Annotated in this window: 112 protein-coding genes, 1 tRNA gene, 2 pseudogenes, 1 riboswitch and 2 other annotated features (2 of these 118 only partly in view); of the genes and pseudogenes, 101 read left to right on the top strand and 14 right to left on the bottom strand. The window is 37.5% G+C overall.

Annotation, left to right across the window (positions count from 1 at the left end):
- The 8 genes and pseudogenes from LMF32_RS12300 to LMF32_RS12265 all read left to right on the top strand — a co-directional run.
- Positions 1-53 (top strand): annotated as a pseudogene (locus tag LMF32_RS12300) (terminase) (its annotated part extends 31 nt beyond the left edge of the window); the annotation flags it as partial.
- A 343-nt stretch (positions 54-396) separates the two neighbouring features.
- A complete protein-coding gene (locus LMF32_RS12295) occupies positions 397-642 on the top strand; it encodes a hypothetical protein (protein ID WP_230524922.1) in 246 nt (81 codons plus the stop codon).
- Positions 632-1369 (top strand): phage portal protein, encoded by a 738-nt coding sequence (locus LMF32_RS12290; RefSeq protein WP_230524921.1) that lies wholly within the window; start codon positions 632-634, stop codon positions 1367-1369. Before LMF32_RS12295 ends, LMF32_RS12290 begins: the two co-directional genes overlap by 11 nt.
- 59 nt (positions 1370-1428) lie before the next feature.
- Entirely contained in the window at positions 1429-1596 is a 168-nt protein-coding gene (locus LMF32_RS12285) for a hypothetical protein (protein ID WP_230524920.1), read from the top strand.
- A complete protein-coding gene (locus LMF32_RS12280; RefSeq protein WP_230524919.1) occupies positions 1562-1837 on the top strand; it encodes a hypothetical protein in 276 nt (91 codons plus the stop codon). Before LMF32_RS12285 ends, LMF32_RS12280 begins: the two co-directional genes overlap by 35 nt.
- A 3-nt stretch (positions 1838-1840) precedes the next feature.
- The gene (locus tag LMF32_RS12275) at positions 1841-2035 is read left to right on the top strand and encodes a ribosomal-processing cysteine protease Prp (RefSeq protein ID WP_278046303.1); all 195 of its coding nucleotides are present in this window, start codon (positions 1841-1843) and stop codon (positions 2033-2035) included.
- Positions 2036-2209: 174 nt separating this feature from the next.
- A complete protein-coding gene (locus LMF32_RS12270) occupies positions 2210-2845 on the top strand; it encodes a DUF4145 domain-containing protein (RefSeq protein ID WP_230524917.1) in 636 nt (211 codons plus the stop codon).
- A gap of 252 nt (positions 2846-3097) precedes the next feature.
- Positions 3098-3334 (top strand): hypothetical protein, encoded by a 237-nt coding sequence (locus LMF32_RS12265; protein WP_230524916.1) that lies wholly within the window; start codon positions 3098-3100, stop codon positions 3332-3334.
- Between the two features lie 449 nt (positions 3335-3783).
- Here LMF32_RS12265 and LMF32_RS12260 read toward each other — a convergent pair whose 3' ends face one another.
- A complete protein-coding gene (locus LMF32_RS12260; RefSeq protein WP_230524915.1) occupies positions 3784-4278 on the bottom strand; it encodes a hypothetical protein in 495 nt (164 codons plus the stop codon).
- A gap of 445 nt (positions 4279-4723) precedes the next feature.
- On the opposite strand from LMF32_RS12260, the gene istA reads away from it, so the two are divergent.
- The 9 genes from istA (at position 4724) to dtd (ending at position 13739) form a co-directional block, all read left to right on the top strand.
- Complete coding sequence (gene istA, locus LMF32_RS12255; RefSeq protein ID WP_242597301.1) at positions 4724-6274, top strand: IS21 family transposase; 1551 nt, start codon at positions 4724-4726, stop codon at positions 6272-6274.
- Positions 6271-7020: an IS21-like element helper ATPase IstB gene (istB, locus tag LMF32_RS12250; RefSeq protein ID WP_230523475.1), complete on the top strand. Its 750-nt coding sequence runs from the start codon at positions 6271-6273 to the stop codon at positions 7018-7020. Before istA ends, istB begins: the two co-directional genes overlap by 4 nt.
- A 204-nt stretch (positions 7021-7224) precedes the next feature.
- Positions 7225-7836, top strand: coding sequence for a DNA-3-methyladenine glycosylase (locus LMF32_RS12245; protein WP_230524914.1), 612 nt, complete (start codon positions 7225-7227; stop codon positions 7834-7836).
- Positions 7837-7881: 45 nt separating this feature from the next.
- Entirely contained in the window at positions 7882-8370 is a 489-nt protein-coding gene (locus tag LMF32_RS12240; protein WP_092479956.1) for a DUF3013 family protein, read from the top strand.
- A gap of 33 nt (positions 8371-8403) precedes the next feature.
- Entirely contained in the window at positions 8404-9351 is a 948-nt protein-coding gene (gene prmA / locus LMF32_RS12235) for a 50S ribosomal protein L11 methyltransferase (RefSeq protein ID WP_230524913.1), read from the top strand.
- Between the two features lie 3 nt (positions 9352-9354).
- The gene (locus LMF32_RS12230) at positions 9355-10110 is read left to right on the top strand and encodes a 16S rRNA (uracil(1498)-N(3))-methyltransferase (protein ID WP_230524912.1); all 756 of its coding nucleotides are present in this window, start codon (positions 9355-9357) and stop codon (positions 10108-10110) included.
- A gap of 74 nt (positions 10111-10184) precedes the next feature.
- Complete coding sequence (gene deoC, locus LMF32_RS12225) at positions 10185-10868, top strand: deoxyribose-phosphate aldolase (RefSeq protein WP_092479959.1); 684 nt, start codon at positions 10185-10187, stop codon at positions 10866-10868.
- 108 nt (positions 10869-10976) lie between these two features.
- On the top strand, positions 10977-13190 hold the full coding sequence (locus tag LMF32_RS12220) for a bifunctional (p)ppGpp synthetase/guanosine-3',5'-bis(diphosphate) 3'-pyrophosphohydrolase (protein WP_230524911.1): 2214 nt from the start codon (positions 10977-10979) through the stop codon (positions 13188-13190).
- 102 nt (positions 13191-13292) lie between these two features.
- Positions 13293-13739, top strand: coding sequence for a D-aminoacyl-tRNA deacylase (gene dtd, locus LMF32_RS12215; protein ID WP_188205241.1), 447 nt, complete (start codon positions 13293-13295; stop codon positions 13737-13739).
- A 42-nt stretch (positions 13740-13781) separates the two neighbouring features.
- On the opposite strand, the gene LMF32_RS12210 is transcribed toward dtd, so the two are convergent.
- Positions 13782-15050, bottom strand: a complete 1269-nt coding sequence (locus LMF32_RS12210; protein ID WP_223156155.1) for an N-acetylmuramoyl-L-alanine amidase — start codon at positions 15048-15050, stop codon at positions 13782-13784.
- A 308-nt stretch (positions 15051-15358) separates the two neighbouring features.
- Positions 15359-15572 (top strand) — a binding site (T-box leader).
- Positions 15573-15640: 68 nt separating this feature from the next.
- Between LMF32_RS12210 and hisS the strand changes: the two genes are divergently transcribed.
- The 3 genes from hisS (at position 15641) to LMF32_RS12195 (ending at position 19768) form a co-directional block, all read left to right on the top strand.
- Positions 15641-16969 (top strand): histidine--tRNA ligase, encoded by a 1329-nt coding sequence (gene hisS / locus LMF32_RS12205; RefSeq protein ID WP_188205243.1) that lies wholly within the window; start codon positions 15641-15643, stop codon positions 16967-16969.
- Between the two features lie 35 nt (positions 16970-17004).
- Positions 17005-18795 (top strand): aspartate--tRNA ligase, encoded by a 1791-nt coding sequence (gene aspS, locus LMF32_RS12200; protein WP_188205244.1) that lies wholly within the window; start codon positions 17005-17007, stop codon positions 18793-18795.
- A 70-nt stretch (positions 18796-18865) separates the two neighbouring features.
- A complete protein-coding gene (locus LMF32_RS12195) occupies positions 18866-19768 on the top strand; it encodes a deoxyribonuclease IV (RefSeq protein WP_188205245.1) in 903 nt (300 codons plus the stop codon).
- A 105-nt stretch (positions 19769-19873) separates the two neighbouring features.
- Here LMF32_RS12195 and LMF32_RS12190 read toward each other — a convergent pair whose 3' ends face one another.
- A complete protein-coding gene (locus LMF32_RS12190; protein WP_188205246.1) occupies positions 19874-20719 on the bottom strand; it encodes a pyruvate, water dikinase regulatory protein in 846 nt (281 codons plus the stop codon).
- 164 nt (positions 20720-20883) lie between these two features.
- Between LMF32_RS12190 and LMF32_RS12185 the strand changes: the two genes are divergently transcribed.
- Positions 20884-21306 (top strand): Fur family transcriptional regulator, encoded by a 423-nt coding sequence (locus LMF32_RS12185; protein ID WP_092479967.1) that lies wholly within the window; start codon positions 20884-20886, stop codon positions 21304-21306.
- A 276-nt stretch (positions 21307-21582) separates the two neighbouring features.
- Here the strand turns inward: LMF32_RS12185 and LMF32_RS12180 are convergent, their stop codons facing one another.
- Positions 21583-22989, bottom strand: coding sequence for an ISNCY family transposase (locus LMF32_RS12180; RefSeq protein WP_230523607.1), 1407 nt, complete (start codon positions 22987-22989; stop codon positions 21583-21585).
- Positions 22990-23222: 233 nt separating this feature from the next.
- Between LMF32_RS12180 and LMF32_RS12175 the strand changes: the two genes are divergently transcribed.
- Positions 23223-24665 carry a 6-phospho-beta-glucosidase gene (locus LMF32_RS12175; protein ID WP_230524910.1) on the top strand — a complete coding sequence of 481 codons (1443 nt, stop codon included), beginning with the start codon at positions 23223-23225 and terminating at the stop codon, positions 24663-24665.
- A gap of 132 nt (positions 24666-24797) precedes the next feature.
- Here LMF32_RS12175 and LMF32_RS12170 read toward each other — a convergent pair whose 3' ends face one another.
- Entirely contained in the window at positions 24798-26174 is a 1377-nt protein-coding gene (locus LMF32_RS12170) for a metallophosphoesterase (RefSeq protein ID WP_230524909.1), read from the bottom strand.
- 162 nt (positions 26175-26336) lie between these two features.
- Here LMF32_RS12170 and LMF32_RS12165 point away from each other — a divergent pair, with 162 nt between their 5' ends.
- Both LMF32_RS12165 and LMF32_RS12160 read left to right on the top strand, forming a co-directional pair.
- Positions 26337-27020, top strand: coding sequence for a tetratricopeptide repeat protein (locus LMF32_RS12165; RefSeq protein WP_230524908.1), 684 nt, complete (start codon positions 26337-26339; stop codon positions 27018-27020).
- Between the two features lie 39 nt (positions 27021-27059).
- Positions 27060-29552 (top strand): ATP-dependent RecD-like DNA helicase, encoded by a 2493-nt coding sequence (locus LMF32_RS12160; RefSeq protein ID WP_230525122.1) that lies wholly within the window; start codon positions 27060-27062, stop codon positions 29550-29552.
- A 39-nt stretch (positions 29553-29591) separates the two neighbouring features.
- On the opposite strand, the gene LMF32_RS12155 is transcribed toward LMF32_RS12160, so the two are convergent.
- The gene (locus tag LMF32_RS12155) at positions 29592-30548 is read right to left on the bottom strand and encodes a diacylglycerol kinase family protein (protein ID WP_230524907.1); all 957 of its coding nucleotides are present in this window, start codon (positions 30546-30548) and stop codon (positions 29592-29594) included.
- Between the two features lie 182 nt (positions 30549-30730).
- Here LMF32_RS12155 and zwf point away from each other — a divergent pair, with 182 nt between their 5' ends.
- From zwf to alaS, 4 genes are all read left to right on the top strand, one after another.
- Complete coding sequence (gene zwf / locus LMF32_RS12150) at positions 30731-32185, top strand: glucose-6-phosphate dehydrogenase (RefSeq protein ID WP_230524906.1); 1455 nt, start codon at positions 30731-30733, stop codon at positions 32183-32185.
- A 57-nt stretch (positions 32186-32242) separates the two neighbouring features.
- Positions 32243-32878: a hypothetical protein gene (locus tag LMF32_RS12145; RefSeq protein WP_230524905.1), complete on the top strand. Its 636-nt coding sequence runs from the start codon at positions 32243-32245 to the stop codon at positions 32876-32878.
- Between the two features lie 288 nt (positions 32879-33166).
- Positions 33167-34441 carry a transposase gene (locus tag LMF32_RS12140; protein WP_230523769.1) on the top strand — a complete coding sequence of 425 codons (1275 nt, stop codon included), beginning with the start codon at positions 33167-33169 and terminating at the stop codon, positions 34439-34441.
- A 520-nt stretch (positions 34442-34961) separates the two neighbouring features.
- Positions 34962-37616, top strand: coding sequence for an alanine--tRNA ligase (gene alaS / locus LMF32_RS12135; RefSeq protein WP_230524904.1), 2655 nt, complete (start codon positions 34962-34964; stop codon positions 37614-37616).
- A gap of 173 nt (positions 37617-37789) precedes the next feature.
- Here the strand turns inward: alaS and LMF32_RS12130 are convergent, their stop codons facing one another.
- Positions 37790-37954, bottom strand: coding sequence for a hypothetical protein (locus LMF32_RS12130; RefSeq protein WP_230524903.1), 165 nt, complete (start codon positions 37952-37954; stop codon positions 37790-37792).
- Positions 37955-38428: 474 nt separating this feature from the next.
- On the opposite strand from LMF32_RS12130, the gene LMF32_RS12125 reads away from it, so the two are divergent.
- The 10 genes from LMF32_RS12125 (at position 38429) to LMF32_RS12080 (ending at position 45612) form a co-directional block, all read left to right on the top strand.
- Positions 38429-38695, top strand: a complete 267-nt coding sequence (locus LMF32_RS12125; RefSeq protein ID WP_092481168.1) for an IreB family regulatory phosphoprotein — start codon at positions 38429-38431, stop codon at positions 38693-38695.
- The gene (gene ruvX / locus LMF32_RS12120; RefSeq protein WP_092481167.1) at positions 38695-39117 is read left to right on the top strand and encodes a Holliday junction resolvase RuvX; all 423 of its coding nucleotides are present in this window, start codon (positions 38695-38697) and stop codon (positions 39115-39117) included. Before LMF32_RS12125 ends, ruvX begins: the two co-directional genes overlap by 1 nt.
- A gap of 65 nt (positions 39118-39182) precedes the next feature.
- Positions 39183-39491, top strand: coding sequence for a DUF1292 domain-containing protein (locus tag LMF32_RS12115; protein ID WP_230524902.1), 309 nt, complete (start codon positions 39183-39185; stop codon positions 39489-39491).
- 220 nt (positions 39492-39711) lie between these two features.
- Positions 39712-40857 carry an endolytic transglycosylase MltG gene (gene mltG, locus LMF32_RS12110; RefSeq protein WP_230524901.1) on the top strand — a complete coding sequence of 382 codons (1146 nt, stop codon included), beginning with the start codon at positions 39712-39714 and terminating at the stop codon, positions 40855-40857.
- 91 nt (positions 40858-40948) lie between these two features.
- The gene (gene udk, locus LMF32_RS12105; protein WP_188203801.1) at positions 40949-41584 is read left to right on the top strand and encodes a uridine kinase; all 636 of its coding nucleotides are present in this window, start codon (positions 40949-40951) and stop codon (positions 41582-41584) included.
- Positions 41585-42089: 505 nt separating this feature from the next.
- Positions 42090-42569 carry a transcription elongation factor GreA gene (gene greA, locus LMF32_RS12100; RefSeq protein ID WP_092481163.1) on the top strand — a complete coding sequence of 160 codons (480 nt, stop codon included), beginning with the start codon at positions 42090-42092 and terminating at the stop codon, positions 42567-42569.
- A gap of 188 nt (positions 42570-42757) precedes the next feature.
- Positions 42758-43492, top strand: coding sequence for a cell wall-active antibiotics response protein LiaF (gene liaF / locus LMF32_RS12095; RefSeq protein WP_188203800.1), 735 nt, complete (start codon positions 42758-42760; stop codon positions 43490-43492).
- The gene (locus LMF32_RS12090) at positions 43489-44565 is read left to right on the top strand and encodes a sensor histidine kinase (protein ID WP_230524900.1); all 1077 of its coding nucleotides are present in this window, start codon (positions 43489-43491) and stop codon (positions 44563-44565) included. The genes liaF and LMF32_RS12090 overlap by 4 nt, the downstream gene beginning before the upstream one ends.
- Positions 44558-45190, top strand: a complete 633-nt coding sequence (locus LMF32_RS12085; RefSeq protein WP_092481173.1) for a response regulator transcription factor — start codon at positions 44558-44560, stop codon at positions 45188-45190. Before LMF32_RS12090 ends, LMF32_RS12085 begins: the two co-directional genes overlap by 8 nt.
- Before the next feature lie 125 nt (positions 45191-45315).
- A complete protein-coding gene (locus LMF32_RS12080) occupies positions 45316-45612 on the top strand; it encodes an iron-sulfur cluster biosynthesis protein (protein ID WP_092481172.1) in 297 nt (98 codons plus the stop codon).
- A 52-nt stretch (positions 45613-45664) separates the two neighbouring features.
- Here the strand turns inward: LMF32_RS12080 and LMF32_RS12075 are convergent, their stop codons facing one another.
- Both LMF32_RS12075 and LMF32_RS12070 read right to left on the bottom strand, forming a co-directional pair.
- The gene (locus LMF32_RS12075) at positions 45665-47335 is read right to left on the bottom strand and encodes a ribonuclease J (protein ID WP_092481160.1); all 1671 of its coding nucleotides are present in this window, start codon (positions 47333-47335) and stop codon (positions 45665-45667) included.
- Positions 47335-47550: a DNA-directed RNA polymerase subunit epsilon gene (locus LMF32_RS12070; protein ID WP_230524899.1), complete on the bottom strand. Its 216-nt coding sequence runs from the start codon at positions 47548-47550 to the stop codon at positions 47335-47337. The genes LMF32_RS12075 and LMF32_RS12070 overlap by 1 nt, the downstream gene beginning before the upstream one ends.
- A gap of 453 nt (positions 47551-48003) precedes the next feature.
- Here LMF32_RS12070 and LMF32_RS12065 point away from each other — a divergent pair, with 453 nt between their 5' ends.
- The 3 genes from LMF32_RS12065 (at position 48004) to LMF32_RS12055 (ending at position 49482) form a co-directional block, all read left to right on the top strand.
- Entirely contained in the window at positions 48004-48783 is a 780-nt protein-coding gene (locus LMF32_RS12065) for a Cof-type HAD-IIB family hydrolase (protein ID WP_230524898.1), read from the top strand.
- Positions 48784-48818: 35 nt separating this feature from the next.
- Positions 48819-49361: a DUF1697 domain-containing protein gene (locus LMF32_RS12060; RefSeq protein ID WP_230524897.1), complete on the top strand. Its 543-nt coding sequence runs from the start codon at positions 48819-48821 to the stop codon at positions 49359-49361.
- 48 nt (positions 49362-49409) lie between these two features.
- Positions 49410-49482: transfer RNA gene (locus tag LMF32_RS12055), tRNA-Ala, on the top strand.
- Between the two features lie 102 nt (positions 49483-49584).
- Here the strand turns inward: LMF32_RS12055 and LMF32_RS12050 are convergent.
- Together LMF32_RS12050 and LMF32_RS12045 are read right to left on the bottom strand one after the other, a co-directional pair.
- On the bottom strand, positions 49585-50733 hold the full coding sequence (locus LMF32_RS12050) for a site-specific integrase (RefSeq protein WP_230524896.1): 1149 nt from the start codon (positions 50731-50733) through the stop codon (positions 49585-49587).
- A 47-nt stretch (positions 50734-50780) separates the two neighbouring features.
- Positions 50781-51260, bottom strand: a complete 480-nt coding sequence (locus LMF32_RS12045) for a helix-turn-helix transcriptional regulator (RefSeq protein ID WP_230524895.1) — start codon at positions 51258-51260, stop codon at positions 50781-50783.
- Between the two features lie 140 nt (positions 51261-51400).
- Between LMF32_RS12045 and LMF32_RS12040 the strand changes: the two genes are divergently transcribed.
- From LMF32_RS12040 to LMF32_RS11950, 20 genes are all read left to right on the top strand, one after another.
- Positions 51401-51604, top strand: coding sequence for a helix-turn-helix domain-containing protein (locus tag LMF32_RS12040; protein WP_230524894.1), 204 nt, complete (start codon positions 51401-51403; stop codon positions 51602-51604).
- A 42-nt stretch (positions 51605-51646) separates the two neighbouring features.
- Positions 51647-51922, top strand: a complete 276-nt coding sequence (locus LMF32_RS12035; protein ID WP_230524893.1) for a hypothetical protein — start codon at positions 51647-51649, stop codon at positions 51920-51922.
- A 39-nt stretch (positions 51923-51961) separates the two neighbouring features.
- Positions 51962-52087 (top strand): hypothetical protein, encoded by a 126-nt coding sequence (locus tag LMF32_RS13635; protein ID WP_278046302.1) that lies wholly within the window; start codon positions 51962-51964, stop codon positions 52085-52087.
- A complete protein-coding gene (locus LMF32_RS12030) occupies positions 52084-52227 on the top strand; it encodes a hypothetical protein (RefSeq protein WP_230524892.1) in 144 nt (47 codons plus the stop codon). The genes LMF32_RS13635 and LMF32_RS12030 overlap by 4 nt, the downstream gene beginning before the upstream one ends.
- Before the next feature lie 108 nt (positions 52228-52335).
- The gene (locus tag LMF32_RS12025) at positions 52336-52542 is read left to right on the top strand and encodes a hypothetical protein (RefSeq protein ID WP_230524891.1); all 207 of its coding nucleotides are present in this window, start codon (positions 52336-52338) and stop codon (positions 52540-52542) included.
- 45 nt (positions 52543-52587) lie between these two features.
- Positions 52588-54486, top strand: coding sequence for a DNA primase family protein (locus tag LMF32_RS12020; protein ID WP_230524890.1), 1899 nt, complete (start codon positions 52588-52590; stop codon positions 54484-54486).
- 392 nt (positions 54487-54878) lie between these two features.
- On the top strand, positions 54879-55232 hold the full coding sequence (locus tag LMF32_RS12015; RefSeq protein ID WP_230524889.1) for a hypothetical protein: 354 nt from the start codon (positions 54879-54881) through the stop codon (positions 55230-55232).
- A gap of 2 nt (positions 55233-55234) precedes the next feature.
- Entirely contained in the window at positions 55235-55504 is a 270-nt protein-coding gene (locus LMF32_RS12010) for a Mor transcription activator family protein (RefSeq protein ID WP_230524888.1), read from the top strand.
- Positions 55505-55662: 158 nt separating this feature from the next.
- Positions 55663-56025: a hypothetical protein gene (locus tag LMF32_RS12005; protein WP_230524887.1), complete on the top strand. Its 363-nt coding sequence runs from the start codon at positions 55663-55665 to the stop codon at positions 56023-56025.
- Positions 56018-56296 (top strand): hypothetical protein, encoded by a 279-nt coding sequence (locus tag LMF32_RS12000; protein ID WP_230524886.1) that lies wholly within the window; start codon positions 56018-56020, stop codon positions 56294-56296. The genes LMF32_RS12005 and LMF32_RS12000 overlap by 8 nt, the downstream gene beginning before the upstream one ends.
- A gap of 151 nt (positions 56297-56447) precedes the next feature.
- The gene (locus LMF32_RS11995; protein WP_230524885.1) at positions 56448-56996 is read left to right on the top strand and encodes a phage scaffolding protein; all 549 of its coding nucleotides are present in this window, start codon (positions 56448-56450) and stop codon (positions 56994-56996) included.
- A gap of 116 nt (positions 56997-57112) precedes the next feature.
- The gene (locus LMF32_RS11990) at positions 57113-57361 is read left to right on the top strand and encodes a hypothetical protein (RefSeq protein ID WP_230524884.1); all 249 of its coding nucleotides are present in this window, start codon (positions 57113-57115) and stop codon (positions 57359-57361) included.
- A gap of 5 nt (positions 57362-57366) precedes the next feature.
- The gene (locus LMF32_RS11985) at positions 57367-57684 is read left to right on the top strand and encodes a hypothetical protein (RefSeq protein ID WP_230524883.1); all 318 of its coding nucleotides are present in this window, start codon (positions 57367-57369) and stop codon (positions 57682-57684) included.
- Between the two features lie 31 nt (positions 57685-57715).
- Positions 57716-58405: a hypothetical protein gene (locus tag LMF32_RS11980; RefSeq protein ID WP_230524882.1), complete on the top strand. Its 690-nt coding sequence runs from the start codon at positions 57716-57718 to the stop codon at positions 58403-58405.
- Between the two features lie 162 nt (positions 58406-58567).
- Positions 58568-59002 (top strand): hypothetical protein, encoded by a 435-nt coding sequence (locus tag LMF32_RS11975; protein ID WP_230524881.1) that lies wholly within the window; start codon positions 58568-58570, stop codon positions 59000-59002.
- Entirely contained in the window at positions 58999-59478 is a 480-nt protein-coding gene (locus LMF32_RS11970; protein WP_230524880.1) for a hypothetical protein, read from the top strand. Before LMF32_RS11975 ends, LMF32_RS11970 begins: the two co-directional genes overlap by 4 nt.
- Complete coding sequence (locus LMF32_RS11965; protein WP_230524879.1) at positions 59444-62812, top strand: tape measure protein; 3369 nt, start codon at positions 59444-59446, stop codon at positions 62810-62812. Before LMF32_RS11970 ends, LMF32_RS11965 begins: the two co-directional genes overlap by 35 nt.
- A gap of 37 nt (positions 62813-62849) precedes the next feature.
- Positions 62850-63263, top strand: a complete 414-nt coding sequence (locus LMF32_RS11960; RefSeq protein WP_230524878.1) for a transcriptional regulator — start codon at positions 62850-62852, stop codon at positions 63261-63263.
- A gap of 96 nt (positions 63264-63359) precedes the next feature.
- Entirely contained in the window at positions 63360-63749 is a 390-nt protein-coding gene (locus LMF32_RS11955; protein ID WP_230524877.1) for a helix-turn-helix transcriptional regulator, read from the top strand.
- Positions 63750-64269: 520 nt separating this feature from the next.
- Entirely contained in the window at positions 64270-64836 is a 567-nt protein-coding gene (locus LMF32_RS11950; RefSeq protein WP_230524876.1) for a metal-dependent hydrolase, read from the top strand.
- Positions 64837-64874: 38 nt separating this feature from the next.
- Here LMF32_RS11950 and def read toward each other — a convergent pair whose 3' ends face one another.
- The gene (def, locus tag LMF32_RS11945) at positions 64875-65438 is read right to left on the bottom strand and encodes a peptide deformylase (protein ID WP_092481155.1); all 564 of its coding nucleotides are present in this window, start codon (positions 65436-65438) and stop codon (positions 64875-64877) included.
- 191 nt (positions 65439-65629) lie between these two features.
- Between def and gdhA the strand changes: the two genes are divergently transcribed.
- From gdhA to pnp, 24 genes are all read left to right on the top strand, one after another.
- Positions 65630-66976, top strand: a complete 1347-nt coding sequence (gene gdhA, locus LMF32_RS11940; RefSeq protein WP_230524875.1) for an NADP-specific glutamate dehydrogenase — start codon at positions 65630-65632, stop codon at positions 66974-66976.
- A 416-nt stretch (positions 66977-67392) separates the two neighbouring features.
- Positions 67393-68502 carry a pyruvate dehydrogenase (acetyl-transferring) E1 component subunit alpha gene (pdhA, locus tag LMF32_RS11935; RefSeq protein ID WP_092481153.1) on the top strand — a complete coding sequence of 370 codons (1110 nt, stop codon included), beginning with the start codon at positions 67393-67395 and terminating at the stop codon, positions 68500-68502.
- Between the two features lie 2 nt (positions 68503-68504).
- Positions 68505-69482 (top strand): alpha-ketoacid dehydrogenase subunit beta, encoded by a 978-nt coding sequence (locus LMF32_RS11930; RefSeq protein ID WP_092481152.1) that lies wholly within the window; start codon positions 68505-68507, stop codon positions 69480-69482.
- Positions 69483-69635: 153 nt separating this feature from the next.
- The gene (locus LMF32_RS11925) at positions 69636-71255 is read left to right on the top strand and encodes a dihydrolipoyllysine-residue acetyltransferase (RefSeq protein WP_230524874.1); all 1620 of its coding nucleotides are present in this window, start codon (positions 69636-69638) and stop codon (positions 71253-71255) included.
- 12 nt (positions 71256-71267) lie between these two features.
- Entirely contained in the window at positions 71268-72674 is a 1407-nt protein-coding gene (lpdA, locus tag LMF32_RS11920; RefSeq protein ID WP_230524873.1) for a dihydrolipoyl dehydrogenase, read from the top strand.
- Positions 72675-73237: 563 nt separating this feature from the next.
- Positions 73238-74527, top strand: a complete 1290-nt coding sequence (ltrA, locus tag LMF32_RS11915; RefSeq protein WP_230523625.1) for a group II intron reverse transcriptase/maturase — start codon at positions 73238-73240, stop codon at positions 74525-74527.
- Between the two features lie 188 nt (positions 74528-74715).
- Positions 74716-74988, top strand: coding sequence for a UPF0223 family protein (locus tag LMF32_RS11910; protein WP_230524872.1), 273 nt, complete (start codon positions 74716-74718; stop codon positions 74986-74988).
- A 41-nt stretch (positions 74989-75029) separates the two neighbouring features.
- Positions 75030-75821: an inositol monophosphatase family protein gene (locus LMF32_RS11905; RefSeq protein ID WP_230524871.1), complete on the top strand. Its 792-nt coding sequence runs from the start codon at positions 75030-75032 to the stop codon at positions 75819-75821.
- A gap of 291 nt (positions 75822-76112) precedes the next feature.
- The gene (gene typA / locus LMF32_RS11900) at positions 76113-77948 is read left to right on the top strand and encodes a translational GTPase TypA (protein WP_092481147.1); all 1836 of its coding nucleotides are present in this window, start codon (positions 76113-76115) and stop codon (positions 77946-77948) included.
- Between the two features lie 256 nt (positions 77949-78204).
- Positions 78205-79407, top strand: coding sequence for an FtsW/RodA/SpoVE family cell cycle protein (locus LMF32_RS11895; RefSeq protein WP_230524870.1), 1203 nt, complete (start codon positions 78205-78207; stop codon positions 79405-79407).
- A 32-nt stretch (positions 79408-79439) separates the two neighbouring features.
- On the top strand, positions 79440-82871 hold the full coding sequence (locus LMF32_RS11890) for a pyruvate carboxylase (RefSeq protein WP_230524869.1): 3432 nt from the start codon (positions 79440-79442) through the stop codon (positions 82869-82871).
- 22 nt (positions 82872-82893) lie between these two features.
- Positions 82894-84096, top strand: a complete 1203-nt coding sequence (locus LMF32_RS11885; RefSeq protein ID WP_230524868.1) for a CAP-associated domain-containing protein — start codon at positions 82894-82896, stop codon at positions 84094-84096.
- A 72-nt stretch (positions 84097-84168) separates the two neighbouring features.
- Positions 84169-84474 carry a YlbG family protein gene (locus LMF32_RS11880; protein WP_230524867.1) on the top strand — a complete coding sequence of 102 codons (306 nt, stop codon included), beginning with the start codon at positions 84169-84171 and terminating at the stop codon, positions 84472-84474.
- A gap of 87 nt (positions 84475-84561) precedes the next feature.
- On the top strand, positions 84562-85137 hold the full coding sequence (gene rsmD / locus LMF32_RS11875) for a 16S rRNA (guanine(966)-N(2))-methyltransferase RsmD (protein WP_230524866.1): 576 nt from the start codon (positions 84562-84564) through the stop codon (positions 85135-85137).
- Complete coding sequence (coaD, locus tag LMF32_RS11870; protein WP_230524865.1) at positions 85130-85618, top strand: pantetheine-phosphate adenylyltransferase; 489 nt, start codon at positions 85130-85132, stop codon at positions 85616-85618. The genes rsmD and coaD overlap by 8 nt, the downstream gene beginning before the upstream one ends.
- Positions 85619-85650: 32 nt before the next feature.
- Positions 85651-86691: a SepM family pheromone-processing serine protease gene (locus LMF32_RS11865; RefSeq protein WP_230524864.1), complete on the top strand. Its 1041-nt coding sequence runs from the start codon at positions 85651-85653 to the stop codon at positions 86689-86691.
- Between the two features lie 145 nt (positions 86692-86836).
- Positions 86837-87526, top strand: a complete 690-nt coding sequence (locus LMF32_RS11860) for a helix-hairpin-helix domain-containing protein (protein WP_230524863.1) — start codon at positions 86837-86839, stop codon at positions 87524-87526.
- Between the two features lie 102 nt (positions 87527-87628).
- Positions 87629-88135, top strand: coding sequence for a ComE operon protein 2 (locus LMF32_RS11855; RefSeq protein WP_092481170.1), 507 nt, complete (start codon positions 87629-87631; stop codon positions 88133-88135).
- Positions 88136-90502 carry a DNA internalization-related competence protein ComEC/Rec2 gene (locus LMF32_RS11850; RefSeq protein WP_347401918.1) on the top strand — a complete coding sequence of 789 codons (2367 nt, stop codon included), beginning with the start codon at positions 88136-88138 and terminating at the stop codon, positions 90500-90502.
- 63 nt (positions 90503-90565) lie between these two features.
- Positions 90566-91612 (top strand): DNA polymerase III subunit delta, encoded by a 1047-nt coding sequence (gene holA / locus LMF32_RS11845; RefSeq protein WP_230524862.1) that lies wholly within the window; start codon positions 90566-90568, stop codon positions 91610-91612.
- Between the two features lie 150 nt (positions 91613-91762).
- The gene (gene rpsT, locus LMF32_RS11840; RefSeq protein ID WP_188203780.1) at positions 91763-92017 is read left to right on the top strand and encodes a 30S ribosomal protein S20; all 255 of its coding nucleotides are present in this window, start codon (positions 91763-91765) and stop codon (positions 92015-92017) included.
- 289 nt (positions 92018-92306) lie between these two features.
- Positions 92307-94292 carry an excinuclease ABC subunit UvrB gene (gene uvrB / locus LMF32_RS11835; RefSeq protein WP_230524861.1) on the top strand — a complete coding sequence of 662 codons (1986 nt, stop codon included), beginning with the start codon at positions 92307-92309 and terminating at the stop codon, positions 94290-94292.
- Between the two features lie 172 nt (positions 94293-94464).
- The gene (rpsO, locus tag LMF32_RS11830; protein ID WP_092481136.1) at positions 94465-94734 is read left to right on the top strand and encodes a 30S ribosomal protein S15; all 270 of its coding nucleotides are present in this window, start codon (positions 94465-94467) and stop codon (positions 94732-94734) included.
- 262 nt (positions 94735-94996) lie between these two features.
- A complete protein-coding gene (gene pnp, locus LMF32_RS11825) occupies positions 94997-97135 on the top strand; it encodes a polyribonucleotide nucleotidyltransferase (protein ID WP_230524860.1) in 2139 nt (712 codons plus the stop codon).
- A gap of 222 nt (positions 97136-97357) precedes the next feature.
- On the opposite strand, the gene LMF32_RS11820 is transcribed toward pnp, so the two are convergent.
- Positions 97358-98743 (bottom strand): ISNCY family transposase, encoded by a 1386-nt coding sequence (locus LMF32_RS11820; protein ID WP_230524859.1) that lies wholly within the window; start codon positions 98741-98743, stop codon positions 97358-97360.
- A 209-nt stretch (positions 98744-98952) separates the two neighbouring features.
- On the opposite strand from LMF32_RS11820, the gene LMF32_RS11815 reads away from it, so the two are divergent.
- From LMF32_RS11815 to LMF32_RS11755, 13 genes and pseudogenes are all read left to right on the top strand, one after another.
- Positions 98953-100008, top strand: a complete 1056-nt coding sequence (locus LMF32_RS11815) for an aspartate-semialdehyde dehydrogenase (protein WP_230524858.1) — start codon at positions 98953-98955, stop codon at positions 100006-100008.
- Between the two features lie 24 nt (positions 100009-100032).
- Entirely contained in the window at positions 100033-100905 is an 873-nt protein-coding gene (gene dapA, locus LMF32_RS11810) for a 4-hydroxy-tetrahydrodipicolinate synthase (protein ID WP_230524857.1), read from the top strand.
- Between the two features lie 32 nt (positions 100906-100937).
- The gene (locus tag LMF32_RS11805) at positions 100938-102623 is read left to right on the top strand and encodes a ribonuclease J (RefSeq protein WP_188203775.1); all 1686 of its coding nucleotides are present in this window, start codon (positions 100938-100940) and stop codon (positions 102621-102623) included.
- 71 nt (positions 102624-102694) lie between these two features.
- The gene (locus LMF32_RS11800; RefSeq protein ID WP_230524856.1) at positions 102695-103357 is read left to right on the top strand and encodes an HD domain-containing protein; all 663 of its coding nucleotides are present in this window, start codon (positions 102695-102697) and stop codon (positions 103355-103357) included.
- Between the two features lie 96 nt (positions 103358-103453).
- Positions 103454-103747 carry a hypothetical protein gene (locus LMF32_RS11795; protein WP_230524855.1) on the top strand — a complete coding sequence of 98 codons (294 nt, stop codon included), beginning with the start codon at positions 103454-103456 and terminating at the stop codon, positions 103745-103747.
- A 38-nt stretch (positions 103748-103785) separates the two neighbouring features.
- Positions 103786-103932 carry a hypothetical protein gene (locus LMF32_RS11790; protein WP_230524854.1) on the top strand — a complete coding sequence of 49 codons (147 nt, stop codon included), beginning with the start codon at positions 103786-103788 and terminating at the stop codon, positions 103930-103932.
- An 83-nt stretch (positions 103933-104015) separates the two neighbouring features.
- Positions 104016-104118, top strand: a riboswitch (TPP riboswitch).
- Between the two features lie 77 nt (positions 104119-104195).
- Positions 104196-104765 carry an energy-coupled thiamine transporter ThiT gene (thiT, locus tag LMF32_RS11785; protein ID WP_230524853.1) on the top strand — a complete coding sequence of 190 codons (570 nt, stop codon included), beginning with the start codon at positions 104196-104198 and terminating at the stop codon, positions 104763-104765.
- 130 nt (positions 104766-104895) lie between these two features.
- Positions 104896-106059 (top strand): site-2 protease family protein, encoded by a 1164-nt coding sequence (locus LMF32_RS11780; protein ID WP_230524852.1) that lies wholly within the window; start codon positions 104896-104898, stop codon positions 106057-106059.
- Between the two features lie 115 nt (positions 106060-106174).
- A pseudogene (cls, locus tag LMF32_RS11775) lies at positions 106175-107625 on the top strand (cardiolipin synthase).
- Positions 107626-107841: 216 nt separating this feature from the next.
- Positions 107842-109017: a betaine/proline/choline family ABC transporter ATP-binding protein gene (locus LMF32_RS11770; RefSeq protein WP_230524851.1), complete on the top strand. Its 1176-nt coding sequence runs from the start codon at positions 107842-107844 to the stop codon at positions 109015-109017.
- Positions 109018-109032: 15 nt separating this feature from the next.
- The gene (locus LMF32_RS11765) at positions 109033-109668 is read left to right on the top strand and encodes an ABC transporter permease (RefSeq protein ID WP_230524850.1); all 636 of its coding nucleotides are present in this window, start codon (positions 109033-109035) and stop codon (positions 109666-109668) included.
- Positions 109669-109679: 11 nt separating this feature from the next.
- Positions 109680-110633, top strand: coding sequence for an osmoprotectant ABC transporter substrate-binding protein (locus tag LMF32_RS11760; RefSeq protein ID WP_230524849.1), 954 nt, complete (start codon positions 109680-109682; stop codon positions 110631-110633).
- 1 nt (position 110634) lies between these two features.
- Positions 110635-111333, top strand: a complete 699-nt coding sequence (locus LMF32_RS11755; RefSeq protein WP_278046300.1) for an ABC transporter permease — start codon at positions 110635-110637, stop codon at positions 111331-111333.
- A gap of 61 nt (positions 111334-111394) precedes the next feature.
- On the opposite strand, the gene LMF32_RS11750 is transcribed toward LMF32_RS11755, so the two are convergent.
- Entirely contained in the window at positions 111395-111715 is a 321-nt protein-coding gene (locus tag LMF32_RS11750) for a hypothetical protein (protein WP_230524848.1), read from the bottom strand.
- A 149-nt stretch (positions 111716-111864) separates the two neighbouring features.
- Between LMF32_RS11750 and LMF32_RS11745 the strand changes: the two genes are divergently transcribed.
- The 3 genes from LMF32_RS11745 to LMF32_RS11735 all read left to right on the top strand — a co-directional run.
- A complete protein-coding gene (locus LMF32_RS11745) occupies positions 111865-112734 on the top strand; it encodes a DegV family protein (RefSeq protein WP_230524847.1) in 870 nt (289 codons plus the stop codon).
- A gap of 257 nt (positions 112735-112991) precedes the next feature.
- Positions 112992-113040, top strand: a sequence feature (sodium ion sensor (DUF1646 type); this cis-regulatory element may regulate processes involved in with the transportation of sodium ions).
- Between the two features lie 45 nt (positions 113041-113085).
- On the top strand, positions 113086-113412 hold the full coding sequence (locus LMF32_RS11740) for a hypothetical protein (protein WP_230524846.1): 327 nt from the start codon (positions 113086-113088) through the stop codon (positions 113410-113412).
- On the top strand, positions 113399-115343 hold the 5' portion of the coding sequence (locus tag LMF32_RS11735; protein WP_230524845.1) for a V-type ATP synthase subunit I. 14 nt of this gene lie beyond the right edge of the window; the window shows 1945 of its 1959 coding nt (coding positions 1-1945); its start codon is at positions 113399-113401; its stop codon lies beyond the right edge, outside the window. Before LMF32_RS11740 ends, LMF32_RS11735 begins: the two co-directional genes overlap by 14 nt.

Below are 115343 nucleotides of genomic sequence, written 5' to 3'. Positions count from 1 at the left end.
AAGTATTCATCAATACAGTCAGATCTTGGAAGCAAAGAAACGGCTGGTCTCGAGACGGAACTGAAAATGGTGCACCCAAAAAAATCGGTACGCAAAAGGGAATAAAGGCGGTGGCGCTCCAAAAGGAAATAAGAATGATGTTACCCACGGACTCTTTGCTAAAAGGTTGCCTGAAGAAGCACAAGAGATTATGGAAGTCATTCAAGATAGAAATCAAGCAGATATGATTTGGGATTTAATTATGTTCCAGTACACCGCCATCATAAGAGCGCAGAAGATTATGTTTATCACAAATGAGCATGATATGACGAAAGAAAGCAAAAAGAATCGTATGGTGAAGGTAGAGGTTCTGAGGAATGGGAAATCCAATTCGCTTGGGATAAGCAAGTCGCTTTTATGAATGCACAATCTAGAACGATGAGTGAATTGCGTTCTCTTATCAAGCAGTTTATTTCTTTTGCTGATGAACGTAGGTTGAAATTAGAGCAAATGCAAACTGGATTAGAGTTAACTAAAGCTCAATTGCACAGAGTTAAAGCTGAAAACGGCGACTTCGATGATGAAATACTCGAAGATGATGGATTCACGAGTACTATTAATGGAATGGTCACAAATAAAGAGGTGTGGCCAGATGAAGATTAGATTTAAGAGGAAATGCGCAACGTTTATCTTCAGTCCTTTTTCAGTCAAACAGCTGCAGGTTTTAAGTTGGTGGGAGCATCCAAAGCATAAAGAGAAAGATGCAATCATATGTGATGGTTCTGTTCGTGCAGGTAAAACATTGATCAAGTCGTTATCCTATATTATCTGGTCCATGCAATCATTTGATGGTCAACAATTCGGGATAACAGGTAAGACGATTGGATCCCTAAGACGTAACGTCATCAATTTACTCAAAACGATTCTCCTCTTTAGAGGGTACAAAGTTAAGGACTTACGAAGCGACAACATTCTTGAAATCACTAAAAACGGTAAAACAAACCACTACTTCTTATTCGGTGGGAAAGATGAATCCTCAAAGGTGAAGATGGTGCAGCTGCTGAATGGCTCACGAAGACATTCGATGAGTCACAAGATCCAGTTGTTATCTAAATCCATCGAGGATAACGTCCATAAAGTCACATATGTACCAAACATGAATGATGAGAACTTTGCGGGAAACATCTCAGGTGAAGCAATGAAATACAAATTATTTGGACTGTTGCAGCTGATGTCTATCAAGTCTCGTTATATGACTAAAGGGCTGCGCCAACGTCTTCAATTAATGGCTAACATGAGGAATGTCAAAAGAAACAACATCGATGTGAGTGGGGCAAAGATTAAAATCAAGCCTAACTTACCAATCAACACTAGCGACATCATTGATTAAATCGTTAAAGCAGTTCGACATGTTGCCTTTAGAAACACTTCTAGCTTGGTTGCCGGATATTGATGATTCAGGGGGAAGAAATCAAGAAGCTCATTGAACAGAAGAAAAAGAATATTGAGTTAGCGAATCAACTAGGTGGTCAAGGTGCAAGCCATGAGAACTTAGATGACCCACCAGACGAGGAGGATGAAGATGAAGTACCAGAAAAAGAAAAAGTCACTCATTGATGCGATTCAAATCCAGAAAGAACCCATGAAGGATACTTTACTATTTGTTGGTGATGATTCTTTACCTGAAAAAGAATTGGTTGATTTGGCTAATAGCATTGAGTTCAAAGGTGTGTATGTACAAACAATAATGGACCCAGAAAAAGCATCCATCGGTGACTATATTATCAAAGAAAATAATAGTTATTCTGTTATGAGTGGTCCTTTATTCGAATCAGTGTATGAGGCGGTGCCAGAATAATCTTTGTGGCGATTAAAAAGAACGGAAAAGATGGAAATTGCATCGTTTAAGGTAGAAGGGCATGCAGGTTTTGCTCCTTCTGATCGTGACATTGTCTGTGCAGCTGTTTCCAGTCTAGTTATTGGAACTGTCAACGTATTGCGTCAATTAACCGATGCTGAGTTTGATGCAGAAGTGGATGATGATGTTGTTGAGTGACTATTCATAAATCTACTGCTTATAGCAATATCCTGTTGCGTTCAATGTGTATGTCGTTGGAAGGAATACAAGAAAAGTATCCGGATAACTTAGTAATAAATCGTATTTAACAAAACCTCCGTTTCTTTTTATATCTTTTAAAGGTATAATTTAGAAAAAAAGGAGTGAAGTTTTATGGTGAAAGTTCCTGTAAATATGTTTAATGATAGTAGTGATTACGAAGCTGAAAGAGAATGGTTTGGCACTGTGCAATTGAGATCAAGAAAATTTATTTGTGCCAACTGTAGTTCAAATGTTGCTTCTGACGAAGGATATGTAAGAGAATACATTAGTGAATACAGCGACGACATAGCTCCAAATAGTTCAATGGAGTATGGTATATATCTATGTCCTCATTGTGATTTCCCTACCTATTTCAATGAAGAAAATAAGCAGTTTCCGATGCCGAGTTTCGGAAAAGAAATCGCTGATTTGCCTGAAGATGTAGGTTATCTTTATAATGAAGCACGGAGTTCTTTTTCTGCTGCAGCATTTACAGGGGCAGTACTACTGTCGAGAAAAGCTTTATCAAATATAGCAATCCATTTTGGTGCTGAAGATGGGAAGAGTTTTGCTTTCTATGTTGAATTTTTAGATAATAATGGTTATATTCCTAAAAATTCAAAAGCGTGGGTTGACAAAATTAGGACAACGGGCAACGATGCTACGCACAAAAAAGATGCAAAAACGAAAGAAGAAGCAGAAACAACTTTAAAGTTTTTAGAGATGCTGTTAGTAATAAATTTTGAATATTTAAAAGAAGACCTCTAACCAGGTCTTTTTATTTTACCTAGAAAAGATAGTGACTATATAGTAAAGAAGAAAAAGAAGCTACCTTACTGGAATAGACGTGCGGGTGATCAAGACATAAAGGTACACGAAGAACTAAACCGCGTTGAAACTAAAGTCATGAACGCTTATCAAAAAGCATAGAACTATTTAACAGAAAAAGGCAAAAAGATTTACAGGCGTTACCTCGCTAAATCTGGAATGTCTGAAGCTGAAGTAAAGAAAGTCATGAACATGTCCGTTGATTCAACGAACGTTGTAGAGCTGCAATCTATTGTTAAAACGGTCAAAAATGCTGGAATCAAGAAGCAAGCACAGAACTATTTGACAGGCATAGCAGTAAAAAGGCGCATCACTCGCTTAGAAGATTTAAAAGCTAAGTCTTATCTGGTATCGAAACAAGTCGCAGATGTGCAGCTCAGGCGATCCATTGATTACTACATCTATGTGATTGAAAAAACTTACAATTAAGCGAGTGCTGAAGCAATCATCGGGAAATCTGAATCAGCTTTAAAGCTGTTTGATGATGGTAAGTATCCCGCCTATGCATTTGAAGATGACAAAACGTTCATCGAGCTGTCGGATGCAAAAACAGGCAAAGTTTATCGTCGTATTGAAATAAAGAAAGATACTGTTGTTCCTGAATTCAAAGAAATGTCTACTAAGCAAGTCTGAAATGTTTTCGATACGAGATGGCAAGGATCCAACTACTCCAAACGTATTTGGGGTAATACAGACTTATTGTCCAAGAAATTAGAAGAACTCTTCACTGTCATGTAACTGAAGTCATAGAAACGTATAATACTTCTATCGTGAAATTGACAAGGATATTGATGGTAAGCCTAGTTTGAAGCTGATAGGGAGTGAGTGAGATAAGAGCAAAAAAACCGTCTCATTGAGACGGTTTTTTAAACTAGATATCAATTTTCTTGCTTAACTAATGATATAGGTACTATGTCTTCATCAGAAATCAGATAAAATTCAAATGTTTTTCCAGTATCAATATTTTTGAGGTTATATATACATTTAATATCTTTGACAGTTGGATTTAAAAACTCTGATTCATATTGTTCAGCAAAAGATATGATGTCGCGCAAAACGAAATCAGGATGAAAAATATATTTCTCCATATTTACTGAATTCTTTTCATTTCCGAATGCAAATTCAAAGAAAGCACTTCTAATATTTTGAGTAGTACTCACGTTATCTATATTAAAGATATTGTAGTTTTTGTTATATCCCCACATACCATCAAAACTTAAAGTATAATTTCTATAGTGCTCATCAGTTTTTATAAAAGAACCTATATAGAAATTATTGTTAATTTTAAATATTAAATTAAAATCTTTGTCTGTATAGGGATTAATAACACTGTTGACGAGATGTTCAGTTAAAATCATTCTAGTATAATCCATTTCTTTACCTCACTTAATTTATTTTTATATAAATCTCAGTTGGTAGATTGGTCGATTTATATAGACTAATTATAATTTAAAATTGCACAACAATCAACATGTTGTTGATAACGGGTTTTATTAAACGAAAACAAATACTACATATTGTGTTTTTTTATTTAAGGAAATCAATTAGATTATTTTTTATAAGAATAGTTTAAAAAATTAATTAATATTTAGTTTAAACAATAAATAATTAGTCTTTCTTAGAGTAAAAATGAATATTAATTTTAAGATATAGCTCAGCACTAATAATTTATTTATATACTAAAAATGTGAATGCTAAACTAGAATCAACAATTATTGCTTGATTAGTTTCGGCACTTTTTATTCAGAAAAACACCCAGTTCGATTATACTAGAATGGTATAACTTGAATTGGAGGATGAAAGGTGAACAAAACAAAAATGAACTTATACTATGAGATACACCGATTGAATCGATTAGGATTCAATAAAAGCCAGATTGAAAGAAAGGTTGGGGTTCATAGAGATACTGTCAGGAAATACTTAACTATGGATTTTGAAGACATGGTCCAGTGGACCCACTCTCTTCAAAATAGGAAAAAAAAGTTGGACCACTATGAAACGACTATTGTGGATTGGTTAAAAGAACACCCCGACTTATCTGCAGCACAAGTGGAAGACTGGTTATTAGAAGAGTATCCCAAACTGAATATTGGATCCAGTACCGTACGGTCCTTCGTAACCGACTTGAGAGACCGGTACTCTTTACCGAAACAGAAACAAGTCCGTCAATATGAGGCTATTCCTGAAGTAGAGATGGGAGAGCAAATCCAAGTGGATTGGGGCGAGATATGGCAAGAAACAGTGACTAATGAAAAAGTAAAGTTATACTTTATCTGTTTTGTGTTGGGTCATAGCCGCTACAAATATGTAGAGTGGTTAGATCGTCCATTTAAAACAACCGATGCGATCCGTTGTCATGAACAAGCTTTTCGTTTTTTTGGCGGTATAACAAAAGAAATTATGTATGATCAAGACAACATCATTGCCGTCCATGAAAATGCTGGCGATCTGTTATTAACGCATGAATTTAAGTCATACCAACAAACCCGTGGGTTTGAAGTTTACTTATGCCGAGCAGCGGATCCTGAAACAAAAGGAAAAATTGAGCGTGTAGTCGGTTATGTAAAAACGAACTTCGCAAAAAATAGACGGTACAACGGACTGGATGATTGGAACGAGAAATGTCGGGCATGGTTAGACCGAACAGGAAATCACAAAGTGCATGGAACGACAAAAAAGAGACCCGATTCAGTGTTCCTTCTGGAAAAAGCACACTTGAAACCAGTCTCTCCTCTTAAAAGCAAAGAAATTTCTTTTGATGCCAGTATAACAGCAAAAATCGGGAAAGACAATACGATTCGCTTCAAAGGAAATCGTTATTCAGTTCCTCTAGGAACCTATCAAACCGTTGGTTCTAATGAAGTTATCTTGAGTGTTCATGACCAAGAATTAGTGATTTTAAATGACCTTAGTGGAGAAGAAATTACTAGACACTCGATTTCGTTGGAGAAAGGGAAATTGATTAAGAAAAGGAACCATGGAAGAGATCGTTCAAAGACCATCAAAAAGTATCGAGAAGCTATGATTCATTTATTTGAGGATGAGCAAAGAGCCGCTTTTTTTATTGACAAAGTCATTGCCAGTCATAAGAGATACGCTCGAGACCAGTTTCTTGTCTTGGAAAAAGCCATTCAAGACTTTCCTGAAGTACGAGAAACCACTTTAGAAAAATGTATTGTAGAAAAATTATGGAGTGCGAATGACTTCCGAGATGTCGCGGCATACATAGCTAGTCAAAAACCGCCTACTATTCGCCAAACGACACTAGAAGAGCCTCTGACTTCTCTGAATCCCTCTACTCCACCTATCACAGTTTCGACTCGCTCCATTAACGAGTACACAAAACTTTTAGGAGGTGAAACAAGATGAGCACAGGTCTCGAACCTCTTCAGCTAGCCTTTAAGCAACTTCGTTTAGCTGAAGTATCGCTAGAGCTTCCCACTCTTATGCGAGAAGCAGAACAACAGTCTTGGACGTACCATGAATTTTTAGATCATCTACTTACTTTTGAATTGACTAAACGCGAAGAGAAAAACAAAGTAAAGCGATTAAAATGGGCTAAATTCCCTTATCATAAAACACTTGAGGCTTATGAATTAAGTGAACAAACAAGCCTCACAGAGCGCCAAATGAAACAGCTAAAAGAAATGAATTGGCTTGAACAGCAATATAACCTTATCCTGCTTGGTCCCCCTGGTGTAGGAAAAACGCATTTGGCAATAGGAATGGGATTAGAAGCTATTGAAAAAGGATATCAAGTGATGTTTCTCCCAATGGGAGAACTGATGACAATACTGAAAACAAGCGAGTATACTCGAAAATCTCAATTGGCATTAGGTCGAATTAAGAAAGCTGATTTAATTATTATTGACGATTTGATGTATATGGCTATGGATCAACGAGAAGCGAACCAATTTTTTCACTTAATCAATCACTTATATGAACGAAGTTCAATTATTCTCACTTCCAACAAAAGTCCAGATCAGTGGGGAGAACTACTGGGAGATGAGGGGATTGCGACGGCTATACTAGACCGTCTCCTTCATCGCGTAGAGGTTGTTCAAATGAATGATGAGAGTTATCGAATGAAGAACCGTCAAAGCATGTTTACGTAACAAAAAAGTGCCGAAACTTATCAAGCAGAATGTGTGGAAAATTAATTAGCATAAATTGCCGATTTCTACTTGACGTCAACAAAAAATACGATACCACTATTTTTAGCAGGCTTTTTTGCATCGTAAGAGTATTTAGGTATAAATTTTGCATGAATATAAGGTATACTGGAGAGGAGACAAAAATATGTATGAGTGAGGGATTGAATGTCATTTTGGTTTAATAAAGATTTACCTACTGAAGAACTTGCACAGCAATTATTAGGATGTTTATTGATCAAAGAAACTGAAGAAGGCGTGACTTCTGGTTGGATCGTTGAAACAGAAGCTTATTTGGGAGAAATGGATCAAGCAGCACATAGTTTTGGTTTGCGGAAAACACCTCGATTAGAGGCTATGTACCAATCGGCAGGAACGATCTATATCTACCAGATGCATACACACACCATGTTGAACATCGTCGCTAAAGAAGCAGGAAATCCTCAAGGGATTTTGATTCGTGCTTTGGAACCACACAGTGGAGTAGAGTTGATGGAAGCAAGGCGAAACATGTCAGGTCTCGGTGTGACGAATGGTCCTGGAAAGCTGACTAAAGCCATGGGAATCACAAGAGAGGACTATGGAACGTCTATTTCTGAACCACCTTTGTATTTGTCTTCTGACCAAAGACGCATACCAAAAAACATTATTGCCAGCCCAAGAATAGGCATCCCGAATAAAGGGAAGTGGACAGATGAGCCGCTTCGCTTTACAGTAGGTGGAAATCCTTATGTTTCCAGAAAAAAAGGAACAGTCGATCTTGATCTAGGATGGCAGTAATCCAACTTTAAAACAAACAAAAAGAGTGAAAGAGGGGATAAATAAATGAATACAGATATCGTTGAATACTTAATAGAGAACCTTGAGAAAACTGAAGCGCCCTTTGATTGGGAAGTAAATTGGAACAAAAGACAACACGTCATCGAATTGTTTGTAACGATTTATGCAGAAACTTCAGAAGATATGGTTATCGAAGACGTTGAAGGAACTGTCAATGAAGAGGAAGGCATTCAATTTGAAGATGCGATTTGTTTTTACGATCCAGAAAAATCTAAAATATTGTTGGATGACTATCTTAAAGCTTTTCCATTTTCAATCAAAAAAGGAATCGAACAAGGCTATTTGGACGCGGTCTTAAAAATCTTGCGTTTAGTGGTCAGTGAAGGACAAACCAATTTAAATGAATTCGCGCAAAATCCAGAAATCGAAACGTTTGAATTGAACTGGCAAGAAAATAACTTCGATCAAACGATCGCAACATTGAAAGATACAAATCGTTACGAAACCAAAACGCTTCCTTATCCGAAGTTTTAATGCAAACATCTATTAGACAGGAGTCAATCGATTATGAAATGGACTGAAGTAAGTGTACACACTTCAAATGAAGCTATCGAAGCTGTTTCGAATATTTTTATTGAAGCAGGTTCAGGCGGTGTAGCTATTGAAAATGTACAAGATTTTTTATCAACACCAGATGACGGGTTTGGAGAAATCCGTATTTTAGAAAATCAAGATTACGTTTCGGAAGGGTCTTTAGTAAAAGCCTATTTCCCTGAAACGAAAAACTTGATGGAATTGATTCCCGAGATCAAGCAACGCATCTTAGCCTTGGAATCGTATGGATTATCTATTGGACCTAATACATTCAGCATTGAAGATGTCCAAGAAGAAAATTGGGCTTCTGCGTGGAAAAAATACTATCACCCGCAGCAAATCACTCGTTACTTGACAGTGGCGCCACAGTGGGAAGAATACGAACCAAAATTGGATGGGGAAATCGTTATTCGACTAGATCCAGGTTTGGCATTTGGTACAGGGACGCATGCGACAACTCGTTTATCTTTACAAGGACTCGAAACGTATATCAGAGGCGGAGAAACAATCTTAGATGTGGGAACAGGTTCAGGTGTGTTAAGCATCGCCAGCAGCGCTTTAGGAGCTGGAGAAATTCATGCTTTTGACTTGGACGAAGTAGCAGTCAGATCGGCTAAAGAAAACGTAAAAATGAACGCTTACGCTCAGAATGTTTCTGTTTCTGCGAATGATTTGCTGAAAGGGATCAAGATCCCAGCAGATATTGTAGTGGCGAATATTTTAGCGGAAATCATTGTGCCTTTAATTCCAGATGCTTGGAGACTGCTGAAACCAAATGGCATCTTTATTACTTCAGGAATCATCGAAGCGAAGAAAGAATTGATTTTAAGTGAGCTGGAAACACAAGGCTTTACGATCTTGCAAGTTCTTCAAATGAAAGACTGGTTTGCGATCGTCGCTCAAAAAGTGGAGGAGGACTAGATCGTGCAACGCTATTTTTTGGCTGAATCTTTAGAGGACTACCGCTCAGCGGAGATTGTTCTCGAAGGTGAACAGTTCCATCACATGATTCGAGTCATGCGAATGGAAGAGGATGATGAAGTTATACTGGTCTTGCCGGACCAAACGGCTTTTAAAGCAGCAATCATTGCTGTGTCAAAAGATGAAGTTCATTTGAAATGGACGGCAGATGAGGACCAAAGTAAAGAATTGCCTGTAGACGTAACAATCGCCAGCGGTCTGCCTAAAGGGGATAAACTAGAATGGATCGTTCAAAAGGGAACAGAATTGGGTGCGCACGCTTTCTTACCTTTTAAATCAGATTTTACGATCGTGAAGTGGGACGCAAAAAAAGCTGCAAAAAAACAAGAGCGTTTGAGCAAAATCGCCCAAGAAGCTGCTGAACAAGCTCATCGGACAAAGGTGCCAGAAGTACATTCCATCGCAACTTTTAAAGAATTGCTTCAACAAAGCGGTACGTATGATTACTGTATCGTAGCATATGAAGAGAATGCTAAAAATGGAGAAATGCAGAATTTTCGTTCTGTATTGAACCAACTCCAACCTGGTCAGTCTGTTTTGATTGTGTTTGGACCTGAAGGCGGTTTGTCGCCAAAAGAAATTCAATTGCTGGAAGAACAACGTTTTGTAGTGTGTTCTTTAGGGCCGCGTATTTTACGTACGGAAACGGCTCCATTGTACGCGTTGTCGGTTATTTCTTACATTACAGAATTAAATTAATGATAAAATGTGTTTTTTTAACCGTTGAAGTAAGGTATACTATTAATGGAATATGATGAAAAGAGGGATGTATTGTGATAAACGATTTAAACAAATATGTTGACCATACATTATTAAAAGCGGATGCGACTGAAGAGCAAATCAAAGTATTGTGTGAAGAAGCAGCAGCTCATCATTTTATGTCAGTATGCGTTAACCCTACATGGGTCAAAAAAGCAGCGGCATACTTAACAGGATCAGATGTAGCAGTATGTACAGTAATCGGCTTTCCTTTAGGAACAACAACTCCTGAAGTTAAAGCATTTGAAGCAAAAAATGCTATTCAAAACGGTGCAACAGAAGTAGATATGGTTATCAATATCGGTGCGTTGAAAGATAAAGACGACGAGACTGTAGAACGCGATATCGAAGGCGTTGTAAAAGCTGCTGAAGGCAAAGCGTTGACAAAAGTAATCATTGAAACAAGTTTATTGACTGATGAAGAAAAAATCAGAGCATGTGAAATCGCGAAAAAAGCTGGAGCAGATTTCGTTAAAACGTCTACTGGATTCTCAACTGGCGGTGCAACAGTAGAAGACATCAAATTGATGCGCAGTGCTGTTGGTCCTGAACTAGGAGTGAAAGCAAGCGGCGGCGTTCGTACCACTGAAGATGCTGAAGCTTTCATCGAAGCAGGAGCAACTCGTTTAGGTTCTTCTAACGGAATTGCTTTGCTTGGAAAATCTTCTGATCAAGCAGACAGTTCTTCAAGCTATTGAAATAGAAATACGTAAAGAGTATAATTAATCTAAGATTAGACAGTTGGATAGCACTCGCTTCGAGTGCTATTTTTATACACCTAGTTAAATTAAAGAGAAGGTGACAAAATGCCTAAAAATAAAGAGTATACCGCCAAAGAAGTTATTGCGTTAACATTGACTTATATGAATAGCAACCATGTGGCGTTTGTCAAAAAAGCAAGTGATTTTGCCGAAAGAGCTCACGAAGGTCAATTTCGTAAATCTGGCGAACCGTACTTTACACATCCGATTCAAGTTGCAGGCATTCTGGCAGAATTGAAAATGGATCCGGTAACTGTAGCAACAGGATTCTTGCATGATGTAGTAGAAGATACTGATTTTACATTTGATGATATCGCGAATGAGTTTTCTCAAGAAGTCGCTGAATTGGTAGATGGAGTAACCAAGCTTGGGAAAATCCAATTTCAATCCTTGGAACAACACCAAGCGGAAAACCATCGTAAAATGCTGTTGGCAATGGCCAATGATTTAAGAGTGATCATGGTCAAATTGGCTGACCGTTTACACAACTTGCGTACGTTAAAATACCATCGTCCTGAAAAACAACGTCGTATCGCTAATGAGACGTTGGAAATTTATGCGCCGTTAGCTGATCGATTAGGGATCAACCGGATCAAATGGGAACTAGAAGATACTTCTTTACGCTATTTGAATCCGCAACAATATTACCGCATCGTGCATTTGATGAGCTCGAAACGCGAAGAGCGCGAAGGGTATATTGCAAATGCGATTGAAGAGATCCAGCATTCAGTAGACGATTTGAATATTGATGCTGAAATTACTGGACGTCCGAAACACATTTATTCGATCTACCGGAAAATGAGAGATCAAAAGAAACAATTCAATGAGATCTATGACTTGTTGGCTATACGGGCCATCGTAGATTCCATTAGGGATTGTTATGCTGTTTTAGGGGCGATCCACACTAGATGGAAACCAATGCCTGGAAGATTCAAAGATTATATCGCAATGCCAAAAGCTAACATGTACCAGTCGTTGCATACGACAGTCATTGGTCCTGGCGGCAATCCTGTAGAGGTTCAAATCAGAACCAAAGAAATGCACCATATTGCTGAATATGGGGTCGCAGCACACTGGGCTTATAAAGAAGGCATTACCCAAAAAGTCGAAGGACCACAAATCAACGACACAGTTCCTTGGTTTAGAGACATTATTGAATTGCAGGATGAGTCGGATGATGCCGGCGACTTCATGCAAAGTGTAAAAGACGACATCTTTAGAGATAAAGTGTATGTCTTCACACCAAAAGGCGACGTTACGGAACTTCCTTTAGGTTCAGGTCCTTTGGATTTTGCTTACAGCGTGCATACCGAAATCGGAAATAAAGCTGTAGGAGCCAAAATCAACAGCAAAATCGTTCCCTTGAATTACAAGTTAAAAACAGGGGACATTGTTGAGATTTTAACGTCGACCAATTCATACGGTCCTAGTAGAGACTGGTTGAACTTCGTTTCGACTTCAAAAGCCAGAAACAAAATCAAGAGATTCTTTAAACTGCAAGACCGTGAAGAAAACATTATTAAAGGAAAAGATTTAGTCGAAAAACAATTGCTGGAAATGAATTTTCAGCCAAAAGAATATTTGACTAAAGCGAACATGAAAATGCTTTTGGATCGATTCAACTTCAGCAGTGAAGAAGATTTATTAGCGGCTATTGGGTATGGAGAGCTGACGGCTTTAGTGGTAGCCAATCGCTTGACCGAAAAAGAACGTCGCGATCGCAAAAACGATGAGAAGTTCGCTGAAATGGATACCATTGAGCTGAAACCTAAGAAACCTGAAACTGAAAAGATGAAGATCAAGCACGAAGACGGTGTCGTCATCCAAGGAGTAGACAACTTGTTGACTCGCTTGAGTCGTTGTTGTAACCCTGTTCCTGGAGACGAGATCGTGGGCTATATTACAAAAGGTAGAGGAATCTCTATTCACCGTAAGGACTGTGCCAATGTGAACTCTTCTTCCGAGGTAGAGGATCGATTAATCGATGTGGAGTGGGAAGACACTTCTAACGCCAAAAAAGAATACAATGCGGAACTTCAAGTTGAAGGATACAACCGTACTGGTTTGTTGAATGAGATTTTACAAGTAGTGAATACACAAACGAAAAATCTCAGCAACGTCAATGGACGTATAGATAATAATAAAATGGCGACCATTACGTTAACAATCGGAATCGTCAATCTGAACCAATTGGAAAAAATCGTAGATAAGATCAAGAATATTCCAGATGTATATACCGTAAGAAGAATCACTTCTTAACAAAAACAATTGAAGCACATTTCATCAAAGCGACAGAAGAGCAAAACTTCTCTGCTTAATGGAATGTGCTTTATCTAATGAAACAAAAAAGGAGTTCATAAAGTGAGAGTAGTTATTCAACGTTCAAAAAAAGCATCCGTTTCAATCAATCAAGAAATAGTAGGAGCTATCGATCATGGCTTTGTCTTGCTGGTTGGGATAGGAGAAGAAGATACTCAAGAAGATGTAGAGTACTTAGTGCGCAAAATCAGCAAAATGAGAATTTTTGAAGATGGGGAAGGAAAAATGAACCTTTCTTTAGCTGATGTAGGAGGAGAGATCCTGTCTATCTCTCAATTTACATTGCACGCCAACACTAAAAAAGGCAACCGTCCAAGTTTTATCGAAGCTGCCAAACCGGACCGGGCTATCCCTCTGTATGATGCATTCAATCAACAACTGAGAGAACAAGGTTTTAAAGTTGAAGTCGGACAATTTGGTGCCGACATGCAAGTCTCTTTAGTGAACGACGGTCCAGTCACGATTTTGATCGACAGTAAACAGAAATAAACGAAAAAACAGTTGAGTCACTGGACTCAACTGCTTTTTGTTTTAAGGTGCAAAATATTGATTTAATGCTTGATAGATACCTTCGACTACTTGAGAACGGTATTGGTTCGTATTAACGATTTGTTGATCTCTGTCGTTGTTCAAATACCCTAATTCCAACAATACAGCAGGTTGGTAATTTTCTCTCAAGACATAATAGTCGCCTCGTCGGACACCGTTATTTGGAAGAGGGCCGTACTGACTTAAGTTTTGATTGATCAAATCAGCTAACCCTTTTTCGTCTTCATGGTAGTAATACGTTGTTGTACCGCTGATCTCATTGCGAACTTCAGTCGAATCGTAATGGATACTGATAAAGGCATCGGCATGAGCATTGTTACTAATGTATGCACGATCACGCAGCTCAATAAATTCATCGGATTCCCGTGTCAAAATGACATTTGCCCCGGCATTCCGTAAGCGGTTGGCTAATAGGATAGCTGTTGCCAAAGTGGCATCTTTTTCATCGAAAGAACTTGCTAAAGCTCCGGAGTCTTTACCGCCATGTCCGGCATCAATAACGATCGTAGCTTCGGAAATATTGGTTATGTTCGCTGTCGGTGCAGCTTTGTTGTTTGCAGACAGATCGACGACCCAATTTGCAACATAACCTTGCGAGCCATCAGCCAGTTCTATAATGTACCAGTCTCCGACAGCTTCTACAAACGCAAATGTTTCTCCTTTAGAAGCGGAATGTACTACACCTTCTTCAATAGAAGGACCGCTGCGGATATTAGTTCCGTTGGAACGAATCGTTACTTTTTGTACAGGTGCTGCAGCATTTTCTTTTGTCGCTACTGTAGAAGGAGCTTCTTGCTTAGGTTGTACACTGACTTCAATCAAATCAGAACTGACCCACGCGACTTGGCCATTGTACTGTACTTGAGTCCAGCCTTCTTGTTGGAAGAGGACTGTCAATTGAGTCCCTTCAGGTACGACACCCAATATAGCACTGTCTGTGCTGCTTTCAGCTCGCACATTCGCTTCGGTATACGTAATGGTTCCGACTGAATTGGTTGCTGCACTGATCTCGCTATTGTCGACCAACCAGCTGGCTATCCAGCCGACCTGGTCATTACTAATGCGTACTTTGTACCATTCATTTTCTTCAGAAATGACTTGTACTTTTTGATCCTGAACTACTTGAGACATAACGTCATAAGACAGTCCAGGTCCTGTACGAACGTTTACTACACTGGCATTGATCGTTACGGTACTTGTCTGAGCCATTGCAATAGTAGCGTAAGTGGTCAATAAAAGAAATAATCCCATAATAAGGAGTATCGTTGTTTTTTTAGGTTTATGTATTGTCGTGGAATCGGGCATAAAAATCACTACTTTCTCAACATATCTTATGTAAAAAAGATTATTTTTGTCATGATTAAGTATAACAATTGTTTCGACCATTAAGCAATTAAAATCTGAAAGAGAAACAGGAATTATAGAAGCAAACATGGACAAATGGAAAATAATTCCTTAAAAACCAATAATTTCGTATTAGATAAGAACATTTTCCGGCGCTTCGAATGTGTCTTGACAATTTATAAGCTTTCTAGTAATCTAGAGCTAATACAATAGATCTGAACCCGTTGAAAGAGAAAGTAATATTATTTTCCGTATTCTAAGAGAGAATTTTCGTTGGCTGAAAAAAATTCTGCGTGAAATAATGTGAAAGACACTCCTGAGGGACAGTAGTGAAAAGCTGCTGCGTCACGAGCGTTAATCGTAAAGGAAAGCTACCCAGCTTTCAAAACAAGGTGGTACCACGTGCTGACAAGTTCACTCGTCCTTATTTTGCTTATGGCAGAATAAGGACGAGTTTTTTTTGTATAAAAATGTGATTGATAAGAGGAGAGAGAACTATGGGATTCCAAAAACCAAAAGGAACAGCTGATTTATTACCAGAAAATGCAAAACAATGGCAATATGTAGAAGATACATTTAGAGCTGTATTTGCAGATTACCAATTTGAAGAAATCCGTACACCGATTTTTGAGAGCAAAGATTTATTTTCAAGAGGTGTAGGAGAAACCAGTGATATCGTTTCGAAAGAGATGTATATCTTCAAGGACAAAGGAGATAGAGAATTAGCATTACGTCCTGAAGGAACTGCACCAGTTGCTAGAGCTTTTGTTGAAAATAAATTATTCGGTCCAGAACACACTAAACCATATAAAGTTTATTATCAAGGACCAATGTTCCGTTACGAGCGTCCTCAAAGCGGAAGAATGCGCCAATTCCATCAAATGGGTGTAGAAGTGTTCGGCAGTAAAAATCCTGCAACAGATGTAGAAACAATTGCATTAGCGATGGATCTATTCCAAGAGTTGGGACTGGAAAGCTTAAAACTAGTGATCAATTCATTAGGGGATGTAGAAAGCCGTTTAGCTTATCGTGAAGCGTTGATCGCTTATTTAGAACCTCATTTTGAAGAATTGAGTGAAGATTCTAAAACTCGTCTACACAAAAATCCATTACGTGTATTAGACAGTAAAGACAAAAAAGACAAAGAGATCGTAGCGAATGCACCATCGATTTTGGACTATTTGAATGAAACGTCTAAAAAACATTTCGAAGTCGTTAAAGAAATGCTGGATGCTTTGGAGATTCCATATGTTATCGACAGCAATATGGTTCGTGGGTTAGATTACTATAACGATACTATTTTTGAAGTCATGACAGAATCTGAAGCATTTGGAAGTTTGACAACAATTTGTGCTGGTGGACGATATGATGGTTTAGTAGAAGAAGTCGGCGGACCAGCTACACCAGGTTTTGGATTCGGTATTGGAATGGAACGTTTATTAATGATCTTGGAAGCTGAAAACATTGAACTTCTTGAAGAAGAAGAGTTGGATGTATATGTGATCGGTATTGGGGAAGAAACAAACTTAGAAACATTAAAAGTTGTACAAGCCATCCGTGCTGCAGGAATGTCTGCTGACCGCGATTACTTGGACCGTAAATTGAAAGCTCAATTCAAAGCAGCCAACAAGAAAAATGCTCGTGTAGTATTGACGCTTGGTCAAAATGAGTTGGAACAAGGCGTGATCAACTTTAAAGTAATGAAAACAGGAAAAGAATCTGCTGTTGAACTAGAAGAGATCTATGACGGTGATTTTGAAAAAATCTTCAATTTAAAAGTTGCTGATATGACTGCATTTAACGAATTTTTCAAAAAAGAAGACTAAGAACGAATTAAAGAAGAATAGAAGGGTTGATTAAAATGGCTAAACGAACAGTATATTGTGGCAAAGTCACTGAAGAACTAGTTGGAGAAGAAATTGTCTTAAAAGGTTGGGTACAAAAGCGCAGAGATTTAGGTGACTTGATATTTGTTGATTTGCGTGACCGTGAAGGAATCGTTCAAATCGTTTTTAACCCTCATTTTTCTAAAGAAGCTTTAGAGATTGCTGAATCTATTCGTAACGAATATGTCATCGAAGTAAAAGGAACTGTAGTGAAGCGTTCGGCTGGAATGGAAAACGATAAATTACAAACAGGGCGTGTAGAGATCGAAGCTCATGAAGTCACTGTTTTGAATGAAGCAAAAACTACTCCATTTTACATCGAAGACGGAGTGTCGGTTTCTGACGAAAAAAGAATGGAATACCGTTATCTTGACTTACGTCGTCCGGAAATGACGAAAAACTTGATTTTACGTCACCAATTGACTAAAACAGTTCGGAACTTTTTAGACAACCAAAACTTTATCGACATTGAAACACCGTATTTAACAAAATCAACTCCTGAAGGTGCAAGAGACTATTTAGTGCCTTCTAGAGTACATCCAGGACATTTTTATGCTCTTCCTCAATCACCGCAGTTGTTCAAACAATTGTTGATGGGAGCAGGATTTGACCGTTACTACCAAATCGTTCGTTGTTTTAGAGACGAAGATTTACGCGGAGACCGTCAACCAGAGTTTTCTCAAATCGATATCGAAACGAGTTTCCTGGAGCCTGAAGAGATCCAAACATTTACAGAAGAAATGCTGGCTAAAGTAGTTAAAGAAACTAAAGGAATCGATGTAACATTGCCGTTCCCTCGTATGTCTTATGACGATGCAATGAATCGTTACGGAAGCGACAAACCAGATATCCGTTTTGGGTTGGAATTGATCGCGCTAGACGATGTTGTAAAAGATTCTGGATTCAAAGTGTTTAGTGGAGCAGTAGCCAATGGCGGTATGGTAAAAGCGTTGAACGTTAAAGGAGCAGCAGATAACTATTCTCGTAAAGATATCGATGCTTTAGGTGAGTTCGTCGGTATTTACGGTGCTAAAGGTCTTGCTTGGTTGAAAGTCGACGAAGAAGGATTGAAAGGACCGATTGCTAAATTCTTCAAAGAAGACGCAGAAGCATTGATGGAACGCACTCAAGCTGAACCTGGCGACTTATTATTGTTCGTAGCAGATAAATCATCTGTTGTGTATGACGCTTTAGGAGCTTTACGTGTGAAATTAGGAAAAGAATTGAACTTGATCGATCAGAGTCAATTTGCTTTCTTGTGGATCGTTGACTGGCCTTTAGTAGAGTACGATGAAAACGAAGACCGTTACACAGCTGTTCACCATCCGTTTACTATGCCGGAAGCAGATACACTGCACTTCTTGGAAGAACAACCGGATAAAGTAAGAGCTATTGCTTACGACATCGTATTGAATGGTTACGAATTAGGTGGAGGATCTATCCGTATCCACAAACGCGACATCCAAGAAAAAATGTTTAAAACATTAGGCTTCACTCAAGAACAAGCAGAAGAACAATTTGGTTTCTTATTGGAAGCTTTAGAGTACGGATTCCCGCCACACGGAGGAATCGCTTTAGGATTAGACCGTTTTGCTATGCTGTTGGCTGGTGAAGAAAATATTCGTGAAGTGATCGCATTCCCCAAAAATGGTCGTGCGGTTGATCCGATGGCTAAAGCGCCAAGCATTGTAGAAGTAAAACAATTAGATGAACTGTCTATTCAAACCGCTCAAATCGAATCAGATGAAGAAGCAACGGAAGAATAATAACGAAGTTCTTTTTCGTAATCAGTCTCTTATAATAGAAATAAGTGTTTAGAAAAGGCAGGAGAATAAAATGGTTTTGATTGGATCACACGTTTCAATGAAAGGAAAAGAGATGTTGCTGGGAGCTGCCCAAGAAGCAGCCAGCTACAATGCCTCTACTTTCATGATTTATACTGGAGCACCTCAAAATACGCGTCGTAAAGCTTTAGACGAGATGAACATTCCAGCTGGAGAAGCCTTTTGCAAAGAAAATGGACTCTCTGATATTGTTGTTCATGCTCCGTATATTATCAATTTAGGCAATACCATAAAACCTGAAAACTTTGGGTTTGCTGTTGAGTTTTTACGAGCAGAGATCGTGAGAGCAGAAGCATTAGGAGCTACTCAAATTACGATGCACCCAGGAGCTCATGTCGGAGCAGGAGTAGAAGCTGCTATCCAACAAATTGTTAAAGGATTGAATGAAGTATTGCATCCTGGACAAACAGCTCAAATCGCTCTAGAAACAATGGCGGGTAAAGGAACTGAAATTGGACGCTCGTTTGATGAGATTGCTAAGATCATTGATGGAGTCACATTGAATGAAAAACTATCCGTTACTCTGGATACGTGTCACACGAATGATGCAGGGTATAACGTGAAAGAAGATTTCGATGGAGTATTGAATGAATTCGACCACATTATCGGATTGGATCGCTTGAAAGTTGTCCACGTCAATGACTCTAAAAATCCAATGGGCAGTCATAAAGACCGTCATGAAAATATCGGTTTTGGAACGATTGGATTTGAAGCATTGAATAAGATCGTTCATCATGAAGCATTGACTAAAGTGCCGAAAATTTTGGAAACACCTTTTGTTGGAGAAGACAAAAAGAACAAAAAAGCCCCTTATGGACATGAAATCAATATGTTCCGCAAAAAAGAATTCAATCCAAACGTATTGGATGACATCTTAAACGGAACAGCTTACTAAATCTTTAATAGATACTAAAAAACTCAGACGATTGCACCGGCTTTATCTAAAAGCACGGGCAGTCGTCTGAGTTTTAGTTATCTCTCATAGTTGTCCAAATAGGAATTAGTTATACTCTTCTAAATGATTGAGTTTCTTTTTGTCGAGTTTCAACGTGCTGACGATAATCGCAGCTGTTTCTTCAATAGATCTTTTCTCTACGTTGATAACAAGACAGCCTAATTTTTCGTACAGATCATTTGAAAATTCCAATTCTCTTTCAATACGTTCTTTATTCGAATATGGCGTTTCTGGATTCAATCCGTAAGAAATCATCCGTTCTTGACGAATAGAGTTGATCATATCTAGATTATTTGTCAAACCTACGATTTTTTTAGGATCCACTTGCCATAACTCTTCAGGGATATGTGATTCCGGAACGAGCGGCAGATTAGCTACTTTATAATTCAAGTTAGCTAGGAACATGCTTAAGGGAGTTTTAGATGTTCTAGAGATACCCAACAATATGATATCTGCTTCTAAAAATCCTTTAGGATCTCTTCCGTCGTCATACATTACAGCGAATTCAATAGCTCTGATACGGTCAAAATACGTTTCGTCCATTTCATGTAAAGCACCCGGTTTATTTGCAGGTTGTACACCGGATCTTTTTTGGATTTCGCGAATAATTGGACTTAATAAATCAACACAATAAATATCGTGTTTGGAGCAATAATCTTGTGCTACTTTTGTTAAGTCATCGGATACTAAGGTGTGCAGCACCATTGCATCTTCAGCAACTGCTTTTTCAAGAATCGAAAGCAGGGTATCTTCACCTCTGATAAAAGGGTATCCGTGTAATTTAATATTAGCGGAAGGGAATTGAGACATAGCTGCTTTTCCTAAAGAATTAGCTGTGCCGCCTACCGAATCTGAAACGATATAAATATTTACTGGATGGTTATTTTCCATATCCATCTCTCCTTTTTCTGTCTACTATAGTAGTAAGCCTTATTTTCTATACTCTTTTAGTATAACGGATAAACGATATAAAGCACAGAAAGAACTTGATTTCCTAATAAAGAGTGGTATAATTCAAATCGAAACGAGTACGTTTTAAAGGAGGCAAGTATCCTGTGAACGAAGTAGAAAATGCAATTGGAATTTTAAAAGATAATGGCTACAAATATACGGACAAAAGAGAACGTATATTAAGCTATTTTAATCAAGAAAATCGTTACATTACGGCTAAAGAAGTCCAACAGACGTTAAAAGTCAAATACCCTAATATCAGCTACGACACGATTTACCGCAATTTATATACATTTGTGGAATTAGATATTGTAGAAGAAACTGAACTGAACGGAGAAAAGCTGTTTCGCTTAAACTGTTCTCATTCTGGTCACCATCACCATTTTATTTGTACAGTATGCGGTAAAACCAAACGCATTGAGATGTGTCCGATGAACTTCTTTGAAGACCAGTTAAACGGTTGTCAGATAAACTCTCATCGATTTGAAATTTTTGGTCAATGCGAGCAGTGTTTGCAAGCTAGTTAACAATTGATTGGGAATAACGTCTGATTCAGAAAATAAAAGTGTGTTTTTTGTTGAATATAGCTAAAGTCATATGTCAATGATAAATGAAAATGTCCCGATTTTATTCAAATTTGAGTTAGGTTCACTGTCATTATTTCGTTGATCCTATTCCTGGCAAAACTACCGCGCTACGCTTGGTAAAGTTGATTCAGGAAATGGCTTCGAAAACCACGAAGCCATTTTCTGAATCAACTGAAATTAGCGTTCTAAATCTATTTTCTAGTTAAAAACTTGTATTCATGTTCTAGAATTGGTTTTAAGAGCTTCCTTTTGGTTTTTCTTCCGAAGATAGCGATCATAAGATGCTTTTTTCCAAGGATGGCTCATTGGAGGGATATGCACCTGCATCTTTTTACGTTCGATTGGCTTATCGAATTCTTTTGAAACTTTTTCGTGAAGCGGAATTTCTTTTAACATGAAAAGTGAATCCTGATGACTAGCATACAGTTGATTTTCTTTAGTATGAATAATCATTAACTTCGTTTTTGGGGCCAATAAGACGTGCTGATTTTGATTATATAAATGATATAACTTGTTCTGATATTTGAGTGCGTGTCCCTTCTGGACAACTCGGTGTGAAAAGCGAGCCAGTATATAATCTAAATGGATATCTTTTGGTAGCTTTTCAAAAACACTTTTGGTATCGTTTAGCTGTAAAGCAAATTTGGCGTTATATGTAGGAATATAATGTTTCAAAAATTGGTTTGCTTCTTCAATGGATTGGATATTTTTTAAGGCCATTTCATTTAGGAGACGATCTTGGAGGGTATTCCATAATCGTTCAATTCTTCCTTTTGCTTGAGGAATACTTGTTGTGGTTAACTCTATTCCCAAGTTATGGCAGGCATATCCATATTGTGTAAAAGTGTCCTTCTCTTCTGAAGGGCTCTTTTCTTGTTTATAGTGAAAGATGGTTCGATTATCCGTCAAAATATTATACGGAATACCGTAGGTAGTCAGACACTGATGTGTTACTTCGTAATAGGCATCTAATGTTTCTTCTTTATCAAAGTAAGCCCCAACCACGATTCCAGTGGCGTCATCTATAGCAGCGTGGAGATGCGCATATTTTCCGTTTTGAAACCAATCGTGTCTTGAAGCGTCCATTTGAAGCTGTTCACCTTTATATTTCTTTCGTGAGCGGCTAGGATGAGCTTTCACAGGATCTACGTATTCTAATTCATTTAAAACTTGGCTCTCTTTCTTTGTTAGTAGTTGGTCAGACCGTTCTTTCTCTTTTAATTCTTTGCGCTTCGTTCGTTGTGTTTTTTTAGAAGCACGAGGAGAAAGAATATGTTTTTGATATAATAAATTGCGAACGGTCGTATAAGAGACGGTTACTTGTTCTTCCTCCTGCAGTTTTTCTGTAAAATGGAACAAATTAAAACCATCATATTTCTTTCTGTAGAGTCGAATAATCTTTTGTTGGGTTTCTTTTGACAACGTTGTAGCGGGAGTTCGTCCCTTGTTCCCATGCTTAAAACCTTTTTTTCCTTGCGTTTTATAGCGATTAACCAATCGGTTAATCTGCCTACGGGATAAATCTAGTTCAATCTCTGCCCGCTCCTTTGAACACTGACCATTACATACTTTTTTTATGACTTCATATTTTTTGTTTTCAAACATAGTTAATTCTGCTCCCATTCTATCTCTCCAATCCAATAAGATTAGAGTAACGTAGTTATGGGACATTTTCATTTGTTATTTATTAAGACATTATCATTTGTTAATGACATTACCCAAGAATCGACTAAAGACTTTGTAGCAAACTTACAATAACAATTGTATAATTAAATAAACTAATTTTTCAGGGTCAAAAGTTGGATTGAAAAGCTTTGAGAATGCAGATGATCGTAATTATATAGGAGGCTATTTAAATGTCTAAATTTCCAAAAGATTTCTTATGGGGCGGAGCATTAGCAGCCCATCAGTTCGAGGGTGGCTGGGATCAAGATGGTAAAGGTCCGAGTGTTGCGGATGTGATGACGGCTGGGGCAGCTGGTAAACCACGTGAGATCACTAAAACTATTGAAGCGGGTAAATTTTATCCTAATCATGAAGCAATCGATTTTTACAATCGTTACAAAGAAGATGTGGCATTATTTGCTGAAATGGGTTTAAATAGTTTGCGTACATCTATCAACTGGACAAGGATTTTTCCGAAAGGCGACGAAGCTGAACCGAATGAAGCTGGGCTCCAATTCTACGATGATTTGTTTGATGAATTATTAAAGAATGGTATCGAGCCGGTAATTACGTTGACTCACTTTGAAATGCCGCTACACTTAGCACATACCTATGGCGGGTTTAGAAACCGTAAAGTTGTCGATTTTTTTGTTAAATTTGCCGAAGTGGTTTTCGACCGTTACAGAGATAAAGTGAAATACTGGATGACGTTCAATGAAATAAACAATATGATGGATTACACAAATCCTATTTTCTTATGGACGAATGTTGGTGTTCGAGTTGAAGAAGGCGAAAACGCTAAAGAAGTGATGCATACTGCAGCGCACCATGTTTTATTAGCAAGCGCGTTAGCTGTGAAAAAAGGACATGAAATCAACCCTGATTTTCAAATTGGAGCGATGGTATCACATGTACCGATCTATCCACTAACTGCTCATCCAGAAGATGTGATGTTAGCTGAGGAGTCCATGCATTTGCGTTATTTCTTCCCAGATGTGCAAGTTCGTGGTTATTATCCTAGCTATATCTTGAAAGAATTCGAACGCGAAGGTTTGGAGATTACTATCCTAGAAGGTGACGACGAAATATTATCTCAAGGAAAAGTGGATTACCTCGGATTCAGCTATTATATGTCTAACGCGGTCGATCATAATGATAAAAACGCTCATGATGACGCAGCGAATGTTCATGGAAAAATTCCGTATCAAGTAGACAACCCGTATCTAGAAGCTAGTGATTGGGGTTGGACAATTGATCCTGTAGGTTTGCGTTATACATTGAATCGATTCTGGGATCGTTATCAAATTCCTTTGTTTATTGTAGAAAATGGATTTGGTGCTGTAGATACTATTGAAGAAGATGGCAGTATACATGATGAGTCGCGTATTTCTTATTTACGCGAACATATTAAGCAAATGGGCATTGCTATCAATCATGATGGTGTTGAATTGATGGGATATACACCTTGGGGAATCATCGATATCGTGTCATTCACTACTGGAGAAATGAAAAAACGTTACGGGATGATTTATGTAGACCGCGATAATGAAGGAAATGGAACAATGGCGCGCATTAAAAAAGATTCTTTTGACTGGTATAAAAAAGTCATTGAATCGAATGGAGAAGACCTGTAAGACAGCTAAAAATCAGCTAGAGACCTCGAGTGAGGTTCCTAGCTGATTTTTTTTGATCTACTAGCTTTTTATGTCATTGATATTATTTGTTTTATTCCAAAATAAGGTAAGAAACCTTTAACGGAAACATCCTTACTGAATAGACCGCAGCAACGGAACACTCAAATTCAAATCCGAATGACCGTCACTTTTTAAAATGTTGTCCATATAGCGAAGCAAGAACCCTTTGGAATGTTTTTTGATTAAATGGTAGCCTTGTGATTCTTTCAACTGCTCAAGTTCTTCTGTGCTCAATTGGGAGGCTTCACCGCTAAAGAAGAGGCGGTTGCTTTCTCCTACAAATGCTCCAACTTCTTCGGCATAGCTGTCGTCATGCCGTTGTTCTTCGATCATTTGACGTAGACCCATATTGATGCCGTCTTCCACGAACAGATGGGTGGCATAATCTGTGTAGTTCGATAAATTATTATCTGTTTGATTCGTTTCAGATGCCCAAGCTTCCATATCTACCGCTTGTTTCTCATAAGAAACTTGGTTATTGTCGAAAGTTACTTTGCCAATGCTTGGTGTCATAACCGAAAAAGCAGCGGTAGTGACATCATATAAAGTGTTTTCCTCGTGAGCAATGTCTTGCACATGAGTATGTCCAGTGAACACAACTGGTATATCGTATTTTAGGAATAAGGCTTTTACCTCTTCGTTATTGTCCAGAGTAAATCCTTTGGTCATAAAGTCATTGTGTTCCAACAGATTATGATGCAATACCGGGAGGACTGTGGCGCCAGATTTTTTGGCGTCTTCAAAAACCGACTCTATCCAAGTCAACGTTTCTTTTTCCAAGCGCCCATTTGAAGGAGGTGCGCCTTTGCCTTCTGTTTGAGAATAGACATTGGTATCCAGCATCAATAAAATTAAATCCGTGTACGGCTGGACAGCGTAACTTAAAGAGTGTTCATCTAAGGTATAAGCATCTTGATATCCCATGTCGCTGAAGATAGATTGAAAATCTTCTGGGAGGATCTGATCCGTTTTTTCTTGGTCTTCTCCAACGAACTTTCTCGCCCAACCATTTGAAATATCATGGTTACCAGGGATTACGTATACTTGAGTGCCGAATTGTTCGATTTGTTGGAAGTAATCGGCTAATTCTACAGCACTTTGTTTTTCTCCGTTCAATGTCAAGTCTCCGCTGACGAGTAAAAGCTTTGGACGTTCTTTTTCAATTTGCCAGATAAGAGCTTCCATACGTTGTGCAGGGTAATCTAATTCTTTTCCAGCAGAAGTTTCTTTGATAAAGGTAAAACTTTCGCCCTCGTCAGATAAAGAGGGAGACAAATAGTGCAAATCAGTAATGACCCAAATAGAATCATCCTTTGTAAGAGATTCAGTAGGCACAAAAGGATCACGTTTTACCAAAGTTGGTCGTGCTTCTTTTGTGCTGTTGAATGCAGCAAAAAGTAATAAAAGACAGAAGATAAGTCCTATTCTTATCCCTATTTTCTTTGTCATAAAGAACTCCTTTTAAATGCGTAGTTTATGGGTTCAGTATAATACAAATAGAGGGGAGTCACTATAGAAATATTGTTTAGAAACAAGTTCTCTTTCAAACGGTAGTCCAAAAGCTACTTTTAGTGTAAAATAGAATGGAGTGTTTTAAGGGAGGCTGGAAGCATGGATTTGAATCAAGAAGCCCTATCTTTATGGAACAAAGGACAAGCTAATGAGGCTGTTGCGATGTTATTTAAAGCCATTGATGAAGAACCAGATAAAAAAGAGAGTTATTACAATTTGATCAATGTGTTGATCGCTGCTGAGAAGTTCGCAGATGCAAAAGCCGTATTAGACGCTGTTGAAGAAAAGTTTGGCGCAGAAGAAGCTTATCTATATGCTTATGGAAATTGGCATTACCAACAACAGAATTTTTCCAAAGCGTTAGAGAACTACCAGAAAGTTTTCCAACAAAAAGAAACGGTGTTGGCGAAAGAAGCCGCCGCTATGATTGGGCAATGTTACTTTGTTTTGGAACAGCCGAAAATGGCGATAGCTTATCTATTAGAAGCTGAAACGTATTTTCCTGAGGATAAGAGAGTGTTGCTGCTGATCGGCAATAGTTTGCTGCAGACAGAATCATTCAGTGATGCTGAACGGTATTTTGACAAAGTGGTTTCTATTGACGACACGAATGCTGAAGCATGGTTTAAACTCGCTTTGGCAAAAAGAGCGCTCGGACAAGATCCGGATGAAGTCAAAAAATGCCTGCAAAAAGCTAAAGAACTGGATCCTGAAACATTTTTGCACTATATAAAACAACTAAAAGAAATCGAGTCATTTGTCCATGAAACAGATATGACATAAATCAAGCACAAGGCAGAAAAGGGTGGAGTTAGTTTGGATATTCAAGAAGAATTATTTGATGCATCTGCAGAACCATATATCGTTGGAGGGATTAAAGCTGTATTTTATCAAAACCCCTCGAACTTTTATAAAGTTTTGTTAGTTCAAATTACCGAAACCAATTGCGACTATAAAGAACAAGAAATCGTTGTTACAGGAAGTTTTGGTCAGATTCAAGAAGAAGAAGTGTACCGTTTTTATGGCAAATTAGTAGATCATCCGAAATTTGGGATGCAATTTACTTCTACTCGTTACCATCAAGAAAAACCAACTTCGATTGAAGGGCTGATTCATTATTTGTCGGGAGATAAATTTCCGGGAATCGGAGAGAAAACAGCGGAAGCCATTGTAGACGCCTTGGGAGAAGAGGCTATTGATCGTATCAATGCCGATCCTGATGTGTTGGTACAGATTCCTCAATTGAATCAAAAGAAACGAGACACGATCGTAGAAGTAATCCAACAAAGCAACGGAATGGAAAAAATCATTATCGGATTGAATCAATATGGTTTCGGAAGTCAGCTGGCTTACAGCATTTATCAAACGTACCAAGAGAAAACGTTAGAGATCATTCAGGAAAATCCATATCAGTTGTTAGAAGATATTGAGCATGTCGGGTTCAAAAAAGCTGATGCCATAGCGGAACAAATAGGAATCAAAGCGGATTCTCCCATGCGTATCAAAGCAGCGATTTTATTTTCACTGAATGAGCTGTGTTTATCGAATGGAGATACGTATACGTATGCAGAACAATTATTGACCAAAACGATTGAAGTATTAGAGTCTAGCCGTTCCTTTTTAATTGAACCAGAAAGCGTCGCGGATGAAATAGTTCATTTGATCGATGAAAACAAGTTGATCGAAGATAACGGAAAGTTGTACATCAGATCATTGTATGCCGCAGAATGGGGCATCACGGCTTCGATTCATCATATGCTTGAAAATTCTTCTAAAATAAAATACAGTCAAGACATTGACAAAGAAATCAAAATAGTCGAAAAAACATTCGATATTCAGTATGGAAAGTCTCAAAAAGAAGCGATCAAAAAAGCTGTCCAATCGCCTATTTTCATATTGACAGGTGGACCAGGAACTGGGAAAACAACCGTGTTGAATGGTATTGTCACCTTATACGCTGAATTGAACGGTTTGTCTTTAGATGTTGAAGATTATACAGAAGAGAAACCTTTTCCGATTTTGCTGGCAGCTCCAACAGGAAGAGCGGCTAAAAAGATGAATGAATCGACCGGTCTTCCCAGCAGCACGATCCATCGTTTGTTGGGATTGAATGGAAGTGAAAACCAAGCTGGAGAACAAGCTGAAAAAGAGTTGTCCGGTGGATTACTGATCGTTGATGAAATGTCGATGGTCGATACTTGGCTGGCGAATCAATTATTGAGGGCTGTTCCAAGCGGCATGCAGGTTTTACTCGTAGGAGACAAAGACCAGCTGCCATCAGTTGGACCTGGACAAGTACTGCATGATTTACTGGCCAGTCAAAAAGTTCCGAGCATGGAACTTAATGAAATTTATCGACAAGGTGACGGATCTTCCATCATCACTTTAGCGCACAGCATAAAAAACGGTGAACTGCCAGCTGATTTTCTCAAGCCACAAAGAGATCGCTCGTTTTTCAATTGCTCGACGTTCCAAATTGAAGAAGTCATCCGTCAAGTGGTCACCAAAGCAAAAGCTAAAGGGTTTACTGCTCAAGACATCCAAGTATTAGCGCCGATGTACCGAGGTCCTGCAGGAATCGATGCCTTGAATAAAATGCTGCAAGACATTTTTAACCCGAATGATACGGGCCGCCGAAAAGAAGTCAGTTTCAACAACAAAGTGTATCGTATAGGAGATAAAGTGTTGCAGTTGGTCAACTATCCGGAAATGAATGTGTTCAATGGAGATATGGGTGAAATCGTCGGAATCACTTACGCAAAAGAAACAGAAGACAAAGTAGATGAGATCGTGATTCGCTTTGATGCGAATGAAGTAACGTATAAACGGAGCGAATGGAATAAAATTACGTTGGCTTACTGTTGTTCGATCCATAAGTCGCAAGGAAGCGAGTTTAAAATGGTCATCTTGCCGATGGTGAAAAACTATCACCGAATGTTGAGACGAGATCTAACGTATACTGCAATCACCAGAGCCAGCGAATTGTTGATTTTATGTGGTGAACCGCAAGCCTTTCACGAAAGTGTGATGAAGTCCTCTGCTGATCGTTTAACAACGCTGAAAGAGCGGATAATGGGTGAAGAAGAGAGTATAAAATCCCCAACGGATGAGAATGCAACAAAAATCACCGTTGTACCAGAATCAAAAGAACCTGTTTCATCTGTTACAGACCAACCTGTACAACTATCGATGGATCAAGAAAACGAATCCCCTCAAAATGGATTGCCAAAAGAATATAAATTGACTATATCAAAAGTGAATAATGAAGAAGTCGATCCAATGATCGGAATGGAAGGCGTAACACCTTATCAATAAAAAAGACTTGTCCCATAAAAAAATGGGCAAGTCTTTTTGTCATGATTCAAACCAAAACAGTCTTTTGGTTGTCGTTAAGGTCATGTCAAATGGTTCAAATCCAATTTCTTCTCCGTCTTTTTGTCCTTCAACAGGAGAAAGCGCAGATAAACGCAATTCTTTACTATTGTAGTAGTGTACGTCTTCATCTTCCAGATGTTTGCCAGTGGTAAAAACAAGAAGAAATAATTTAAGAAAAGTCATGCCTGAAACGCGTTCTAAAACGATTAAGTCCAATTCGCCGCTGAAAGCACTAGCTTTCGGAGAAATCTTAATGCCGCTTCCAAAATAAGGGTGATTGTTTACATTTACTAGAAAAGCTCGCTGAAATGACTCCGTTTTTCCGTTGGCTGACACTTTTAAAGGAAATGGTTTTTGGCGGATGAAATGAGAGAGCACTGCAGAAAGATAGACTAGAGAATGGAAACCGAGTTTGTTTAAAACTACTTTTGAAGTAGATTGATTCACTTGTTTAATGATGGAAGCATCTAGCCCAAGCCCAACATTATTCACAGCGTACTTTTTTTCACCGGTCTGGTTGTTTGTATATACAATGACATCGATCTGCTTGGGTTTAGAGGCGTTTAAAATTTGCTCAAGAGCTTTTTTGGGGTTTCGAGAAAACGAAATTCCTCGAGAAAAGTCATTCCCGGAACCCGATGGGATGAAGGCTAATGGAATGGAAGCATATTGATCGCCTAATGCATTTACTGCTTCGCTGATAGTCCCGTCGCCCCCGATAACCACGATCAGCTCATCTCGATGTTCAGCCTCAGTTAATGTCGGAGCAAGGGTCAAAATGATATTGGCGATGTGGCCTTGGTATTGGCTTTCGTACAGATGTGCTTTTTTACCTTGTTTTTCTAAATGTCTTTTTGCTTTATGGGCAATTTTTATTCCTTTGCCTGATCCTGAATTCGGATTGACAAGGAGGTGATACTCATTAATAGTTGTCATAAATTCCCTCTGTTTATCAAAAAATGTTTTATAAAATGTTATAGATACTGCCTATTATAACGGAAATAAGGGTAAAAAGAAATTGCACTTAAGAGCAGAATACATCGTAAAATGACTGATTCATGATATGGTTAAGGTGTATTTATTCGATGAAAGTATTTATTTGAAAGGGTGAAGTAGATATGTCTAAAAAACCAATCGGTGGGTTGATCGTCTTGTTCGGTGCCACTGGAGACTTAAGCAGCCGCATGTTATTGCCTGCATTACATCAGCTGTATCAACGAGGAATGCTGTCTGAAAATTTTGCTATAGTGGGTGCCTCTCGTAAAGAGATGACGGACGAAGAGTTTCAAGAATTTGCACGCACGTCTGTTGAGAATGGAACGAATTTTGAAAAGTTTGAGGAAGAATTTTTCAATCATTGTCGTTACCAAACGACCGACAATATGAAATTGGAAGACTTAGAAAAATTACGTGAGAAAATGGAACTGACTGCAAAAGAATTCGAGACTCCTGAAGAATACGTTTATTATTATTCTATTGCTCCTGAACTCTACGACGAAACGACAACCAACCTCCAAAAAGCACACATTACCGAGCTGAGCGGAAACCATCGAGTCATAGTTGAAAAACCATTTGGAGATAGTTTAGAAACTGCTGAAGAGTACCACAAGCTGCTTTTAAAAGAATTTGATCAAGAAGATATTTACTTTATGGATCATTTTCCAGGGATGGACTTTATCCAAAACGTTTTAGCTTCACGTTTTTTCAATCCTTTAATAGAAGGAATCTGGAACAATCAGTTTATCGAAAACGTCCAAATTTCTCTCCCGGAGAATTTATCTATTGGTACACGAGGAAGTTTTTATGAAGAGAATGGAGCTTTATATGACATGTTCCAAAATCATTTGCTCCAAATTTTGTCTATTGTAGCTATGGAATTGCCGAGCGAATTGACCGCGAATGCAATTCATGAGAAAAAATTGAATGTGCTGAAAAACGTGCCAACGTTTACCAAAGAACAAGTGGAACAAAAAGTGGTTCGTGGTCAGTATAAAGCAGACAGTGAGGGCAAATACAATAGTTATCGCGGGGAAGACCATGTAGACAGCGATAGTGATACAGATACTTATATTGCTGCAGAATTGACGGTTGATGCACCACGCTGGCAAGGTGTTCCATTTTACGTGAGAACGGGGAAAGCTTTGATAGAGGATTACATCGCCATCGATGTGATGTTGAAATCTACTGATGCAGTGACTTCAGATGTAGCCTCTCGTATGTCTTTTATGGCGAAACCTGCTTACGGGATATCTTTAGTTCTTAACCAAAAAATGCCAAATAATGATTATGAACCTATCACTACTTTTATTGGGCCCGATAAAGAGACTTTTGGGGAACAATATATAGCGGATCCGTATGAGAATATGATTCACGATGCTTTGGCAGGTGATCGCACTTACTTTACAACGTATGCTGAAATAAAAGAACAGTGGCGCATCACAGATAGTATTGCTGCAGCATGGGAAGAAATGGATAGACCTGATTTTCCAAATTATAGAGCCAATACATTTGGTCCTATTGAAGCAGAAGATCTATTAACTAAGAATCATCATGAATGGGTCAAACGTATCTGATGAAGAACAAGCCATACAACAATAGTAAAAAGAACAGATATGGAGGACAATAAATCTATGAATTGGAAAAATTTTATTTTGTGCGCATTAGCATCCATTTTAGGAATCACATTTATTAGTTTTGGTGCTGCTTTGAGTGAATCGATGGATATGGGACTTGATCCCTTTACGGCAATGAACAGAGGAGCATCGGCTTTATTAGGGTTTAGTTTAGGGAATTACCAACTAGTCGTGAACTTGATTATTTTAACGATCGTCTTTTTTATGAAACGTTCATTGATTGGATGGGGAACAGTTTTCAATATGGTATTAGTAGGGTACCAAGTTGACTTTTTTAAATCGCTATTTGATAATTTCTTTGTGGTGGAAGAAATGAGTTTTATCATCCGAATCCTCATCACTATTGCAGCTATATTAGTTTTCACTTTTGGTGTAGCTGTTTATATGGATGCAGAGTTAGGGGTTTCGCCTTATGATGCCATAGCACCGCTTGTTGTTGACAGAACGGGATGGAAATATACGCCTGTTCGGATAGCACAAGATCTTATCATCGTAGTCATCGCTTTACTCGTTGGAGGACCTGTTGGGATTTCGACATTTATCACAGGATTTTTTGCTGGTCCACTGATTTCATTCTTCTCGAAAAAAATCACGAAACCAACCATGGAAAAATTCCAAACATCCGCTCAATAAGTTAATCGATCAGAATAGATCTCAGCAAATTTCGATATTGCTGAGATCTATTTTATTTGTAAGAATAAATCACGTTGTTGGCGAGCCCATGGGGCTCTAGGGCTGTAAATGTGGTTAAAATAAAAATCGTCAATAAGAAAGACTGCTGTATCAGCATTTTCTTATTGGCGATTTATCATTTTTGATATTTTGCGACTAACTAAAAAAGATAAGAGAAAAAGTGCCTCAAACTACTGAAACAGTAGTAAAATATGGTTATCAGACTCATATAAGGAGGTCACTTTTTCCATGAATAGAATAACACAATTATCATTATTTGAAAACCATGAATTAGGCGATTTAGAAAAGTTGAATGATGTATTAACTGCATTACCGGATGAAAACCTGTTAACTGCATTAGAAGAAGAACGCGGAAAGGGCAGAAATGATTATCCAGTTCATACCATGTGGCGTGCTTTCGTAGCTAGCTTTGTCTTTCAACATCGCTCTGTCGCTTCTTTGATTCGAGAGTTGAAGCGGAATAGCCAACTCAGAGAACTATGCGGATTTCAACCTCATTTTTCGCGCTCACAAAAAGGAAAGTATAGGGTTCAACTAGCTCCCACAGAAGCTGCTTTTTCTCGATTTTTAAAAAAGTTACTGCTCCATCAACACCTATTAGATGAGATGTTTACTGAATTGGTCACTAATTTATATGAAACACTGGATGGATTTGGGCAAACTTTAGCTTTAGATGGAAAAATTATCCCTTCTTATGCTACAAAACCAAATAAAAAAGTAGAATATGATGGCAGAAGAGATACTGAAGCAGATTTCACACTAAAACAATATACCACTACGACAGCCAATGGCGAGAAGATAACAAAGAAGAAAACATGGTTTGGTTATCGACTTCATTTAATCGTTGATGCAAATTATGAATTGCCTGTAGCCTACGAAGTGACTAAAGCATCTGAAGGCGAACCGACGGTCGCAAAAAGACTGATCAAACATTTTTCTACCTCACAAGCGAAACAGTGTGACTATCTTCTAGCTGACAGAGGATATGATGGAGCTCCATTATTAAGTCTCATTGAATCTAAAGAAATAATCCCTATTATTGATATTAAAAACCAGTGGGATAAAGATACGCTAACCAAACAATATCGAGATACAGATTTGATTTATACGTATAACGGAGCGGTTTCCTATGTCGATGGAAAAGGAAATGAGATAAAGCTAGCGTATAAGGGATATGATAAGAAAACAGATTCTTTACGTTATGGATTTAAACCTCAATATCAGGATAACCGGCTTTTCAGAATAAAATGTGAAGAAGACAGACGTATATTTAACAAAGTCGCTAGGGATAGTTTTAAGTTCAAACGAATCTACAAAAAGCGAACCTCTATTGAGCGAGTAAATGGACGAATCGATCGAGATTACCTATTTGAGAATCATACGATACGAGGAAAAAAGAAACTGAATCTTTTTGTGACAATGACTTTTCTCATTATGTTAGCCTTTGCGAAAGATAAGATCAGTAAAAACCATCTAGCTCATCTAACTGCTTGGGTAGCTTAATTTTTTAAAAAATTAGAAGGGATAGCTTATTTGGCGTGCGCAAAAATAAAAGCAGAGTTAAAAAACAGACGCTTTTTTTACACAAACCATGGAATGAACTGACTACTTTTCGCTATTTTACAAATAATGAAGCCTATGGCTTATTTCTATGCTAGTTATTTTCACAAAAAATGGTACAACGTAATTTATTCTGTAAGAGGATATATTGACTTTTGTCGATAAATTATCTATACTTTTAACGTTAGCAAAAGGACATGTGGATTTTTAACTTGACTTACAGAAAGGTCTTTCCAGGCTGAAAGAAGACCAGCAGGCAAAATCTGACGCTCCCTTTTGAAACACAGTAGAAATATTGTCGGTTCTCCCGTTATCGAGACTATAAGAGGTAATGAATTGGTCGGATCCATTCATTGCAAACAAGGTGGTACCGCGATGCGTCGTCCTTGTTTGACAATGGAGGTTGGGCTTTTTTTTTTATCTCAAAATCGTGTATAAACTATTTACTGAAGGAGTAGAAAAAATGAAACAACTGACAAGCAGTGAAGTACGTTCGCTTTTTTTAACATTTTTTGAATCAAAAGGGCACAAAGTGGAACCAAGTGCATCTTTAGTTCCTATTGATGACCCGACATTGTTGTGGATCAACTCAGGAGTAGCAACACTGAAAAAGTATTTTGATGGATCAGTAGTACCGGATAATCCACGGATCACGAACTCTCAAAAAAGTATTCGTACCAATGATATCGAAAACGTAGGGAAAACAGCTAGACACCATACGTTGTTTGAAATGTTAGGGAACTTTTCGATTGGAGATTACTTCAAAGAAGAAGCTATCGTTTGGGCTTGGGAATTTTTAACTGATGAAAAATGGTTAGGTTTGGATCCAGAAAAACTATACGTAACAGTATACCCAGAAGATAAAGAAGCAAAACAATTATGGAAAGAAAAAGTAGGTTTAGCAGATGACCATATCGTTGAAGTAGAAGACAACTTTTGGGATATTGGAGCTGGTCCAAGTGGTCCGGATTCTGAAATTTTCTACGATCGTGGAGAAAGATTCAATAATCTAGCTGAAGATGATCCAGAAAACTATCCAGGTGGAGAAAATGAACGTTGGTTGGAAATCTGGAACTTGGTGTTCTCTGAGTTCAACCACAAGCCAGACGACACATATGAGCCGCTTCCAAACAAAAATATTGATACCGGTATGGGACTAGAGCGTGTCGTATCTATCATCCAAGATGCACCGACAAACTTCGAGACTGACTTGTTTATGCCGATCATCAAGACAGTTGAAGAAATGAGCCAAGAGAAGAAATACGGTGAAGATCCGACTACAGACATTTCGTTTAAAGTAATTGCAGACCACATCCGTACAGTTACATTTGCGGTTGGTGATGGTGCGTTGCCTTCAAATGAAGGACGCGGTTATGTTTTACGTCGTTTATTGCGCAGAGCTGTTATGCACGGTAAAAAATTAGGCATTGATAAAGCGTTCTTCTACAAATTAGTACCGGTTGTAGGAACGATCATGGAGAGCCATTATCCAGAAATATTAGAAAGCCAAGATTTCATTGCTAAAGTAATCCGTACAGAAGAAGAACGATTCCATGAAACGATCAATGACGGACTGAGCATCTTGAATGACTTAGTGACGACGTTAAAAGAAAATGGACAAAAAGAAATTGCCGGGAAAGATATTTTCCGTTTGTATGACACATACGGTTTCCCAGTAGAATTGACAGAAGAGTATGCTGAAGAAGAAGGATTAGCTGTAGACCATAAAGGATTTGAAGAAGCTATGGAAGAGCAAAGAGAACGTGCGCGTTCGGCTCGTAGCGACGAAAAATCAATGGGTGTACAAACTGGTTTATTTGCTGAAGTGACAGAAGAAAGTGTATTTATCGGATACGATAAAACAAGAAGTACAGGCAAATTAACGGTGATTGCTGGTGAAACGGCTCTAACGGATACTGCAAAAGCAGGAGAAACAGTACGTGTGATTTTTGATCAAACGCCTTTCTATGCTGAAATGGGTGGACAAGTTGCGGATACCGGAGTCATTTTGAACGATTCAGATGAAGTAGTGGGTAAAGTAACAACGGTTCAAAAAGCTCCAGCAGGACAATCACTTCATACTGTAGAAGTGGAAAAAGACTTGGCTGTTGGAAACACGTATCATTTAGTCGTTGACGAGACAAAACGTCGAATGATTACACGCAACCATACTGCAACTCACTTGCTGCATCAAGCTCTTAAAGATACTTTAGGAGAGCATGCAAATCAAGCTGGTTCATTAGTTGCACCGAACCAATTGCGTTTCGACTTCACTCACTTTGGTCAAATCACGAAAGAAGAGTTAGACCAAATGGAACAAGCAGTCAATGAAAAAATCTGGGCATCTATTCCGGTCCAAACAATTGAAACAGATATCGAAACAGCTAAAGAAATGGGTGCAATGGCTTTATTTGGCGAGAAATACGGCAATGAAGTGCGTGTCGTAAATGTTGGCAACTACTCTATCGAATTGTGTGGGGGAGTTCATGTAACGAATACCAGCGACATCGGAATCTTTAAAATCGTTTCTGAATCAGGTATTGGTGCTGGAGTTCGTCGTATTGAAGCTGTTACCAGTTCAGCTGCATACCGCTTGACGAAAGAAAACCAAACATATTTAGAAGCAGCTGCAGTTCTAACAAAAGCACAACAACCAAAAGATGTTGTCAAAAAAGTAGAACAATTACAAGCTGAGATCAAAGAATGGAAAAAAGAAAATGAATCTTTACAAGCAAAATTGGCAAACAACCAAGCTGCTGATATCTTCAATACAGCAACAGAAGTGAATGGTTTGACAGTTATTGCAGCTAAAGTAGACGTACAAGACATGAATCAGTTGCGTCAATTAGCGGATCAATGGAAACAAAAAAATTCTTCAAACGTATTAGTCTTAGGATTAGTGACAGACGGCAAAGTAAACTTATTGACGGCTGTTGACGAAGAAACCGTAAAAAAAGGATTGAAAGCCGGAGATTTAATTAAAACGATCGCACCTCTTGTTGGAGGCGGCGGCGGTGGACGTCCTGATATGGCTCAAGCTGGTGGAAAGAATCCAGAAGGGTTGCAAGATGCTTTGACTAAAGCTGTTGAATGGGTAGAAGAAAAAAGCAACGATTAACAGGTTTGTTTTAAGCATCAAATAAGAGAGGCTAAGATAAAAAGTCTCCTATACAAGAGACACTCCCAAAACTATGAACAATTTGTTCAGTAGCTTTGGGAGTGTCTTTCCTTATGGGAAGCTTGAGTGCTTCACGTTTCTTTATGTAAAAATAATGTCCTATGTATTTCTTCTTATTTCATAAAATAAAAACCATTATGTTGAATATCCATCAGCAATACATAAATACCCAATCCTAAAAATAAAAGAATACCTATTGCTGATAAAATCAAAACCATTTTTAATAAAAGGCTCGCGTATTTTTTTGCCAAGTCTTTTTTGTTTTCATACTTCAACACATCGTCCCTCCTTTTTAGCACTTGTAAAATAGGTAAGTCAAAGCGAATTATCTTCATTGTAACATCTATACCAATTTTCGTGTGAAAATAAAAATGTTCAAGCACAATTTTTTTAACCATCAAATATAGAAATAGCATACTAAGAAAGAAAAAATAACGAATTGAATATTAGAAGGAGTAAAGATCTTTTTCAAGCAATTGAAAATAGGAACATTAATTATGATTATTAGGAAGTTAGGGGGGCTAATGTATTGCATTTATCTTTATCTGCGGTAATATAAAAGTGTATTCCATTGTATAGATTTTACAGTCTGGCAAACTATTTGAATCGACAAACGTTCCAAAACGAGTGAATAAATCATGGGATTCGAAATTTATACGGAATTTAATCAATCAATTTTTGAATACCGTTGTAGTTTGACCAAGTTTCTTGTAAAATAAGAAGTGTAGTTAACAGAAATTGAGGTGTAAAAGATGGGCACAAAAGATGAAACAGTCCGCTTCAATGTTCCGGAGAACAATGAAAAGGATGTCAAAGAAACCTTGTCTATTGTATATAAAGCGCTTAAGGAAAAAGGGTACAGTCCGATCAACCAGATTGTTGGGTATCTTTTATCTGGAGATCCAGCATATATTCCACGTCACAACGATGCTAGAAATCTTATCAAACGACATGAACGCGATGAAATTGTCGAAGAATTGGTAAAGAATTATATGGATAAGAGCTTAAGCGAAAATTGATGAGAATAATGGGATTAGACGTAGGCTCTAAAACTGTAGGGGTCGCTGTAAGCGATCCTTTTGGTTGGACAGCACAAGGCGTTGAGATCATCAAGATCAATGAAGCCGTTGAAGAATTTGGCATAGAACGTGTAGGAGAGCTGATCAAACAATACGAAGTATCGAAGATTGTGATTGGTTTGCCTAAAAATATGAATAATTCTATTGGTCCTAGAGCAGAGGCTTCTTTGGCTTATGGAGAACTCATAAAAAAAGCGTTCAATCTTCCGGTTGAATATCAAGATGAACGTTTGACGACTGTTCAAGCGGAACGCATGCTGATCGAAGAGGGCAATACTTCTCGTAAAAAGAGAAAAAAAGTTATTGATAAAGTAGCTGCAGTAATGATTTTGCAAAATTATTTAGATGGACATCAGACCTAGCAATTTTGTCCGTCATAGGTTAAACTAGTAAAGTCAATTTGTTAAATAGAGAGGAGCCTGTTATTATGGCACACGACCACAACCACGATCATGAACATCATGACCATGAACACATTACGATTATTGATGAACAAGGTAACGAAGAATTATACGAAATTTTATTCACTTTCGATTCAGACGATTTTGAAAAATCATACGTATTAGTTTACCCAGCTGGTGCTTCTGAAGGAGAAGATGTTGAATTATCTGCATTTTCATTTGTTCAAGAAGAAGACGGCAAACAAGGGCAATTGAGCTCTATTGAAACAGAAGAAGAATGGGATATGATTGAAGAAGTTTTGAACACTTTCATGGAAGATGAAGAAGAAGCTTAATTAATCTATTAGAATTCACTTTAAAAGCTAACAATTTTGTTAGCTTTTTTTGTTCTCTTTAATAGGGATATCATGTATAATAGTAAAAGTTAGGCTAGCAGAGTACATATTTAATTGTTTTGCATCTAAGAAACTGAATCAAGCATTAAAAATGCAAAGGTCATATAGAATGGTTAAAACACGATTTATAAAGCTTAATGAAAGTTTAGGAGGGAATTTGTTGAGTGAAAAGAACAAGAAAGAGATCAATCAGCAAAGTTATCCAAATGGAAAACTAGACACTGATAAAAAAGAAAAGAGTGTAGTGGCCAAGATAGTATGGAGCATTATTGCTATTTTACTAGTCTTAATAGTTGTTTTCGGAGTATCGGCTTATAACTTCTACACATCTTCTATTGAACCTCTTGATCCAAAGAGCACAGAAGAAATCCAAGTGGAGATTCCAAGTGGTTCTTCCTCAGCAGATATTGCTCGCATACTAGAAGAAAACAGCGTTATCAAGAGCGCATCTGTCTTCAATTTGTATACTCGTTTCAATAACGAAAGCAACTTTAGAGCAGGGTACTATATTTTCACTCCAGCAATGGATGTGGATGAAGTTATCGACTCGCTGCAAGCTGGCGGGACTGATCTGCCCGTAGACGCTCTCGAGAGAGTCACGATACCGGAAGGTTCTACTATGACACAAATCGCTGCTATCGTAGAGGCAAAAACGGCCTATACATCAGATGAGTTTATGTCGCTGATTGAAGACGAAGCATTCCAGAAACAACTAGTGGAGAAATACCCGCAATTGTTAACCGATGTTTCTCAAATGGAAGATGTCCGTTTTATGCTTGAAGGCTATCTGTTTCCAGCTACATATGAAGTTCACGAAGAGATGTCTTTAGAAGAAATCGTTGACGCAATGGTTGGTAAAATGGATACAGTGCTGCAAAAATATTATGCTCAAATAGAGGAAAGTTCTCAATCTGTGCATGAAATTTTGACAATCGCTTCCTTAGTAGAAAAAGAAGGTTCAGATTATGAAGACAGAAGAAAAATAGCGGACGTCTTTTATAACCGTATTGAATTAGGAATGCCGCTGCAAACAGATATTTCTGTCTTGTATTCATTGGACACTCATAAAGAAAGAGTCTCTCATGATGACTTAGAAGTTGTCTCACCATATAACTTGTATCAAAATACTGGAATTGGACCTGGTCCTTTCAACAGTCCCAGCGAAGAAAGTATCTCAGCAACTATTGATCCTGCAGAAACGGATTATTTATACTTCCTTGCCGATATTGATACACAAATCGTCTATTTTTCGGAAACGTATCAACAGCATCTAGAATACAAACGTGAGTATGTAGACAACAAATAAGAAACAAACACATAGATTTTAGAATTAAATGGATAAAAAGATAAGAGCTGGGAGCTTTTCCAGCTTTTTTAAATGAAAAGGGGCAAATGCAATGAGTAAATTAGTAAAACCGATCGTTATAGGGGTTACAGGAGGTTCCGGAAGCGGAAAGACAAGCGTTAGTCGCGCAATTTTTGATCATTTTTCTGGCCATTCTATTTTGATGTTGGAACAGGATTTTTATTATAAAGATCAAAGTCATTTGTCTTTCGAAGAACGTCTTAAAACGAACTATGACCATCCATTTGCATTTGACACAGATTTGCTGATCAAACATGTAGAAGATTTGATTGATTTCAAAGCAATTGATAAACCTGTATACGATTATGCGAAACATACTCGAAGCGATCAAATTATTCATCAAGAACCAAAAGAAGTTATTATCATTGAAGGAATTTTAATTCTAGACGACCCAAGATTGCGTGAGTTGATGGACATAAAAGTGTATGTTGATACAGATGATGACATCCGCATTATTCGTCGAATTAAGCGTGATATCGAAGAGCGTGGTCGTACACTGGATTCTGTTATCGAACAATACTTAAATGTCGTAAAACCGATGCACAATCAATTTGTAGAGCCTACTAAACGTTATGCAGACATCATCATCCCTGAAGGCGGCCGTAACCAAGTGGCAATCGATTTGATGACGACTAAGATCCATAGTATTATTGACGTGCGTGAATAGTCGACTGATTACTAAAAATTAAAAAGCGAACGATACTTTGAAACTCTACAAGGAGTTTTGAAGTATCGTTCATTTTTCATATTTATCCTATAATAGGTCTTTTGGTAAAATAAATATGGTAAATAAATGAGAAGTAAGAATGAATAAAGTAAATCACTATACATTATTTAAGGATAGTGATAGTATGTGTAAGTGATTTAAGAAGATAGACTATTCAGTAAATAGAATATGCAATATACTAACGAAGACCCGCAATATTTGCGAGCTTTTTTCTTTGTCTGTCTGAAAACAATAGTGTACTTATTTTTAGATAAGCAGAAATACACTCGAAGCAAATAAAGTAATTGAGACAGAAATGCTAAATAAATGAGTAAAAAAAACAAATTATATTTTATTTCTTGTTTACAATTGCGGAATGTCGTGGTATCTTGTCTGTATTATATTTATACAAGCAATGAGGACGCTACCATTTGTAGTGGTCTAATTAAGAGGAGAGAAATTGAAAATGATTGAACGCGTATACCCAATGACTTTAGAAGGAAAAGAAAAATTAGAAGAAGAATTAGATTTATTAAAAACAGAAAAACGTAAAGAAATCGTAGAAAGAATCAAAATTGCTCGTAGTTTTGGAGATTTATCTGAAAACTCAGAGTACGAATCAGCTAAAGATGAGCAAGCTTTTGTGGAAGGAAGAATCACAAAATTAGAAAACATGCTACGCTTTGCAGAAATTATCGACAGCTCAGAAACAGCGGCTGATGAAGTATCTTTAGGTAAAACAGTAACGTTTATCGAGTTGCCTGATGGCGATGAAGAAGAATACATCATTGTCGGAAGTGCAGAAGCTGATCCATTTGAAGGGAAAATTTCAAATGATTCTCCGATCGCTAAATCGTTGATCGGGAAAAAAGTTGGAGAAGAAGTCGTGATTGAAACTCCAGGCGGAGATATGAAAATCAAAATCACTAACGTTCAAGTTTCATAAAATCTGATTATACAAAATAAACGTAGAACTGCTCTCTAAAAAAGAGCAGTTTTTTCATGCAAAAATAAGACTTTAGTCGTAGAGCAGTTCCTGCTTAAGAACGCTACCGGTTCTACGTGAAAAAAGGTATACTAGAGAAAGGAAAATTGCTGCTTTAATATGGCGCAATAAAAAGGAGTTAGAGTCTAATGAGCAATCACTGGAAATTTTTCTTTGCTGTGGAAGCTGTATTGGTGGTATGGTTTCTTTATCAATTATCCACTAACGTATTTGTAGCTTTACTGACGATCGCTGGTATATGGATCCTCATCAGAAGCCACCAGTCAAAAAAAGAAAATAAAACCCCTTCATACTTGCTGGGTGTATTTTTACTATTGTTTTCCGCGGTATCTACAAGTGCTTTTTGGTTTATCCTGCTGGTTGCTGTATTCTTCATCAGTATAAAAGGCCAAGGCGTATTGAAAGGCATGAACACCAATGTTTTTAAACGAGCGCCGTGGAACGAAAAAGAAATCAAGATTGTTGAAACTACAGAATCTACACCAAAAAGTGGCAAACGAATCAAGCAACGGTGGGTTGGAACAGAAAAAATAGGCAATACTATTTTTGAATGGGATGACATCAATTTTACATTGTTGATGGGAGATACGATCATTGACTTAGGCAACACAGTCTTACCTAAATCAGAAAGTTACATTGTAATTCGAAAAGGGATCGGCAAAACGCGTGTATTAGTTCCTAAAGGTGTAGGAGTAATGATTGAACACAATGCTTTAATGGGGAATGTATTGTTCGAAGGAGAAGATTATTCTTTGACCAATGAATCGCTCAAAATATACAGCAAAGATTATGATGTATCCAATCGCAAGTTAAAAGTCATTACTTCTGTATTGGTAGGAGATTTAGAGGTGATCACAATATGAGCAAAAAAACAATGGGGAAGCTGTTTGTAGCCACTTTTGTGATCATGTTCTTCATCTTGTTTTTTGTGACAGCGTCTTTCAGTTATCTTGTTTATCCTGATACGTGGTATTTAGAACTGCTGACAAAACAATTTTATTACTTGCCGATTTTGTTTTATTTGTTCATCATTGCCGGGATAGTGGCTGCAATGGTTGCGGTATACGGGTATTTGTTCATTCAAAAGCGTTCAAAAAGATTATTGAAAGTGCTGGAAGAAATCTCCAGCGGCAATTATTCGGTAGATGTCTATCACGCTCTGCTGGAAAATGAAACGTATTCTACGGCTACGATTCAAGCAGTGGAAAAAAATCTAGAGCATATTCAACAAAAATTGCAAGATTTGTCCAGAGAAGTTCAAAAAAGCAGTAACTTGCCCAGATATGTAGATGGGCAAACAAAAGAAGAGATTCTTGAGCAAGAACGTCACCGATTAGCTCGTGAGCTGCACGATTCAGTTAGTCAGCAGTTATTTGCTGCAATGATGATGTTGTCAGCGTTGAATCAGCAATTAACGAATGCAGATGAAGTGACTCGCAAACAAATGGATATGATTGAAAAAATCATTAATGAAGCCCAATCTGAAATGAGGGCATTGCTGCTCCATTTAAGACCGGTGAATTTAGAAGGAAAAACTTTGAAACAAGGAATTGAACAGTTGTTAAAAGAATTGAGCACTAAGATCCAAATCGAATTAACTTGGTCGATCGCTGATATCAAGTTGGCTAAAGGCATTGAAGATCATTTGTTTCGAATTGTTCAAGAGCTGCTGTCTAACACGTTGAGGCATGCAAAAGCCAATGAATTGGAAGTGTATTTAAATGAAGTAGACCAAACACTATCTCTAAGAGTGGTCGATGATGGTGTAGGGTTTGATCCGGATAAAAAGACTGCTGGAAGCTATGGATTACAGAATATTCGCGAGCGTGTCATAGGAATGGGCGGAACATGCAAAATCATTAGTTTTGCTGGCAAAGGAGCCAGTATAGATATTAAGATTCCAGTCATTAAGGAGAGTGAAATCAATGATGATTAAAGTACTTTTAGTAGATGATCACGAAATGGTTCGGCTAGGTTTGTCTTCGTATCTTACGATCCAGCCAGACATCGAAGTTATTGGAGAAGCGGAAAATGGGAAAATAGGGTATGAAAAAGCCTTGTCTTTAAGACCGGATATTATTTTGATGGATTTAGTTATGGATGAAATGAACGGGATTGAATCTACTCAAAAAATTCTCAAAGACTGGCCAGAAGCTAAAATCATTATTTTGACCAGCTTTATTGATGATGAGAAAGTCTACCCTGCATTAAAAGCAGGAGCATCGAGTTATTTGTTAAAGACTTCGACTGCACATGACATTGCTGCTGCCATTCGTAGTACATATAAAGGCGAATCGGTATTGGAACCTGAAGTGACTGGGAAGATGATGGAACGTTTTTCCAAAAAGGAAGAGCATAAATTACACGATGATTTAACAAGCCGCGAGAGTGAGATCTTGTTGCTGATCGCCCAAGGGAAATCCAATCAAGATATAGCTGATGAACTATTTATCACGTTGAAAACCGTTAAAACTCATGTATCAAATATTTTATCTAAATTGCAAGTGGAAGATCGTACCCAAGCGACTATATATGCTTTCAAAAATCAATTGATCAAATGAAAGCGTCATTTCGTGTGAGAGGCAGTAATTATTTCTTCAGAGTGTAAAATCGTATTTTCTGTGATACACTTGTGATAAGTATTTAGTTGAGAGGGGGATCACAGGCTTGCCTGTGCGAACAAATGATGAAAATTGACATTACAAAAGAAGCCCAAGAATGGTTTAATACAGAATTAGGATTAACTGAAGGGTCAGGGATTCGTTTTTCTGGAAAAGTGTATGGAAAGACTGAAGTACATGAAGGTTTCTCAGTAGGGATGGCAGTGGCTCAACCTGGCGATAATGTGATGGCTTCAACGAGCATCGATGGTGTAACTTATTATGTCAATGAGTCAGACGATTGGTTTTTTAATGGATATGACTTGGAAGTAGATTACGATGCAAAAAGAGATGAACCAGTTTATCATTTTATAGAACAATAAAAATGACGCAAAAAAAAGGAATCGATTTCTCGATTCCTTTTTTTATTTGGTTTTAAACCGGCATGATGATCGGTAAGATCATCGGATTTCTTTCTGTACGTTCGTACAAGAAAGGTTTCAAACTCTGAATGATTTCATTTTTAACAGAGTGTTCTGTAACAGAATCTTTCTTCAATTCTTTAACGATACTGCGAGATACAACACTTTGCGCATCATGAATCAATTTACCTGATTCACGCATGTAAATGAACCCACGTGAAAGGATATCTGGACCGGCTAATACTTGTTGAGATTTAAAGTCGATCGTTACGACTACAACTAGTAAACCTTCTTCAGACAATAATTTACGGTCTCGTAAGACGACGTTTCCGATATCTCCGATACCTTTACCATCCACATAGACATCACCCGCTTCAAAATGACCCGCTAATCGCGCTGAATCTGGAGTTAAAGCAATAACATCTCCGTTTTCTACGATAAAACAGTTTTCTTTTGGAATACCTGTTTCTTCAGCTAGACCGGCATGGATTTTTTGCATACGATATTCCCCGTGAATAGGGATGAAGTATTTTGGTTTCATCAAGCGAAGCATCAGTTTTTGCTCTTGTTGACCACCGTGACCAGAAGTGTGGATGTTATTTAGTTTACCATGGATAACATTTGCTCCAGCTTCTGACAATAAGTTGATCAAGCGATTGATGCTTGTAGTATTTCCTGGAATAGGAGAACTTGAAAAAATAACAGTATCTCCTGGTTGGATCTGAATCTGGCGGTGAGTACCATTGGCAATTCTGCTCAAAGCAGCCATCGGTTCACCTTGAGAACCAGTACATAGAATAATCGTTTCATTAGCCGGGTAACGGTTGATTTCTCGTTGATCCACGAATATTTCTTCAGGAGCGGTAATGTAGCCCAGCTCACGACCGGTTACAACAGAAGATTCCATACTACGACCAAAAACAGCTATTTTACGTCCTGTTTTGATTGCAGCATTGGCTACTTGTTGCAAACGAGAAATATTTGAAGCGAAAGTCGCAAATATGATTCGACCTTCAACTTTTTGCATAATGCTGGTAATCGAATCACCGACCACGTTTTCAGATTTCGTAAAGTTTGGTATTTCTGCATTAGTACTATCAGAAAGGAGAGCCAGTACTCCTTCGTCACCGATTTTTGCCATACGGTGTAAATCAGCAGGTTCGCCAACAGGAGTAAAGTCAAACTTATAATCTCCCGTATGAACGATATTGCCTGATGGAGTCTTGACAATAATTCCATACGCTTCTGGAATACTGTGAGTAGTGCGGTAGAAACTCACGCTTGTCTTACGAAACTTGATTACATCATGCTCGTCGATTTTGTGCAACTCAGCATCACGCAGTAAACCGCGTTCGTTCAATTTATTTTGGATCAATGCATAAGCTAAAGGTCCAGCATAAATCGGTATATTTACTTGTTGTAATAAGAAAGGAATTCCACCGATATGATCTTCGTGACCATGAGTGATAAACAACCCTTTTATTTTATTGATATTTTGAACGATATAACTATAGTCCGGAATAACATAATCGATTCCTAACAAATCATCTTCAGGAAATTTAACTCCGGCATCAATCAAAATAATCTCATCTTGGAATTGAACACCATAAGTGTTTTTTCCGATTTCACCTAATCCCCCAATGGCAAATACAGCCGTTTCATTATTTTTAATGTTTGGTTTCATTAGTTGAACTCCGTCAGTGCAAAATCTGGATTTTTTTGTTCGTAAGCTAAATGTGCTGGATCTAATGGTTGAACAAATTCAATATTGTAGGGGGTATTTTTTTCAACCAAAGCTCGAGCATCTACATCAGATTCTGCCTCAATATATAAAGATCTTGTATCTTCTCTTTTTGGGTTTGTTGCTTTACTTTGTTGGTAAGTGACTTTAAAAATCATGTTTTTTTCTCTCCTTTAAACTTTCTTCTTTTTAATATAAATTAATAAAGCTATCTGAAAAATCTAAAAAATAAAGCATATAAAATTTGGGTACAAAAAATAAACGATTTTGATAAAAAAGATTGATTTATCTGGTAAATGCACATTTTTTCTCCCGAACTGGTTGTTGTGGTATACCACAACGGCTATGAATAGTTTAACACAGTTTATGAATTAAGTATAGAATGGAAGGTTTGACACGATGACATTTAACCAATTGCATGAGCAGGTTAAATGTCTAAAAGGTATCTGTGGAAAAAGAGTTAATGAGTAAACGATAATTACCAAGAGTTATAGAAGATTATATCTGTTGTATTTAAAAAGTAAAAGGTTTTCAAAAACAACTTTTCTTTTTGGCGATTATTCGATAGAATGGTATAGAAAAGTGTTCAAGAAAGCAGGTAGCCGATAATTATGGAGAAAAAAATTCTTTTTTTTGATATCGATGGTACTTTACTGACAGATGAGAAAAAAGTGCTGCCCAGTACTAAAGCAGCATTGAAACAGTTGCAAGCTAATGGACATGAAGTTGCGATCGCGACAGGCAGAAATTATACGATGGCAAAAACAGTGATCGATGAATTAGAATTGCAAAATTACATCGTCTGTAATGGAGCCGCTGGATTTTTCCATAATGAATTAGTTTATGAGAATGTCTTAGATCCGACGGAATTTGAGCGAATGCTGCAATTGGCTGATAAAGAAGGTCATCAAGTGGTTTACGAAACACCTTTTAAATTAAGAAGACGCAGCGAGGCGATCAGTATTCGCATCAAAACGGCTATGGAGGCAGTCGGATTCGGCGTACCCAAATGGGACGATGAGTTCTATAAAGAACATAAAATGTCACAGGCGTTGATTTTCTATCGCGAAGAAGAAAAAGACATTTACGAGAATGGGCAATTTTCTAAATTGAAATTTGTTCGTTGGCACGACACAGGAGTAGATGTGCTGCCTCGTGATGGTTCAAAAGCCGCTACTATTTTAGAATTTTCTGAGAAACAAGGATTTAAACGCGAAGATATCATTGCTTTTGGAGACGGTTTGAATGATTTAGAGATGATCTCACAAGTAGGCGTAGGAGTCGCGATGGGGAATGCTCTTGAATCCATCAAGTTGAGAGCAGATAAAGTCACTGCCAATAACAATGAAGATGGGATTGCAATAGCTTTGAAAGAAATGGGATTGATTTAACTTACTTTTCCGATTGGTAAGGAAGGTTGGGTAAAATGAAGTATATCGCATTGCTTAGAGGAATAAACGTTGGCGGGAAAAATCGAGTACCGATGAAAGAGTTGCAGAAGTGTTTTCTTGATGCTGGATTTACTGGTGTTCAAACGTATATCAATAGTGGGAATGTGTTGTTCGAGGCTGAAATAGAGTCAGACGAGAAAACTCTTCAAGAAGATTGGCAAACCATGATTCGAAATTCTTTTGGATTCCCTGTAGCGGTAGCTGTTATATCTGTTCAAAATTTATCTCAAGCTTTACGTCAGGTTCCAGAATGGTGGGGAAAAGATCCTCAAAAAAAACACAATGCTTTGTTTACTATATTTCCCGCAACGGCAGAGGAAGTCATCGCTGAAATAGGCGAACTCCATTCTGAAGCAGAAAAAGTCTACTGTTCTGAAGGAATCATTTTCTGGAGTACATCAATTCAGTACTACAGTAAAACTAAGTTCTCGAAAATAGTAGGAACTAAGCCGTATCAAAAAGTCACCATACGAAATGCGAATACGACTAAGAAATTAGTTTTCTTAGGGACACAGTAAAATGATCAACTGTCATTCAATGATCTTATCATCGAATGACAGTTTTCCGGGGGTATAGCTCAGCTGGGAGAGCGCTACGCTGGCAGCGTAGAGGTCAGGGGTTCGAGCCCCCTTATCTCCATAAATAAATTTATATAAAGCGCCAAATCATTGATATGACGGTAATCTGTCGATGATTTGGCGCTTGTTTTTTTGACTTGACCAAGACTTTGACCCAGAAAGATTAATTATTCATATACTCAGCAAATTTTTGAGCCGTGTCATCTTTGGATTTTTTTGTTACATGGGTATAAATGTTCATAGTAGTTTGAATGTCTGAATGTCCCATTCTTTCCATCACTACTTCAGGTTTAGCACCAGACTCAAACATCAAACTACAATGTGTATGACGTAATCCATGAGTTGTAATTTTAGTCAGAGCATTCTTTTCAATTACAAGATTAATTCTTCTTACCGTATGGTTAGGATCAACAAGTTCATTCATGAAATTACTGAACAACAATTGAACTTCATTATTTGCGTTGAACCCAAGTTTTAACAAATCAACTGCTTGAACTTTTTTCCACTCTCTCAGAACATTCATGGTAACTTCATCTATGGAGATAGTTCGTTCACTGGCTTCATTCTTTGGATCCTTAATATATAATCTATTTCCTTCACCACGACCAACTGCTTTAGTTATGCTTATAGTGTTATCTTTGAAATTAATATCATTCCAGGTAAGTGCTAAAGCTTCACTTTTACGAAAACCAGAATAGGCTAGAAGATGAAAAAGGGTATACCATTTCATACGTAAATTATTTTTGCAGCAATTCAGAAATGTAACTAACTCATCTTTGCTATAGAAATTTTCTAGTTTTTCTTCATCTACTTTTTTTTCTCTTTTTGGCACAACAATTTTCTTCATGGGATTGTCATTAATAGTTTCCAACATGATTGCGTAATCTAACACTTTAGAAGTATAGTTTTTCATATTCTTATACTTAACTAAACGTTCGCACCAATCATTTACCATTTCTTGACAATATCGAACGGTTATCTTATCTACTTGGAGTGATCCAAATGCTGGTAAAATATGATTTTTAAATAATTCTTTTGTTTTGACTCTTGTAGTTTCTTTTACTGTACTTTCATAAGCAGATTTATACCATAATTCATAAACTTCTTGAAAGGTAGTTTTATTTTTTACTTTGAAGCCTTTTTCAGCTTCTAGTTTCAGTCTAGAAAGAGCCAATTTAGCTTCTTTAGAAGTTTTAAAACCACGTCTGGTAGTGTCAATTTGTTTTCCAGTGAGTGGGTTAATTCCTAAATATACTTTGAACATATATGCAGTAGTGCCGTCTTTTTTTGTGTACTTTTTTATTTGTGACATTTTCTTTTTCTCCCTTTTTCATGTGGGCGCTATGTATAAAGAGATTATTATTTGATGTTATTTATTTTTTTAGCCATATTATAAGTATTCTCCAAACTACTTTTCAATAATTCTTTGGTTTCGCTATCGATATCTGAACCTTCGAATTTCAATGGTTGATCTCCTGATTCTAATTGTTCAACTATAAAGTTCATCATTGAACCGATATCTGTAACGTCTATTTGAGATAATTTTTTGTGAGTTTGTTCAATAGCTTTGACTTCCATAGAAAGTTGTCCATTAGGATTGTATTTCTCATCCATTTGATTCCAAATTTCTTTACCGTACAGCAGCGTATCTACTGAAATGTGTCCTAATCTTGAGATTTGTTTTAGCCGTTCATTATTTGGAATAGATGAACCTTTTTCCCACAATGAAACGTTTCCCTTGGAAGCATCAAATAATTTTCCAAATTCTTCTAAAGTTAAACCATTAGATATTCTAATTGATTTGATTCTTAAACCAACTGCCTTTTTATCAATCTCCATTTGGTTTGAACCTCGCTTTCTTTAATCATATAATAACACAAAGTTTTAAGAAGTTAAAACTATTTATTGACTTAGTTCAAATTTTGTTTTATTATAGTTTTAAGAAGTTCAAAGACACAGAGGGAAGTTGGTGAAAATAAATGGTTGCTAATAAAGTAAAAGGTTATCGTACTATGTTGGGTTTAAGTCAAAGTGATCTCGGTAAATTGCTTGGTATTACTAAACAAGCAATTAGTAATAAAGAACGAGGTGTTTCTTCCTTTACAGACTTAGAAAAGTCTAAAATCAAAGAAATGCTAAAAGTAATTAAATCTGATATCACAATTGATGAGATATTTTTTTAAACAAAAAGTTTTAAGAAGTTTAACGAATTGAGGTGAATCAAGATGAATAATGTTCAGATCATCCTATCAGATGAACAAGCTAACGCTTTAAAAAAATATGTATTTGAAATAACACGAGAAGGCATTGAGGCGGCAAAAGAAATAAGTAAAATAAATCAACCATTTTTAAAGCAAAAATTTATGGCTCAATTCTTAGGTATTAGTGTAAATACATTAATCAAATGGGAGTCGCAAGGATTACCGACTATCATCATTGACGGAACAAAATTATATTCAAAGCAAGAAGTTTCAAAATGGATTCTGCAGCATCAGAGATAAAAAATACATGACGGGCGCCATGTACTTGGGAGGAAAACAATGTTAAATGCAGCAATTGTTATGAGTTTAATTATTGGATGGGCATTAGGATTTGTAACTTACTTTGGAGTTCGAACTGGTTATCACCTATTAAAAACTATTTTAGAGGAGGAAAATACAAAATGACACCTGCAGAAAAGAAAGCACTCAAAGAGTTAAAAAATGATTTATACAATTATCCAGAAGTGATAATGCTTAGCGTTTCAAGAAAAGATTTAGAAACAGTTATCAATTATTTGGAAAAAACACACAAAAAGAGCCTTTAGCGGACAGCGACCAACTGCACTAAAGGCTAGCGTATAAAAATCACTATAAATAGGGACTTTTCTTGTCTCCTATTATAGCACAAAACAATTAAAAGGGAGATTTTAATAATGGAAAAACAAACTGAACAATTAATTAACGATATTTATCAATTACAAGGGCTAATGGTTGCAATGGAGGATGCTTGGGAAAACATCACAGCATCTGATGATCCAACAGTTCAGCGTTACGCTCGTCCTTTAGGTGCAATAATTCAATTAGCTCAAGAAAAAGCTAATAACAGTTTTGAAATAGCCTCTAATATGAAAGAAGATTAGATGAAGGTATGTTGTCAGAGTAAATTATGAAAGAGGTGAAGTTGATTGTTCTATAAAGGGTACATTGAAACAAAGGATAAGAAAGCAATTGAAAAATTTAAAAATATAAAAGAGTTCAAGACATTTGAACAAGTTCAATCGTTCATGAACTATGCCGGTGTTTTAAATGAAGAAACGATATTAGTAGATATTGATGATCACAAACAATCAGAAATAGTAATGGATATCGTTGAAGAAAAACAATTACGTTGTCGGGTTTATGAAACGTCAAGAGGGAAACATTTTCTATTTAAGAAAACCGATGAGATTGAAAGTAATCGTACCGGTGCAATATTAGCAATTGGAATTAAAGCAGATATTAAACTTGGAACACGTAATAGTTATGAAGTTTTAAAACATAACGGTATTGAAAGAGAAATTATTTACGACATGTTCGAAGACGAAACACCGGATCCAATTCCTAAATGGTTACATCCTGTTAAAACAGATTTAGATTTTTTCACTATGGATGAAGATAGTGGACGTAATCAAGCATTGTTCAATTACATTTTAACTCTTCAATCTAATAATTTTAGCAAAGAAGAAGCAAGGGAAACAATCCATTTGATCAATGAGCATATCTTACCAGCAGCATTAGATCAAAGTGAATTGGAAACTATTTTGAGAGATGAAGCTTTTCAAAAAGATCTATTCTTCAAAAAGAACACGTTTTTATTTGATAAGTTTGCAGTATTTCTCAAAAACAACGCTCATGTGAAGCGAATAAGTGATCAACTGCATATATATCATGATGGTATTTATACGCCTAACAGAGCAAGAATTGAAGGCGAGATGGTAAAGCATATACCCAGTTTATCAAATGCCAAAAGGAAAGAAGTTCTAAGTTATTTGGACATTATCAGCCCAGAAAGTGAAAAAATCAGTTCTCCAAACTACATTCTTTTTCGCAATGGTGTACTAAATATTCACACAGGAGAGTTGAGTAACATAAGCCCAGAATTTATTATAACAAATCAAATACCATGGGATTACAATCCCAATGCTTATGACCAGGTAACAGATCAAACATTAAATAAGATGGCTTGTAACGATTCAAATGTACGAAGTCTCCTTGAAGAATTAGCGGGTTATACCTTATATAGACGAAACGAATTGGGGAAAGCATTCATCTTGACTGGTGAAAAATCGAATGGTAAATCAACTTTTATTGATGTTTTGAAGAATATGCTAGATGAAAGTAATACCGTTTCACTAGACTTAAATGAATTAGGTGAGCGGTTCAAGACTGCTGAACTTTACGGAAAACTTGCAAATATTGGTGATGATATTGAATCAGATTTTATTAGCAATACTGGTATTTTCAAAAAACTTGTAACAGGTGATCGCTTGAATGCTGAAAGAAAGGGACAAGATCCCTTTGATTTTAATAATTTCGCTAAACTAATTTTTAGTGCAAATAATATACCGAGACTTGGGGGCGGTAAAGATACCGCAGCAATTGCAAGGCGTTTGGTTATTATTCCCTTTGATGCAAAGTTCAGTGCAGATGATGAAGATTTTGATCCTTATATCAAAGATAAATTAATCAAACAACAGGCAATGGAATATTTCATCAAACTTGCAGTTGAAGGATTAAAACGAGTTTTAGATAATAATAAATTTACAACCTCAAAACGAATTGATAAGGAAGTACAAGAATATGAGTTAAGTAATAATCCTTTACTTGGTTTCATTCAGTATTGTGAAGATGAAGAACTTAATATCATTTATGAAACCTTAGACGAAGTATATATACACTATGGAATGTTTTGTGATAGTGGGAAGTATATGCCGTTATCTAAAAGTGAATTTTCAAAACAGCTTCAAAAACAATTAAATATAAAAACTATCAGAAAAACAGTAGAAGGGAAAAAACGTCAAGTTTTCATAGCAGTTGAAGAGTAATTTGAACAATGTGGACAACGTTAGACATTCTAAAAAACATAAGGGTGTCTAATATAAAATCAATAACATCAACGTTTTTGATGTTTTGGACAGTCTGGACACCCTAAATATAAGTTCTTAATTAAAAGATTAAAAAAAGTATACTATTTATTACTTATATATACTAAATAATATAAGAATAGGGAAAAGCGTGTCCATCCTGTCCAGTTAACTCAATAAAAGAGTGTTAAATGTTGATAAATTAACGTTTTTTAGCCGGACACCGTATTATTTGACTCTGTCCAGTAAGCGAAAAAATAATACATCACTCTCCCCGACCAAAGTTTGAGTGATGTATTATTGGAAACAGTGTACTTGATATATAAAATTAAAATAGAAGGAGTTAAACAAAAATGAACGGAAAAGAATTCTTAGATTATTATGATCAGATTGAAGAAATTACAAACATCGAATGGGTAGTTACAGATGAATATCATTTAACTAATGGTGAAATGGGTGTGAGTATTGTATTCACTTTCGATGGTAAGCAACTTATATTGAATTATCCGAAACCAACACTTCCAGTTGAAAAACGTCAAATGAATTATATCGCCATAGTTATGTTGGTTAGTAAATGTATTCGTCAGATAACCGGTCATGACTCGCTAATGATGTCGATACATGGGGAGGATGTGACTGTTGAAAGTTCTATTGCATCAACCATTAATTATGCACAGCATCTATTGAGAGAAAAAAGAGGTGAATAACCTTGGTCTCTATTAATCGTGATTATGTTATTGATATTATTGGTGAAGAAAAGTTCAACGAACTATGTGAGAAATACGCTGGGCATACTCTTTATTTTCCTAAAAAAACAAATCCATTTAATACTAATGAAGAACGTAATGATTGGATATTTGAGTCATTTATGGATGGAAAAGGGTATGATTTTATAGCAAATGAGCTAGATTTGCAACGTGATACGGTCATTAGGATCATAAAAGAATACTCAAAACGACAAAAAAGACCTTCAAAATGAAGGTCTTTTTGTTATTCGGAAAACGTTTATAAAATCCGATAAACGTTGTTAAATCAACATTCGTATGGTTGTTATTGGTATAATTAAGGTGTTATTAAAAGTAGTTTTTGATTGGATATGATTTAAAACGAATGATTTTATGAAAGTGAGGTGAAAATATGGCAAAGCTAAACAAAGATGAGATTGCAATGAACCTTTTAACCAGCCGAACTATCAATGAAGCTGCTGACCGTTCAAGTGTGTCTACATCAACACTATATAGATTGAGAAAACAGGCCTCTTTTCAAAAAATATTGACCAGGGTTAAGGATGAATTATTTCAAGAAACTATGAAAAAGGCTCAAAGTTATGCTTTGGATTCTTTGGAAGTATTAAGAGAAGTAGCTGTTGATGAAGATGCAAATGATTCCTCAAGAGTTAGTGCAGCACGTACCATCATCGATATTGGTTTAGCAGCAAATGAACAAGAACATATTATTCATAAACTAGATGATTTAGAGAGAAGGTTAATGGATGATTAGTAAGCAAAGCCGTAAACAGTTGATAAATAGAATAGAAAAACTAGATGAACATGCTCCTAGGAAAACGCCATTTATTATATTTCTAACGGATTTACCTGATGGAAATGTTGAAGCTGCTGAGCACATTCGGACAAGTGGAAAAAAGAAAGGACTGAAAATTAGACGAACAATAATTTCAACAGAAAAAGAATTTGATAATTATTTGGCTAAACTACTTACCTATCCAAAATGCGTAGTTATTACTGGTGATGATGATCTTGAAGATTGTTGAAAAAAGATGGAATAATTCGTAAGTTGTCAAATGAGATTATATGAGCCTAGCCGTTTAGATTGATGTTTTTGCAACAAAATGCAACATTTTCGGACGGAACTCAATGCAACATTTTAATATAAAGAATCATCATAAGAGGAGAAGGATAAAAATGAATGAAAATCAATTAATAAAATTAGGATTAAACAAAGAACAAGCCTCATCTGTACTTTCTATGCATAAGAAATCTATTGATGGGAATTACGTACCTAAAGCTAGATTCGATCAAATAAATGACGCTAAAAAAGCGTTAGAAGGAAGTAATGGTTCAACTACTGATTACGAGGCTGAAATAAGCCGTTTGACGAAAGAGAACAACACATTGAAGGAAACACATGCGAATGAATTAAACGAGCTGAAACTTAGTCAGAATGTAGATTTAGCTTTATCAAAAAGCAAAGCTAAAGATGTTAATTTAGTCAAACGTTTGTTGAATATGGATGAAGTGAAATTTGATAAAAAAGGAAGTCTCATTGGTTTGGATGACCAAATAGAAAATCTAAGGAAAGGAGAAAGTACTAGTTCATTGTTTGAGAAAGAAAAAGTACCAACTTTTAAAGGCGCGCGGCCTGCTTCAGGGCAAAACAGAAATGTTGGTATGCCAGATATTACTAAGATGTCATATGCTCAATTAGATGAGTACATGAGAAATAACAAATAGAGAGAAGGAAAATAAAAATGACAAAAGAAGAAATTTTAGCCTTAAGTGAGCAAGAATTTAAAAAGTATACTTTATCTAAAATATCTTAATGAGTAAAAAACGTAGGAGATGGTGAAATGGATGCCATTGATGAAAACTTTAAAAAAATAGCCTTAGTTCAACAATACCGTAATAAAGAATTAAAAGAAGCTGTATATCCTATCAAAACGTGGTTTAACCATAGGTGTTTAAAAACACAGGAAGAAATTCAAGAAGAGATTAATAACATCAATCAAAAATATGATGAAGCAGTAAAAAATATTTATATAAATTTAAATAAAGAATTGAAATCAAAAGGATTTCAACCTTACGGAAAAGGAGAATAATTAATATGAATGAACAAGAAAAATTATTTGCAGATGAGTTTGTTTTTCGTTATTTCAATAGTAATGAGTCAAATGGGAGAGTTTTAGCAGTTCAAGCAGCAATTTATACTGGTTATAAATTACCTACGGATGTTAGTGCAGCAGATGCAGAAGCACAAAAAATATACAACAAGCCAGCAGTAAAAGAATATATTGAAAATGAGGTCTCGGAATTAAGAGATAAGTTACAACTTGAACAAAGAAGATATCTTTGGAAAGACATCAAAACGATGACTATAGGCGAACCTGATGATTGGGATCATCATGGTGTAATTCGCGCTTAATAATCTAACATAAAGAAGGAGAATGATAATAATGGGTAAATTTGTAGAATCTTTAAATAATAGAGTAGAAGTATATCAAGCTTTCTTAGAAAAACTAAACACTGATTCAACTGAAGCAATTAATCATATGGTCGAAACTGGTGAAATATATAATGATGGAGGCTTTGTCTACGTGTTAAAAGGTCAACTGGATGGATTAAAAAGTGAATTCCAATCCCAGGCGGAACAATTAAATTATAGAACGAATGAACTTATTAAAACTGAAAAGAGCAAATATTTTGAACAAGAGAAAGTGAAAACCGTTGACTATGAAATGCAAGTTAGTAATGCACTGAAATTCATCGAAATTGAAGGTTCAAGTATTAATGATGAGAAAGCCTTCTTAATTCTAAAAGACTTTATGGATGATCATGAAAAAATGCACTTGTTTAAAAATGTTATTGAAAAACAATTAGATCCAATGAACAAAGATCAAATCATTAATTTCAAAAAAACATTTGCTAAATTCAATGAGAAAGAGGCTCTTTTAAATACATTTGAAGAACTAGAATCAACAGCTAAAGATATATTCATTCGCCCATTAACAAAAAAGAATTCCTCAATACTACGCGGTCAAGAATTTATTTCTGAATATATTCCAGCTTATTGGGATCTTTCGGGTTTTTCAGAATTAATTAATTTAGCTGAGATTGTAGAAAATTTAATACCAGAAGATAATTGATTGGATTGATATTAAGTCTGAAATCTAGATATTTATTAAATCATTTTATGAAAAAAATCAGTCTTGATCTAAATTGTAATGTTCGAAAAGCAAGTAAAATTCATGATGTAGCGCTGGAAGAATTCGGAAAAGTGTTACGTCAAGAAAAAGAAGGTGTCCGCGATGAATAAAAACATTGAAGTAATAAATGAACATCTTTGGTTAGTAAACTTTAAACATTTGGACCAGGGATATATATCAGAATTAAAGCATATGAGTCAAAATCATACGGATTACAGGATCTTGACAAAAGAGGGGATTTTAATCCTGGATAAAGCTTATGAGGAAGGTAAAGATGTAGCGACACTTTTCAACTTTGTCATGAAACTTGATGATGAACAATTGCAAGAAGGTCAATCATTCAAAAGTTACCTGGTAGAGAAAAATCCAAAGATGAAGGATTGGGATGAAAAATTAATGAATACTTATGTTGGTTATCATTGTCTAGAAAATCTGCTACATGTATTCAATAATATTTCCGAAATGGAGAAAGTTAGACGCAAAGTTGAAAAGGAATATAAAAGAAAGAATCGGTTTAAATTCTTGAAAAGAAGGTGAAGATTATTTCTAGATCTATTAAAAAGATTAATAATAACCTGTATGTTCTGGATTTTAATGAATCTAAAAATAATAAAATTGACAATTTGGTTATTCCAAAAGAAAACAGTAACCGTTTTTGGTATTTTTCATCAAATGGAATAATGTATATCAATAGTCGTGAGAAATCACATCCTGGAAGTGTAGCAATAATGAAATTTTTAATGAAACGATCCAAAATTTCGTTACAGAAACAAAATTTATTCTTTGATTTTTTAAGACTCTTCTACAAAGAATATTCCACTATCAAGGATGAAAAGTTTTGGAAAGAGCTTATCGCAGTCAATGATTATCGAACTGCAGAAGTAGTATTCAATGGTCTTGTAAATGCAGAATTAAAAAGACGCATACTCCAAAAACAATATAAGAAAACAGAAAAAATAGTAAAGAAGGTGAAAAGATATGGCACACATAGGAACAACGTTAGAGATATATGATCAAATGAGTTCGCCACTGCAAAGTATAACGAGTTCACTATATACTGCTGTAAATGCTTTCGAAGATATGCAAGGTGCAGCAAATAGTGCCTTTGATGGTACAAATTACGATAATATCCGTAGTGAATTAGATAATGTAACCAAATCATTTTCTAAGATGCGCGAAAATATAGCGCAAGATTTACCTCCACTTGATATTCCTACGCCAGAACCAGTGATCGTACCCATTGAATGGGATTCAGGAGAGGTAGAAGTATTTAAAACTACTGGGATAGATAGATTTAAACAAGAAGTGAGTTCAACTAACACCATGCTCAGTAACTTGGCCAATACCCAATCTGATATAGCTAGTCGTGCAGCGACTATGGATATATTACCTTATGACGCTGTAAATGATTTAGGAATGATGAGCAATCGCATTAACGATATAAGAACACAAATACAGTATTTGGAACAAAATCCTGTCGATTTAGATATTAATTTAGTTAATAATCAACTAGAAACTTTGAGACGTTCTCTCCAACAAGCTGAGGTACAACAGAATGAATTGAATGAAGCGATGCAACGAATGGATGCCGCAGACGTCAATACAGCTTATAAGAAGTTGAATACCACCATAAGTGGAACAGAACGTTACTTAAGGGATAATATAGAGTCACAGGATCAATTCAACAGAGAAATAAGAGCTGGGACCAATGAAGCTAGTAATTTAGGTCGTACCTTAGGTAGAGTTGTAGCCACCTATGTTTCTATTCAATCAATAGGCAACATTATAAATATATCGGATGAGTTGGCTCGAACTACCGGTAGATTAAACATGATAAATGATAGTTTACAAACCACCGAACAACTACAAGACTTGATTTTTTTAGCGGCTCAACGGTCAAGAGGTTCATATATGGATATGGCTGAGTCAGTTGCGCAGTTAGAACAGCGAACTGGCAACTTATTTAAGAGTAATAATCAGACAATACAGTTTGCGGAAAATTTAAATAAAGCCTTTGTCATAGCTAATGCAAGTGTGGAAGAAACGAATTCAGCAACCCTTCAATTAACACAAGCTTTAGGTTCAGGAGTATTGCAAGGAGAAGAATTGAAAGCGATACTCGAAGCTGCACCAAATATTATTCAAACAATCGCGGATTATTTGGGTGTGAGTGTCGGTAGTATTAAGGAACTGGCCAGTGAAGGTCAAATCACTGCTGAAATTGTTAAGAATGCTATGTTGAGTGCTACTGACGATATCAATGCATATTTCGCAAAAATGCCAATGACTTTCAGTCAAATTTGGCAAAGTTTTAAAAATAATGCCTTAATGGCGTTTCAACCTGTTTTACAAAAATTAAACCAATTAGCAAACACACAAGCTTTTCAAAATTTCGTAAATAATGGAATTCAAGCAGTCGCTATTTTGGCGAGCGTAGTTATATCAGTATTCAACGGTATGATCATGGCTGGTCAATTTGTAGCTGATAACTGGAGCATGATCGCACCAATAGTATATGGAATTGCAACAGCTTTAGCTTTCTATTTAGGGGTGTTGGCTGTTTATCGAACTGGTTTAGCAATCACGACTGCAATAGAAGCGGCTTCAGCAGCAATAAAAACCGTCCATGCAGCAGCCAGTTTCTTACAGGCAGGTAATACCATGGCAGCAACAGCCGCCCAATATGGATTGAATGCAGCATTATTAGCAAGTCCAATTACTTGGGTGATTTTAGGTATCATCGCTATTATTGCCGTTCTATATGCCGTCGTAGCAGCCATTAATCATTTTGCTGGTACGGCGATCAGCGGAACAGGAGTAGTAGCCGGAGCATTCGCAATAATGGGTGCAGTAATCTGGAACATATTGATTGGTATCGCAAATATTGGGATAGCAACAATTGAATTTTTCGTCAACGCTTGGAACTTTGGAATTTGGGCATTGCAGTTAGTCTTTATTGGATTAGCTTTAATTGTAGCGGTTGTCTTAGATGTTATTTTAGCAATCGGTATTTCTGTGGCCTCATTCTTTGTTAACGCGTGGAATTTAGGCGTTTGGCTTGTTCAAATGGCGTTTTTAGCTTTATTAACCCTTGTGTTTATCATTCTTGATGCCTTATTGAATATGGGAATTGCTACGGCAGAATTCTTTGCTAATGCTTGGAATTTTGGTTTGTGGGCAATTCAAATGGGATTCATTGGGTTCAATATCTTAGCGCTTAGTATTTTAGACGGTATCTTAAATGCGGGTATCAGTTCAGCAGAGTTTTTTGCAAATGCTTGGAATTCTGGGGTTTATGGTATTCAAAATGCGTTCTATCACATGGCAATTTTTGCATCAAAAGCAATGCAAGCAGCAGGAAGTGGAGCGATTGGATTAGTCAATGTGGTCCTTAGTGCTATTTCGTCTATTATTAATACCGCCGTTGGTGGATTAAATGGATTGATTGGAATGGCGAACATGATTCCAGGTGTTAACATCAGCGCAATCGGAACAGTTGATTTGCAAGTTGGATCAGGTGTTCAGGGTATGGTTGATAATATAGGAGCTAATTTGTCTGCTCCAACAAAAGCAGAAACTGTTTCTCTTGAGCGTTCCAATTTAGCTGGAAACTATAAAAATTCAGTTAATGTTCCATCGTTACCAGAAGCTGTATCTTTTGATCGTTCAAGCTTAACCAAATCATTTTTGGGTGGTATCGATGTTCCAAAAATGCCAGAAGCGGTCAACTTTGATACTCCAAACATCACGAAAGATTTTCTTTCTAATATCGAATTACCTAAAATGCCAGAAACAGTTATGTTTGATAAATTAGATTATAAGAGTATTGAAGATGCACATAGTGCAGGGTATAAATGGGGCGAAAACTTAGTTGATAATGTTAAAAACTTTGATCTGATGGACGCTTTAGGTTTTGACATGCCGAAAACACCAACTGAATCTGATTATGCTGATATTTTGGATAAGTTAGGTTCTGGAAATATTCCGACTTTAGAAGAAATGGGTGGTTTACCTGGTGCTGAGGATGACAAAGGATTAGGTGAAGCAGCTAAAGACAAAACTGGTGGGGCTGGTGGTTCTGCCGCTGATGACTTAGCAGATATTGCAGATAATACCGATGATATGAAAGATGCTCTCGATATGAGCGCTGAAGATCTAAAATATTTACGCGATTTAGCCGCTAGAAACATTGTCAATCGTCACACTACTAACCATGACATCAGTGTAAATTTAGGTGGGATAAACAATACTGTAACCAAAGAACAAGATTTGGATGGGGTAGTAGATTATATTGTTGGTGGATTAGAAGACGCCATGAGAAAATCAGCGGAAGGAGTGCATGATTAATGGCATATTATGTTTATTTGGATAAGGAGATCTGCGCATGAAAAAATCTACTTTTAAAAATATTGAAACTATCTTACATGATTATCCTGACTATGGTCCATATATTGCTCATCTTGAAGAAGGTATTTTATATCCTTCCACTCTTCAAGATGAAAATATAGGCGGAGGGAAATCAGGTTTTATCAGTAAACCAACAGAACAAAAAGTATTAACTATCGCGGATGATAGAAGAATAAGAAATCTTACTCTATATAAAAACACTATTGATCGATTACTGTTTCAATCGGATGAAGAAACTAAAACAATTATCAAGGAATATTATTTTAGAAATCCGAGAATACTTACATTGAGTGATATAGCTTCAAAATGCCATTCTAGTGAACGAACTTGTGTTAGATTACGTGATAAATTCTTTGATCGAGTTGCAGATGAATTAGGATTCATGAAGTAATATCGTTCCAAACAAAAAGAAGCCATTTGGGCTTCTTTTTTTGATATTTAGCATTATACTAGTCATGAGTATAGAACAAAGCTAGAGGTGAAGAAAATGGCATTTGATCAAGAGTTGAAAAAATGGATGCGACAAAAAGAAGTTACTCAAAAACAATTGTCAGATTTAACGGGTATTGGTAAATCTTCCATCAGTCAATATATTTCAGGGAAAAATGAACCGTCTGAAAAAAATAAACAAAAATTAATGGATGCTTTGGACATTCCCGTTTCTTATTGTAGTCTGGAAAGCAATGAGAAAATAAATGATGATAAGATCGGTAATGTACCTATTTCGGTTGCAGCAAAGAAAATGGGCAAATCAGAACAATTTATAAGGGTTGGTTTACAACGAGGTGTATTTGATTTTGGTTATGCTGTAAAAATGAGCAGTAAATATTCTTACCATATCAGTCCAAGTAAATTTAAAAAATATATTGGTGAATAAAAAACAATCTCTTTATACATAGCGCCCACACTAGTATTTTGAGTTGCATTATGGAATTAGTATTGAATTGAATGACCCAGAAAATGACCCAGAAATGGTTTCAATTTAATCAAATTGATTGAACTAGTAAAATATTAAATCATCTACTATTAAGCTGGTTTGATAATGAGTGATGTTGTGTGAAAGTAAAAAGGGACCCCCCTTATCTCCATATGTATATTTAAAAAATCTTTAAACCGTCTTTTACGATGGTTTAAAGATTTTTTTGTTGCGATTTCTTGCTCCTTTTTTATTTGCTACAAAACTTCGAGTAATTCACACTCTATTATGATACAATAGAACGTGCGTTCGCCGCCGCGGGATGAAGTGTCTCGTGGTGGGAAGGCGTATTTTGTGTTGGAAGGTTTTTTTTGATTCAGATTCCTAAAATGCAAAGATTATTTTGAACACCTTTATTTGGTATCAGCGGCGAGAGTCGTGTGAAAAAGAGTGGGGTGTTTATCATTTGAAAGGAGAAAAAATGCGTTACAAAACACATTTAGCTGTCACTTACGCTGTTACATTACCTATGCTGGCTTCTTCGGATGCTTTGACGTTAGGTAACTTAGCAGCGTTGGGAGTGGGTTCGTTATTTCCGGATATCGACCATCCAGGGTCGTTTATTGGAACGCGTATGCCGATCATCAGTGATGGGATGAGAAAATTATTTGGGCATAGAGGGATCGTGCATTCTTTGGCAGGCGCTGTTTTTTTCACAGTACTAGTTAGAATACTGCTCGCTGGTTTAAATTTGCCGATGGATTGGGCGACGTGGTTTTTGATGGGGTTTCTGGCTCATTTAGTAGAAGATTCTTTTTCAAAATACGGCATAGCTTGGCTTCAGCCTATTTACAATAAGAATATTCAGTTTGGTTTTAAACGCATCTATTATACGACTGGTGGAGTAAGCGAACTGATTATATTTGCTGTTGCATCTGCAATTATTCTGTATCAAATTGTTCAACTCGATCTGTTTGCGCAACTCGCTTTTCCTTTTTTGGAATTTCAAAATGTTGTAGAGCAAATCAAAAATACTTATTTTACCTAAAGAAAAAAGGAGCCGGGTTTTACCCGACTCCTTTTTTCTTATGAAATAATATTGACACCTTCATCTAATTGATAAGGGTTTTCTTCGTTGATGCGGTCGTAGAACATTACACCGTTCAAATGATCGATCTCGTGTTGAACGACCATTGCTGCATAATTTTTCAACCGAACTTTTTGTTTTTCACCATTTAAATCATGGTAAGTTACGGTGATTCTGCTGTGACGAGGCACATAACCTGGAACATCACGATCCACTGACAAACATCCTTCTCCTTCAGCTAAACAAGAAGATTGAACAGAGTGGCTGACGATTTTAGGGTTCACCATCACGTCGCTTAAAATATAGTCTTCACTGTCTTCTTCGATCCCAGGGATATGAACGGCTACCATACGAATAGATTGATCGATTTGCGGAGCGGCTAATCCAACACCGGCTCTTAGTTCATATTTTTCTGCTAATTCGGGATCTTGGCTATTCACTAAGAATTCCATCATTTCGTGTCCTAAATCAATTACTTCTTTAGATAATGGTAATTCTACTTCTTTAGCGACTAAACGAAGAGTAGGATGGCCTTCTCGAATAATGTCTTTCATTGTAATCATTGATCATTCACTCCTACTTAATATTAATAGTACTATTTTAATAGTTGTCAAACTAACTTTCAACCTATCTATTCTAACAGCATTATGTAAAGAATGCACGAGGATTTCTTCTTTTTATCTGTATAAAAATGTGCGATAATAAAAAAGTTATTATTGTATCATCATTTTTTAATGAAACAAGGAGGACTATTATGTCAGAGGCTAAACAATATATTGAGCAGATTTACCAAGAAGTAAAGGAAAGAGATTCTCATCAACCGGAGTTTTTACAGGCTGTTCATGAATTTTTCTATTCTATTGAGCCTGTGTTGTCAGCACATCCCGAATTCATTAAAGAGAATATTTTAGGCCGTATAGTAGAGCCTGAACGAATCATCCAATTTAGAGTTCCTTGGGTGACAGATCAAGGAGAAGTAAAAATCAACAGAGCTTTTCGTGTGCAATTCAATTCAGCCATCGGACCATATAAAGGAGGACTAAGATTCCATCCAACTGTTGATCAAAGTATCGTTAAATTCTTAGGATTTGAGCAAATCTTTAAAAATAGTTTGACTGGGCTTCCAATTGGTGGAGGAAAAGGCGGTAGTGATTTTGATCCTAAAGGGAAATCAGATGCTGAAGTAATGCGTTTTTGTCAAAGTTTGATGACAGAATTGCAAAAATACATTGGTCCAGATATGGATGTTCCGGCTGGAGACATCGGAGTAGGGGCTAGAGAAATCGGATACTTATATGGACAGTACAAAAAATTGAACGGTTCATTGAACGGTGTGTTGACTGGAAAACCTCTTTTATATGGAGGAAGCATCGGGAGAACGGAAGCAACTGGTTATGGACTGGTTTATTTTACAAAAGCTATGTTGGAAGACGCGAAAAAAAGTTTCAAACAGCAGAGAGTTATCGTTTCAGGAAGTGGAAATGTAGCAACTTATGCCATGGAAAAAGTTCACGAGTATGAAGGAATAGTGATTGCTTGTTCTGATTCTGACGGGTACATCATTGATGAAGAAGGAATCGATATCGAATTAGTAAAAGATATCAAAGAGAATAGACGTGGTCGTATTTCTGAATACGTAAACGACCATCCAAACGCTGCTTACTATGAAGGAAATGTGTGGAATCATAAAATCAGCTACGACATAGCATTGCCGTGTGCTACACAAAATGAAATCACTAAGGAAGCTGCAAATACCATCCTTGGAAATGGCGTGTATGCTGTTGCTGAAGGGGCAAATATGCCGACAGACTTGGAAAGTACAACATTATTCCAAGAAGCTGGTGTGCTGTTTGGACCGGCTAAAGCCGCAAATGCCGGAGGAGTAGCAGTTTCGGCACTAGAAATGTCTCAAAACAGTCAGCGTCTAAGTTGGACTTTAGAAGATGTAGACCATCGATTAAAAAGTATTATGGAAAATATCTACAAGCAAGTCAGTGAAACGGCTAAGGAATATGGAGTAGAAGGCGATTTTGCAGCCGGCGCGAATATAGCTGGTTTTTATAAAGTAGCTAATGCAATGGTAAGTCAAGGGATTGTTTAATCAAAAAAGAAGCGCGAGTTGCTGCGCTTCTTTTTTTTGTAGTTTGTTTTAATTTACAAAACAAGTACAGTTGTGTGAAAAATAGTACAGAGATAATCTGTTTGTGTAACAGATTTTAATTCAAAAAAATAGCCAAAAGATTGTGGAGTTATAAGCATCTGCTTGAAAAAGAGAACGCTTTACCTTGCTGGAATTGTGAATACGTTCATTTGTCTAAAATGAAATAGTGCTTTATAAAGGAATAGAAAGCGTTCTTACTCCACTTTATACGAATAATTTCAAACCATAGATTAAGTGCTTGCAAAATAACAAAAAGAATGATAGATTTGTATAGTAAACGAAATTAATTGATACAGTTTCAAAAATCTGTATTATTTTTAAAATTATACTGTTTAAAAGAGAGGAATGGGTAATAAATGGCTAACAATAAACAACCTGTAGATTATGAAGCGTTGTTAAGTGCAATTGATGCTGCTTATCCAATGGTACAAATCTTAGACAAGGATGGAAATGTCGTAAACGAAGACATTATGCCTGAGTTAACTGATGATCAGTTAGTAGAATTAATGGAGAAAATGGTGTGGTCACGTACATTGCATAATCGTTCAATGGCTCTAGCTCGTCAAGGACGTTTAGGTTTCTACGCACCGACTGCAGGTCAAGAAGCTTCTCAACTTGCAAGTCATTATGCATTTACTAAAGAAGACTGGTTATTCCCTGGTTACCGTGATATTCCACAATTGATCCAACACGGATTACCTGTAAGCCAAGCTTTCTTATGGTCTAGAGGACACGTTGAAGGAAACAACTATCCTGAAACTTTGAAAGCGATGCCTCCTCAAATTATTATCGGAGCTCAAATTATCCAAGCAATGGGTAGCGCAGTAGGACAAAAATTAAATGGCGATAATGCTGTTTCATTCACTTATACTGGTGATGGCGGTTCTTCACAAGGAGACTTCTATGAAGGTTTGAACTATGCAAGTCGTTACAAAGCTCCAATCGTGTTTTATATCCAAAACAACGGTTACGCTATTTCGACTCCACGTGAAAAACAAACTGGCGCTACAACTTTAGCTCAAAAAGCAGCTGCAGTTGGAATCCCAGGTATCCAAGTAGACGGTATGGACCCGCTAGCAGTATACGCTGTATCTAAACAGGCTAGAGAATGGGCATTAGCAGGAAATGGTCCTGTTTTAATCGAAACAGTTACTTCCCGTTTCGGCCCTCACTCAACTTCTGGAGATGACCCATCAATCTACCGTGACCAAGAAGGTATTGATTACTGGGCACAACGCGATCCATTGATCCGTTTCCGTAATTTCTTAACTGAAAAAGGTCTATGGACAGAAGAAAAAGAAACTGCTTTTATTGAAAAAACACAAGAAGAAATCAAAGAAGCTGCTAAAGAAGCAGATAAAGCACCTAAACAAAAAATCTCTAGTTTCTTGAAAAACATGTATGAAGTACCTGGTCAAGTAACTCAAGAGCAAATTGCGAAGTATGAAGCAAAGGAGAGTAAATAATCATGGCACAAAAAACAATGATTCAAGCGATCACTGAAGCGCTAGATCAAGAAATGGCACAAGACAATAAAGTGATGATTTTTGGTGAAGACGTTGGTAAAAACGGTGGAGTTTTCCGTGCTACTACAGGTCTTAGCGAAAAATATGGTGAAGATCGCGTAAGTGATACTCCACTATCTGAATCTGCGATTGGTGGAATGGCTATTGGTTTAGCTCTTCAAGGATTCCGTCCAGTACCAGAAATCCAATTTATTGGTTTCATTTTTGAAGTAATGGATTCTATTGTAGCTCAAGCAGCTCGTACTCGTTACCGTATGGGTGGTACCCGTACTATGCCGATCACTTTCCGTATGCCATTTGGTGGGGGAGTTCATACACCGGAATTACATGCTGATAACTTAGAAGGTTTGTTCACGCAATCTCCAGGTTTGAAAGTGGTTGTTCCATCAAACCCTTATGATGCAAAAGGATTGTTGACAGCATCTATTCGTGACAACGACCCAGTTGTCTTCTTAGAGCATATGAGACTTTACCGTTCATTCCGTGATGAAGTTCCTGAAGAGCAATACACTGTTCCTCTAGGTAAAGCTGCGGTTACTCGTGAAGGTAAAGACGTTTCTATCATCACTTATGGAGCTATGGTTCGTGAATCATTAAAAGCTGCAGATGAATTAGAAAAAGAAGGTATCTCAGCAGAAATCATCGACTTAAGAACGATTTCTCCATTAGATATCGAAACAATCATTGCTTCAGTTGAAAAAACTGGACGTGTAGTAGTTGTTCAAGAAGCTCAACGCCAAGCTGGTGTAGGTCCAACAGTTATTTCTGAAATCTCGCAACGTGCTGTGTTATCTCTTGAAGCTCCAGTTGGATTTGTAGCAGCTCCTGATACGATCTTCCCATTCGGTTTAGCTGAAGATGACTGGAACGTAAACTCAAAAGATATTTTTGAACAAGTTAAAGAAACTGTAAACTTCTAATTTTAAAAGTGTCATTGCTTTTCTAAACGGAAGATTTTTAATAGAATATGAATGAATGACTTTAACATTGAAGTGGAAGGAGGCATTCATTCATATTATTCATCTTACAAAAAGTTTAAAACTACAGTGATAGAGAGAAAGGAAGAAATAAACATGGCTTTCAAATTTAAAATGCCAGACGTTGGCGAAGGAATGGCAGAAGGCGAAATCGTAAAATGGTTAGTCGCTGAAGGAGATACAGTACAAGAAGAAGATTCAGTTGCTGAAATCCAAAACGACAAATCAGTTGAAGAGATTGCTACTCCAGTTTCTGGAACAATCAAAAAAATCTTAGTACCTGAGGGAACAGTAGCAACTGTTGGAGATGTATTGATCGAAATCGATGCACCAGGACATGAAGACGAAGAAGATGCAGCAGCATCTACTCCATCTTCACCTGCAAACGAAGAAAAAGCTGTTGATCCAGCAACTTCTGGTTCAGCAGGATCTTCAATCTATAAATTCAAAATGCCAGACGTTGGCGAAGGAATGGCAGAAGGCGAAATCGTAAAATGGTTGATCGCTGAAGGAGATACAATTGAAGAAGAAGATTCAATTGCTGAAATCCAAAACGACAAATCTGTTGAAGAAATTGCTTCTCCAGTTTCTGGAACAGTTAAAAGCATCCTAGTTTCTGAAGGAACAGTAGCTACAGTTGGCGACGTTCTTGTAGAAATCGATGTTCCAGGATACGTTGACGAGTCAGCTCCTGCAGCTGAAACTTCTTCTGCGGCTGCAACTGAAAGCAAACCTGCTGCATCAACACCTCAAACTGGTGAACGTAACGAACGCGTACTAGCTATGCCTTCAGTTCGTCAATTTGCTCGTGAAAATGACGTAGATATCGCTTTAGTTACTCCATCTGGTAAAGGCGGACGTACAACTAAAGAAGACGTACAAAGTTTTATGTCAGGCGAAACAGCTGCTCCAGCTAAAGAAGAAAAAGCTGAAACTACTGCAACTCCAGCAGCAAAAGAAACCAAAAAAGAAGAAGCACCAGCTGCACAACCATTTACTTCTTCTATGGGCGAAGCAGAAACTCGTGAAAAAATGACACCAACAAGAAAAGCTATTGCTAAAGCAATGGTAAACAGCAAACATACTGCTCCTCATGTTACATTGCATGACGAAGTAGAAGTTTCTAAATTATGGGATCACCGTAAGAAATTCAAATCAATTGCTGCTGAAAAAGGAACAAAACTTACTTTCTTACCATATGTAGTTAAAGCATTGGCAGCTACAGTAAAAGCATTCCCTGTAATGAATGCTTCTATTGATGACGCATCTCAAGAAATTGTATACAAAAACTACATCAATATTGGTATCGCAACTGATACTGACAATGGTCTATATGTACCAAACGTTAAAAATGCTGATGCAAAAGGGATGTTTACAATTGCAGACGAAATCAATGACAAAGCAGCTCAAGCTCATGAAGGTAAATTAGCTGCAGCAGACATGAGAAACGGTTCAATCTCAATCAGTAACATTGGTTCAGTTGGCGGCGGCTGGTTTACTCCGGTTATCAACTACCCTGAAGTAGCTATCTTAGGTGTAGGTACAATCACGCAACAACCAATCGTTAATGCTGAAGGTGAAATTGCTGTTGGACGTGTCATGAAACTTTCATTAAGTTTTGACCACCGTATTGTCGATGGAGCAACTGCTCAAAAAGCAATGAACAACATTAAGAGATTGTTAGCAGATCCAGAATTGTTATTAATGGAAGGTTAAGGTGAAAACTAAATGGTAGTAGGAGATTTCGCATTAGAATTAGACACAGTTGTTGTAGGTTCAGGACCAGGCGGATATGTTGCGGCTATCCGTGCTGCACAATTAGGACAAAAAGTAGCGATCGTTGAAAGAGAATACATCGGCGGAGTTTGTTTAAACGTTGGTTGTATTCCTTCTAAAGCATTGATCAGTGCTGGACATCGTTACCAAGAAGCTTTAGATTCATCAGTATTTGGTGTTACTACGGAGAATGTCACTCTTGATTTTACTAAAACTCAAGAATGGAAAGACAACAAAGTAGTGAACACATTGACTAGCGGTATCGAAATGTTGCTTAAAAAGAACAAAGTAGAAATTTTACGTGGAGAAGCTTATTTCAACAATGATCATACCATGCGTGTGATGACTGAAATGAGTGCACAAACATACACGTTCAAAAACGCTATTATTGCAACAGGTAGTCGCCCGATCGAAATCAAAGGATTTAAATTCGGCGGACGAGTAATCGATTCAACTGGTGGGTTGAACCTTAAAGAAGTTCCTAAGAAATTAGTTGTTGTAGGTGGAGGTTATATCGGTAGTGAATTAGCCGGTGCTTACGCTAACTTAGGTGCTGAAGTAACGATTCTTGAAGGTATGAACACTATTTTAGGTGGATTCGAAAAAGATGTTGTTAAATTAGTTGAAAAGAACTGCAAAGCTAAAGGTGTTAAAGTCGTAACAAGTGCTATGGCTAAAGAAGCTGTAGAAACAGACAACGGAGTTACAGTTAAATATGAAGCAAACGGTAAAGAAGAGTCAATCGATGCAGATTATGTAATGGTAACTGTAGGACGTCGTCCAAATACAGATGAATTAGGATTAGAAGCTGCTGGTGTCAACATGACTGATCGCGGATTAGTTGAAGTTGACGAACAAGGACGTACAAGTGTAGACCACATCTTCGCTATTGGAGATATCGTACCTGGTCCAGCTCTTGCTCACAAAGCTAGTTATGAAGCAAAAGTAGCTGCAGAAGCTATTTCTGGTAAAAAAGTTGCTGTTGACTATCGTGCTATGCCGGCTGTTGCATTTACAGATCCTGAAATTGCCATCGTTGGATTAAACGAAAAAGAAGCTAAAGAAAAAGGATTAGATGTTAAAGCATTTAAATTCCCATTAGCTGGTAACGGACGTGCACTTTCTTTAAATGCAACTGAAGGATTTGTTCGTTTAGTTGTTACTAAAGAAGACAACGTTATTGTTGGTGCTCAAGTTGCCGGAGTAAGTGCTAGTGACTTGATTGCTGAATTAGGTTTAGCAATTGAAAGTGGAATGAATGCAGAAGACATTTCATTGACAATCCATGCTCACCCAACTTTAGGTGAATCTGTTATGGATGCAGCTGAAGCAGCATTAGGAATGCCAATTCATATGTAAGAAGTAAATTATCGTAATACACGGTAATTATTTTAAGAGAAGCTGGAAGCATGATTCCAGCTTCTCTTTTTGTTCGCCCAGCATGGGCGAACTCTAACGGGTGCAAGTCCCGAATGCGACCTGACAGTGGTAAGCATATAGCTGACGGCAAGGGTGTCCACCGTGAGGTGGAATCTGAAGGAAGCCTAAGGCAAAACTCTGGTCTGACGAACAGAAATCACATAAGAGGTGAGTCGAGTGGATAAGGCTGCGAAAGAAGCTAAAGTCCGATAACTGTCCTAACTCGAAGCATAAATGTGGCAGATAGATGGAGTGAAAGAGTTCGCACCTTAACTGGGGAGGTCTCATGACGTTATACCAAATACACTTAGTGATAAGTGCTTGACTCATGAGAAGTCAGCAGAGGTCGTAGTAGTGAAGACAGCTAGTGAAAGCTAGAAAGAGCGAAGGACCGAACAATTTTATCGTTACAAACATCTTTATTGGAGGCCGCCAAAGACTATTGGCTACGACAGCGTAAAAGTAGATAGCTGCCTTACGAGAGCAGAAAAGGAGTAACAAGCATGCAGGAAAACAGGACACTGGATAGAATCCTATCCAGAAATAATTTAAACGAAGCCTTTCGACAAGTGGAACGGAATAAAGGTGCCGCAGGCATTGACGGTATGTCTATCGAAGAGGCTAAAGAATATCTTCGTCAGCACAAAGAAGAGCTTATTCAGACTATTCGTCAACGTCACTATCAACCTAAACCTGTCAGAAGAGTAGAAATACCTAAACCATCGGGTGGGGTCAGACTACTGGGTATACCGACAGTGATTGACCGAGTTATTCAACAAGCGATTGCACAAGTTCTCACACCCATTTTTGACGAACACTTCCACAACAGTAGTTATGGATTCCGTCCAAACCGCAACGCCCATATGGCTATAGCGCAAGGGCTAAGAGATATGAACGAAGGTTATCACTGGATTGTCGACATTGATTTAGAGAAGTTCTTTGACACCGTTAACCATGATCGACTGATGAATCTAGTTTCTCGGAAAATAACCGATGGTGATGTGATATCATTGATTCGGAAATATCTCGTGAGTGGTATTATGGTAAACGGAGAATATGAGGAAAGTCCAGTTGGCACTCCCCAAGGGGGAAACCTCTCGCCATTATTGAGTAATATCCTCTTAAATGAACTCGACCAAGAACTAGAGAGAAGAGGTCTACACTTCGTGCGATACGCAGATGACTGCATTATCCTCGTTAAGAGCGAATTCGCAGCAAGGCGCGTAATGCGTTCGGTTACACGATATATTGAGGAAACTCTGGGTTTAACTGTGAACACGAGTAAATCGAAAATCATTAAACCTAATGACCCAACCTTTAAATTCTTGGGATTTGGATTCTATTGGTCGAAAGCAGATAAAGGCTATCAAGCAAAGCCTCATGCCATATCAATCGAGACGTTTAAATATAAGCTTCATCAGCTAAGCAAGAAAAGCTGGGGCATTGATATGGCTTACCGCATCGTTAAATTGAATCAAGTCATCAGAGGATGGGTGAACTATTTCAAAATAGGAAATATGCACACAAAACTCAAGAAAATAGCGAGTCATCTTCGTTATCGACTGAGGATGTGTATCTGGCACCAATGGAAAACAGCCAAAAATCGAAGAAGAGCCCTCACTAAACTAGGGATGAGCGACTACAACGCCTACATGAATAGCCACAGTTCCAAAGGAACTGCCCGAATAGCCCTGTCCTGGGTTATGACAACCACAGTAACCAATAAGATACTAGCCCTTAAAGGTCTAGTATCTCCAGATAGTTACTATTTAAAACAAAAGCATGTTATATGAAATTGAACCGCCGTATACCGAACGGTACGTACGGTGGTGTGAGAGGACGATTAATAAATTAATTATTTATCTCCTACTCGATTATTTTACATAGGTTAAAAGTTCAGAACAGCAATATATCTCAAATTTTGGTATAATAGAAAAAGAAGAAAAAAATGGACTATAAATAATCGAACGAGGTTGGTAAGATGAAAAACAGTTATGAGTATCCACTAGACTATGAGTGGAAGCGAGATGAAATGGTAAATGTTGTAAATCTATGGCGTTTAGTAGAGTTGGCTTACGAAACTGGAGTAGACAGAGAAGAATTCTTAGCTCAATATGCTTTATTTAAAAAAGTTATTCCTTCTAAAGGAGAAGAAAAACGATGGGGTAACAAATTCGAAGATATTTCTGGTTACTCCTTGTACCGAGTAGTAAAAGCTGCTAAAAAAGGTACAAACAAAACAATAAAAATGTAAATGTATGCTTATATTGAGCTATAAAATAGAAAGAAAGGGTGATGGGTTTGGAACAAATCAATAAAAGACATGAACTGATTACACAATGGGTGCTTGAAGCTGGTAAAACGATCAAGGATTCATTTGAAAAAAGCATCCAAGTAGAAGAAAAGTCGAATCGAAATGATTTAGTTACGGAAATGGACAAGAAAACAGAGGAAATGTTGATTAAAAATATTCGTCAGCATTTTCCTGATGAACGAATCTTCGCAGAAGAAAGTGACAATGAAGAGATAAAAGATTTGAATGGGGTAGTTTGGATCATTGACCCTATTGATGGAACGTTGAATTTTGTAAAACAACAGAATGATTTTGCTGTCATGGTAGCAGTGTACGAAGACGGGATTGGACAGATGGCATATATTTATGATGTCATGAAAGATGAATTGTACAGTGCAATCAAAGGTCAAGGAGCTAGTTGTAATGGACAACGAATAGATACTGTTCAAGATCTTCCGTTGAAAGACGGGTTGGTAGCCATTAGCAGTCTGCTGCTATCTGGTAAAAGTGAGGCGGTTCGTCAAGTCGCACGTAAGAGTAATGGAGTCCGAATGATCGGGTCAGCTGGTCTGGAGACATTGTATGTCAGTACAGGCAGGTTAGTAGCTTATATAGCCGCTTCATTAGCTCCATGGGACATTGCTGCTGGAAAGTTGATTGCCGAAGAAGTTGGTTTAGTTTACACACAAGCCAATGGTGAAAAAATCGATTTATTGAAAAAAAATCCAGTCGTTGTCGCTACGCCTGCAGCTCATCAAGAAATTATTCAGCATTTGACTGAAAAAGAAAGCTGAAAAAAGTAAAATAAAACAGTGTTTGTCTATTATAAGAAGTTGCAGCTTAGAGGATGAAAAAAATGAAAGTTTTTCTTTTCAAATACTCTGCAAAGTGTTACACTAGGAAAGTTGAAAGTTGAACCTAGTACGTTTTCATAGCGTTTTCATTATTGGAAATAGTGAGAAATAAGCAATGTACGTAGACATCCGTTATTAAGAACAGTTTAGCTTTTTATGTATTTTGCTCAGAAAAAGCAGAGCAGAATGGATTAAATGATTTCAGAAGAAGTCTTGGAGGAATATATACTAATGAAAAGAAGAGAAAACCTAAGAAATGTCGCAATTATTGCCCACGTTGACCACGGTAAAACAACTTTGGTAGATGAATTGCTGAAACAATCAGATACATTGGATGCTCATAATCAATTAGCAGAACGCGCAATGGACTCAAATGCTATTGAGCAAGAGCGTGGAATCACGATCTTAGCAAAAAATACAGCCGTTAAATACAAAGATACACACATCAACATCATGGATACACCAGGACATGCGGACTTCGGTGGAGAAGTAGAACGTATCATGAAAATGGTAGACGGAGTTGTGTTGGTTGTTGACTCATATGAAGGAACAATGCCACAAACACGTTTCGTATTGAAAAAAGCCTTGGAGCAAAAATTAACTCCAATCGTTGTTATCAATAAAATCGACAAGCCTTCTGCACGTCCTGCTGAAGTTGTGGATGAAGTTTTAGAATTATTTATCGAATTGGGAGCAGACGATGATCAATTAGAATTCCCAGTTGTTTATGCTTCTGCATTAAACGGAACAAGTAGTTTATCAGAAGATCCAAGTGAACAAGAAGCTTCTATGGATCCTGTATTTGAAACAATCTTGAAAGAAATTCCAGCACCAGTCGACAACAGTGAAGAGCCTTTACAATTCCAAGTTTCATTATTAGATTATAGTGACTACGTTGGTAGAATCGGTATCGGACGTGTATTCCGTGGAACGATCAGAGTTGGAGATCAAGTTGCTTTAAGTAAATTAGATGGTACAACTAAAAACTTCCGTGTAACTAAATTATTAGGATTCTTCGGTTTAAACCGTGTTGAAATCGAAGAAGCTAGAGCTGGAGATTTGATTGCTTTATCTGGTATGGAAGATATCTTTGTTGGGGAAACAGTTACACCTGTTGACCATATCGATCCATTACCAATCTTGCATATTGATGAACCAACATTGCAAATGACGTTCTTAACAAACAACTCACCTTTTGCAGGTCGTGAAGGTAAATGGGTAACTTCTCGTAAATTAGAAGACCGTTTATTATCTGAATTGCATACTGACGTTTCTTTACGTGTAGAAAACACAGAATCTCCTGATGCTTGGATCGTTTCAGGTCGTGGAGAATTGCATTTGTCTATCTTAGTAGAAAACATGCGTCGTGAAGGATACGAGTTACAAGTTTCTCGTCCTGAAGTTATCGTTAAAGATTTTGATGGTGTGAAATGTGAACCTTTCGAGCGCGTTCAAATTGACAGCCCTGAAGAATATATGGGTTCAATCATTGAATCATTAAGCTTACGTAAAGGTGAGATGATCGACATGGTGAACAACGGGAACGGACAAGTAAAACTTGTGTTCTTAGCTCCTGCTCGTGGATTGATCGGATACTCAACTGAGTTCTTATCAATGACTCGCGGTTACGGAATCATGAACCATACATTTGACCAATACTTGCCAGTTATCAAAGGGACTATCGGCGGACGTCGTAATGGTACTTTAGTTTCTACTGAAACTGGAAAAGCTACAACTTATGGTATTATGGGTGTTGAAGACCGTGGAACGATTTTTGTAGAGCCAGGTACTGAAATCTACGAAGGTATGATCGTAGGACAAAACAGCCGTGAAAATGATATTACGGTTAACATCACAAAAGAAAAACAAAAAACAAATATTCGTTCAGCGAATAAAGACCAAACAAACGTGATCAAAACTCCACGTAAATTAACTCTTGAAGAATCATTAGAGTTTATCGGAGAAGATGAGTACTGTGAAATCACTCCAGTTAACGTACGTTTACGTAAACAAATCCTGAACAAAGGTGAACGTGAAAAAGCTGCTAAAAAGAACAAAATGAAATAAGACGTTAACTCTTATAAAAAAGTGCGGAGCCTATAGGTTCCGCACTTTTTTGCATGTATGAAACCGAGATGATTCTCAGAAAAAAGGCTATCTGCTTAAGTGTCTTATTGTTGCCAAGCCTTTTTGTTGTTATAATGTTTTTATTGGTGATTTAGACGGGAAAGAATAGACTGTCTAATACCGATCAGAGTTTATGATCAAAAAAATGAAATTGTAGAAACCAGAAGAGGAGGCTAAGGCTAATTTAGCCGCTCAAATGAAAAAAATAAATTATCTGGATTATTATATCCTCATTCCATATTTATTATTGACTAGTATAGGTGTGTTGATGGTCTATAGCGCAAGCAGTTTTGTAGCGCTTCAAACGATGGACAACCCTCAACACTATTTTATTCGCCAAGCTTTATTTGCTACAGTAGGGTTGTTTGGAGGATTTGTTATTTTTATGCTTCGTTTAGACGTGTTGAAGTATAAAAAGTTTGTCAGTAGCGCAATAGGGATTATAGTGCTGCTATTGATTTATCTGCTTTTCTTTGGGAAAGAGATAAACGGAGCTAAGGGATGGATCAGTTTGGGGCCTCTAGGTGGGCTTCAGCCCGCAGAGTTTGCAAAGATTGTGGTAATTTGGTATTTTGCTTTTATCTTTTCTAAAAGGCAAGACCGTTTTGTTCAAGATTTAAGAGAGACCGTCAATGCTTTTTTAGCTCCTTTACTGTTGTTTGTCGCACTGATTGTCCTGCCCGTTATTTTACAGCCTGATATTGGTGGAGCTGTCATTATTTTAGCCATTGGTGTCATGATGGTATTGACGAGCGGAATTTCATATAAATTTGGAATTGGCTTAGCGGTTATCGGCAGCGCAGTGATTTTTGGTGTTATGGAATTGATTCGAGCTTTTGGAACAAACCTTCCTTTTGTTGAAGGGTATCAGTATGATCGCTTTTTAGCGTTTTGGGATCCATTTGCTGTATCGGAATCTACTGGTCTGCAACTGGTGAATTCTTATTATGCTTTAAATAGGGGCGGATTATTTGGAGTAGGGATAGGTGAAAGTGTACAAAAAACAGGTTATTTGCCTGAGCCGTATACAGATTTCATCATGTCTATTCTCGGAGAAGAGTTAGGTTTAATAGGTGTTTTAGTTGTGTTACTTCTTTCAGCGTTTTTAATTTTAAGAATTTATTACGTTGGGATAAAAACAAGAGATCCTTTTGGTTCTTTGTTGTGTATTGGAGTAGCGACTATGTTATTGATCCAATCCGCTATCAACTTAGGCGGGATTTTAGGCTTAATGCCGATTACTGGAGTGACTTACCCTTTTATCAGTTATGGGGGATCTAGTATTTTGGTCTTATCTGCTTCCATGGGGATTGTCTTGAATGTCAGTGCTGCTATGAAAAGAAGAGAAGAAAAGAAACAACCTGCAAAAAGAAATGCAAGAAAACAAGAATACATCTAGTATAATTCAGTAAATATCTAAGGAGAGATGACATGAAAAAAGTCCTAGTCGCTAACAGAGGAGAAATTGCAATTCGTATTTTCAGAGCATTGACTGAGTTGAACATAAAAACAGTCGGAATTTATGCTCAAGAAGACGAAGGATCTGTGCACCGTTTTAAGGCAGATGAAGCTTATTTGGTAGGAAAAGGAAAGAAACCTATTGAAGCTTACTTAGATATTGAAGATATCATTCGCATTGCAAAAGATACAGGATCGCAAGCTATTCATCCTGGATATGGTTTTTTATCGGAAAATATTGAATTCGCTCGTCGCTGTGAGGAAGAAAATATTGTTTTTATTGGTCCAAAATTACACCATTTAGATATATTTGGCGATAAAATCAAAGCAAAACAAGCTGCACTAGAAGCAGGTCTGCAAACAATTCCTGGAACAGACGGTCCTGTTGAACAGTTAAAAGAAGTAAAAACTTTCGGGGAAAAATACGGCTATCCTATTATCATAAAAGCAGCTCTTGGTGGTGGTGGACGCGGAATGCGCGTAGTTCACGACCCTAGTGAAGTAGAAGAAAGTTTCAACCGAGCGCAAAGTGAAGCTAAGGCAGCCTTTGGTAGTGGAGAAGTTTATGTAGAACGTTACATACAAGATCCAAAACACATCGAAGTCCAAATTTTAGGGGATAAAAACGGTAATATTGTCCATTTGTATGAACGTGATTGTTCTGTTCAAAGAAGACATCAAAAAGTTGTCGAAGTGGCACCTTGTGTGTCGATCTCAGAGGAATTAAGAAATGAATTGTGCCAGTCAGCTGTTGATTTGATGGCTCATGTTCAATACGAAAACGCTGGAACTGTAGAGTTCTTGTTGGAAAACGACCGCTTTTATTTTATTGAAGTTAATCCTCGTGTACAAGTAGAGCATACGATCTCAGAAATGATCACAGGAATCGATATTGTTCAGTCTCAAATTATGATCGCTCAAGGAATGGATCTGCACAAAGACATTCACATTCCACAACAATTGGATATCCCGTTGATCGGAGCAGCTATTCAATGCCGAATCACGACAGAAGACCCGTTGAATAACTTCTTTCCAGATACTGGGAAAATCAACACGTATCGTTCTCCAGGTGGTTTTGGGATCCGTTTGGACTCAGGAAATGGGTTCCAAGGAACAGTCGTTACACCTTTCTTTGACTCGTTGCTGGTAAAAGCCTGTGTGCAAGCCAGTACATTTGAGCAAGCGGCTCAAAAAATGATTCGTGCCTTAAAAGAGTTCCGTATCCGTGGGGTAAAAACCAATATTCCATTTATGCAAAATGTTGTGGCCCATGAAGAGTTTCTTTCTGGAAATGCTAAAACGACCTTTATTGATTCCACTCCTGAGTTGTATCAATTTTCTAAGCTGCGCGACCGTGGAAATAAAACAATGGCGTATATCGGAAATATTACTGTCAATGGGTTCCCGGGAATTGGCCATGGACAAAAAGATTTCTATGATGAGCCGCGTAAACCGCAACAACTGATTACGCCAAGCGAACCGTTCATCAGCGCTAAACAAATCTTAGATGCAAAAGGACCTGAAGCTGTTAGTTCGTGGTTGAAACAGCAAACGGCTGTACAGTTGACAGATACAACTTTCAGAGACGCGCATCAAAGCTTATTAGCGACTCGAGTGCGTACACAAGATTTTATGGGCATAGCTGCAGATACACAAAAAGCGTTGCCGCAACTGTTCTCAACAGAAATGTGGGGAGGAGCAACTTTTGATGTAGCTTATCGATTCTTGAATGAAGATCCGTGGGAACGGTTGAAAAAATTGCGCAAGGAAATGCCAAATATGTTGTTCCAAATGCTGTTTAGAGGATCTAATGCAGTTGGGTATCAAAATTATCCGGATAATGCTATTGAAGCCTTTATTCGACAAGCTGCTGCAGATGGAATCGATGTATTCCGTATCTTTGACAGTTTGAATTGGATTCCACAGATGGAAAAAAGCATTCAAGCAGTAAGAGATAATGGGAAAATAGCTGAAGGAACTATTTGTTATACAGGGGATTTCTTAGATCCCGCTCAAACAAAATACACGCTTAACTACTACAAAGAGATGGCTACTGAACTGCAACAATTGGGTTCTCATATTATAGGAATAAAAGATATGTCAGGTATCCTTAAACCTCAGGCAGCTTATAAATTGATCAGTGAATTGAAAGAAACGATCGATTTGCCGATTCATTTGCACACCCACGATACAAGCGGAAATGGAATCTTCACCTATGCCGAAGCAATCCGTGCCGGTGTGGATGTAGTAGATGTAGCAACGAGTGCGATGAGCAGTCGGACAAGCCAACCGAGCTTGAGCAGTTTATACTACGCAACTCAATCGAGCGAAAGAAGACCAGAAATCAATATTGATAATGCAGAACAAATTGATCACTACTGGCAAGATGTGCGCAGATATTATAGAGAATTTGAAATGAGTGTTACTGGACCGCAAACAGAAGTCTACCAACACGAAATGCCTGGTGGACAATATACGAACTTGCAACAGCAAGCGATGGCTGTGGGACTTGGGAATCAATGGGATGACGTTAAAAAGATGTATGCTGCTGTCAACCAATTATTCGGAGATATTGTTAAAGTAACTCCTTCTTCTAAGGTAGTTGGGGATATGGCTTTATTCATGATCCAAAACAACTTGTCCAGCGAAGACATATATGAAAAAGGCATGCAGATTGATTTTCCGGAATCGGTCATCAATTTCTTTATGGGGAATTTGGGACAGCCGACTGGCGGTTTCCCGGAAAAACTGCAACAAATTATTCTCAAAGGCAGAAAGCCGTTTACGCAAAGACCTGGAACATTGGCAGAAGATATTGATTTTGACAGTACGAAAAAAGAATTGCAAGAAAAAATCGATAGAGAGCCAACCGAACAAGAAGTACTGAGTTATATTATGTATCCTCAAGTCTTTTTGGATTATGACCAATCGTATAATCGTTACGGAGACGTGACGTTACTTGATACGATGACGTTCTTCCATGGTATGCGTACTGGAGAGACGATTGAAGTTCAGATTGAAAAAGGAAAAACGTTGATCATTAAACTGAACCAAATCGGTGAACCGAATTCAGAAGGAATCAGAGTAGTCTATTTTGAATTGAACGGACAAGGAAGAGAAATAGAAGTTAAAGATTTAAGTATCACCAGTACGAAAGCTTTGCGCAGAAAAGCAGAGCCTACAAACAAACACCATATTGGTGCAACGATGTCTGGATCTGTTTTAGATATTTCCGTCAAAAAAGGCGATCGCGTAGTTAAAGGTCAATCCTTGATCACGACAGAAGCGATGAAGATGGAAACGACGATCAAAGCGACCGCAAATGGTGTAATCGATCAAATTTATGTTCAAGTCGGTGATGTCATCGATTCAGGAGACTTATTGATCGAAATGATTGCAAAATAAAATAAAGAGGAGGGAAAGAATAATGAAAACATTCAGAAAAACACTGGTATTATTTGTAGTTTTTCTAATGGGAACTTATTTTTTCCCTCTATTTTTTGAATGGGATACCAAAGAACCGATTCTATTACCAGAAGAAATCAGCGATAATGAAGAGAGTGAATCCTCTACCTTGCCGCAGTCTTCAACAGATCAATCTTTGATTCCATCAGTTGGATTTGCGAACTACGTTGGGTTAGCTGTCGATGATTTTTTAGTAGAGTACGGAGACCCAGTAGAAGTAGAAACGCTATCAGACACGAGTGAAATATGGATCTACGGAACCGACAGTACAGACTATTTGCAAGTTATGGTAGAAAATTATGTCGTTACAGAAATATTGGTGCTCGGAAGGTCTGTAGAAATTCCTCCGTTTGAAATGGGGATGGAACAAGAAGAAATGTATCCGCTCGCTTCATTTCACCCGGAATTTGTTGTTCCATTTGAAAACCAGACAATACAAATCAACTTAGATGAAAACGAACTGAACAATCGGCCTTTAATTGCATTTGACAATCAAACGTATGCTGTAATAACCATGGACAGTCAGACGCATGAAATCGTCAGTATTCAATACATGACAAACGAAAAGCTGCTTTCTACAGGATTATATGACCTTACACCGTTCTCTTCTGTCGTCCAAGAACCGGTAAAACAATTCAATCCTGCTGCTTTGGAAAAAGTGAGAACTCAGCAAACGATTCGTTATATCAATGTAATGAGAGAAAAAATGGGATTGATTCCGCTAGAAGAGAGCTTAGTCTTGGAAGCTGTAGGGAATGAATTATTTGAATTTCATGCTTCGCTGCAAGAACAAAACACTCAACCGGAGCCTGCGTCACCAGAAGAGGCCAGTGAAGATGCTGTGATCATTAGTGATGATGCTGTAGAAATAGTGGGTGGAGATGACGACAGCAACCAAGAATCTGAAACAGAAGAAGAGGCATCTGAGCCGCTAAACGAAACGACCATTCAGACTTTTTTAGAAGAAGAGGCGATTGACTTGGACAAAGTTAGACTATTGTATCAGGTTGCACCGGCAGATCCTTCTGTTTATGCGCTGCAATGGTTTACGTTGGTCGAATATCGGGATATTTTGATGGACGAATCTATGAGTCGAATTGGAATCACTTATCAAGGAGACGAATTATTGTTGATTTTGGATGACGGTTTTGAAATTAGTTTGTAGATGTGTCGATGGACAGGTATAATGTAATGAAGAAAAAGACAGCAGGTAATGTGTACAGTTAGGAGGAACATTATGGAGTTAGTGATAAACGAAAGACAAGGGATCATTGTCTGGGTATATAGTTTGAAGCATATGAAAACACTAAAAAAACAAGGGTTGATCCACTATGTTTCTAAACGGATGAAATATGTAGTCTTATATGTAAATCGTTCAGAAGTAGAGGCTTTGGAGAAAAAATTGAATAGTTTCCATTTCGTTCGTAAAGTTGAACGTTCTTATCGAACAGACATCAATATGAATTTTGACCATGTGTTAGAAGAAATTACTCAAAAACCTGAAGAGAAATGCTATGAAAATGAAGTAAATGAAATTGGATAAAACGAACCACTGCAATAAAGGAATGGGCTATGTCATAGCTATTCCTTTATTTTGCGAATAAAACATTGACGGAAGGACAGATAGCTTATGCGAGTCATCACAGGAGAGTACGGAGGCAGAAGGCTAAAAGCTGTACCAGGAGAAAGTACGAGGCCCACTACAGATAAAATCAAAGAATCCTTATTTAATATGATCGGACCTTATTTTGATGGAGGAAACTGCTTGGATCTGTTTGCCGGATCGGGCGGGTTAGCCATTGAAGCTGTTTCTAGAGGTATGGATAAAGCTGTTTTGATTGATAAAGCTCCTGCAGCTATAAAAGTTATTCAAGAGAACATAGCTGTTACTAAAGAGGAAGAAAAGTTCAAGGTTATACGCGGAGATGCTGCAAGAGTAATCAATAATTTGAAGAGCGAGCAACAAGTGTTTGACTTGGTTTTTCTTGATCCTCCATATGCTAAACAACAAATTGTTTCTCAAATAGAAGCGTTATTGGACAACAACATGCTTTCACCAGAAGCATTGATCGTATGCGAAGTCGACAAAAAAGTCGATTTGCCTGAGACGATAAAACAAGCTCAAGTGTACAAATCTGCGGAATACGGGATTACAAAGATCATGATTTATGAGCTGGTTTCTCAAGAGGAGGGCGAGAATGAGTAAAATTGCTTTATATGCTGGAAGTTTTGATCCAGTATCAAATGGACACCTTAATCTGATTCAGCGAGGAGCTGCGGTATTTGATCAGCTGATAGTAGCAGTTGCTACAAACACCTCTAAGAAAAGCTTATTTACTACAGATGAAAAAGTACAATTGATGCAAGAAAATTTGACTCATTTGCCAAATGTCACAGTCGTTCAACATACCGGAGGACTCACAATTGACTTGGCCAAAGAATGGAACGCGACCGTTCTCTTGAGAGGAATAAGAAATGTAAAGGATTTTGAATACGAAGCTGATGTGGCGTCTATGAACAAAACTCAAAATAAAGAAATAGAGACGGTTTTTTTGACCGCTGATGAAAAATACCGTTTCGTGAGTTCAAGTTTGATAAAAGAAGTGGCTATGTTTGGTGGAGACATTACTGGTTTAGTTCCAGAAAATGTCAACCGAGCAATGAAGGGAAAATATGAAATAGAGTAGATTGGTAAATAACTAGTACAGGGCGTGTTGCGATGAGGAAGAAAATAAACAAAAATAGTGTTTGGATCATCTTATTAATAGCTTTTCTAGGATTAGTTTTTATGCCATTACCGTATTATATCGAATCTCCTGGATCAGCAGTTCATTTGGATGAGTTGGTCCAAGTAGATAATGAAGCGGATCAGGAGCCGGGCAGTTATATGTTGACGACAGTAGCGGTTCGCAGAGCAACACCATTGACTTATTTAATGACCTTTTTACCTTTTCATGATGGCTATACGGAAGAAGAATTGTTTGGAACAACCAATTCTTCCGAAGAATACAACAACCTTCAGCAATTTTATATGACAAGTTCAATCAATAGTGCGATCCAAGCGGCATTTGAAGCTGCAGACGAACCTTATGACTTTTCGTACAAGGGGGTTTACATCATGTCGATTTTGGATAATTCCAATTTTGAAGGATTGCTTCGAGTCGGTGATACGATTGTAGCTTTGGATGGGCAAGCGTTCAACAGCTCAGAAGAATTTATTGCCTATGTCCAACAGCAAAAAACAGGTCAGCCTGTCGAGGTCACTTTTCAACGGGATGGTGTAGAAGATACAGTTACAGCTGATTTGATGGAAATGGAAGAAACCAAACACCCAGGACTTGGAATTAGTTTAGTAGACAACACAGAAATCACTACGAATATTCCTGTAGAGATTGATGCGAGCGGAATTGGAGGACCTTCAGCCGGATTTATGTTTGCCTTGCAGATTTATACTCAACTTGAAGGAAGCGACTTGAGAAATGGGAATGAAATTGCCGGAACTGGAACAATCAGTGCGGACGGAACCATTGGCAGGATCGGCGGTATTGAAAAGAAAGTCGTTGCAGCTGACGACGAAGGTGCGACTATATTCTTTGCTCCAGATGACGAGATCGATCCTGTGATTTTAGAAAATTATCCAGACTTAAAGAGCAATTATGAAGAAGCAGTTGCCGCTGCAGAAGAAATCGATACCGATATGGTTATAGTACCTGTTAAAAATATCCAAGATGCGATTGATTATTTAAATGAACTGAATTAAGTGAAAAAGAGTAGGTGGAAAGAATTCCATCTACTCTTTTTTTGATTTTCCGCATTTAGTTCAATGTGTAAAAAGCTTCTTTATTTAAAAGAGAAGCTTTTTAATTTACGTATAGTGTAGAAAGAGGTGAAAGCAGGTGGTAAAGGTGTGGTACAGACTCAAAGAAAAAGCAGCAACTCATTCATTACAGATTGGGCTTATCAGCATGTCGTTAGGCGTTGTGCTGATCGTAGTTTCGTTCTTTCTCTTAACAACAACGAGAAAAAGCGAAATAAATCCAGAAGAACTGTTAGACGCTCCTACCGAGGAGTACTTATTGGATCCGACCGCTATAGAGGAGGGGGCCGAAACCGAGAACACAGAAGAAAGTGCTTCGCCAACAGAAGAAGTGTATGTAGATGTAAAAGGCGCAGTGAAAAAACCGGGAGTGTATGCAGTATTTTCTGATATGCGTATGATGGACGTCATTGAAATGGCAGGAGGTTTTTTGGTATCTGCGGATCAGTCACAGATTAATCTGGCATTGAAACTTGTGGACCAAATGGTGATTTATGTCCCTCAAATTGGAGAAGAACCACCGACGTCAACTGAAGAGAGTTTGTCATCTTTAAATCCAGAAAGTGAGGAAAAAGAAAGCCAAATCAATATCAATACTGCAGATGCTCAGCAACTCCAAGAATTGAACGGTATCGGAGAAAAGAAAGCAGAAAAAATCATTCAATATCGTGAAGAAAGTGGTTCTTTCCAAACTATTGAAGACTTAAAAAATGTTTCAGGTATTGGAGACAAGACTTTTGAATCTTTAAAAGACTTAATAACAGTAGGGGCAGAGTAGGATACTGTAAAGTCTTATTGCAACTCATTTTTAGCTTTTGTATACTGGAGTTAATTATCCGGTTAGATACCGTAAAAAATAGAACAACGGAGGATCATTATGGTGGAAAGAATTCCTTGGAATCAGTATTTTATGTCTCAAAGTTTATTGTTGGCGCAACGAAGTACATGTACTCGTTTGATGGTTGGTGCAACCATTGTTAGAGAAAAAAGAATCATCGCAGGCGGATACAACGGCTCAGTGAGCGGAGACAGTCACTGTATTGATGAAGGATGTTACGTAGTGGATGGTCATTGTGTACGAACAATCCATGCTGAAATGAACGCTATTCTTCAATGTGCCAAATTTGGTGTAGATACAGAAGATGCAGAAGTTTATGTGACTCATTTTCCTTGTCTGCAATGCACTAAAATGATCATTCAAGCTGGTATCAAGAAAATCTATTATTTAGAGGATTACCACAATAATGAGTATGCATTAAAGTTGATTGAACAAGCCCACGTTCAATGCGAAAAAGTCCGTTTGCCAATTGATTTTTTTGGAAAGTTGGACAATCTTGTCAAAGAACAATCCAAAATAAATCAAGCTGAACCTGAACTTCATCAATAGTTGAGAGGATACTTTGTTTATCCTGCTTTATTTTCTTTCCTTCTTGTATGTACCCTGTTGAGTGGAGGGCACTGGTTAGCCATTGGCATAACCAGTTACTTCTTTTTGCGGTTGTACAGGCTAAAAAAGAAATCGATATTTTTCACTTCACTGATTATTGGAGGGTGTGTAGCCTATTTTACTAGTGTCCATCAATCTTACAATGATACCTCGCTTGTTGAGAGTTCAGGAAAATTCTTAATCGAGCTGCAAATGGACGAAGTAAAATATGATGGAAACCAATTGCAATTTTACGGAGTCGTCAAAGAAACTGCTGAGCAAAAAAACCTGTCAGAAAAAGTGGTTGTATTCTATTATATAGATTCTTTAGCAGAAAAAGACTGGTGGCAGTCTCAACATCATAAGCAAAAATTGATTGTTGAAGGAGAGCTGTCTAGACCTGAAAAGAATCGGAATCAATATTTGTTTGATTACAAACAATTTTTATTCAACAAACGTGTCCATTGGATTTTATCAGCTGATCAATTAGAAGTTCTGCCAAACCATAACAGCCATTCGTTTTGGGAAAATTATTCTTTATCGGCTATAAAGGAACGGTTGATGGAACATATCGATCAGACGATGACGCCTAAAATAGGTGATTATATGAAGACGCTCTTGTTAGGCGACGTTGGTGCTTTCGAGACAGAGCTGTTGCAGCAATTCAAAGATCTGGGATTGCTTCATCTGTTGAGTATCTCTGGACTACATATACAATTCCTATTTTCCATTTTTTCGTATCTATTATTGAGAGCAGGTATGACCAAAGAATCTAGTTATTTCATTTTAGTGCCTATTCTTTTCTTTTACGGTAGTTTGATTGGGTGGGGAACGAGTCCCTTTAGAGCTGTGGTAACCAGTTTTATTGCATTGAGTGCTGCGCGATTCACTATTCGAATTTCTACTCTTGATGTGTGGTCCATGACGTTGATCGCAGCATTGATGATAGACCCTTATCAAATCAGCAGTGCAGGGTTTCAATTGAGTTATGGATTGAGTTTGCTGCTGGTCCTGTTTTCTAAGACTTTCTTGGTGTCGCGGTACAATTATTGGACGCAAAATCTGCTGATTTCATTTGTGATGACTGTCGCTTCAACTCCGGTTTTGATGTTCCACTTTTTTGAGTTTCCTTGGATTGGAACGATAGCGAATCTTTTGTTCATCCCGTTTTTTTCATGGGTATTGATTCCGTTACTGATTTACCTAGTTCTTTCTTTTCTGATATCAGGCACGACATTTTTTGAACTGCTGCTTAACATTTTAGAGACCGTGCTGTCTTTTCCTGGATGGATTGCTTCGTGGCTATCAAAAATCCCGTTTAACCTTATCGTAACCGGAAAGATTCCGGTGTTTTTAATGGGGATTTTTTGTGTGGCTTTGATTCTATGGTTTATGTCTTTAGAAACAAGGAAACACCGGAAGAAAGCTTTGTTTGGAGCTGCTGCTGTTTTTTTAGTGGCTGTCCAATATCAAACCTATTCTCCATTTGGTGAGGTAGTGATGATAGATGTTGGACAAGGAGATGCTTTTTTGATCAAGGAACCTTTTGGTCAAGGCAATCATTTGATTGATACAGGAGGAATGATTTCGTTCGGGACAGAAGAGACGTGGATGCAGAAAGAAACTCCTTCAACAGTCGCTAATCGACATGTTTTACCGCTGTTAAAAGCTAAAGGAGTCAGGAAGTTGACCACTGTTTTTGCAACTCATGGTGATGCTGACCACATTCAAGCATTGAAAGAAATTGCTGAGGGAGTAAAGATTGAAGAAGTGGTTTTCCCGACAGGTACAGAAAAAAAAGATCTTTTTCGAGAAACAGCGCAAATTTTGCAAAAAAAATCCATCACTTTGACAAGCGTAGTGGCTGACAAGAAAGCTCCTGTTAAAGTGAATTCTTTTTTGTATGTGCTATGGCCATTTGAAGCTGGAGAAGGGGAAAATAAAGATTCGTTAGTATTGTATGGTCAAATTGGAGCGTACAAATGGTTATTTACTGGCGATTTAGGTGTAGAAGAAGAGCAAAAACTGTTGGAAGAGTACCCTAATTTAAAGGTTGACGTTCTCAAGGTGGGGCATCATGGAAGCCATACTTCTTCCAGTGAAAGCTTTATTCGCCAAATTGATCCGGAAATTGCTTTGATCTCTGTTAAAAAAGCAAATCAATTTGGCCATCCTCATGATGAGGTAATTGGCTTGCTTGAGATAGAACAGGTCAAAGTTTTTCGTACGGATTTAAATGGAGCTGTTCATTACCAATACTTTCCATTTGAACCCAAAAGGCACTCCGTGGATTTTCGAACGATTTTGTTAGAAGATGAAAAGTTTTAAACAACAGTAAAAATATACTTGCTTTCTAAGGATTCAATTTGTACGATTAAGAGGATATGGAAAGTGGGGAAGAAGTTGAACTATACAACTGAACTAGCAAAAATCAATAAAAAAGAATTTTCTTCTGTATATGTGGTGTTAGGGACAGAAGCTTATTTGGCAGATAATTTAAGGAAAGCTTTTATAGCCAATGTGCTTTCCTCTGATGAAATGGATTTGAACTTTAGTTCATTTGATATGGAAGAAACACCTTTGAGCACAGTCTTGAATGACGCAGAAAGCATTCCTTTTTTTGGCGACAGACGTTTGGTGTTTGTGAATCGACCAGCTTTCTTAACGGGAGAAAAAACAAAACAAAAAGTAGAACATGACATTGATGGGTTGATGGATTACTTAGACCATCCATCTCCCTCAACCGTATTAGTCTTTTTTGCGCCGTACGAGAAGTTGGATCAGCGGAAAAAAATCGTTAAAAAATTAAAAAAATCCGCTGCATTCATCGATATAGCAGCGATGTCTGAACAAGATACAAGAAAATATCTGAAAGACACCATCGCCAACGAAGGATATACGATCACTCCGGAGGCTTTTGACCTGATGATTCAATTGACTGATGCTAATCTGACTACGGCTATTGGAGAATTGCCTAAACTCTTTTTATATGCATTAGAGACTAAAAAAATTCTTAAGCCGGCAGTGGAAGAATTGATCTCCAGATCTTTAGAACAAAATATCTTTGCTTTAAATGAAATGGTCTTAAAAAAACAAGTTGGACCGGCATTGGATTTGTACCAAGATCTATTGCTGCAAAAAGAAGACCCGATTAAAATAAACGCCATTATGACCAGTCAATTCCGCTTGTTGATCCAAGTGATGATTTTGTCCAAGCAAGGTTTCCAGCAAAATGAAATAGGACAAACATTAAAAGTGCATCCTTACCGTGTGAAATTAGCCAGTCAGCAAATCAAGAAGTATAATGAACAAACGTTGACTCAAGCCTTTGAAGGATTAATAGAAGCAGAATATCGCTTGAAAACAGGTCAAGGAGATCGGAAAATGCAGTTTGAATTGTTTGTTTTGCAGTTTGCACAAGGAATGGCGAACCGATAGGACGGTTTTTGAAAGAAACTTCTCTCCTATCAAGTAAAAAAACTTTACAGTTTAATATTGCATTCAGCAGTTTCATCCGGTATAATAAACGATGTTGAAATAATTTTACAATTATTTTAGTTGTTATACATGGAAAGAGGGGTGTACTAAATGCCAAACATCGAATCAGCAATTAAACGTGTTCGTACTGCCGAAAAATCAGCAGTTCAAAACAATACTAAAAAAAGCTCAATGCGTACTGCTGTGAAAAAATTTGAACAAGCAGCTGCAGCTGGAGACAGCAATGCAAACGCTTTGTACAACAGCGCAGTTAAAGCAATTGATATGGCTGCATCTAAAGGATTAATTCACAAAAACAAAGCAGCTCGCGATAAATCTCGTTTATCAGCTAAATTAGCTAAATAATCCACTAAATTGGGTCTGGTCGTCCAGGCTCTTTTTTGTTGCTTAAGAAGCGATAATGCCAGCTGTTTACCATCTAAAAAAAACTCTTTTCATCAGATCGTTCTGATGAAAAGAGTTTTTTTGACTGTCTAGAGTCTTAAACAACCGCCTGCCGTTAAAGTTTCATTTTTGTGAATACTACATCAGTTCCTTTTAGGATCCACGCTCTCTTGCTTGTAAGAACATATGTTCAGTGATAGAATGAATAGAGAACTTTGGTTTGCGAGTTATGCAGAAGTGAGGAGATCATATGGCAGAAAAACAGTTTGAATTAGTTTCTCAATATCAGCCTGGCGGGGATCAGCCTGAAGCGATTAGACAATTGGTCGAAGGACTCAACGCAGGTGTCAAAGAACAGACATTACTTGGTGCGACCGGTACAGGAAAAACCTTTACTGTATCCAACGTTATTCAAGAAGTAAACCGACCAACTTTGGTTATTGCCCATAACAAAACGTTGGCGGGTCAATTATATAGTGAGTTTAAAGAATTTTTCCCAAATAATGCAGTAGAGTATTTTGTTAGTTATTATGATTATTATCAACCTGAAGCGTATGTGCCTCAAACGGATACGTTTATTGAAAAGGAAGCCAGTGTAAACGATGAAATCGATAAGTTGCGTCACTCTGCGACAAGTTCATTGATTGAACGACGAGATGTTATTGTAGTCGCTTCAGTATCGTGTATTTATGGATTGGTCAACCCGTTAGATTATAAAGAATTTGTTTTATCTCTAAGGGTCGGAATGGAGATCAGTCGAGACGACATGTTGCGGAAACTGATCGATATGCAATTTGAGCGGAATGACATTGATTTTCAACGTGGCCGCTTTCGTGTCCGTGGAGACATTGTCGAAATTTTCTTGGCTTCTAGAGATAGTGAAGCTGTTCGAATCGAGTTTTTCGGAGACGAGATCGAGCGCATTCGAGAAGTAGATGTATTGACGGGTGAGGTTAAAGCAGATGTAGGATTTGTAGCCGTCTTCCCTGCAACTCACTTCGTGGCGAATGACGAACAAACTCGTCATGCAGTAAAAACGATTCAAGCAGAATTAGATGCCAGACTAAAAGAATTGAGAGCGGAAAATAAATTATTGGAAGCTCAGCGCTTGGAACAACGAACCAATTATGATATTGAAATGTTATTGGAAATGGGATATTGCCCAGGTATTGAGAACTATTCCAGACATATGGATGGAAGAAAACCTGGAGAAGCACCTTATACATTGTTAGATTTCTTTCCAGATGACTCTTTATTTGTCGTGGATGAGTCTCACATTACCATGTCGCAAATACGCGGGATGTACAATGGTGACCAAGCGAGAAAGCAACAACTGATCGATCATGGATTCCGGTTGCCCAGTGCATTAGACAACCGACCTTTGCGATTAGAAGAATTCGAGAAACATGTCAATCAAATCATGTATATCTCAGCTACTCCAGGACCTTACGAGTTGGAGCGGACAAACGGTGTTGTAGAACAAATCATTCGTCCGACTGGGTTGTTGGATCCTGTGATTGAGATCCATCCAATCGAAGGACAAATTGATGATCTGATTGGGGAAATAAATGAGCGCATTGAGAAAAATGAGCGAGTCTTCATCACGACATTGACAAAGAAAATGTCCGAAGATTTATCAGACTATTTAAAAGAGATCGGCTTAAAAGTAGAATACTTGCATAGTGATGTAAAAACGTTGGAAAGAACAGAAATCATTCGTAACCTGCGTTTAGGCGTATTTGACGTCCTAATTGGTATCAACTTGCTGAGAGAAGGGCTGGATGTGCCGGAAGTATCATTGGTAGCAATCCTTGATGCTGACAAAGAAGGTTTCTTAAGAAGTGAACGTTCATTGGTTCAAACGATCGGGAGAGCAGCTCGTAATGAAAATGGGAAAGTTATTTTGTATGCAGATAAGATAACAGACTCTATGCGGTATGCGATCGATGAAACAGAAAGACGTCGTTCAGTGCAAATGAAATATAATGAAGAACATGGAATCGTACCAAAAACAATCATAAAAGAAGTGCGCGATTTGATTTCGATCACCACCGCAGTTGAAGAAGAGAAAGAGATTTCTGTAGCTCAAATCTCTAAATTAAACCGAGAAGACAGAATCACTCTGATTGAAACGATGGAGTTGGAAATGAGAGCCGCAGCCAAAGAATTAGACTTTGAAAAAGCCGCCAATTTAAGAGATACGATTTTAGAAATCAGAGCAGAATACAACATTTGACAGTCCGTTGTTATTTCAAATGAAATAACAGGATTAACAACATTAGTACTTGCATTTTAGAATAAAGTTCTGTAATATTTAGATGTGCGATAAGCACGTACCTTTTACTTGGTTGTACGAGTCACCAACGACTACTCAGTAAAAGGAAAAAAACAGAAAGAGGTGTTTAGAAATGGCTATTTCTAAAGAACGCAAAAACGAAATCATTACTCAATACGCAAGACACGAAGGAGATACTGGTTCTCCAGAAGTACAAATTGCTGTATTGACTGAAGAAATCAACCACTTAAATGAGCATGCACGTACTCACAAAAAAGACCACCATTCTTACCGTGGATTGATGAAAAAAATCGGTCACCGTCGTAACTTGTTAGCATACTTACGTAACAAAGATGTTGCTCGTTACCGTGAATTAATCCAAAGCTTAGGCTTACGTCGTTAAGATCCGTTTGTCTATTTTCTAAAGCGGGGTTCTTAGGAATCTCGCTTGTTTTATTGAGAAAATGCAGCCCGTTTTAAGAGTGAATCGGCGATGAGCTTATTCATGTTTTAAAAGCAAATTGATTTTGCTTACTACACACAGAGAACATTGAAGTATCCGTTATCCTACTATGCAAATGTGAGCGTTTAAACTTTAAATACTGACATTTGTTTAGTAGATTGCTGGGATATCAATGGTTCTCGATAAAAAAGGAGAACAAATAATGACAGAAAAACAAGTTTTTACAACTGAACTTGGCGGACGCCCTTTAACAGTTGAAATAGGACAGTTAGCCAAACAAGCAAATGGGGCCGTTTTGGTTCGTTATGGAGACACAGTTGTTTTAACAGCTGCTGTAGCCAGCAAAGATGCTATGGATGTAGATTTCTTTCCATTAACAGTAAACTACGAAGAAAAAATGTATGCAGTAGGTAAAATCCCAGGAGGATTCATCAAACGTGAAGGCCGTCCTAGTGAAAATGCTACATTGACTGCTCGTTTGATTGACCGCCCAATTCGTCCTATGTTTGCAGATGGATTCCGTAATGAGGTACAAATCACTAATACAGTTATGTCAGTGGAACAAGACTGCTCTCCAGAAATGGCAGCTATGCTTGGATCATCTTTGGCTTTAGTGGTTTCTGACATTCCATTTAACGGACCTATTGCAGGAGTAAACGTTGGACGTGTAAACGGAGAGTTGATCATCAACCCAACGGTTCAACAAGACGAAGAGTCGGATATCCAATTAACGGTAGCTGGAACAAAAACAGCGATTAACATGGTTGAAAGTGGTGCTGCAGAAGTATCTGAAGAAGGTATGTTGGAAGCATTGATGTTCGGTCATGAAGAAATCAAAAAATTAGTGGCTTTCCAAGAAGAAATCCAAGCAGCTGTTGGAAAAGAAAAAATGGAAGTCCTATTATTAGAAGTAGATGCAGATGTACAAGAAGAAGTACAAGCAGCTTACAAAGAAAAAATGGTAAATGCGATTCAAATCTTTGATAAACAAGAACGCGCTGAACAAACTGAAGCAGTGAAAAAAGAAGCTATTGCTTTCTTTGAAGCTAAATACGCTGATCATGATGAAGCAGCTCGTATCAACAAAGAAGTGAAAAAAATCGTTGAAGATCTTGAAAAAGATGAAGTACGCCGTTTGATCACAGAAGAAAAAATCCGTCCGGATGGTCGTAAAATTGATGAGATTCGTCCATTAGCTTCAGAAACAGGTGTTTTACCAAGAGCTCATGGTTCTGGTTTGTTTACACGTGGACAAACACAAGCATTGTCTATTGCGACTCTAGCGCCTCTTGGAGAACATCAAATTATTGATGGCTTAGGTATTGAAGAAAGCAAACGATTTATCCACCATTACAATTTCCCGCAATTCTCAGTTGGTAGCACAGGCCGCGGCCGCGCACCAGGCAGACGTGAAATTGGACATGGGGCTTTAGGCGAACGCGCTATGGCTCAAGTTATCCCTAATGAAAAAGATTTCCCTTACATGATTCGTGTGGTTTCAGAAGTTTTAGAATCAAATGGTTCTTCTTCTCAAGCAAGTATCTGTGCAGGAATCTTAGCGTTGATGGATGCTGGTGTACCTATTAAAGCTCCAGTTGCTGGTATTGCAATGGGATTGGTCAGCGACGGAAGCAACCATACTGTCTTAACGGATATCCAAGGGTTGGAAGATCACCTAGGCGATATGGACTTTAAAGTTGCTGGAACAGCCGAAGGAATCACAGCATTACAAATGGATATCAAAATCCAAGGAATTACTCAAGAAATTTTAACGGAAGCATTGACTCAAGCTAAAAAGGCTCGTTTAGAAATCTTAGATGAATTAGTATCTACTATCTCTGAACCGCGCAAAGAATTGAGCAAATACGCTCCGAAAATTGAAATGATGCAAATCAAACCAGAAAAAATCAAAGTCGTTATTGGACGCGGTGGAGACCAAATCAATGCTATTATCGAAGAAACTGGCGTTAAGATCGACATTGATCAAGACGGTAAAGTCAGCATTGCTTCAGATAATGCAGAAATGATCCAACGTGCAAAAGAAATCATCGAAGAATTGACGAAAGAAATCGAAGTTGGTCAAGTTTACGATGGTACTGTAAAACGCGTTGAAAAATTTGGTGCTTTTGTTGAAATCGCTAAAGGAAAAGACGGTTTGGTGCACATCTCTCAATTAGATACTAAACGTGTGGCTAAAGTAGAAGATGTCGTAAACGTTGGCGACTCTCTGAAAGTCAAAGTCATTGAAATCGATCGTCAAGGTCGTATCAATCTTTCTCACAAAGTATTAATGGAAGAAGAACAACAAGAATCTAGCGAAACAGAAACAACAACTAACTAAAACAATGAAGCCTTACTGGATTAGATTCAGTAAGGCTTTTTTACGTTATAAAACCATTGAAACGTAAGCAGTAAAGCAACTGGACCGATGTTTACCAATGACGAAAGTTTTTGTTTGGTGTCAAGCGAAAGTTAAAATGTCCTAAAACCAAGGCTCACATTAATGCAAGCTTTTACTTCGCAAAAGCTTGCATTAATGTGACCGAATTTGTTAAAATTAGTCTTAAGCTGTTTGTTCAGCTTCGTACTCTTCGAGTGTTTTTCCGACACTGCGAAGATATCTTTTGAAAGATTCTAGTTTCCACGGGTGAGATTGTGGGGGAATATACTGGCGTCTTTCTTTTTTTTGCTCTGGAATCGGATCAAACTCTTGTGAGTAGTAGTCATGTTCTTTCAGTCTCCTTGTTGTGTATATTTTTTCAGCTATATTTACATAGATATCTCCGTTAAACGCTTCGATAACCAACACCTTTGATCTTCGCGTGAAGTAGTGCTCTTCACTGCCTTCCGTAGGCAGGTAGTAGTTGTTTTGATACCGAATATGATGCCCACTATCCACTTTTCTATTCGCTACTCGTGCTAATAATAAATTGATTTCTGATTTAGTTGGTGCGTTTTCATAGATGGATTCCTTCGTTTTATTGCCAAACTTCTTATTGAAAGTCCTAATCCATTTCGTTAAAAAGTGATTGGCTTCCTCCATAGATTGTATTCCAGCTAAGTCTAAATCTACAGGAAGTCGTGATTGAACAGTCCCGTTTAAGCGCTCTACGCGGCCTTTAGCTTGTGGAATAGAGGAGGTTTTAATCTCAATACCGAGTTGATGACAGGCAAAACCAAACTGGGTAAAGGTATCTTCTTCGACCGCTTTCATGGCTTTTGATGTGTATTCGAAAACCGTTCGTTTATCTGTTAAAAAAGCTAAAGGGATGCCTTGTTTCGTTAGGATCTGATTGAGCACATGATAATAGCCATTGAGTGTTTCTTGCATATCGAAATAAGCCCCGACGATATTACCAGAAGCGTCATCAATAGCTAAATGGAGATGTGTCACCTCTTTACCAAACCAGTTATAGGAGCTGGCATCCATTTGAATAAGCTCCCCCTGATATTTCTTTCTAGGACGGCTAGGGTGACTTTTTTCGGGTAACTCCATTTGATCTTCGGCTCTTGGAACCAGTGGGTTATAAGACCCTTTTTTACCTTTCATTGATTTAGCTTTGATTCGAGCATTTATTTTCTTACGTGTTTTTCTTTGAGCCTTAGGTGATAGAATATCAGCATGATATAAAATATGACGAATGGTCGTATCGGTGTAACAGATAGCATGATCCTCCTTCAAAATTTCAGTAAAATGCTTCACGTTAGGCTTTATCTTAAAACTTTGATAGAGCTCGATCACTTGTCTTTTTATTTCCTCTGGCACGGCGTGCCTAGCTGCTTTTCCTCTGTTGCCGTGTGAAAAAACAGCTTTTCCTCCTTCTTGATAGTCTTGAATCAATCTGTTGACTTGCCTCATCGAGAGCCCAAGTTCAACACAAGCTCTCTTTTTTTCCTTTCTTTTTTCTGCCACAGCTTTTATTACTTTATATTTCTTATCTTCATTCATCGTTAGTATTATCCTTTTCATGATTTTATTTTATCATTTTGGGACATTTTATGCTTCGACCTACTTAGGACATTATCACGTTCGAACGATATTACCAATGACGAAAGTTTTTGTTTGGTATGATTTCACAGTGAATTATGATAAAATGAATAATGGTACTATTCGTAAGTTTAAATAAAAGATAAAAGTTTAGAAGTAGGAGTGAGATTATGAATGGATATTCAGTAGCAGTAGTTGGCGCAACAGGAGCAGTAGGGACAAAAATCATTAAGATGCTGGAAAATGCAGCTTTTCCAATCAAAGAAGTAAGATTACTCTCTTCTAAGCGTTCTGCTGGTAAAAAATTGGTATTTAAAGATACCGAAATTGAAGTTCAAGAAACAACTGAAGATTCATTCAGTGGAATAGATATTGCTTTATTTAGTGCAGGAGGAGACATCTCTAAAAAATTCGCTCCAGAAGCCGTCAAACATGGGGCAATTGTCATTGACAATACAAGTGCTTACCGCATGGACCCAGAAGTTCCTTTGGTTGTACCTGAAGTCAATCCTGAGGCATTGGAAAAACATTCTGGTATAATTGCCAATCCTAATTGCTCAACGATCCAAATGGTTGCAGCATTGCATCCAATACGAAAAGCATTTGGACTGGACAGAGTAATCGTTTCAACATACCAAGCAGTCAGTGGAGCAGGAAACTCGGCATTGAAAGAAATGTATGATCAAGCTCAGCAGATGATGGATGATAAACCTTACGAGGCTAACATTTTACCAGCTGGCGGAGATAAAAAACATTTTCCTATTGCTTTCAATGCTTTGCCCCAAATCGATGTATTTGACAAAAAAGGGTATACAAAAGAAGAATGGAAAATGACCAACGAGACTAAAAAAATCATGGGCGATGATGCGATAAAGTTATCTGCTACATGCGTGCGTGTCCCAGTTGCTTATGGACATTCAGAATCTGTGTACATCGAAGTCAAAGACACGACTGCTTCAGTGGAGAAGATTCGAGATATTTTAAGAGAAGCACCAGGGGTAACTTTAGAAGACGATCCAAGTGAGCAAATTTATCCTACTGCATTAACTGCTGAAAACAAAAAAGATGTTTTTGTCGGTCGGATTCGTAAAGACTTGGATGATGAAGCAGGCTACCATATGTGGATCGTTTCAGACAATCTATTAAAAGGTGCAGCTTGGAATACTGTTCAAATTGCAGAAAAAATGCACGAATTGAATTTGATTCAGCCATCATCTATCAAATAGACTAAAGCTAGAGGAGGACGTAATTTGAATATCCAACAAGCAAGTATCATTACAGCAATGGTTACGCCGTTTGATCATGAGAACAATATCGATTTCAAAAAATTAGAAAAATTGATTGATCATTTGATTGCAACGGGTACTCAAGGAATTGTAGTTGGTGGAACAACTGGTGAGTCTCCTACACTTTCTCACGATGAAAAATTGACATTGTACCAACATACAGTAGAATTTGCAGCAGGACGTGTCCCAATCATAGCAGGAACAGGTTCAAATAATACTGCTGAAACGATTTCTTTTACACAAGAGGTAGCGCAAATTAAAGGAATTGATGCAGCATTGGTGGTAACTCCTTACTATAATAAACCGAATCAAGCTGGGTTATACGCTCACTTTGAAGCGGTAGCAAAAAGTACGGATCTGCCGATCATTATTTACAATGTTCCAGGAAGAACCAGTGTCTCCATAGAACCAGCTACAACGATTCGTTTGTCCGCTATTGAAACTATTATTGGTGTCAAAGAATGTGTTGGAATAGAAGCCATGAGTGAAATCATTTCTCATACGGATGCTGACTTTTTAGTTTATACTGGTGAAGATGCATTATCCTTACCAGCTAAGGCGATTGGTGCAAATGGTGTGATCTCTGTAGCGAGCCAAGTTTTCGGCGAAGAGATGAAAGAAATGTACGATGCATTTGAAGCGGGTAAATTAACAGAGGCAGCAAAACTGTCCCGTGAGTTGATTCCGAAAATGGATGCGTTGTTTTCAGTTCCTTCTCCTGCACCAACAAAATTTTTATTAAATCATCAAGGAATTGATGTTGGCGGAGTAAGATTGCCTCTAGTAGAGTGCACAACTGAAGAAGAAAAAGTAATTTTATCAACTTGTATTAAATAAACTATTGGAAAAATGATTGAAGAGGTGAAGTAATGAGCAAAATTAAAGTGATTCCACTTGGTGGCGTACGTGAAAATGGAAAGAATATGTACGTAGTGGAAGTAGATGAAGAAATTTTTGTATTGGATTGCGGTTTGATGTATCCAGAAACGGAATTATTCGGGATTGATGTAGTGATTCCAAATTTTGATTATTTGGAGGAAAATAAAGATAGAGTAACTGGGGTATTCTTGACTCATGGTCATGAGGATGCTATTGGAGCTTTACCTTATTTCTTGCAAAAGTTTAATGTTCCCGTTTTCGGTACAGAGCTGACTATCGAATTAGCAAAAATGAGTGTAGAAGAAAAAGGTCAATCGATCAAATTTGACGATTACCACGTTATTGATGAACAAACCGAAATTGAATTTAACAATGCTGTAATCAGCTTCTTTAGAACAACTCATTCGATTCCTGATTCAGTAGGGATCGTTGTAAAAACTGAAGAAGGAAGTATTGTGTATACAGGAAACTTCAAATTCGATCAAAGTGCACAACCAATGTACAAAACCGATTTAAACCGTATTAGTGATATCGGAAGAGAAAAAGTGTTGGCTTTATTAAGCGACTCAAGTGAAGCAGAAAGTCCAGTTGAAAACGTGAGCGACTTGAAAGTGGCGGAAGAGGTACTAGATACCTTCCAAAATACTTCAAGCAGAATCATCGTCGCTGCTGTTGCCAGCAATATTTTGAGAATTCAACAAGTTTTTGATGCGGCTCACCGTTCAAAACGTAAAATCTTTATCACAGGGAAAAACTTGGAAGAGATTGTAGACAAAGCATTGAAAATGAATAAATTGCAATTGCCAAGTGACGATTTGATCGTTCCAGTCAAAGACATAGACAAATACGAAGATCATGAAATCGTTGTGCTTGAAACTGGTAGTACTGGGGAACCTATCAAGACGCTGCAACGTATGGCTAAAGGCAAGCATCCGCAAGTGAATATCCAAGAAGGCGATTTGGTGTATATCGTTACCAGTCCTTCTCACGAAATGGAAGTAACGGTTGCGACTACAGAGAATATGGTTTACCGTGCTGGAGGGGCTGTAAAACAAATTACAGACAACTTAAAAGCTTCTGGTCACGCGACACCAAATGATTTAAAATTGATGATCAACTTGATCCATCCTGAGTATTTTATTCCGGTAACTGGTGAATACAGAATGTTGGCTGCTCATGCTGATCTAGCCCATGAAGTAGGAATGTCTTACAAGAATATCATTATTCCTGGAAAAGGTGACATCATCGAATACTCTCACAACCGTTTCACGATGTCTGGACAAGTAGAGTCCGGTAATACAATGGTAGATGGGATCGGAATCGGTGATATCGGAAACATCGTATTGCGCGATCGTAAATTATTGTCTCAAGACGGTATTCTGATTGCTGTTGTAACGATCAACCGTAGAACGAAAGAAATTACTTCTGGTCCAGAAGTAATGACGCGCGGATTTGTATACGTGAAAGAAAATACTCCATTGATCGAACAAAGCAGTGAATTAGTGAGAAAAGTTGTTGAGGAAAATCTGCAGCAAAATGAATTTGAATGGGGTGCTTTGAAGCAAGATATCAGAGACTCTTTAAGTAAATTCTTGTTCGATAAAACGCGCAGAAGACCTGTGATTCTTCCAATTATTATGGAAGCCAGCTCTAACAAAAATAAGAAACAAAAATAAATGCAATTAAGGCTAGGACATCACATGTCCTAGCCTTATTTAAAATAATAACGAATAAAGCAGGTGTATCTATGGAAAAACAACAAGAAGAAATCATCACGTTAACAGAACAATTTGTAGCAGACTTATTTCAAAATGATGCATCGGGACATGATTGGTGGCATATCCACCGAGTAAGGAACTTAGCTAAACAGATGGCAGAAGAAGAACCCGGACCGGTAAATACTTTTGTTTGCGAGATGGCAGCTTTGCTGCATGATGTTCCAGATGATAAACTAGTTAAAAATGCTGCAGAAGGTGAAAAACGGTTGATGGATTGGCTGAACCAATTTTCTTTGCCTAAAGAGATCCAAGAGCAGATTCTTTTTATAGTGTTGAATCTATCTTATAAAGGTGGGACCAATAAAGTGCAGCTCGACTCTATTGAAGGAATGCTGGTGCAGGATGCGGATCGTTTAGACGCTATTGGTGCAATTGGGATCGCACGGACTATGGCTTTTTCGGGTTCACGAGGACGTCTGATTCATGATCCGTCTAAAAAACCGAGAGAATCTATGAGTTACGAAGAATACCGTTCAGGAGACGATACAGCCATCATGCATTTTTATGAAAAACTGTTGAAGTTGAAAGATACGATGAATACACAAACCGGAAAACTCTTTGCACAAAGAAGACATGAATATATGGAGACTTTTCTAGAAGAATTTTACTTAGAGTGGGATGGATTGAGGTAAGAGGAAAAAAACGAATAGAAGGCTTATCAAGAGACTTTCGAACTTGTCATCTGTTATTCTTGAATCAATAACTTAAAGGGAACAGGGTGTGTGCGGATGGAAACTATACAGTTGAGAGAAGCTATGATCGAAGATATACCTAAGTTGGAAAATTATGCGATCGAGTCAAATACTTACATGATCAAACCAATGGATGCTCTAACAGAAAGTTTGCACGAAACTGGAAAACATCCTATATTGATTTTAAAAGGAAACGATTTAGTCGGATTCTTTATTCTACAATTTGGCATAGGCGTTTCTCGCTATACGGATAATCCTAACGCCGTTTTATTTAAAGCGCACTCTATCGATTTGAGGTATCAAAGTCAAGGGTATGCAAAAAATCGTTAGAGTTGTTACCGGATTATGTGCGGGAGTATTATCCAGATGTGGATGAAATCGTTTTATCCGTAGCTGTAGACAACATCAGCAGCCAAATGTTATACGTGCGTTCTGGTTTTCTAAACAGCTTGAAAAGAATAAATATAAACGATAAAGTTGAATACGTACTAGCTAAAAAAGTGAAATCGCATTAAGAATCCCTATCCAGAATCGGTCTGATATTGACAATTCAAAGACTTTTCGTTACACTGAACAAGGAATAAAAATTGAATGAACATCCATCACAAAGGGGAGCTGAAAAGCTGAGATTGAATCGATTCGATTCTGACCCTTCGAACCTGTTCGTTAGTACGAGCGTAGGAATTGTGACGGAGAGCGAAAGTATTTATATATATACTTAAGTAATCTCCTCCTTTGTTGTTTGGCATTGTTCAAATTATAAGGGAGGAGTTTTTTTATGCGCAACAAAAATTTTAGTGTGTGGATGGAAGGAACGATTATAGCCGCTTTGGCGATCGTATTGTCTTTGATTCCAACAAATATAGGGCCGTCGTTTACCGTGTCGTTAGGAATGATACCAGTGACGCTTTATGCTTTTAGAAGAGGATTTGTACCAGCTGTTTATGCCGGTTTTTTATGGGGGATCTTGCATTTTGTAATAGGAAATGCTTATATCTTAAGTCCGCTGCAAGGATTTATTGAATATTTTATTGCATTTGCATTTGCTGGATTTGGAGGGTTATTTGCCAAAAAAGTCCAATCACTTAGTGAAGAAAATCGAGTACATCAATTAAACTTATTTATTGTGTTGGGGACGTTTACTGGGACCATGGCTCGATTTTTCTGGCATTTTGTAGCCGGGTATTACTTCTGGGGAAGTTATGCGCCAGAAGGAATGGGTGCTTTTGTCTATTCTTTTATCACACAAATCTTAAGCGGTGTTATTACTGCTGTCGTTGCAAGTATGATTTTGATAGTGATTCAAAAAACAACGCCAAGACTATTTATCACAAAGACAGTTGCATAAAACAGAAAGAAAACAGGTGCAAAGCCTGTTTTCTTTTATTTTTGAGAGCGATTGACTTTTATAAAAGAATACTTCATGATGGATAAAAAGCGTTATCAAAAGACTGTGAAATGCAAGAGGAGGCTGATAAATGGAACATATAAAGACTAAAAAGAAGAAGAAAAGTCCCTTGCTTAAAAATATCCTGTTTCTTTCATTGAGTATGGGAGTCGGATTACTATTAGGTGTATTTGGTGCTGTATTTTTACCTGAGACAGTTTTGGAATGGAATGTTTTGCATTTAGTTCTAGGGATCATTTTTTTCTGTTTGAGTTATTTTTTACATATTTTAATTCATGAGTTAGGACATTTGATTTTTGGACTATTAACAGGTTATTCGTTTGTTTCTTTTCGAGTAGGAAGTTTTACGATCATCAAGGAAGATGGGAAGTTCAAGCGTAAAAAATTTCATCTGCCGGGAACAGGTGGTCAGTGCTTGATGTCTCCGCCTGAGTATTCAGAAAAATCGTTTCCGTACATTATCTATAACTTAGGAGGCGTACTGCTGAATCTGGTCACATCGATCATAGCTTTAGGGATTATTGCGAGGATAGAACAGTTATCTGCTTTTGCTCTAGTTGGATGGCAATTATTTTTGGTTGCTGGTCTTTTTACAGCCGTGACGAATGGGATTCCGCTAAAAATAGGAGGTCTTCCAAATGACGGGCACAACATTTATTCTATAATGAAAAAGGAAGAAAATAAAAAAGCTTTTTTTACGCAATTGAAAATGAATGCCTTAATGACGCAAGGCATTCGTATCAAAGACATTCCTTTTGAAGAATTGTCTGTCAACGAGTTGAATGCCGGAACTAGTACATTGGAAGTGGCTATTCATATTTTGCAATACAATTGGTACCTAGATCGTTTAGACTTAAAAAAGGCTCAACAGAAATTAACGGAATTGTTGTCTTATATGGATAATTACCCTTTATTTTACAAGCAAGAATTAGCTTGCGAGCAATTGTTTTTGGCTTTGGTATCTCACGAAGATTCAGCAGTCATAGAAGAGCTGTATGATGACGAGCTGAAAACATATATCAAGAAGATGGGTTTTTTGCCGAATAAGAAACGGTTGCTGATGACTCTTGAAGCACACCATTATCAAAACAAAGAAGTCATGCAGCAATACTTTAAGCAACTATTGAAAACGGCTGAAACTTATCCTATAAGAGGAGAGGCAGAGATGGAGATCATGTTAGGGAACTGGGTGAAAGACTCAAAGACCGATGATGAAAACCAGGCGGGGCATTGAAATAAGGAAAAATACTGATCAAGTGAGAATAAGTGTAGTATGATAGAGATATAAAACGATTCAGTTCGTTCATTTTACCTATAAGCAGGTAACTATTCGAAAAGAGGTGAGTTTATTGAGGTATGTTTTTTACTTTGTTTCATTGTTTTTTGCTATCAATAGTATTTTTGCAGCCATAACAGTGTTTCGTGAAAAACGGGATATTGCTGCAACATGGGCCTGGTTATTGGTCTTAAACTTTTTACCTGGGATAGGTTTTATCATCTATTTCTTTATTGGAAAAAAAATCTCCAAAGAAAAAATCTTTGATATTCAAGCGCAAGAGAGCATCGGTATGCCTGAACTGGTAGAAGCTCAAAAACAGATGCTGCTGGAAGAAGAGAGATTGCTGTCAAAAAAACAAGACACAGAGGATTCTAAAGAAATTACGAATTTATTCTTGGAAAGCAGCGAGTCTATTTTGACAAAAGGAAATCAAGTAGAGTTTTTCGTAGACGGAAAAGAAAAATTCAAGTCTCTTATTCGAGACATCTACCAAGCAGAAAATCATGTACATATGATTTATTATATTTTCCATAATGATTATATCGGCAACATGGTGTTAAAAGCTTTGGAAGACAGAGCTGCTGCCGGAGTAGAAGTTTTAGTCATTTACGATGCATTAGGTTCCAGGGCCTTGAAACTCGCTTCTTTTAAACGTTTGATTGAGTTAGGTGGACGAGTGGAAACCTTTTTGGTTCTAGATTAGGTTTAATCAACTTCAGGATCAACTTACGTAATCACCGCAAAATTGTCGTAATTGACGGAAAGATCGGTTATATCGGCGGATTTAATGTAGGGGATGAGTATCTGGTGATGGATAAGAAATTTGGTTATTGGAGAGATACTCATTTGAAAATTGAAGGGAATGGGGTCTTGGCCTTGCAAAGCCGATTCATTATGGATTGGAATGCAGCCGTTCCGACAACTCCGTTAGAATATGAAGAAAAATATTTTCCTTATATTCCGCGTAAAGGCGAAACCAATCTTCAAATCGTTTCCAGCGGACCGGATACAGAAATACAGCAAATCAAAAAAGGGTACATCAAAATGATCAGTACAGCTGATGAGTCTGTCTACATCCAAACCCCTTATTTTGTTCCTGATGAAGCGTTGATAGAGACACTGCAGATAGCCGTTATGTCAGGAATCGACGTCAAGATTATGATTCCTAATAAACCTGACCATCCCTTTATTTATCAAGCTACGTTATCCTATGCTGCTCAAATGGTAGATGTAGGCGCGGAAGTTTACATTTACGAAAATGGATTCTTACACAGTAAAACCATCGTCATTGATGGAGAAATCTGTTCAGTAGGAACAGCTAATTTTGATATTAGAAGTTTCAAATTGAATTTTGAAGTCAATGCTTTTATGTATGATCCTTCAGTAGCTAAACAGCAGGAAAGTTATTTCTTTAAAGATATGGAGAAAAGCCGTTTGTTGACGAAAGAAGAAATTGAGAATCAGTCAAAGTGGGTCAAATTCAAACAAAGTTTTTCTCGTTTACTTTCACCGATCTTATAACAGAATAGATATCAAAAGGAGCGCAAATCAAATTTGCGTTCCTTTTTTTTCACCTAAATGGGAACGTGTTTTAGTTGTAAGTGTCATTTATCCAGCCGCTCTTATGAAATGGTACCATGAAAATTCTGTGAAAGCATGTTTTTTGCTATTCCGTGCCCGTTATGCAACAATAAATAAGAGTGTGTGTGAAAAAAACATCTAACGAGGTGGAAGAGAATGATTGAATTTAAAAATGTATCCAAAACATATAAGGATGGAACGAAGGCTGTAGAAAATATCAATTTGACGTTCAATGATGGAGAATTCATCGTATTCATCGGAACCAGCGGGAGCGGAAAAACGACGTCTATGCGTATGATCAACCGAATGAACGAACCAACTAAAGGGCAGATCCTGATTGATGGAGAAGATATCATGAAGAAAGACCCGGTGGAATTGAGAAGAGGAATTGGCTATGTCATCCAGCAGATTGGATTGATGCCTCATATGACAGTGTATGACAATATCACATTGGTGCCCAAGTTGTTAAAATGGCCGGAAGAGAAGAAAAGAGCTAAAGCAGAAGAATTAATCAAACGTGTCGATTTGCCAGTTGAATTCTTAGATCGCTACCCAAGTGAACTTTCAGGTGGACAGCAACAAAGGATCGGTGTTATTCGAGCTTTGGCTGCGGATCAAGACATCATATTAATGGATGAGCCATTTGGAGCATTGGACCCTATTACAAGAGATGCTTTGCAAGAATTAGTAAAACATCTGCAATCTGAGATGGGTCGTACAGTAGTCTTTGTTACCCACGATATGGATGAAGCTTTGCAATTAGCTGACCGTATTGTCATTATGCAGCAAGGAAAAGTTGTTCAATTTGATACACCAGATAATATTTTGGCAAATCCTGTCAATAAATTCGTAGAAGATTTCCTCGGCGAAGATCGCTTGTTACAAGCTCGTCCTTCTATCCAAACGGTTGATCAAATCATGCTGAAAAATCCAGCTTCTGTCACTCCAGGAAAATCTTTGCAAGATGCTATTCGTATCATGAGAGATCGTAAAGTTGATTCCTTGTTTGTAACAGATGATTCAGGTGTGTTAAAGGGATTAGTTGGGTTGGAAGCGATAGACCGTTACCGAAAAACAGCTACAAGTGTTGGAGATGTCATGGAGCATGAAGTTCGTTTTGTTCGTTCCGGTACTTTGCTGCGCGATACAGTACAACGGATGTTGAAGATTGGGTTCAAAAACATCCCAGTAGTAGATCAAAATGATCGGTTGATTGGTTTAGTCACAAGAGGTTCTCTAGCGGAGATCGTATACGACAACATTTGGGGCGATATTGAAGACGCTAAAGACTTGCCGTTGGAAACTACCGCAGATATCAACTCGGGGCAATAGGAAGGATGAAGAGATATGATTGACTTTATAACGAATAATGGTTCTCAATTATTGTTATTGACTTGGGAACATTTATATATATCCGGTATCGCTTTAGCCTTGGGGATCTTAGTAGCTGTTCCGATTGGAGTCTTGTTGACGCGTTATAAAAAAGTAGCCAGTGCATTTATTAGTGCGATAACGGTATTGCAAACTGTGCCTTCATTAGCTCTATTGGCTTTAATGATCCCGCTGTTCGGTGTAGGGAAAGTTCCTGCAGTCGTTGCGTTGTTTTTGTATTCCTTGATGCCGATTTTGAGAAACACGTATATCGGTATGGAAGGTGTCGATAAAGATTTGATTGATGCAGCTAAAGGGATGGGCATGACAAATAAACAATTGATCTTTTCAGTAGAGTTGCCGCAAGCAGCTCCTGTAATTATGGCTGGTATTCGACTGTCAGGTGTTTACGTCATTGCTTGGGCTACGTTAGCTTCTTATATCGGAGGCGGCGGTCTAGGAGACTTTATTTTTAATGGATTGAACTTATATATACCAGAGTTGATTATCGGTGGTACGATTCCTGTTACATTGTTAGCTTTGCTGGTAGATTTTCTGTTGGGTAAAGTAGAAGAAAAAGTTACACCAGTCAACTTGCGCACTGCGAAATAGGAGGATATAACATGAATAAGTTAAAAACGAAAAAAAGCTTCTTGTTGTCACTAGTCAGTGCAGGGGTGTTAGCAGGTTGCGCTTTACCTGGTTTAGGCAGCGGAAGCGGAGAAGAAGGAATTACAGTAGCTGGGGTAACCTCTACAGAAGGATTGATCATGAGTTATGTAGTAGAAGGTATGATTGAACACTATATGGATGATATGGACGTTCAAGTTATTAATAATCTAGGCTCTTCAACAGTTAGCCATCAAGCGCTATTAAATGGTGATGCAAATATAGCTGGTGTAAAATATACTGGAACTTCATTAACTGGAGAATTGGGAGAAGACCCTATTACTGATCCTGAAAAGGCACTGGAAGTCGTCGTAGAAGGGTTTGACGAAAAATTCGACCAAAAATGGTTCCCTTCCTATGGATTTGCTAACTCCTATGCCTTCATGGTAACGAAAGAAACCGCTGAAGAATATGGTTTAGAGAAAATCAGTGATTTAGAACCTTACGCTTTAGAAATGAATGCCGGAGTAGACAACTCGTGGATAGAACGCGAAGGAGACGGGTATGATGCTTTTCTAGATACTTACGGTTTTGATTTTAATCGTGTCTATCCTATGCAGATAGGACTAGTATATGATGCGCTTCAAGCGGGAAGCATGGACATTATTTTAGGTTACTCTACAGATGGTCGGATAGCGAGTTACGATCTAGTCGTCCTAGAGGATGATTTACAGCTGTTCCCTCCTTACGACGCCAGTCCGTTAGCTACAAATGAGATACTGGAAACTTATCCCGAGTTGGAAGGTATCTTACTGAGAATGGAAGGTATGATAAGCGAAGAGCAAATGCAAGAAATGAATTATGAAGCTGACAATAATTTGAAAGAACCGCAAGTCGTGGCAGAAGAATTTTTAAAAGAAAATAATTACTTTGAAGACGAATCATCTAAAACAGAAGGAGGCGAATAACATGGATCCTACACAAATGAATGTATTGGAGCAGTTGGTTTATTATTACGCTCAAAACGGCTCTTATGTATGGAGCCAGTTTCTCAGACATTTTTTAATGTCAATCTATGGAGTGTTATTCGCCGCCATTATCGCTATTCCAATCGGATTTTGGATTTCCAGACACCGTAAATTAGCGAGCTGGGTCATAGGTGCGGCAAATGTACTTCAAACAGTTCCGTCATTAGCTATGTTATCGATAGTTATGTTGGCGTTTGGACTAGGTTCTACAACTGTTGTCATAACGATCTTTTTCTATTCGTTATTGCCTATATTAAAAAATACCTATGCTGGTGTTCAAAGTGTAGATGATAGTTTACTAGATACGGGTAAAGGAATGGGAATGACAAAAGGACAAGTCACTTTAATGATAGAATTACCTTTAGCATTATCTGTCATTATGGGTGGAATTCGCAATGCCTTGGTAGTAGGAATCGGTATTGGAGCGATTGGTACTTTTATTGGTGCCGGAGGATTAGGAGATATCATTGCCAGAGGGGTTAACGCTACTAATGGTGGAGCTATTATCTTAGCTGGAGCTATACCAACAGCTTTGATGGCAGTTATAGCTGATATCGTTTTAGGACTAATCGAAAAAAGATTGGATCCTACTCAAACTAAACGATTTTTTGAATCTAAAACAGTTGCTCCAAAAAAATAATCAGCAAAGAGACCAGATCGAAAGATTTGGTCTCTTGTCAGTTTAATAGATTATAGTAATATCATTTGTGATGAGTCAGGCGAACATAACGAATTTCATTCGGTTTAATAATAGACATTGTTTTTTTGTCGAGTGTAGATAAAACGATTTTTGATTGATCTTCTGGCGAAGTAATCAGTTTTCCTGTATATTCGTGACAAACGGAGGGATCCATTCGATCCGTCGTTTGTATAGTAATGGATGTAGACTTTATGTAAGCCTGATTTAAGAAATAAATAATTTGTTCTGTTGGCATTTGCGGTAACACGGTCGGCGAGTTGTCTGTTAGAAAATTAGATAAGAATGAAAAAGCAGATAATTTTACTGCACTATTTTTTCCCATGAATACGTCCTCCAAACATTTGTTCGTTTTCTATATTATACGAACAAATGTTCAATAATGCAAACTTTTATTTTCCCTTTTTAATTTTTGGAAAACCTGTCATAATAGAGCAGTGAATAAAAAATACAAAAAAAGTTGGAGTGAGTAAAATGAGTTATAAATTAATCACGGATTCTTGTTGCGATCTACCTTATACGTTTATCGAAGAACAAGATATCGATGTAGTGAATCTAACTGTTCACATGGATGGAAAAGAATTGGTTGACGATATGGGAAAATCTTTTGATCGCAATCAATTTTTTCTTGAATTAAAAAATGGGGCTGTTGCAACAACTTCTCAAATCAATATAGGGACTTATATTGATGTGTTCGAGAAGTATGTTAAAGCAGACATACCTGTTTTGTATATTGCTTTTTCTTCAGCTTTGAGCGGTTTTTATAATAACGCTGTTGCAGCTGTAGAACAATTAAAAGAAGACTATTCTAATGTGAATATTACTATAGTAGATTCAAAAGCGGCTTGTTTAGGAGAAGGACTATTGGTTTACGAAGCTGCGATGCGTAAAACGGCAGGAGCTAGTCTTGAAGAAGTAGCAAAATGGCTGGAAGAAAATAAGATGAAGCTTCATTCTTGGGTAACCGTAGATGATATTAAACATTTGGAACGTGGAGGCAGAATTTCTGCTTTATCTGCTACTCTAGGAACGTTATTAAATGTCAAACCTATTATAGTGGTTAATCCAGAAGGAGGATTAGTCCCTTACGGAAAAGTCAGAGGGCGCAAAAAATCGTTGAGTTATTTAGTGAATAAAACGGTCGAAGGGATCGTTTCTCCTGAAGCGCAGACCATTTTTATTGGACACGTTGGAGTTCCAGAAGAAGCTGAAATGGTAAAACAAGAATTACAAAGCCAGTTGAATGTAAAAGACATAAAAATTTATCCCTATGGACCTACAATTGCTTCACACACAGGATTTGGATCACTTTCTATCTTTTCACTAGGGGAAGAAAGAAAATAAGTCAGTGACTTAAAGTTGGAATAATCTCACATTGTGATATAATTAAACTATTATTTTATTTTGATATTTTTTAAATGTTTAAAATCATAAAGATGTCCAAAGTGGAATTATCGTATAAAGAGTAATTATTTATTACTCCTCTTAATAAAACCATTAATTTTTTGGTGAAGCAGTCGATATGGAAGGTGTAAGCTTTGTCAATGTTGACGCAATCACTGAAGTATGATAATGTTTTGTTAGTTGAATAAGCAACAAACGGTTGGGCATTAGCTTTCAAGAGAATCAAATCTTCTAGGGTGAGAAGATTCTCTTTGCTGATGCCCTTTTTTGTACATTTAAGGAGGTGATGGAATGGGTTTGGAAGCCGTAGAATATGTTAAACAAGCTGAAGAAAAGCTTGAAGAATTGAGACGAAACAGTCAAAATGAAGCAAAAAAAATCGTATCTGAAGCTGAACAAAAAGCTCAACAAAATAAAATAACCCTCGAACAAGAGTTAAGTGATTTTGAAAAGAGCGAAAAAGAAAAATATCACACTCTTTTAGAGGCTGATAAAGAAGCACTGGCTAAGGAAATTGAGCAAGAATCTGCAAAAATACAGCAAGTGGTTGAAAGAAACAAAGATGAAGTTGTCAATGAATTATTGAAGGTGGTGTTTAAACGTTATGGCAATAGCTAAAATGAAACAAATAACACTTTTAGCCGAACAAGCCAATAAAGAGCAGCTTTTAAGAGCGGTACAGGAGTTGCAGAAGCTTGAATTATTCGATTTGTCAGCTTTAGAAGAAAATGAATTGCTTGATTATTACTCAGCCACTGCTCAACCTGAAAATAGAGCGGAGCATGAGGAAAAAATGAAACTGATTCAAAGTACATTAGCGTATTTAAATCAATACGTTAAACAACCCAGTGCTTTGAAGAAAATGATGAAAGGTAGAAATCACTATACCTTGAAAGAACTGGAACAAAAAGTTTCGGCATTTTCGTTGGATCAAGTAATTGATGAAGTAAGACAAATCGAACGAAAAGTGATTGATATCCATCAACAAAGAAAGACTCTGACGGACACTGAGACTTTTCTAAGGAAATGGGAAGGTTTAGATTTCAACCCAAATGACTTAGATACGTTTAAAGTAACTACCGGAAAAATTGGAACCATTTCTTCTGCTAGTGCAGATAATTTCCAAGCTGCTTTAAAAGAGTCAAACGATGTATACGTTGAAGAGATTTTTCGTTACAAAGATGAAGCAGCCTATTTAGTTATTTCGCCGACAAATTCATTTGGTGAAATAAACGAGGTATTTAATCAATTCCAATTCACAAACTTGAATTATCCTTATCAACAGTTGCCGAAAAAAGAATTGAAGTCTGTATTGAATTCTTTGAGTCAGCTTTCGGAAGAAGAGAAAGACTTGAAAGCAACATTGCAGAACTACGATGTTCATATGGAGAATTTAAAATTGTCTGAGGAATATTACGCTAACTTAGTTCAGCGTAATAACGCTAAATCTTTGCTGTTGAATGGAAGCAGCTTATTTATTCTAAATGGTTGGTTGGAAGAAGAAGAAGTCAATGATTTGACGGTATTGTTGGATACACATGTCGGGCAAGAGAATTATGCCATTATGACAGATGAGATTCCTAAAAAACATTTCGATTTCGTCCCTACAGTTTTGAAAAACAATGCGTTAGTTGAGCCATTTGAAAGTGTTACAGAAATGTACAGTTTGCCAAAATACAATGATATAGATCCTACACCTTTTATGATGCCTTTTTATCTAGTCTTCTTCGGAATGATGAGTGCCGATCTAGGGTATGGTCTGGTTTTGATGTTAGGAACTTTTGCGGCAATGAAGTTTTTCAATATGGATAAAGGGATGGCAAGATTCATCAAATTCTTCCATCTGCTTTCTTACTCGGTTATCGTATGGGGTTTGATATACGGAAGTTTCTTTGGAGCGACCTTACCGATCCAGTTATTATCCACTACGGATGATGTTATAACCATACTATTGTTATCAGTAGTTTTCGGTTTTATCCAAATGGTATATGGATTGATTATCAATGGGGTTGTGAAATGGAAGCAGCAGCAACGGTCATCGAGTTATGTTGATGGTCTGGCTTGGGCAGGAGTGTTAATCGGTTTAGCTCTTTTAATCGTCGATATGATGATCATGCCAAATGCCATCATAAGAACCCTGTCTTATATCTTGATTTTTGCCAATGTAATAGGTATTATCCTTGTGTCTACAATGGCTTCTAAAAATAAAGGTCTAGGATTTGCTTTAGGGTTATATAATTTATATGGCGTGACCGGTTATGTCGGAGACTTGGTAAGTTATACTCGTTTAATGGCGCTAGGTGTATCTGGTGGTAGTATTGCGGTAGCATTCAATATGATCGTTCAATACTTGCCAACAGCAGCTCGTTTCAGTGTAGGAATTATACTGATTATTGCTTTGCACGCCTTAAATATCTTCTTAACTTATTTAAGTGCTTATGTGCATACAGCGCGCTTACAATATGTAGAGTTTTTCGGTAAGTTTTATGAAGGCGGCGGACGCCCGTTGTCCCCTTTAAAAACACTTGAAAAACATATTTATCTCAAAA

Origin of the sequence: Desemzia sp. C1, assembly GCF_020882875.1 — a bacterium.
GTDB classification, from domain to species: Bacteria; Bacillota; Bacilli; order Lactobacillales; family Carnobacteriaceae; genus Desemzia; species Desemzia incerta.
The sequence above is the reverse complement of the archived record's forward strand: the minus strand, read 5'-3'. Positions and strand labels throughout refer to the sequence as shown.

Coding starts and splice junctions, on each gene's coding strand:
- LMF32_RS12295 (WP_230524922.1), top strand. CDS start 397: ATGAATGCACAATCTAGAACGATGAGTGAATTGCGTTCTCTTATCAAG.
- LMF32_RS12290 (WP_230524921.1), top strand. CDS start 632: ATGAAGATTAGATTTAAGAGGAAATGCGCAACGTTTATCTTCAGTCCT.
- LMF32_RS12280 (WP_230524919.1), top strand. CDS start 1,562: ATGAAGTACCAGAAAAAGAAAAAGTCACTCATTGATGCGATTCAAATC.
- LMF32_RS12270 (WP_230524917.1), top strand. CDS start 2,210: ATGGTGAAAGTTCCTGTAAATATGTTTAATGATAGTAGTGATTACGAA.
- LMF32_RS12265 (WP_230524916.1), top strand. CDS start 3,098: ATGTCCGTTGATTCAACGAACGTTGTAGAGCTGCAATCTATTGTTAAA.
- LMF32_RS12260 (WP_230524915.1), bottom strand. CDS start 4,278: ATGGATTATACTAGAATGATTTTAACTGAACATCTCGTCAACAGTGTT.
- istA (WP_242597301.1), top strand. CDS start 4,724: ATGAACTTATACTATGAGATACACCGATTGAATCGATTAGGATTCAAT.
- istB (WP_230523475.1), top strand. CDS start 6,271: ATGAGCACAGGTCTCGAACCTCTTCAGCTAGCCTTTAAGCAACTTCGT.
- LMF32_RS12245 (WP_230524914.1), top strand. CDS start 7,225: ATGTCATTTTGGTTTAATAAAGATTTACCTACTGAAGAACTTGCACAG.
- LMF32_RS12240 (WP_092479956.1), top strand. CDS start 7,882: ATGAATACAGATATCGTTGAATACTTAATAGAGAACCTTGAGAAAACT.
- prmA (WP_230524913.1), top strand. CDS start 8,404: ATGAAATGGACTGAAGTAAGTGTACACACTTCAAATGAAGCTATCGAA.
- LMF32_RS12220 (WP_230524911.1), top strand. CDS start 10,977: ATGCCTAAAAATAAAGAGTATACCGCCAAAGAAGTTATTGCGTTAACA.
- LMF32_RS12210 (WP_223156155.1), bottom strand. CDS start 15,050: ATGGGATTATTTCTTTTATTGACCACTTACGCTACTATTGCAATGGCT.
- hisS (WP_188205243.1), top strand. CDS start 15,641: ATGGGATTCCAAAAACCAAAAGGAACAGCTGATTTATTACCAGAAAAT.
- aspS (WP_188205244.1), top strand. CDS start 17,005: ATGGCTAAACGAACAGTATATTGTGGCAAAGTCACTGAAGAACTAGTT.
- LMF32_RS12195 (WP_188205245.1), top strand. CDS start 18,866: ATGGTTTTGATTGGATCACACGTTTCAATGAAAGGAAAAGAGATGTTG.
- LMF32_RS12190 (WP_188205246.1), bottom strand. CDS start 20,719: ATGGAAAATAACCATCCAGTAAATATTTATATCGTTTCAGATTCGGTA.
- LMF32_RS12180 (WP_230523607.1), bottom strand. CDS start 22,989: ATGGGAGCAGAATTAACTATGTTTGAAAACAAAAAATATGAAGTCATA.
- LMF32_RS12175 (WP_230524910.1), top strand. CDS start 23,223: ATGTCTAAATTTCCAAAAGATTTCTTATGGGGCGGAGCATTAGCAGCC.
- LMF32_RS12170 (WP_230524909.1), bottom strand. CDS start 26,174: ATGACAAAGAAAATAGGGATAAGAATAGGACTTATCTTCTGTCTTTTA.
- LMF32_RS12165 (WP_230524908.1), top strand. CDS start 26,337: ATGGATTTGAATCAAGAAGCCCTATCTTTATGGAACAAAGGACAAGCT.
- LMF32_RS12155 (WP_230524907.1), bottom strand. CDS start 30,548: ATGACAACTATTAATGAGTATCACCTCCTTGTCAATCCGAATTCAGGA.
- zwf (WP_230524906.1), top strand. CDS start 30,731: ATGTCTAAAAAACCAATCGGTGGGTTGATCGTCTTGTTCGGTGCCACT.
- LMF32_RS12145 (WP_230524905.1), top strand. CDS start 32,243: ATGAATTGGAAAAATTTTATTTTGTGCGCATTAGCATCCATTTTAGGA.
- LMF32_RS12140 (WP_230523769.1), top strand. CDS start 33,167: ATGAATAGAATAACACAATTATCATTATTTGAAAACCATGAATTAGGC.
- alaS (WP_230524904.1), top strand. CDS start 34,962: ATGAAACAACTGACAAGCAGTGAAGTACGTTCGCTTTTTTTAACATTT.
- LMF32_RS12125 (WP_092481168.1), top strand. CDS start 38,429: ATGGGCACAAAAGATGAAACAGTCCGCTTCAATGTTCCGGAGAACAAT.
- ruvX (WP_092481167.1), top strand. CDS start 38,695: ATGAGAATAATGGGATTAGACGTAGGCTCTAAAACTGTAGGGGTCGCT.
- LMF32_RS12115 (WP_230524902.1), top strand. CDS start 39,183: ATGGCACACGACCACAACCACGATCATGAACATCATGACCATGAACAC.
- udk (WP_188203801.1), top strand. CDS start 40,949: ATGAGTAAATTAGTAAAACCGATCGTTATAGGGGTTACAGGAGGTTCC.
- greA (WP_092481163.1), top strand. CDS start 42,090: ATGATTGAACGCGTATACCCAATGACTTTAGAAGGAAAAGAAAAATTA.
- liaF (WP_188203800.1), top strand. CDS start 42,758: ATGAGCAATCACTGGAAATTTTTCTTTGCTGTGGAAGCTGTATTGGTG.
- LMF32_RS12090 (WP_230524900.1), top strand. CDS start 43,489: ATGAGCAAAAAAACAATGGGGAAGCTGTTTGTAGCCACTTTTGTGATC.
- LMF32_RS12085 (WP_092481173.1), top strand. CDS start 44,558: ATGATTAAAGTACTTTTAGTAGATGATCACGAAATGGTTCGGCTAGGT.
- LMF32_RS12080 (WP_092481172.1), top strand. CDS start 45,316: ATGAAAATTGACATTACAAAAGAAGCCCAAGAATGGTTTAATACAGAA.
- LMF32_RS12075 (WP_092481160.1), bottom strand. CDS start 47,335: ATGAAACCAAACATTAAAAATAATGAAACGGCTGTATTTGCCATTGGG.
- LMF32_RS12070 (WP_230524899.1), bottom strand. CDS start 47,550: ATGATTTTTAAAGTCACTTACCAACAAAGTAAAGCAACAAACCCAAAA.
- LMF32_RS12065 (WP_230524898.1), top strand. CDS start 48,004: ATGGAGAAAAAAATTCTTTTTTTTGATATCGATGGTACTTTACTGACA.
- LMF32_RS12060 (WP_230524897.1), top strand. CDS start 48,819: ATGAAGTATATCGCATTGCTTAGAGGAATAAACGTTGGCGGGAAAAAT.
- LMF32_RS12050 (WP_230524896.1), bottom strand. CDS start 50,733: ATGTCACAAATAAAAAAGTACACAAAAAAAGACGGCACTACTGCATAT.
- LMF32_RS12045 (WP_230524895.1), bottom strand. CDS start 51,260: ATGGAGATTGATAAAAAGGCAGTTGGTTTAAGAATCAAATCAATTAGA.
- LMF32_RS12040 (WP_230524894.1), top strand. CDS start 51,401: ATGGTTGCTAATAAAGTAAAAGGTTATCGTACTATGTTGGGTTTAAGT.
- LMF32_RS12035 (WP_230524893.1), top strand. CDS start 51,647: ATGAATAATGTTCAGATCATCCTATCAGATGAACAAGCTAACGCTTTA.
- LMF32_RS13635 (WP_278046302.1), top strand. CDS start 51,962: ATGTTAAATGCAGCAATTGTTATGAGTTTAATTATTGGATGGGCATTA.
- LMF32_RS12030 (WP_230524892.1), top strand. CDS start 52,084: ATGACACCTGCAGAAAAGAAAGCACTCAAAGAGTTAAAAAATGATTTA.
- LMF32_RS12025 (WP_230524891.1), top strand. CDS start 52,336: ATGGAAAAACAAACTGAACAATTAATTAACGATATTTATCAATTACAA.
- LMF32_RS12015 (WP_230524889.1), top strand. CDS start 54,879: ATGAACGGAAAAGAATTCTTAGATTATTATGATCAGATTGAAGAAATT.
- LMF32_RS12005 (WP_230524887.1), top strand. CDS start 55,663: ATGGCAAAGCTAAACAAAGATGAGATTGCAATGAACCTTTTAACCAGC.
- LMF32_RS12000 (WP_230524886.1), top strand. CDS start 56,018: ATGATTAGTAAGCAAAGCCGTAAACAGTTGATAAATAGAATAGAAAAA.
- LMF32_RS11995 (WP_230524885.1), top strand. CDS start 56,448: ATGAATGAAAATCAATTAATAAAATTAGGATTAAACAAAGAACAAGCC.
- LMF32_RS11990 (WP_230524884.1), top strand. CDS start 57,113: ATGGATGCCATTGATGAAAACTTTAAAAAAATAGCCTTAGTTCAACAA.
- LMF32_RS11985 (WP_230524883.1), top strand. CDS start 57,367: ATGAATGAACAAGAAAAATTATTTGCAGATGAGTTTGTTTTTCGTTAT.
- LMF32_RS11980 (WP_230524882.1), top strand. CDS start 57,716: ATGGGTAAATTTGTAGAATCTTTAAATAATAGAGTAGAAGTATATCAA.
- LMF32_RS11975 (WP_230524881.1), top strand. CDS start 58,568: ATGAATAAAAACATTGAAGTAATAAATGAACATCTTTGGTTAGTAAAC.
- LMF32_RS11965 (WP_230524879.1), top strand. CDS start 59,444: ATGGCACACATAGGAACAACGTTAGAGATATATGATCAAATGAGTTCG.
- LMF32_RS11960 (WP_230524878.1), top strand. CDS start 62,850: ATGAAAAAATCTACTTTTAAAAATATTGAAACTATCTTACATGATTAT.
- LMF32_RS11955 (WP_230524877.1), top strand. CDS start 63,360: ATGGCATTTGATCAAGAGTTGAAAAAATGGATGCGACAAAAAGAAGTT.
- LMF32_RS11950 (WP_230524876.1), top strand. CDS start 64,270: ATGCGTTACAAAACACATTTAGCTGTCACTTACGCTGTTACATTACCT.
- def (WP_092481155.1), bottom strand. CDS start 65,438: ATGATTACAATGAAAGACATTATTCGAGAAGGCCATCCTACTCTTCGT.
- gdhA (WP_230524875.1), top strand. CDS start 65,630: ATGTCAGAGGCTAAACAATATATTGAGCAGATTTACCAAGAAGTAAAG.
- pdhA (WP_092481153.1), top strand. CDS start 67,393: ATGGCTAACAATAAACAACCTGTAGATTATGAAGCGTTGTTAAGTGCA.
- LMF32_RS11930 (WP_092481152.1), top strand. CDS start 68,505: ATGGCACAAAAAACAATGATTCAAGCGATCACTGAAGCGCTAGATCAA.
- LMF32_RS11925 (WP_230524874.1), top strand. CDS start 69,636: ATGGCTTTCAAATTTAAAATGCCAGACGTTGGCGAAGGAATGGCAGAA.
- lpdA (WP_230524873.1), top strand. CDS start 71,268: ATGGTAGTAGGAGATTTCGCATTAGAATTAGACACAGTTGTTGTAGGT.
- ltrA (WP_230523625.1), top strand. CDS start 73,238: ATGCAGGAAAACAGGACACTGGATAGAATCCTATCCAGAAATAATTTA.
- LMF32_RS11910 (WP_230524872.1), top strand. CDS start 74,716: ATGAAAAACAGTTATGAGTATCCACTAGACTATGAGTGGAAGCGAGAT.
- LMF32_RS11905 (WP_230524871.1), top strand. CDS start 75,030: ATGGGTTTGGAACAAATCAATAAAAGACATGAACTGATTACACAATGG.
- typA (WP_092481147.1), top strand. CDS start 76,113: ATGAAAAGAAGAGAAAACCTAAGAAATGTCGCAATTATTGCCCACGTT.
- LMF32_RS11895 (WP_230524870.1), top strand. CDS start 78,205: ATGAAAAAAATAAATTATCTGGATTATTATATCCTCATTCCATATTTA.
- LMF32_RS11890 (WP_230524869.1), top strand. CDS start 79,440: ATGAAAAAAGTCCTAGTCGCTAACAGAGGAGAAATTGCAATTCGTATT.
- LMF32_RS11885 (WP_230524868.1), top strand. CDS start 82,894: ATGAAAACATTCAGAAAAACACTGGTATTATTTGTAGTTTTTCTAATG.
- LMF32_RS11880 (WP_230524867.1), top strand. CDS start 84,169: ATGGAGTTAGTGATAAACGAAAGACAAGGGATCATTGTCTGGGTATAT.
- rsmD (WP_230524866.1), top strand. CDS start 84,562: ATGCGAGTCATCACAGGAGAGTACGGAGGCAGAAGGCTAAAAGCTGTA.
- coaD (WP_230524865.1), top strand. CDS start 85,130: ATGAGTAAAATTGCTTTATATGCTGGAAGTTTTGATCCAGTATCAAAT.
- LMF32_RS11865 (WP_230524864.1), top strand. CDS start 85,651: ATGAGGAAGAAAATAAACAAAAATAGTGTTTGGATCATCTTATTAATA.
- rpsT (WP_188203780.1), top strand. CDS start 91,763: ATGCCAAACATCGAATCAGCAATTAAACGTGTTCGTACTGCCGAAAAA.
- uvrB (WP_230524861.1), top strand. CDS start 92,307: ATGGCAGAAAAACAGTTTGAATTAGTTTCTCAATATCAGCCTGGCGGG.
- rpsO (WP_092481136.1), top strand. CDS start 94,465: ATGGCTATTTCTAAAGAACGCAAAAACGAAATCATTACTCAATACGCA.
- pnp (WP_230524860.1), top strand. CDS start 94,997: ATGACAGAAAAACAAGTTTTTACAACTGAACTTGGCGGACGCCCTTTA.
- LMF32_RS11820 (WP_230524859.1), bottom strand. CDS start 98,743: ATGAATGAAGATAAGAAATATAAAGTAATAAAAGCTGTGGCAGAAAAA.
- LMF32_RS11815 (WP_230524858.1), top strand. CDS start 98,953: ATGAATGGATATTCAGTAGCAGTAGTTGGCGCAACAGGAGCAGTAGGG.
- LMF32_RS11805 (WP_188203775.1), top strand. CDS start 100,938: ATGAGCAAAATTAAAGTGATTCCACTTGGTGGCGTACGTGAAAATGGA.
- LMF32_RS11800 (WP_230524856.1), top strand. CDS start 102,695: ATGGAAAAACAACAAGAAGAAATCATCACGTTAACAGAACAATTTGTA.
- LMF32_RS11795 (WP_230524855.1), top strand. CDS start 103,454: ATGGAAACTATACAGTTGAGAGAAGCTATGATCGAAGATATACCTAAG.
- thiT (WP_230524853.1), top strand. CDS start 104,196: ATGCGCAACAAAAATTTTAGTGTGTGGATGGAAGGAACGATTATAGCC.
- LMF32_RS11780 (WP_230524852.1), top strand. CDS start 104,896: ATGGAACATATAAAGACTAAAAAGAAGAAGAAAAGTCCCTTGCTTAAA.
- LMF32_RS11770 (WP_230524851.1), top strand. CDS start 107,842: ATGATTGAATTTAAAAATGTATCCAAAACATATAAGGATGGAACGAAG.
- LMF32_RS11765 (WP_230524850.1), top strand. CDS start 109,033: ATGATTGACTTTATAACGAATAATGGTTCTCAATTATTGTTATTGACT.
- LMF32_RS11760 (WP_230524849.1), top strand. CDS start 109,680: ATGAATAAGTTAAAAACGAAAAAAAGCTTCTTGTTGTCACTAGTCAGT.
- LMF32_RS11755 (WP_278046300.1), top strand. CDS start 110,635: ATGGATCCTACACAAATGAATGTATTGGAGCAGTTGGTTTATTATTAC.
- LMF32_RS11750 (WP_230524848.1), bottom strand. CDS start 111,715: ATGGGAAAAAATAGTGCAGTAAAATTATCTGCTTTTTCATTCTTATCT.
- LMF32_RS11745 (WP_230524847.1), top strand. CDS start 111,865: ATGAGTTATAAATTAATCACGGATTCTTGTTGCGATCTACCTTATACG.
- LMF32_RS11740 (WP_230524846.1), top strand. CDS start 113,086: ATGGGTTTGGAAGCCGTAGAATATGTTAAACAAGCTGAAGAAAAGCTT.